84 protein-coding genes and 2 pseudogenes are annotated in these 89480 nt (G+C 67.5%); 28 read left to right on the plus strand and 58 right to left on the minus strand.

Annotated elements, in window-relative coordinates; genetic code table 11:
• The first annotated feature begins 404 nt into the window (after positions 1-404).
• Both AC07X5_RS26570 and AC07X5_RS26575 read left to right on the plus strand, forming a co-directional pair.
• Complete coding sequence (locus AC07X5_RS26570; protein WP_494772573.1) at positions 405-2105, plus strand: ankyrin repeat domain-containing protein; 1701 nt, start codon at positions 405-407, stop codon at positions 2103-2105.
• A gap of 272 nt (positions 2106-2377) precedes the next feature.
• Positions 2378-3751, plus strand: coding sequence for a hypothetical protein (locus AC07X5_RS26575; protein ID WP_494772574.1), 1374 nt, complete (start codon positions 2378-2380; stop codon positions 3749-3751).
• 83 nt (positions 3752-3834) lie between these two features.
• Here the strand turns inward: AC07X5_RS26575 and AC07X5_RS26580 are convergent, their stop codons facing one another.
• From AC07X5_RS26580 to AC07X5_RS26590, 3 genes are all read right to left on the minus strand, one after another.
• Positions 3835-12396 carry a glycoside hydrolase family 94 protein gene (locus tag AC07X5_RS26580; protein ID WP_494772575.1) on the minus strand — a complete coding sequence of 2854 codons (8562 nt, stop codon included), beginning with the start codon at positions 12394-12396 and terminating at the stop codon, positions 3835-3837.
• A 219-nt stretch (positions 12397-12615) separates the two neighbouring features.
• The gene (locus AC07X5_RS26585) at positions 12616-12750 is read right to left on the minus strand and encodes a hypothetical protein (RefSeq protein ID WP_494772576.1); all 135 of its coding nucleotides are present in this window, start codon (positions 12748-12750) and stop codon (positions 12616-12618) included.
• Positions 12751-12970: 220 nt separating this feature from the next.
• Positions 12971-13723: an alpha/beta hydrolase family protein gene (locus AC07X5_RS26590; RefSeq protein WP_409955056.1), complete on the minus strand. Its 753-nt coding sequence runs from the start codon at positions 13721-13723 to the stop codon at positions 12971-12973.
• 124 nt (positions 13724-13847) lie between these two features.
• On the opposite strand from AC07X5_RS26590, the gene AC07X5_RS26595 reads away from it, so the two are divergent.
• Complete coding sequence (locus tag AC07X5_RS26595) at positions 13848-15395, plus strand: glycine betaine ABC transporter substrate-binding protein (protein ID WP_494772577.1); 1548 nt, start codon at positions 13848-13850, stop codon at positions 15393-15395.
• A 24-nt stretch (positions 15396-15419) separates the two neighbouring features.
• Here AC07X5_RS26595 and AC07X5_RS26600 read toward each other — a convergent pair whose 3' ends face one another.
• Positions 15420-16853 (minus strand): hypothetical protein, encoded by a 1434-nt coding sequence (locus AC07X5_RS26600; RefSeq protein WP_494772578.1) that lies wholly within the window; start codon positions 16851-16853, stop codon positions 15420-15422.
• Positions 16854-16897: 44 nt separating this feature from the next.
• Positions 16898-17398, minus strand: a complete 501-nt coding sequence (locus tag AC07X5_RS26605; protein ID WP_494772579.1) for a type III secretion system chaperone — start codon at positions 17396-17398, stop codon at positions 16898-16900.
• 816 nt (positions 17399-18214) lie between these two features.
• Between AC07X5_RS26605 and AC07X5_RS26610 the strand changes: the two genes are divergently transcribed.
• Together AC07X5_RS26610 and AC07X5_RS26615 are read left to right on the plus strand one after the other, a co-directional pair.
• Positions 18215-19993, plus strand: coding sequence for a methyl-accepting chemotaxis protein (locus tag AC07X5_RS26610; protein WP_494772580.1), 1779 nt, complete (start codon positions 18215-18217; stop codon positions 19991-19993).
• A 100-nt stretch (positions 19994-20093) separates the two neighbouring features.
• A complete protein-coding gene (locus AC07X5_RS26615) occupies positions 20094-20315 on the plus strand; it encodes a hypothetical protein (RefSeq protein WP_494772581.1) in 222 nt (73 codons plus the stop codon).
• Between the two features lie 78 nt (positions 20316-20393).
• Here the strand turns inward: AC07X5_RS26615 and AC07X5_RS26620 are convergent, their stop codons facing one another.
• Entirely contained in the window at positions 20394-20891 is a 498-nt protein-coding gene (locus AC07X5_RS26620; protein WP_409955044.1) for a YciE/YciF ferroxidase family protein, read from the minus strand.
• 231 nt (positions 20892-21122) lie between these two features.
• Between AC07X5_RS26620 and AC07X5_RS26625 the strand changes: the two genes are divergently transcribed.
• A complete protein-coding gene (locus AC07X5_RS26625; RefSeq protein ID WP_494772582.1) occupies positions 21123-22070 on the plus strand; it encodes a TIGR03571 family LLM class oxidoreductase in 948 nt (315 codons plus the stop codon).
• Between the two features lie 18 nt (positions 22071-22088).
• Here AC07X5_RS26625 and AC07X5_RS26630 read toward each other — a convergent pair whose 3' ends face one another.
• Positions 22089-22391 (minus strand): YciI family protein, encoded by a 303-nt coding sequence (locus AC07X5_RS26630; protein ID WP_494772583.1) that lies wholly within the window; start codon positions 22389-22391, stop codon positions 22089-22091.
• Between the two features lie 152 nt (positions 22392-22543).
• On the opposite strand from AC07X5_RS26630, the gene AC07X5_RS26635 reads away from it, so the two are divergent.
• From AC07X5_RS26635 to AC07X5_RS26645, 3 genes and pseudogenes are all read left to right on the plus strand, one after another.
• Positions 22544-22762: a hypothetical protein gene (locus AC07X5_RS26635; protein ID WP_494772584.1), complete on the plus strand. Its 219-nt coding sequence runs from the start codon at positions 22544-22546 to the stop codon at positions 22760-22762.
• A gap of 56 nt (positions 22763-22818) precedes the next feature.
• Positions 22819-23270: pseudogene (locus AC07X5_RS26640) on the plus strand (DUF1579 family protein).
• A gap of 38 nt (positions 23271-23308) precedes the next feature.
• The gene (locus AC07X5_RS26645; protein ID WP_494772585.1) at positions 23309-23464 is read left to right on the plus strand and encodes a hypothetical protein; all 156 of its coding nucleotides are present in this window, start codon (positions 23309-23311) and stop codon (positions 23462-23464) included.
• Positions 23465-23485: 21 nt separating this feature from the next.
• Here the strand turns inward: AC07X5_RS26645 and AC07X5_RS26650 are convergent, their stop codons facing one another.
• Complete coding sequence (locus tag AC07X5_RS26650) at positions 23486-24088, minus strand: hypothetical protein (RefSeq protein ID WP_494772586.1); 603 nt, start codon at positions 24086-24088, stop codon at positions 23486-23488.
• An 83-nt stretch (positions 24089-24171) separates the two neighbouring features.
• Here AC07X5_RS26650 and AC07X5_RS26655 point away from each other — a divergent pair, with 83 nt between their 5' ends.
• Entirely contained in the window at positions 24172-24459 is a 288-nt protein-coding gene (locus AC07X5_RS26655) for a hypothetical protein (RefSeq protein WP_494772587.1), read from the plus strand.
• A gap of 55 nt (positions 24460-24514) precedes the next feature.
• Positions 24515-24901: a response regulator gene (locus AC07X5_RS26660; RefSeq protein WP_409955032.1), complete on the plus strand. Its 387-nt coding sequence runs from the start codon at positions 24515-24517 to the stop codon at positions 24899-24901.
• A gap of 360 nt (positions 24902-25261) precedes the next feature.
• Here the strand turns inward: AC07X5_RS26660 and AC07X5_RS26665 are convergent, their stop codons facing one another.
• From AC07X5_RS26665 to AC07X5_RS26675, 3 genes are all read right to left on the minus strand, one after another.
• Positions 25262-25540: an RNA recognition motif domain-containing protein gene (locus tag AC07X5_RS26665; protein WP_409955030.1), complete on the minus strand. Its 279-nt coding sequence runs from the start codon at positions 25538-25540 to the stop codon at positions 25262-25264.
• 241 nt (positions 25541-25781) lie between these two features.
• Entirely contained in the window at positions 25782-26048 is a 267-nt protein-coding gene (gene infA / locus AC07X5_RS26670; RefSeq protein WP_409955029.1) for a translation initiation factor IF-1, read from the minus strand.
• A 31-nt stretch (positions 26049-26079) separates the two neighbouring features.
• Positions 26080-26295, minus strand: coding sequence for a hypothetical protein (locus tag AC07X5_RS26675; protein ID WP_409955027.1), 216 nt, complete (start codon positions 26293-26295; stop codon positions 26080-26082).
• 582 nt (positions 26296-26877) lie between these two features.
• Between AC07X5_RS26675 and AC07X5_RS26680 the strand changes: the two genes are divergently transcribed.
• The 4 genes from AC07X5_RS26680 to AC07X5_RS26695 all read left to right on the plus strand — a co-directional run bounded on the left by AC07X5_RS26680 (position 26878) and on the right by AC07X5_RS26695 (position 30980).
• Positions 26878-27021, plus strand: coding sequence for a hypothetical protein (locus AC07X5_RS26680; protein ID WP_409955026.1), 144 nt, complete (start codon positions 26878-26880; stop codon positions 27019-27021).
• A 35-nt stretch (positions 27022-27056) separates the two neighbouring features.
• Positions 27057-27443, plus strand: a complete 387-nt coding sequence (locus AC07X5_RS26685) for a DUF3253 domain-containing protein (protein ID WP_409955024.1) — start codon at positions 27057-27059, stop codon at positions 27441-27443.
• A gap of 337 nt (positions 27444-27780) precedes the next feature.
• The gene (locus AC07X5_RS26690) at positions 27781-29301 is read left to right on the plus strand and encodes an ATPase domain-containing protein (RefSeq protein WP_409955023.1); all 1521 of its coding nucleotides are present in this window, start codon (positions 27781-27783) and stop codon (positions 29299-29301) included.
• Positions 29302-29312: 11 nt separating this feature from the next.
• Positions 29313-30980, plus strand: coding sequence for a response regulator (locus tag AC07X5_RS26695; protein ID WP_494772588.1), 1668 nt, complete (start codon positions 29313-29315; stop codon positions 30978-30980).
• A 162-nt stretch (positions 30981-31142) separates the two neighbouring features.
• Here AC07X5_RS26695 and AC07X5_RS26700 read toward each other — a convergent pair whose 3' ends face one another.
• The 12 genes from AC07X5_RS26700 to AC07X5_RS26755 form a co-directional block, all read right to left on the minus strand.
• Positions 31143-33230 carry a hybrid sensor histidine kinase/response regulator family protein gene (locus tag AC07X5_RS26700; RefSeq protein WP_494772589.1) on the minus strand — a complete coding sequence of 696 codons (2088 nt, stop codon included), beginning with the start codon at positions 33228-33230 and terminating at the stop codon, positions 31143-31145.
• 439 nt (positions 33231-33669) lie between these two features.
• Positions 33670-34251 carry a GAF domain-containing protein gene (locus AC07X5_RS26705; protein ID WP_494772590.1) on the minus strand — a complete coding sequence of 194 codons (582 nt, stop codon included), beginning with the start codon at positions 34249-34251 and terminating at the stop codon, positions 33670-33672.
• A gap of 138 nt (positions 34252-34389) precedes the next feature.
• Positions 34390-34782, minus strand: coding sequence for a hypothetical protein (locus tag AC07X5_RS26710; protein ID WP_494772591.1), 393 nt, complete (start codon positions 34780-34782; stop codon positions 34390-34392).
• A gap of 26 nt (positions 34783-34808) precedes the next feature.
• Positions 34809-35291: a hypothetical protein gene (locus AC07X5_RS26715; protein WP_494772592.1), complete on the minus strand. Its 483-nt coding sequence runs from the start codon at positions 35289-35291 to the stop codon at positions 34809-34811.
• A gap of 135 nt (positions 35292-35426) precedes the next feature.
• Positions 35427-35945 carry a DUF2059 domain-containing protein gene (locus AC07X5_RS26720; RefSeq protein WP_494772593.1) on the minus strand — a complete coding sequence of 173 codons (519 nt, stop codon included), beginning with the start codon at positions 35943-35945 and terminating at the stop codon, positions 35427-35429.
• Between the two features lie 574 nt (positions 35946-36519).
• The gene (gene pgaD / locus AC07X5_RS26725) at positions 36520-37014 is read right to left on the minus strand and encodes a poly-beta-1,6-N-acetyl-D-glucosamine biosynthesis protein PgaD (protein WP_409954453.1); all 495 of its coding nucleotides are present in this window, start codon (positions 37012-37014) and stop codon (positions 36520-36522) included.
• Positions 37011-38351, minus strand: coding sequence for a poly-beta-1,6-N-acetyl-D-glucosamine synthase (gene pgaC / locus AC07X5_RS26730; RefSeq protein ID WP_494772641.1), 1341 nt, complete (start codon positions 38349-38351; stop codon positions 37011-37013). The genes pgaD and pgaC overlap by 4 nt, the downstream gene beginning before the upstream one ends.
• Positions 38351-40348 (minus strand): poly-beta-1,6-N-acetyl-D-glucosamine N-deacetylase PgaB, encoded by a 1998-nt coding sequence (gene pgaB, locus AC07X5_RS26735; RefSeq protein WP_494772594.1) that lies wholly within the window; start codon positions 40346-40348, stop codon positions 38351-38353. The genes pgaC and pgaB overlap by 1 nt, the downstream gene beginning before the upstream one ends.
• 12 nt (positions 40349-40360) lie before the next feature.
• Positions 40361-42763 (minus strand): poly-beta-1,6 N-acetyl-D-glucosamine export porin PgaA, encoded by a 2403-nt coding sequence (gene pgaA / locus AC07X5_RS26740; protein WP_494772595.1) that lies wholly within the window; start codon positions 42761-42763, stop codon positions 40361-40363.
• 273 nt (positions 42764-43036) lie between these two features.
• Positions 43037-44839 carry a diguanylate cyclase domain-containing protein gene (locus AC07X5_RS26745; RefSeq protein ID WP_494772596.1) on the minus strand — a complete coding sequence of 601 codons (1803 nt, stop codon included), beginning with the start codon at positions 44837-44839 and terminating at the stop codon, positions 43037-43039.
• 92 nt (positions 44840-44931) lie between these two features.
• Positions 44932-45111, minus strand: coding sequence for a hypothetical protein (locus AC07X5_RS26750; RefSeq protein WP_494772597.1), 180 nt, complete (start codon positions 45109-45111; stop codon positions 44932-44934).
• A 24-nt stretch (positions 45112-45135) separates the two neighbouring features.
• A complete protein-coding gene (locus tag AC07X5_RS26755) occupies positions 45136-45618 on the minus strand; it encodes an ATP-binding protein (protein ID WP_494772598.1) in 483 nt (160 codons plus the stop codon).
• Positions 45619-45773: 155 nt separating this feature from the next.
• Here AC07X5_RS26755 and AC07X5_RS26760 point away from each other — a divergent pair, with 155 nt between their 5' ends.
• The 4 genes from AC07X5_RS26760 to AC07X5_RS26775 all read left to right on the plus strand — a co-directional run bounded on the left by AC07X5_RS26760 (position 45774) and on the right by AC07X5_RS26775 (position 48439).
• Positions 45774-46859, plus strand: coding sequence for a GNAT family N-acetyltransferase (locus tag AC07X5_RS26760; protein WP_494772599.1), 1086 nt, complete (start codon positions 45774-45776; stop codon positions 46857-46859).
• A 171-nt stretch (positions 46860-47030) separates the two neighbouring features.
• Positions 47031-47249 (plus strand): hypothetical protein, encoded by a 219-nt coding sequence (locus AC07X5_RS26765; protein ID WP_494772600.1) that lies wholly within the window; start codon positions 47031-47033, stop codon positions 47247-47249.
• A gap of 97 nt (positions 47250-47346) precedes the next feature.
• Positions 47347-48075 carry a YkgJ family cysteine cluster protein gene (locus tag AC07X5_RS26770; protein WP_494772601.1) on the plus strand — a complete coding sequence of 243 codons (729 nt, stop codon included), beginning with the start codon at positions 47347-47349 and terminating at the stop codon, positions 48073-48075.
• Positions 48076-48118: 43 nt separating this feature from the next.
• On the plus strand, positions 48119-48439 hold the full coding sequence (locus AC07X5_RS26775; RefSeq protein WP_494772602.1) for a hypothetical protein: 321 nt from the start codon (positions 48119-48121) through the stop codon (positions 48437-48439).
• A 308-nt stretch (positions 48440-48747) separates the two neighbouring features.
• On the opposite strand, the gene AC07X5_RS26780 is transcribed toward AC07X5_RS26775, so the two are convergent.
• Complete coding sequence (locus AC07X5_RS26780; RefSeq protein WP_494772603.1) at positions 48748-49674, minus strand: LysR family transcriptional regulator; 927 nt, start codon at positions 49672-49674, stop codon at positions 48748-48750.
• Positions 49675-49783: 109 nt separating this feature from the next.
• Here AC07X5_RS26780 and AC07X5_RS26785 point away from each other — a divergent pair, with 109 nt between their 5' ends.
• Positions 49784-50701, plus strand: a complete 918-nt coding sequence (locus AC07X5_RS26785; protein ID WP_494772604.1) for an SDR family oxidoreductase — start codon at positions 49784-49786, stop codon at positions 50699-50701.
• A 44-nt stretch (positions 50702-50745) separates the two neighbouring features.
• Positions 50746-51219, plus strand: coding sequence for an AtaL-like protein (locus AC07X5_RS26790; protein WP_494772605.1), 474 nt, complete (start codon positions 50746-50748; stop codon positions 51217-51219).
• Between the two features lie 150 nt (positions 51220-51369).
• Here the strand turns inward: AC07X5_RS26790 and AC07X5_RS26795 are convergent, their stop codons facing one another.
• Positions 51370-51924, minus strand: coding sequence for a hypothetical protein (locus tag AC07X5_RS26795; protein WP_494772606.1), 555 nt, complete (start codon positions 51922-51924; stop codon positions 51370-51372).
• Between the two features lie 252 nt (positions 51925-52176).
• Here AC07X5_RS26795 and AC07X5_RS26800 point away from each other — a divergent pair, with 252 nt between their 5' ends.
• Complete coding sequence (locus AC07X5_RS26800; RefSeq protein WP_494772607.1) at positions 52177-52815, plus strand: pilin; 639 nt, start codon at positions 52177-52179, stop codon at positions 52813-52815.
• A 310-nt stretch (positions 52816-53125) separates the two neighbouring features.
• Here AC07X5_RS26800 and AC07X5_RS26805 read toward each other — a convergent pair whose 3' ends face one another.
• The 3 genes from AC07X5_RS26805 to AC07X5_RS26815 all read right to left on the minus strand — a co-directional run bounded on the left by AC07X5_RS26805 (position 53126) and on the right by AC07X5_RS26815 (position 53999).
• Positions 53126-53272 carry a hypothetical protein gene (locus AC07X5_RS26805; RefSeq protein ID WP_494772608.1) on the minus strand — a complete coding sequence of 49 codons (147 nt, stop codon included), beginning with the start codon at positions 53270-53272 and terminating at the stop codon, positions 53126-53128.
• A gap of 122 nt (positions 53273-53394) precedes the next feature.
• Entirely contained in the window at positions 53395-53553 is a 159-nt protein-coding gene (locus AC07X5_RS26810; RefSeq protein WP_494772609.1) for a hypothetical protein, read from the minus strand.
• Between the two features lie 176 nt (positions 53554-53729).
• Entirely contained in the window at positions 53730-53999 is a 270-nt protein-coding gene (locus AC07X5_RS26815; RefSeq protein WP_494772610.1) for a hypothetical protein, read from the minus strand.
• 23 nt (positions 54000-54022) lie between these two features.
• On the opposite strand from AC07X5_RS26815, the gene AC07X5_RS26820 reads away from it, so the two are divergent.
• Positions 54023-54349, plus strand: a complete 327-nt coding sequence (locus AC07X5_RS26820) for a hypothetical protein (RefSeq protein WP_494772611.1) — start codon at positions 54023-54025, stop codon at positions 54347-54349.
• Positions 54350-54379: 30 nt separating this feature from the next.
• Here the strand turns inward: AC07X5_RS26820 and AC07X5_RS26825 are convergent, their stop codons facing one another.
• Positions 54380-55417, minus strand: coding sequence for a hypothetical protein (locus AC07X5_RS26825; protein WP_494772612.1), 1038 nt, complete (start codon positions 55415-55417; stop codon positions 54380-54382).
• A 444-nt stretch (positions 55418-55861) separates the two neighbouring features.
• Here AC07X5_RS26825 and AC07X5_RS26830 point away from each other — a divergent pair, with 444 nt between their 5' ends.
• Positions 55862-57514 carry a methyl-accepting chemotaxis protein gene (locus AC07X5_RS26830; RefSeq protein ID WP_494772613.1) on the plus strand — a complete coding sequence of 551 codons (1653 nt, stop codon included), beginning with the start codon at positions 55862-55864 and terminating at the stop codon, positions 57512-57514.
• A gap of 407 nt (positions 57515-57921) precedes the next feature.
• Complete coding sequence (locus AC07X5_RS26835; protein WP_494772614.1) at positions 57922-59130, plus strand: Fic family protein; 1209 nt, start codon at positions 57922-57924, stop codon at positions 59128-59130.
• A gap of 1035 nt (positions 59131-60165) precedes the next feature.
• Here AC07X5_RS26835 and AC07X5_RS26840 read toward each other — a convergent pair.
• Entirely contained in the window at positions 60166-60915 is a 750-nt protein-coding gene (locus AC07X5_RS26840; protein ID WP_494772615.1) for a phage terminase large subunit family protein, read from the minus strand.
• 262 nt (positions 60916-61177) lie between these two features.
• On the opposite strand from AC07X5_RS26840, the gene AC07X5_RS26845 reads away from it, so the two are divergent.
• Positions 61178-61501 (plus strand): hypothetical protein, encoded by a 324-nt coding sequence (locus tag AC07X5_RS26845; RefSeq protein WP_494772616.1) that lies wholly within the window; start codon positions 61178-61180, stop codon positions 61499-61501.
• 133 nt (positions 61502-61634) lie between these two features.
• Here the strand turns inward: AC07X5_RS26845 and AC07X5_RS26850 are convergent, their stop codons facing one another.
• From AC07X5_RS26850 to AC07X5_RS26965, 24 genes are all read right to left on the minus strand, one after another.
• Positions 61635-61805, minus strand: coding sequence for a hypothetical protein (locus AC07X5_RS26850; RefSeq protein WP_494772617.1), 171 nt, complete (start codon positions 61803-61805; stop codon positions 61635-61637).
• 281 nt (positions 61806-62086) lie between these two features.
• Positions 62087-62278: a hypothetical protein gene (locus tag AC07X5_RS26855; RefSeq protein WP_494772618.1), complete on the minus strand. Its 192-nt coding sequence runs from the start codon at positions 62276-62278 to the stop codon at positions 62087-62089.
• 40 nt (positions 62279-62318) lie between these two features.
• Positions 62319-63083 (minus strand): terminase large subunit domain-containing protein, encoded by a 765-nt coding sequence (locus tag AC07X5_RS26860; protein WP_494772619.1) that lies wholly within the window; start codon positions 63081-63083, stop codon positions 62319-62321.
• Positions 63073-63582, minus strand: a complete 510-nt coding sequence (locus tag AC07X5_RS26865) for a terminase small subunit (RefSeq protein ID WP_494772620.1) — start codon at positions 63580-63582, stop codon at positions 63073-63075. The genes AC07X5_RS26860 and AC07X5_RS26865 overlap by 11 nt, the downstream gene beginning before the upstream one ends.
• On the minus strand, positions 63579-63884 hold the full coding sequence (locus tag AC07X5_RS26870) for a hypothetical protein (RefSeq protein WP_494772621.1): 306 nt from the start codon (positions 63882-63884) through the stop codon (positions 63579-63581). The genes AC07X5_RS26865 and AC07X5_RS26870 overlap by 4 nt, the downstream gene beginning before the upstream one ends.
• Before the next feature lie 22 nt (positions 63885-63906).
• A complete protein-coding gene (locus AC07X5_RS26875) occupies positions 63907-64278 on the minus strand; it encodes a hypothetical protein (protein WP_494772622.1) in 372 nt (123 codons plus the stop codon).
• Positions 64279-64324: 46 nt separating this feature from the next.
• A complete protein-coding gene (locus tag AC07X5_RS26880) occupies positions 64325-64813 on the minus strand; it encodes a hypothetical protein (RefSeq protein WP_494772623.1) in 489 nt (162 codons plus the stop codon).
• Complete coding sequence (locus tag AC07X5_RS26885; RefSeq protein ID WP_494772624.1) at positions 64813-65130, minus strand: hypothetical protein; 318 nt, start codon at positions 65128-65130, stop codon at positions 64813-64815. The genes AC07X5_RS26880 and AC07X5_RS26885 overlap by 1 nt, the downstream gene beginning before the upstream one ends.
• Positions 65127-65714 carry a lysozyme gene (locus AC07X5_RS26890; protein WP_494772625.1) on the minus strand — a complete coding sequence of 196 codons (588 nt, stop codon included), beginning with the start codon at positions 65712-65714 and terminating at the stop codon, positions 65127-65129. Before AC07X5_RS26890 ends, AC07X5_RS26885 begins: the two co-directional genes overlap by 4 nt.
• Entirely contained in the window at positions 65711-65980 is a 270-nt protein-coding gene (locus AC07X5_RS26895; RefSeq protein ID WP_494772626.1) for a holin, read from the minus strand. The genes AC07X5_RS26890 and AC07X5_RS26895 overlap by 4 nt, the downstream gene beginning before the upstream one ends.
• A gap of 351 nt (positions 65981-66331) precedes the next feature.
• On the minus strand, positions 66332-66736 hold the full coding sequence (locus tag AC07X5_RS26900) for a hypothetical protein (protein WP_494772627.1): 405 nt from the start codon (positions 66734-66736) through the stop codon (positions 66332-66334).
• Between the two features lie 168 nt (positions 66737-66904).
• The gene (locus tag AC07X5_RS26905) at positions 66905-68518 is read right to left on the minus strand and encodes a glycine-rich domain-containing protein (RefSeq protein WP_494772628.1); all 1614 of its coding nucleotides are present in this window, start codon (positions 68516-68518) and stop codon (positions 66905-66907) included.
• A complete protein-coding gene (locus AC07X5_RS26910) occupies positions 68518-69450 on the minus strand; it encodes a hypothetical protein (protein WP_494772629.1) in 933 nt (310 codons plus the stop codon). Before AC07X5_RS26910 ends, AC07X5_RS26905 begins: the two co-directional genes overlap by 1 nt.
• A 2-nt stretch (positions 69451-69452) precedes the next feature.
• Entirely contained in the window at positions 69453-74642 is a 5190-nt protein-coding gene (locus AC07X5_RS26915) for a phage tail length tape measure family protein (RefSeq protein WP_494772630.1), read from the minus strand.
• 113 nt (positions 74643-74755) lie between these two features.
• Positions 74756-75010 carry a DUF1799 domain-containing protein gene (locus AC07X5_RS26920; protein ID WP_494772631.1) on the minus strand — a complete coding sequence of 85 codons (255 nt, stop codon included), beginning with the start codon at positions 75008-75010 and terminating at the stop codon, positions 74756-74758.
• A 62-nt stretch (positions 75011-75072) separates the two neighbouring features.
• Complete coding sequence (locus tag AC07X5_RS26925; RefSeq protein ID WP_494772632.1) at positions 75073-75642, minus strand: phage tail assembly chaperone; 570 nt, start codon at positions 75640-75642, stop codon at positions 75073-75075.
• A gap of 185 nt (positions 75643-75827) precedes the next feature.
• Positions 75828-76469 (minus strand): phage tail protein, encoded by a 642-nt coding sequence (locus tag AC07X5_RS26930; protein WP_184864939.1) that lies wholly within the window; start codon positions 76467-76469, stop codon positions 75828-75830.
• A gap of 596 nt (positions 76470-77065) precedes the next feature.
• A complete protein-coding gene (locus AC07X5_RS26935) occupies positions 77066-77638 on the minus strand; it encodes a hypothetical protein (RefSeq protein WP_494772633.1) in 573 nt (190 codons plus the stop codon).
• Between the two features lie 2 nt (positions 77639-77640).
• Positions 77641-78045 (minus strand): hypothetical protein, encoded by a 405-nt coding sequence (locus tag AC07X5_RS26940; RefSeq protein WP_494772634.1) that lies wholly within the window; start codon positions 78043-78045, stop codon positions 77641-77643.
• Positions 78042-78494 (minus strand): hypothetical protein, encoded by a 453-nt coding sequence (locus AC07X5_RS26945; RefSeq protein ID WP_409960209.1) that lies wholly within the window; start codon positions 78492-78494, stop codon positions 78042-78044. The genes AC07X5_RS26940 and AC07X5_RS26945 overlap by 4 nt, the downstream gene beginning before the upstream one ends.
• The gene (locus AC07X5_RS26950) at positions 78491-79525 is read right to left on the minus strand and encodes a DUF6475 domain-containing protein (RefSeq protein ID WP_494772635.1); all 1035 of its coding nucleotides are present in this window, start codon (positions 79523-79525) and stop codon (positions 78491-78493) included. The genes AC07X5_RS26945 and AC07X5_RS26950 overlap by 4 nt, the downstream gene beginning before the upstream one ends.
• Positions 79512-80726, minus strand: a complete 1215-nt coding sequence (locus tag AC07X5_RS26955; RefSeq protein ID WP_494772636.1) for a DUF1376 domain-containing protein — start codon at positions 80724-80726, stop codon at positions 79512-79514. The genes AC07X5_RS26950 and AC07X5_RS26955 overlap by 14 nt, the downstream gene beginning before the upstream one ends.
• Positions 80723-80905, minus strand: a complete 183-nt coding sequence (locus tag AC07X5_RS26960) for a hypothetical protein (RefSeq protein WP_409960212.1) — start codon at positions 80903-80905, stop codon at positions 80723-80725. Before AC07X5_RS26960 ends, AC07X5_RS26955 begins: the two co-directional genes overlap by 4 nt.
• Positions 80905-81198, minus strand: coding sequence for a hypothetical protein (locus AC07X5_RS26965; protein WP_409960213.1), 294 nt, complete (start codon positions 81196-81198; stop codon positions 80905-80907). Before AC07X5_RS26965 ends, AC07X5_RS26960 begins: the two co-directional genes overlap by 1 nt.
• Before the next feature lie 527 nt (positions 81199-81725).
• Between AC07X5_RS26965 and AC07X5_RS26970 the strand changes: the two genes are divergently transcribed.
• Positions 81726-82376, plus strand: a complete 651-nt coding sequence (locus AC07X5_RS26970; RefSeq protein ID WP_494772637.1) for a S24 family peptidase — start codon at positions 81726-81728, stop codon at positions 82374-82376.
• Positions 82377-83213: 837 nt separating this feature from the next.
• A pseudogene (locus AC07X5_RS26975) lies at positions 83214-84247 on the plus strand (IS110 family RNA-guided transposase).
• A 362-nt stretch (positions 84248-84609) separates the two neighbouring features.
• On the opposite strand, the gene AC07X5_RS26980 reads toward AC07X5_RS26975, so the two are convergent.
• Genes AC07X5_RS26980 through AC07X5_RS26995 form a run of 4 tightly spaced genes read right to left on the minus strand, consistent with a single transcriptional unit; the run spans position 84610 to position 89218 of the window.
• Positions 84610-85275, minus strand: coding sequence for a LysR substrate-binding domain-containing protein (locus AC07X5_RS26980; RefSeq protein ID WP_494772642.1), 666 nt, complete (start codon positions 85273-85275; stop codon positions 84610-84612).
• Positions 85276-85545 carry a LysR family transcriptional regulator gene (locus AC07X5_RS26985; protein WP_494772638.1) on the minus strand — a complete coding sequence of 90 codons (270 nt, stop codon included), beginning with the start codon at positions 85543-85545 and terminating at the stop codon, positions 85276-85278.
• A gap of 52 nt (positions 85546-85597) precedes the next feature.
• Positions 85598-87046 (minus strand): DUF1501 domain-containing protein, encoded by a 1449-nt coding sequence (locus tag AC07X5_RS26990; protein WP_494772639.1) that lies wholly within the window; start codon positions 87044-87046, stop codon positions 85598-85600.
• A gap of 15 nt (positions 87047-87061) precedes the next feature.
• Positions 87062-89218 (minus strand): DUF1800 domain-containing protein, encoded by a 2157-nt coding sequence (locus AC07X5_RS26995; RefSeq protein WP_494772640.1) that lies wholly within the window; start codon positions 89216-89218, stop codon positions 87062-87064.
• Between the last annotated feature and the right edge of the window lie 262 nt (positions 89219-89480).

Below are 89480 nucleotides of genomic sequence, written 5' to 3' on the forward strand. Positions count from 1 at the left end.
CGGGGTCGCCTTTCTTTGGGGTACCTTTCTTTGGCGACGCAAAGAAAGGTACCTCGGCCGCCGGGCCGAGACCCGGCCTCCACCCTCAATCAAGGCATGCAGTCAACGCCGCGCCGCCACCGGTCACACATCCCAGCGCCCGCACTCAATCAAGGCGTACGGTTCAAAAGAAGCACATCCCACCACACACGCACGCCACCCAACATCAGCTAACATCCCACCCGCGGTTGCAAGCCGCCCCCGGGCCCGCGGAAAGGGTAGAACCCACTTGCAAGAAGGCAGCGAACGCTGGACGGACCAGGAACGGATCCGCCCGCACTGCCTTCCAACCACACGCGCATCCACCACCTTTTGTGCAGCCGGATCTGCGGGCCATCGGCACCTGATGCACGGAGGTAATCTTCATGACGACCACGCCCTACGGCAAGCGCCTTCCCGCCCGGCCCGACATCGGCCACCTCAAGAAACAGGCCAAGGACCTCCTGGCCTCGTACCGCAGCAACGACACTGCCGCCTTCCACCGGTTCCGCACCGCCCTGCCCGCCGCAACCGGTAAGGACGACGCCACCCTCGCCGCCCAGGGCCTGCGCCTGCACGATGCCCAGTCGTGCATCGCGCGCGAGTACGGTTTTGCCTCCTGGGCCGAGCTGCAGGCCTTCGTCGCCGCGCGCCGCGCCGTGCTGGACGGCGACCCGGCCCAGGCCGTGCTGCACTGGCTGGGCCTGGTGTATGCGGGCGATATCTCCGGCGGCATGAACCGCGCCCGGCCCGCGGTGGCCATGCGCCTGCTGCAGGACAACCCGGCCCTGCTGGCCAAAGATGAACCCTACCTCGCCTGCGCCGTGGGCGACGAGGCCGTGCTGCGCCATGCCACCGAGCGCGACCCCGACTGGGTGCACCGCCCGGGCGGCCCGCTGCGGCTGCCGCCGCTGGTGGCCGTCACGCACTCGGGGCTGCTGCAGCTGCCGGCCTACCGCGAGCGGCTGCTAGGCTGCGCGCGCTACCTGCTGGCCGCCGGGGCCTCGCCCGACCAGGCGGTGGGCAACCGCTGGCCCCCGGCCTCGCTGCAGGCGCCCGACGAGGCGCACCCGCTCTCGGCCCTGTACGGCGCCGCCGGCTGCAACCACGACCCCGAACTCACGCAGCTGCTGCTCGATGCCGGCGCCCGCCCCGACGACAACGAATCGCTGTACCACTCGCTGGACAACCCCGCATGCACCCGGCTGCTGCTCGAGGCCGGCGCGCGCATCACCGGCACCAACGCCATGGTCCGCGTGCTCGACCTCGATGACCTCGCCACCCTGCAGCTGCTGCTGGCCCATGGCGGCGATGCCAACGAGCAGCCCGCCAGCGCGCCCAGCTCCGACTGGGGCTCGCTGCTGCTGTGGGCCATCCGCCGGCGCCGCTCGACCGCGCACATCGCGGCCCTGCTGGCCGCTGGCGCCCGGCCCGATGCGCGCATGCAGGACGGCACGCCCGCCCACACCATGGCCCTGCGCTACGGCCTGACCCAGGTGGCGCAGCTGCTGCAAAACGCCACCGCCCAAACGGATGGCCATCGCCATGCACCGCTGGCACCGGACGAAGCCTTCATCGCCGCCTGCGCACGCGGCGACGAGGCGGCAGCCCGCGCCCTGCAGGCCGCGCACCCCGGCATCCTCGGCACCCTGGCACCTGCCCAGCTGCGGCTGCTGCCCGAGCTGGCGGCCCAGGGCTGCAGCGAGGCGGTGCGCACCATGGTCAGGCTGGGCTGGCCCATCGAGGAGCGTGGCGGCGACTGGGACGCCTCGGCCCTGAACCAGGCCGTGTTCCGCGGCAACGCGGCGCTTGCCCGCTTTCTGCTCGAACAGGGCGCCGACTGGCGCGCCCTGCACGGCTTTGGCGACAATGCGAGCGGTACGCTCTCGTGGGCCTCGCTCAACGAGCCCACGCCGGGCGGCGACTGGGTCGGCTGCGCCCAGGCCCTGGTGGCGCATGGCATGCCCGGTGCACGGCCCGACCCCGAGGCCACGGAAGATGGCGCGGTGCTGCTGGGCGGGCGCCGCAGCAGGTTCTCCGAAGAGGTGGCGGACTGCCTTCTGGGTCTGTATGCCCCGCCGGGCTGACCACGGCCGGGACGAAGCCGGGCGAGCCGCCCCATTGTCAGCAGCTGTGCACCCTGTGTCAGGGTGCGACGGCCCCGCACGCATGTACCCCGGGGCATGCCCCGTGCCCGTTACCTGCGCTTGCAGCCTGCCTGCGCGGGCATGGCCTTGAACGGCCTCGTCCTACCGGGCCCGCGCCTGTGCCCCTACCGCGTTGCAGGCACGCCGGTTTCACCATGGAGGACAAGGTGGCGCCTTTCAATGCCACCGCCATTCTCTCCAAGGAGTCCCCCATGTCGACCACACCCGCCTTCCGTTCGCGCCGCACCCTCGCGGCCCCGCTGCTCGCCGTGTCGGTGATCGCGCTCGGCGCATCGCAGCTCGCCCAGGCCCAGGGCTTTGGCAGTGCCAGCCCGGCCACGCCCTCGGTCGTGACCATCGGCAATACGGCCACGCCCAGCACCACCACAACGCCCGCCACCGCCACCACGCCGAGCAGCAACAGCAGCATCGGCAACACCACCGTGCCTGGCAACATCCCCAGCGGCATTCCCAGCAGCGGCAATGTGGGCAACGCCAGCACCAGCACCTCCAACATCCCGGCCAGCGTGACCAGCAGCACGCCCTCGGTGAGCACCGGAAACATCCCCAGCGCCACCACCTCCACGGCAACCGCCACCCCACCCAGCAGCAACAGCAGCATCGGCAACACCAGCATCCCGGGCAATATTCCGAGCAGCATCCCGAGCAGCACCATCGGTACGCCGGCCACCAACAGCACCAGCACATCCGGCATCCCTGGCAGTGTGCCCGGCAGCACGGGTACCACCGCCACCGGCAATACCGCGACGACAGGCACGCCTACTGGCAGCACCGGCAACACCGGCACACCCGGCACCACCACCGGTGGCGTGACCGGCACCACGGCCACGGGGACGACCCCAGGGAACACGACGGGCAACACCGCCACCCCGGGCAATGCCACGGGCACGACCGGCACTGCGGGCACCGGCACCGCCCCGGGCATTGGCAGCACCGGCAACCCGGGCAGCGCCAGCGGCACGGCCCCCGGCACGAGCAGCGGGGTCGGCTCCAGCAACGGAGGCACAGGCCCCGGCAGCGTGAGCGGCGTCCCTTCCGGCTCAGGCTCGGGCGGCACCACCAGCGCCGGCGCGCCCGGCAGCCCCGCCGGTGCGGGCATCGGCGCCACAAGCGGCAGCCCCGGCGCTGGCATTGGCAGCAGCAGCGGTGCAGGCATTGGCAGCAGCAGCGGTGCAGGCGCAAGCCCTGGTGCCGGCGCCGGCGGCGCCGGGGTGGGTGCGGGTGTCGGAGCCGGAGCGTCCGGCACGGGGGCCGGTGTTGGCGCACCGGGTGCCGGTGCTGGCGTAGGCGCCGGGTCTGGATCAGGTGCTGGCGCTGGCGCTGGCGCTGGTGCAGCAGGTGCCGGCGCGGGTGCCTCTGGCGGCCCCGGTGCTGGTGCTGGTGCTGGTGCTGGTGCTGGTGCTGGTGCTGGTGCTGGTGCAGGTGCTGGTGCAGGTGCTGGTGCTGGTGCCGGTGCCGGTGCCGGTGCCGGTGCCGGTGCCGGTGCCGGTGCCGGTGCCGGTGCCGGTGCCGGTGCTGGTGCTGGTGCTGGTGCCGGTGCTGGTGCCGGTGCAGGTGCTCGCTGATCGCACTCTTCAGCGCGGCGGGCCAACGCCCGCCGGGCCCATGCACGCACCCGATGCAGACGGGGTGTGCCCTGCCCAGGCGCTCAACCTCGCTGCAGCGCAATGCGCAGGTGGTGCTCCCCCTCGGCCAACTGCACGCGCAGGGGCGCCGCGCCGCATACCATGGCAACCCCATCCAACTGCGCTGAGGCCACCACAGCCGCAGCCCCCTGCGGGCCCGTGGCAGTGACTTCGATGTTATAGATGGCGCCTGACAGAGTGATGCGCGCCTCGAAGCCCGGCCATTGGGCAGGCATGCACGGGTCGATCACCAGCACGTGGCCCTCGCGCCGTATGCCCAGAATGCTTTCCACCCCGGCCCTGTACATCCATCCCGCAGCCCCTGTGTACCAGGTCCAGCCGCCGCGTCCGGTGTGCGGGGCCACGGAGTAGACGTCAGCCGCCACCACATAGGGCTCCACCCGGTAGCGCGCAGTCTCGTCGGGCGTGCGCGCGTGGTTGATGGGGTTGACCAACGCAAACAGCCCGTGCGCCCTGGTGCCAGCTTGTGGCTCGTTGCGCAATTGGGCCAAGGCCATGATGGCCCACATGGCCGCATGGCTGTACTGCCCACCGTTCTCGCGCAAACCGGGCGGGTAGCCCTTGATGTAGCCCGGGTCGTGCGGCGTGGTGTTGAACGGCGGCGTGAACAGCAGGGCCAGGCCCTCGTGCGGCAGCACCAGCTTGTCGCCCAGTGAGGCCATGGCGATCAGCGCCCTTGCCGGGTCGGCCGCGCCCGAGAGCACCGCCCACGACTGGGCGATGGAATCGATGCGGCACTCCTGCCCCTCGTGCGTGCCCAGCCAGGTGCCATCGTCGAAAGTGGCGCGCCGGTACCAGGCGCCGTCCCAGGCCTCGCGCTCCAGGGCAGCGCGCACCGATTCGGCATGCATGCGCCAGCGCGCGGCGCAGTTGGGGTCGCGGGCATCCGCCAGCGGCGCCATCAGCGCCACCGTGCGCACCAGCAACCAGCCCAGCCACACGCTCTGGCCACGGCCCTCCTGGCCTACGCGGTTCATGCCGTCGTTCCAGTCGCCCGTTCCCATGAGCGGCAGGCCCAGGTCGCCGGTCAACTCCATGGCCTGGTCCAATGCCCGCGCGCAGTGCTCGAACAGGGTGGCCGATGCATCCGCTGCCATGGGCTGGAAGAAGGCGTCGTGCTCACCGGACTGCAGCGGTGGCCCGTCCAGGAATGGGATGGACTCGTCCAGCACCGTCTCGTCACCAGATACCTGCACATAGCTGGCGGCGGCAAACGCCAGCCACACCCGGTCGTCCGAGATGCGCGTACGCACGCCCTGACCCGTGTGCGGCAGCCACCAGTGCTGCACGTCGCCCTCGGCAAACTGCCGGCCTGCGGCGCGCAGCAGGTGCGCGCGCGTCTCCTCGGGGCGGGCAAAGGCCAGCGCCATGCCGTCCTGCAATTGGTCGCGAAAACCGTAGGCCCCGCTGGCCTGGTAGAAGGCCGAGCGGGCCCAGACGCGGCAAGCCTGCGTCTGGTACAGCAGCCAGCCGTTGAGCAGGATGTCCATGGCGCGGTCGGGCGTGCGCACCTGCACGGCGCCCAGCAGGCTGCGCCAATGCTGCGCCACCTCCTGCAGCACTCCGTCCACGTCGAGCAGGCGGTAGCGGGCCACCAGGGCCAGGCTTTCGGCGGCCGATCCACACTGCCCGATGAAGCCCGTCACCTGTCTGGTTTCTCCGGGCTGCAGAATGAGCGTGCACTGCAGCGCCGCGCAGGGGTCGCGCCCCGCACCACCGCCGCCAGAGAGCGTTGCGTTGCCCCGCAGCGCAGCAGGATTCGCCAGGCTGCCATGCCGCCCCAGAAACTCCGTGCGGTCGCTCGTCCAGGAGGTCTGTTGCCCGCCCAGGTCGGCAAAGGCCACGCGGCTGGCAAACGCCGTGCTCCAGGGGTTGCGTGCCAGCAGCACGCCGGTGTCCGCATCGCGCTCAGCCAGCACGAACGGGGCCGATGCCCCGCGCGAGGTGCCCAGCACCCATTCGGCATACAGCGTCACGGTGATCTGCCGCGCCTGCGCCGTGCGGTTGTGCAGGGTCAGGTGCGACACCTTGACCGGGTCGGCGATGGGCACGAACTGCAGCAGTTCGAGCGCGATGCCATGGGCCTCGTGCAGGAAACGGCTGTAGCCGTGCCCATGGCGTGCCGTGTAGGTTCCGTTGCCGCGCATGGGCTGCGCGGTCGGGCTCCACAGCTGGCCGCTGGCATCGTCGCGCACGAAGAAGGCCTCGCCCGCCGGGTCGCTCACCGGGTCATTGGACCAGGGCGTGAGCTGGTTCTCGCGGCTGTTGCCGGCCCAGGTGTAGCCGCTGCCGTCGGCCGACACGTGAAAGCCGAAGCCCTGGTTGGCGATGACGTTGATCCAGGGCGCGGGCGTGGTGGCCCCGCCGCGCAGGATGGTCACGTACTCCGTGCCATCCTTGTCGAAACCGCCCAGGCCGTTGAAGAACTCGAGCCCAGTGGTGTCCGGCGCCGGGGCCGGTTCGTGCTGCGGCTGCGGTGTCGGCACAGGTGCTGGCCTGGCCACCGGTTCGGGCACCTCCGCGGGCATCAGTGCCAGTTGCTGGGTGATGGGGCCGCGCCGCGCCACCAGCGCCACGCGGGCGATGGACTGCAGCAGCGCGCGCGAAGTCGCCTCCATGAGGTCGGCGCGCAGCGTGTGCACCACGCCGTGCGCCAGCGATTCGCCCAGCCGTGGCCGCGACTGGCTGCTGCGCACGGCGGTCTCGATGGCGATCTGCAGGTCCTGCACGTAGGACGACGCACGCTCGTTGATGACCACCAGGTCCACGCCGAGGCGCTTCATGCGCCAGTACTCGTGGGCCTGCAGCAGCTGGTGCAGCTGGGCGATGTCCTCGATGTCGTCGATGCGCAGCAGCACGATGGGCAGGTCGCCCGAGATGCCGTGCTGCCACAGTCCCGACTGCGGCCCTGCCCCGCGCGCGATGGCATCGGCCGGCGCGCGAAAGCGCGCATCGGCATACAGGATGGGCGCCGCCAGGCGCTGGAAGTCCGCCGCGGCATCGGCGCCGACGCCGATATGGCGCAGCTGCACCTGGGCCTGGGTCCAGGCCAGGGTGCGCGCGCGCTCGAAGGCGCTGCGGTCGTGGTGCTGGTCCACCAGGTCCAGCAGCGCCTCGCGCGTGGGCGCCACCAGGGTCCAGAAGGCCACGCGGGCCATCTGGCCGGGGGCGATGCGCACACGCTGGCGCAGCGCGAATACCGGGTCCAGCACGGTGCCCACGGTGTTGGACAGCGCACCGCCGCCATGCACCGCCAGCGCATTGCGCGCGGTGCGGCCCCGGGCCAGGAACAGGCCGCGGTCGGTCTCGTACTGCGCTGGGGCCGTCACCGTGCCCTCCACCACCGCGAAATGCGCAGCCCACACCCCCGCCTCACCCGGGCTACGCGCACGGCGCGTGGCCAGCAGCGCGCCAAACTCGGGCAGGTACTCGGTCTGCACGAACATCTTGGAGAAGGCCGGGTGCGCATTGTCGGCCGCAGGCGGCGCCAGCACCAGCTCGGCGTACGAGGTCAGGTCGATCTCGCGCGCACGCGGTCCGGTGTTGACCAGGGTGACCTGGCGCACCTCGCCATCGGCCTCGGCCGACACGATCACCTCGGTGGTGGTGGTCATGCTGCCGTCGTGGCGGGTGAAGGCCGCATGGTCCTCGGCAAACGCCACCTCGTAGCTGTCGGCCGCGCGGCCAGAGGGCTCCGCCGCCGCGGACCAGGTGCGGCCGCTGTGCGCATCGCGCAGGTAGACGTGCGAGCCCCAGTCCTCGCTGGTGGCGTCCTCGCGCCAGCGGGTCACCGCCAGGTCGCGCCAGCGGCTGTAGCCGGTGCCGGCCGCCGTGAGCATGACGGCATAGCGCCCGTTGGACAGCAGGTGCGTGGCCGGCGCGCCCGCACCCGGCGCCCCCATGCGCCGCACGGCATGCACGTCGTCGCGCACGTCGGCAGGGCCGGTCTGCGTCTCTTCGGCGCGCGGGTGGGCCACGGCCACCAGGCGCGGCATGCGCTCCTGCAGCAGCAGCTCGCAGGCCTGCACCATGGGCTCGCGGTGAAAGCGCTCGCGCATCTGCCCGCCATGCAGCGTGTTGGCAATGGCCACGATGGTCATGCCCTGGTGGTGCGCCATGTAGTTGCGAACGATGGCCACGGCCTGGCCCTCCGGCAGGCGGCTGCGGGTGAAGTCCAGCGCCTCGTAAAAGCCATGCTGCCCCAGGGCGCCGAGCTGCGCCAGCCGCGCGAAGTTGTGCCCCGCCGCGGTGGCATCCACCATGCACGCCAGGCCCGTGGCGTAGGGGGCGATCACCAGGTTCTCGGCCAGCCCGCGCTTGAGACCCAGGCCCGGCACGCCGAAGTTGGAGTACTGGTAAGTGAATTCCAGGTCGCGCGCGTTGTAGGCCGACTCGGAGATGCCCCACGGTAGGCCCTGCAGCGCGCCATAGGCCATCTGCCGCTGCACCACCAGGGTGTTGGTCTGCTCCAGCAGGCTGCCCGCCGGTGCGCGCATCACCAGGGATGGCATCAGGTACTCGAACATCGAGCCCGACCACGACACCAGCGCCGATCCCTTGCCCACGGGTATCGCCGTGCGCCCCAGGCGGAACCAGTGGCGCGTCTCCACGTCGCCCTTGGCGATGGCAAACAGGCTGGCCAGCCGCGCTTCGGACGCGAGCAGATCGTAGCAGTTGGCGTCGAGCCGGTTTTCCACCGCCGCGTAGCCGATGGACAGCAACTTGCGATCTGGGTCGAGCAGAAAGCCGAAATCCATGCCCAGCGCCAGCGCGCGTGCGGTGCCGGCCAGCGCTTGCCAGCGCGCGTCGAGCGTGGGCGCATCGGCAGCGGCCTGCAGGTCACGGCCCTGCTCGGCGATCCGTGCGCGCACGGCGCCGGCCCAGAACCACAGGGCATCACCTTCGCCGCTGCCCGCCGGCACCACGATGTCCTGCGCCTCCTTCAGCGCCTTGTCGGCCAGGCGCTGCAGTGCGGGCAGGCCCATCTCCACGGTGCCCCCCGCCACCGCGGTGTCGATTTCGGCCAGCATCGCCAGCAGGCGCCGGCCCTGCGCGCCCTGTGCCGCAGGCACGCCCTGCACCGCCTCGCGCGCCAGCGCCAGGGCATCGCCCAGGCCCTGCACCCAGGTGGCGGGCAGCGGCGCGTGCACCCATCCCTCGCAGGCATTGGCCAGCGCGATCAGGTGGCCGGCCAGGTTGCCGCTGTCCACCGACGACACATAGGCCGGCGCCAGCACCTGTGCCGTGCCGGTGTCGTACCAGTTGTAGAAATGGCCCCGGTGGCGTGCCAGTGCGCCCATGCTGGCCAGCGTGGCCTCCAGCCGCTCGGCGGTCTGCACGGCACCGGCCCAACCGAAGTCGCGCGCCGCCACGGCCGACAGCAGGTACAGCCCCATGTTGGTGGGCGAGGTGCGGCGCGCCACCACGGGTTTGGGGTCCTCCTGGAAGTTGTCGGGCGGCAGGTGGTGCTCGGCCGCCGTGACGAAGGTCTCGAAGAAGCGCCAGGTGCGCCGCGCGATGCGCCGCAGGGCCAGCGCGTTGTCCACCGCAGGCGCGCTTTGCGGCGCGGGCGCGGATCGGCGGCTTGATCGCCAGGCGAGGGCCGGTGCCGCCAGCCACAGCGCCAGCAGCGGCAGTACCAGGGGCCGCGATGCCGGTGCCAGCGCGGCGGTGCCGGCCGCCAGCACCGTGGCCAGCAGCAGGCCGCCGGCCATCAGCCGGTAAAAGCCCGCAGGCCCCGGGCGCGGTTTGGTGGCCGACTGCGCGGCGGTCTTCCACTCCAGCATCTGCCGGTGCGTGGCATACAGCCGCACCAGCGCCCGCACGATGGCGTCCACCGCGCGCCAGGCATGGTCGGGCAGCAGCGCGATGGCGGCCACGGTCTGCAGCACCGCCACGCGAAAATCAGACGCCAGCAGGCGCAGGTGGCTGGCCACGCGGATGCCGGGGCGGCTGGCCCACAGCTCGGCCATGCCCGGCAGAAAGGCCGGCACGCCCAGCGCCGCCAGCACCAGCAGCACGCCCCAGGGCGCCTGTGGCCAGGGCAACGCGCAGCACAGCACCAGCGTCAGCAGGCCGGCCGGGGCCAGCAGCGAGCGGCGCAGGTTGTCCAGCATCTTCCAGCGGCCCAGGGCGGGCAAGGCGACACCTTGGTGGCGCCGGCCCAGCACCCAGGGCAGCAGTTGCCAGTCGCCGCGCGTCCAGCGGTGCTGGCGCTGCACAGCCACGTCGTAGCGCGCAGGAAAGTCCTCGACCACCTCCACGTCCGACGCCAGCCCGGCCCGCGCCAGCACGCCCTCGAACAGGTCGTGGCTGAGCAGCGTGTTCTCGGGCACGCGCCCGGCCAGCGCAGCCTCGAAGGCATCCACGTCGTAGATGCCCTTGCCGGTGTACGAGCCCTCGCCGAACAGGTCCTGGTACACGTCCGACACCGCGGCAGCATACGGGTCCATGCCGCCCGGGCCCGAGGTCAGCCGCTGGTACAGCGAGCCTTCCAGCCCCATGGGCAGTGCTGGCGTCACGCGCGGCTGCAGGATGGCATGGCCGCCCACCACGCGCTGCTCGGCCGGGCTGAAGGTCGGCTGGTTCAGCGGATGGGCCATCTTGCCGATCAGGCGCATCGCGGCATCGCGCGGCAGTCGGGTGTCGGCGTCGAGCGTGATGACGTAACGCACGCCGGGCAGGATGTCGGGCTGCTCTCGCCCGCCCAGCGCCATGAAGCTGGTGTCCGTGGCGCCGCGCAGCAGGCGGTTGAGCTCGTGCAGCTTGCCGCGCTTGCGCTCCCAGCCCATGAAGCAGCCCTCGCCGGCATTGAAGCGGCGGTGCCGGTGCAGCAGGTAAAAGCGCTCGCCGCCCGGCGCCGGGCCGTGCCGCAGGTTCAACGCGGCGATTGCCTCCTGCGCCACGGCGATCAGGTGGGCGTCGCTGGCCACCACCTCGGTGGCCGCGTCCAGCCCGTCGGCCAGCAGCGCGAACGACAGGTCGCCCCCCGCGCCCGCCAGGTGGTGCACCTCCAGGCTCTCGATATGGGCGCGCAGGTCTGCCTCGCTGGTCAGCAGCGTAGGTACCACCACCAGGGTGCGCAGCCCGGCCGGCACACCATCGTCCAGCGCCAGGCCCGGCAGCCCCACCGCGCCGAAGCGCCGGCTGACGCGCCGGTTGACGAGCACGCTGGCCACCTCGGTGGCGGGCAGAAACCCGGCCAGCGCCAGCGCCACCAGCCAGCCCGGGTGCGTGCCGTGCGCGCCGGCCCACCACAGCGCCGCCCCCAGCAGCAGCACGGCCAGCCCCATGATGGCGGCAATGTAGCCGCGCACGCCCAGGCCCACCTGCCAGCGGTTCAAGCGAAAGCCCCAGGGCGGCTTGAAGCCGATGGCCTGCTCCAGCGCGGGCCGGCCCTCGGCCACCAGGTGGTAGCCGGGATCGGCGGCGCGCGCGGGAGTCTCCCCGGTACCCTGGGCGGCCGCGGCCGCCTGCGCACTGGCCAGGGCCTGCTCGGCAATCGCCAGCTCGGTCCAGTCGGAGCCGCGCGCCAGCTGCTCGATGGCGCTGCGGTAGAGGTTGCGCGTTGCAAAGTCCATGGCTGCGAAGCCGCTGCCTTCGCGCAGGCGCGCGTCCACCAGGCCCATGCCCTCGACCAGGTCGGCCCAGTCGATGTCGGACATCAGCCGCATGCTGGTGATCACGTTGCGCACGCTCACATTCGAGGCGCCCTGGCGCTGCTGCGCATGCTCGATCACCAGGCCCACGCTGGCGCCCTGCAGTTCAAGCCGCTCCTCCAGCCACTGCAGCGCAGGGGTGGTACGCGGGTCCTGGTCGCGCAGGCGCTTGGCCAATTGCGCGGCAAACAGCTCCGACAGCGGGCCATGGGCGCGCGTGCCGATGTCCCCCACCAGGGCCGAGTAGGCGCTGCCTGACGCGAGCAGGCGGTCGGCCAGCGCCTGCGCATCGGCGCGGTCGGCCCGGCCGGCCGTGATCTGGTCGGCCAGGCGGCGCAGATTCTCCACCAGCACGATGCGCAAGGTGATGGCCACCGCCCACAGCTCGCTGATCATCAGCGGCTGCACCTGCTGGTAGGCGGCGATGAAGCGGCGCAGCGCCAACGGGTCGAAGTGGCTGTCGGTGTGCGCGACAAAGGCCCAGGCAATGCCGAAGACGCGCGGGTAGCCGGCAAATGGCCCCTGCGCCAGCTTGGGCAGCTGGCGGTAGTAGCCCGGTGGCAGGTCGACGCGGATCTCGCGGATCTGCTCTTCCACCACGTGGTAGTTGTCCAGCAGCCAGTCGGCCGCGGGCACCACGCTGGACCCCGACGCCAATTCCGCGGCGCTGGCCCGGTAGGCGGCCAGCAGCTGGCTGGCATTGGCGCGCAGTCGCCGGTGCAGTGACGGTACCAGCGGCGGCCGCAGGCTCACCTGCTGGGCGGCGGCCAGGCTGCGCGCGTGCTGCTCCAGGCGCTCCATGCCGAACAGTTCCTCGCGCACGGGGGCGGTGCCATTCCACGGCGGCGCGGCAGCGCCCCGCACGGCATGGGAAAGGGAAGACAACAGGGCATCGACAACAAGCATGGGCGCCTTTCGGGGCACCCCGGGGCCGCGTTGTGCCTCGTGATCTGCCCGCTGCAGGAGAAAGGGCGGACGGGCCAGGCCGTCCGCGTCGAAGTAGAGAGGTGCCTGCGTGGGACGACGCTGGCAGGCCAGCGCGCGCGCGCGAGGCCGTGAACGCTGCACGCTGTGCTCAGGCGTGGCGCCTCAAGCAGCGGTACAGCTGGTGACCGGTGGTGGAGATCAGCCCTTCTTGCCTGCGCGCAGCGGCGGCGCGGCACCGGGCTTGGCGGGGGCCATGGGGTCTGCCACCGCTACCGGCTTCTGCTTGGGCTTCTTCGGTTCCTTGTTGCCGCGTTTCTGTTCTTTTCCTGCCATGAAAGGCTCCTTCGCTTGGAACACGCCCCGTGGATTGGCGGGCGCAATGGTCTCAGCCACCCGGCGCCAGGCGCGGATGGGGCGTTCAAGCACTCACCGGCACCCTCATGGAAGGCGCCAACAGATGCATGGAGGAAGGGAAAAGGTCTGCAGAACGCAGGCGTCCAGCGGCGGGACGTGATTTGAGCGGCAGTTCTTCGACACCACCAGGTGGGGGCGGTCAACGCAGTTGCAAGGTACCGGCAGCAACAAAAGGGAGCGAGCCTTGCGGTGGCCCTTCCTGCCGCCTTCCACGCAGCCAGGCGACCACGATGGCGTGGTAGGTGTGCCGCCAGCGGGCCTGCGACAGCGCGTGGTCGGCGTCCAGCAGCATGTGCCGCACCAGGCTGCGCGCGTTGCCGAAGGCCCAGGCATAGCTGTCGATCACCGGGCGCGGCACCACTTCGTCGTGTTCGGACTGCACCAGCAGCACATCACCCTTGAAGGCGGCGCAGGCAGCCAGTGCACGGTTGCCCTCGGGCGTGTGCACGGTATGGCGGTAGGCATCCACCTTGCGCCGGTCCAGGTCTTCCTTGGCGGTCAGCCAGTCTGCATCGGGGTAGATGGCGGGCGAGCGCAGCACCAGCCAGTCGAACGGGTACAGGCCTGCCAGCAAGGCTGCCATGTAGCCGCCATAGCTGAAACCCAGCACGCCCATGCCATCGGGCCGGGCCTGCGCATGCAGCACCTGGTAGTCGCGCAGGGCCTGGCGCAGGCTGTCCTCCCGGGTCACGGCGGCGCGCTCGGCTGCGGGCCAGTCCGCATCGGGCAGGTCGGCGCGGCGGCATGCCCAGCCGTCTGTGGCCAAGTCCTCGCCCAGCATGTCGTACTGGGCCCGGCCATCGTCGTCCCAGCCCGGCAGCACCAGCAAGGCAGGCCGCTGCAGCCCGGCTACCGCGGTGCTTGCAGGGGGCAGGAGGGTGGTGGTGTCCATGCCCGCATGGTGTGCGCGCATGCCCTGCCAGGCCTGTCAGCGGCGCGGCATTGTGCGTGTCGGACACCCCAGCCACCCGTGAGCCGCGTCCGCGCCGCCGCAAAAGCAGCGCAGAATGGCCCCGATGCATCCATCCTTCCCTCTGCGCTCCCTGGCAGCCACGCTCGCCATCCTGATCGCCGGCGCCCTGGCATCGCCGCTGCAGGCAGCCCCGCAAAGCCTGGCTGTGGGCTCCAAGCGCTTCACCGAGAGCTACATCCTGGGCGAGGTCATCACCCAGGCCGCGCGCCAGGGCGGCGCCGCTGCCGAGCACCGCCAGGGCCTGGGCAACACCGCCGTGGTGGTCGAGGCGCTCAAGACCGGCGCCATCGACATCTACCCCGAGTACCTGGGCACCGTGGAGCGCGAGATCCTCAAGCTGCCCACGGGCTCGCCCCAGGCCCTCATCGACCAGAAGCTGCGCGACCTGGGCCTGGCCATGGGCGTGCCGCTGGGCTTTGCCAACGGCTATGCGCTGGCCGCCAGCGCCGAGGTGGCGCGCCAGCATGGTCTCACCACCCTGGGCGACCTGCGCAAGACACCTGACCTGCGCATCGCCATCTCGCAGGAATTCTTGGGCCGCGAGGACGGCTGGCCCGGGCTTTCCAGGCGCTACCAGCTGCCGCAGCGCCCCACCTCCATCGACCATGGCCTGTCGTACCAGGCCCTCGCTTCGCAGCGCATCGACCTGACCGACATCTACACCACGGACGCGCGTATCGCCGACCTGGGCCTGGTCACGCTGCAGGACAACGAGAACTACTTCCCGCGCTACGACGCGGTGCTGCTCTACCGTGCCGACCTGCCCACGCGCGCGCCCGCGGCCTGGCAGCAGATCGCAGCGCTCGAAGGCCGCATCGACGTCACGCGCATGATCGCCATGAACGCCCAGGCCGAGCTGCAGGGCCAGGCGTTCCCGGCCATTGCGGCCGGCTTCCTGGCCGGCGCCAAGCCCGCATCGGCTCCCGCCGCCCAGGCCAGCACAGCCGCGCCGCAGGCCCGCCCTTCCCTGTCCAGCGCCATCTTCGGCGGCGATTTCTGGCGCCTCACGCGCGACCACCTGTGGCTGGTGGCCGTGTCCGTGGGCATCGCGGTGCTCATCGGCATACCGCTGGGCACCCTTGCGGCTGCGCGGGCCGTGCTGGGCCAGGGCATCCTGGGCATCGTCGGGCTGCTGCAGACCGTGCCTTCGCTGGCCCTGCTGGCCGCGCTGATACCGCTGCTGGGCCGCATCGGCACCGTGCCGGCCATGGTGGCGCTCAGCCTGTATGCCCTGCTGCCCATCGTGCGCAACACTGCCGTGGGCCTGCAGCAGGTGCCGCAGGGCACGCGCCAGGCTGCCGTGGCCCTGGGCATGACGCCCGCGCAGAGCTGGCGCCTGGTGCTGCTGCCGCTGGCCCTGCCGGTGATCGTGGCCGGCATCAAGACCGCCACGGTGATGACCGTGGGCACGGCCACCATTGCCGCCTTCATCGGCGCAGGCGGCTACGGCGAGCGCATCGCGCAGGGGCTGGCGCTCAACGACGGCACCACCTTGCTGGCAGGGGCGATTCCCTCGGCCGGTCTGGCGGTGCTCCTGCAAGTGGCGTTCGAGCTGGCCGAGCGGCTGCTGCGGCGCCAGGGCGCGGGGTAGGCGCGGTACGCCGCTTCGCCGCCCCTACTGATTGGGCTGCTGGTACAAGGGCCCGAAACTGGGCTTCATCGCCGTACCGTTCTTGCGTGCCAGCACCTCGGGCGCCATGTCCCTGGCAGCGTCATCCAGGGCTTTCATGATCTGCACGGCCTGCACCAGGGTCTTGGGGTCGCCCGTGCGTTCAGCGGTGCGAAAGAGAGCAAAGGCTTCGGGCAAGCCCTTTTGCTTCTCGAGCAGTTCGGCGTGGGCGGTGCGGCTGGCGTCGTAGCCGGTGCTGTCGGCCAGGCCTTCGATGATTTCCGCGACTTCGTTCTTCACCAGGGTCAGCATGATGAACTGCTGTTCGGGGTCGGTTGCTGCGCGGTATTGCGCGAGCAAAGGCTCGAGGGATTCAAGGATGCTGCTGGCCAGCGCTGACTGCGCGGCGGCCTTGCTGGCGTCATACTGTTTTTCCACGGTCTTTGGATTCTCGCCGGGCTGGGGGGCAGGCCGCGATCCGAGGGGCTCCAGGTGGAAGGCCTCCAGCGCATGGTCGAGGATGGGGCCACTCAGGCTTCCCGCGGCCTCGCCGAGCACGTCGGCAATGCCGGACACGTCCTTGGCATTTGCGAGCGCTGTCAGCCGCCGCTCCTCGGTGTGGTGCAAGGCAGCGGTGGATGAGCCGGCGCGCTGGTTTTCCAGCGCGTCGCCCAGAAAGAAGTTGCCCTTGCAGGTAAACAGGAGGTTGTTGAGATTTTTCGCAATGCCCAGGGCACGCTGCCCGGGGTCTTTTCCGGTGGGCACCTGGTCTATCACGGTGGCGAGTTCTTCCAGGGTGTCGTAATTTTCCTGATCGGTCGAAGCGGCGCGCAGCACGGCATGCACGGCGGACTGCATGGTTTCGTACGCCACCACGTGGCGCAGGTCCTGGGCCTGGCCATCGCCGTCCTTGCGCGAGATGGACTTGCCGTTGAGCGGGGTATCCCACTTGGGACGAGCCACCTTGTCGCACAGCGCCTCGGTGACGGGTCTGGCCTTGGAGGGCTCGCCACGGGAGCTGGCCAGGGATGCGTGCATCGCCCAGCGCAGCTCCGCATCCGCGTTCGCACTGCCGAACTCCCCCGACTTGTCCAGGGACGGGCGCTTGCGGCGCGGGCCTTCTGCAATGTCGCTGCCGGGGGTGTTGCTGTAACCGTCGCCCTCGTGGCTGCGCTTCATCCCTCTCTGGGCGGGCAAGCCATCATCGTCGTCCGGCAATTCGGGAAAGTCCTGGGGCAGGTGCATCACCATGCCCACATCCCCGCCCGACCCGCCCAGCCAGGGCTCGGCAAGGTCGCCCCCGGTCTGCGGCCCGGGCATGTTGTGCGGCAGATTGCCCAGCGTGAACAGGCCGGGCATGCCCTGCGGCGGCCCGCCCTGCGGGGGCCCCAGCGGCGCGATGAAGGGATGGTTGCCGATGGACGAGAAGGGGGTGGACATGGGCGATGCTTCCTCGAATGGCGTGGGTTCGTGGGTCCGTAGGCTCAGGCCCGCCAGTCCATGAACTGGCCGGGCAGCGCAGGCGCCTGCACCGCGGCGGCAGTGCCTGCGGTGGCGGCGGCCGCCCCGGTCTGTGGGCCAAGCAGCTGCTGCGTGAGCGGCGCGGCGCGCGCGGCCAGGTTGGTGACGATGTTGGCGAGCACGGTGCGATCCAGCCCGGCCAGGGGCGTGCGGTAGCACAGGTACAGGCTGCCGTCGCCGTTGGGATGGGCGGCCACGGCGGCGCCGTCGCCCGCTGCCAGGAACATGTTGTACTGCAGCGCGGCCATCAGCGCGGCATGGCGCGGGGCCGGGTCGTGCGGCAGCACGCCCAGGCCGGTGCTGAAGACGGCGTGGCGGCCATGCGCAGGCACGTCCACGACCACGCTGGCACCGGCCGCGCCAAGCACGCCCCGGCCATCGGGCGTGAGAGCGAACGCGGCATCGCCGACCAGGGCTCGCAACTCGGCCTCAATGTGTTGTTGCTCCGGCGTCAGGGATGTCATGCGGTTGGGCTCCAGGGTGGCGGATGGTGCGAGTGGCCAGCCCTGCCGGCGCGACCGAGCCGGCAAGCAGGCAGACGGAATTTGTACACCAGAAGGCCGCCAGCCCCTAAGACTGAATGGCAGCCATGGCACACGGGCCCGCACACGGCGCGGGGCGCGATGCCCGGCAAAAAATAGCCACCAGGGCCAGAACCTGCCGGACGCACGCAGCGCATGGCTGCGACTCCACGCGGACGCGCAGGGGCTGCGTGCCTCCCGCCGCCGGGAAAGAACACTGCTGCGCCGGCCCCCTGCTCGCGGGATCCGCCGGCTCGCCGGGCAGCGCGGCAGTGCAAAGCCCCATAGCGCCGTTGTATGGGGAAAACGTGCGGCGCAAAAACTGCCCGGGTATTGTTTTCTTGTTACATAAAATCTCATTTGCTTGCATGGGATCACGATGGCGGTCAGCACCAGCACACATGGCCTGCGACCCCACAGCACCGCTTTGTCCATTGAAGGTAAACGGTTGTTACAGAAGGTGATATACCGAGGTCAGCAGGTATGACCCTGGCGAACCAGCCGAGGGTGCGCAATTGCACAGCGCCTGCAATGCAATTTGCCGGTATTCGAAAGCTTTCTTTCAGGTGGAACGAATCCACAGGAGTTGCGCATGAAAACCGTTCGCCAGCCCAAACCCCCTTGCGATGCGGGCGTTCACGCAGCCCTGCATCCGCCCTCCCGCACCGACCCCACCCGTTCGTGAAACCTGCCACCGTGCCGCCGTGCCACCTTGGCATGCAGCCTGGCCACCTTGAAAAAACCTGAGGGAGAGACACCATGGACAAGATGAAAATCGCCACCCGGCTCACGCTCGCTTTCGCCGCGATGGTGCTGCTGCTGATTGCACTGGGCGCCATCAGCCTCTTGCGGTCGGCCCACCAAAGCGAAAAGCTGCACGACGTGGTCGACACACGCATACCGATCACCAAGTCGCTCGGTGTTCTGGCGGACAGTGTGAATACCCAGGCGATCCAGTTTCGCAACCTGGTCCTTTTCAGTTCAGAGCCTATCGCCAAGTCAGCCGTGGACCAGATCACCGCCGCGCGGGCGAACACGGGCGATCAATACAAGCTGCTGGATGCGCTGATCTCCTCGCCCAAGGGCGAGGAAATACTGGCGCGCATGCTCAAGGCCCGGGCCGAGTTCCTCAAGGCCGGTGATGAATTTCTCGCGCTGGCCCAGAAAGGCCAGAAGGATGAGGCGATCAAGCTGCTCGAAGAAAAGCTGCGCCCCGCCCAGCTCGACTACCAGAAGACGCTGCGCGAACAGGTGGAGTTCCAGGCCCAACTCACCACCGAAGCTGGCAAGGAGGCCGACTCGGCCGCATCGGCCCTGCAGCGCGACGTGATGATTGCCGGTGTGGCAGCCATCGCGGTGGCGATCTTTCTGGCGTTTGCGATCATCCGCTCCATCACCCGCCCCCTGGCCCAGGCCGTGCAGGCCGCCGACCGCGTTGCCGCAGGCGACCTCAGTGGCGACATCGTCGTGCAATCGCAGGACGAGACCGGGCAACTGCTCAGCGCCCTGCAGCGCATGCAGCAAAGCCTGGTGACCACCGTGAGCACCGTGCGCGGCAACGCCGAGAGCGTGGCCTCGGCCAGCGCGCAGATCGCCTCGGGCAACAACGACCTGTCGGCCCGCACCGAGCAGCAGGCCTCGGCACTGGAAGAAACCGCCGCCTCCATGGAAGAACTGGGCTCCACCGTACGCCAGAACGCCGACAACGCACGCCAGGCCAACCAGCTGGCCCTGAACGCCTCCACCGTGGCCGTGCAGGGCGGCGACGTGGTGGCCGAAGTGGTCGAGACCATGAAAGGCATCAACGCCAGCAGCAGCAAGATCGCCGACATCATCAGCGTCATCGACGGCATCGCCTTCCAGACCAACATCCTGGCCCTGAACGCAGCGGTGGAAGCGGCGCGCGCAGGAGAGCAAGGCCGGGGCTTTGCCGTGGTGGCCAGCGAAGTGCGCAGCCTGGCCGGGCGCAGCGCCGAAGCGGCCAAGGAAATCAAGGGCCTGATCACCGCCAGCGTGGAGCGGGTGGAGCAAGGCACGCAACTGGTGGACAAGGCAGGAGCCACCATGACCGAAGTGGTGGCGGCCATCCGGCGGGTGACCGACATCATGGGCGAGATCAGCGCGGCCAGCAGCGAGCAAAGCGCAGGCGTGGGCCAGGTGGGAGAAGCGGTCACGCAGATGGACCAGGCCACGCAGCAGAACGCGGCGCTGGTGGAAGAGATGGCGGCAGCGGCCAGCAGCCTGAACAGCCAGGCGGGCGAGCTGGTCAACGCGGTGGCGGTGTTCCGGCTGGCGGGCGACGGCAGCGGTGCAGGCAACTACCGCGCACCGGCGCCGGCACCGGCGGTGCGCAAGCCAATGGGCATGCCAGCGCCGGCTGCGCGCGCGGCGGTCACGTCCAAGCCTGCCACCAAGGCAGCTTCGGCCAGCCGGCTGGCGGCACCCAAGGGGCCCGCAGCGGCCAGCCCTACAGCCGCAGCACCCAAGGCGCCGGCCAAGGCAGGCGGGGGCGGGGATGAAGATTGGGAAAGCTTCTGAAAGCGCGGCCGGTCCCTTGCGGCCGGCCTGGACGCCGCCGGATCCCACTGCCTGCCCTACAAGAACCCGGACTTCAACCTCGCCATCTGCGCCCAGCCCCATGGACTGGGCGGAGCGCAGCCTGCCGCAGTGCTTTTCCACCGGCCAGCGGGTCGTGGCCGACCACACTGTCAATCTCCGCCACCGCGTCTACCCCGGCGGGCATGCCCTGGGCACCAACGACCACGGCACACCGCACCTGATGTACCGGGGCCCTGCGACCGATGGGCAACTGGTGGACCTGGGAACCTTGGCGGGCTGGGTGCAGGAAGCCAGGAAGTGAGCCAGGCGTGGGTGCTGCCGCCACGACTGGCGCGGCGGCAGGGGGCCGATCTCGGCGCGGGGCCGGTCCTGGCGCGCATCACGGTTGCTGCACAGCCTCTTCGATGGCCACGGCCTGGCCGAGCTTGCCCAGCTTGTCGTCGGTGGCCTTTTCCTCGGCCAGAGAAGCCTGCAGCAGCGGCAGGGCCGGCGTGTAGCCGAGCTTGGTGGCCAGCGCGATCAACGTGGCATAGCTGGCGATCTCGTAGTGCTCCACTTTCTGCGCCGCGCCGATGAGCGCCACGTCGAGCACCGGGCCCTTGTCGATCTCGTCGATCAGGTCCTTGCCCTCCTCCACCAGGCCCTCCATCGCAGCGCACTTGATGCGCTTGAGCTTGAGGTTCAGGATCTCCACGATCTCGTCGATGCGCTCGACCTGACCACGGGTCTCCTCCAGGTGGTCCATGAAGGCCTGGGCCAGCTGCTGGTCGGCGGCGGCGCGCGCCATGCGCGGGAGCGAGCGGGTCATCTGCTTTTCGGCGCTGTAGGTGTCCGACAGTTCGTGAAGGAAAAGATCTTCGACGGTTTTCACGGCCATGGCAATGCTCCTTGGTGGGTTGGTTTGAAAACGCCATGGTGATTGCGGATCCATTGCCGCTTCGTCAGACAACGCCGGATCGCCGCGCACGCATGCGCTGATGCCCGGGAGCCTGTGGGCCCGCAGCCGCCGCGAGGCTGGCAAACAAGCAGGCGCCGGGCGACCTTGCCGGGCCGAGGTGTTTGGCCACCTTGCGCGCAGGCATCCGCCGATGGCCCTATCCTTCGCGCCATGTTGTCGTCTTCATTCAACGCCGGCCACGCGCAGGTCTTCCAGCCCGGGCGGCTCACGCTCGGATTCATGACGCCGTGGGGCCACGCAGCCGGCGCCATGGCCGACCTGCCCGAGGCCCTGCGCCTGGGCACGCTGGCCGACGAACTGGGCTTTGCCGCCCTGTGGGCACGCGATGTACCGCTGATGGTGCCCCAGGGCAGCGACAACACCGCCAGCGCGCTCGACGACCCCTTTCTCTGGCTGGCCGCGCTGGCCGCCGCCACCCACCGCATCGCCATCGGCGCGGCGGCCATCGTGCTGCCGCTGCGGCATCCGCTGCATGTGGCCAAGGCGGCGCTGTCGCTCGACCGCCTGAGCAACGGCCGCTTCATCCTGGGCATGGGCTCGGGCGACCGGCCCGAAGAATTCGCCTCCTTCGGCGAATCCCTGGACACGCGCGGCGAGGCGTTCCGCGCACGCTGGCCACTGGTGCGTGCAGCCTTGTCGCCGGATGCGCAGGAGCGACAGGTGCTGCTCGATGCCACAGGCGGCTATGACCTGATGCTGCCACCCGCAGCACGCATCCCCATGGTCGTCGTGGGCTCGGCCCGGCAATCATTGCAATGGACCGCTGCCAACGCCGATGCCTGGGCCAGCTACCACCGTGAAGAGGCGCGCCAGCAGGGCCGCATCCACCTGTGGCAGCAGGCGCTGGGGCAGAAAGCCGGCGGCGAGCGCAAGCCCTTCATCCAGTCCGTGCAGCTCGACCTTTTGCCCGACCCGGCCGCACCCGCCACGCCCCTGGAACTGGGCCTGCGCACCGGGCGCGATGAACTGATCGCCTACCTCACGCGCATGCAGGCCATGGGCGTGGGGCATGTGCTGTTCAACCTGGCGCAGGGCAACGGCCGCGCGCCGGCCGAGGTGCTGCGCGAGATCGGCGAGCAGGTGCTGCCACGGCTGTAGCGACAAGGCGCCCCGGCGCTACGACCGCGGCAACTCGCGCACCTCCACCGTACCGCCGGCTTCGTACACCGGGTTGCCGGCCAGGAACTGGCGCGCATCGTCCAGGCTGGCCGCGCGCACGCGGATGAAACCGCCGATGTTCCGCGCGGCCGGCTCGCCGGGCTGTCCCTTGCGGCAGCGCTGGCCGGCGCCGATCTCGCTGCCGCCGTCGAACTGTCCGGTGCTGCGCAGCCAGCCGAGGTAGCGGCCCCACTGCTCCGGATCATTGGAGGCGGCGCGGTCGCTCGCGTCTTCGTGCATGAGCAGGATGTATTCGTTCATGGGCGGATGGTGGGCTGGGTCGGATGGAAGGTGGGCGGGCAAGCACGGGTCTGCCCGCGCCCCGGAGTTGTAACACCCCCCGCTGCTTGGCGCGACGATCGGTAGCTTCATGGGCTTGTCCCGAGGCACAACTCCCCTGCGCTGCGCTTGTGATGGTCTACCAGAGAACCGACCCCGGTGACCCCGAGGGCTCGGCCATCGCCGGGCGCATCGTGGACCGCAAGACCGGTGCGCTGGTGGGCGAAGGCAAGCTTTTTGCCACGCGGGGCACCATGATCGCCGCTGCCGCGGCACTGCCCGTGAGCACCAAGCCGCTGGTCGCCTTGGTGGGTGGCTCGCAGCAGCTCTTGCTGGACGGGTTCGCGCTGTGAGCCGCCAGACATTCGAGGCCTCGCGGGCGAGCGGCGCGCACGCCCGGCTGGCGCGCATGGCGGGCCAGTGGGAGGGCCGCTTTCGCCCCTGGTTCGAGCCCGGCACGCCGGCCGAGGATTCGGTGCAGCGCGGCAGCATCCGCGTGCTGCTGGGCGGGCGCATGCTGCTGCACGAGTACACGGGCCACTGCCGCGGCGAGCCCATGAGGGCGTGGCCCTCATCGCCCACCACCTGGACGAGCGCAGGTACGAATCGGCCTGGGCCGAGAGCTTTGGCACCGGCACCTCCATCATCTTCAGCACCGGCGACAGCGGCGACCCGCGCCTGTCGATGCTGGGAAGCTACAGCGAAGGCCCGGGCGGCACCCGCTGGGGCTGGCGCACGGTGATCGAGCAACTGGGCGACGACACGCTGGACCTGCGCATGTACAACATCGCCCTCGATGGCACCGAGGCCCTGGCCGTGGAGGTGAACTACCGCCGCGTGCCGGCTCGCCCCGAGGCGTGACAGCTCGCCCATTCCCCGGGACGCACGCCTTGAAACCCATGCACTATCTTTCTGCGGCCGGCATCCTCGTTACGCTGGGGCTGTACGTGGCCGGACAGCCGGAGGCCGCCGGCGTCGTACTGGTACTCGCCCTGGTGGTCGAGGTGATCGTCTCGGCCGTCACCGGAAAAAAAGGAAACGACTCCGAACACTGAGCCCGGGCAACGCACCGGCGGTCAGTTGATGGCGTGCGCTGTCCAGACGGGGTTGAGCAACCGCTCCAGCCGGGCGTGCGTGGCCTCGATGTTGCGCAGCACCTTGTCGAGAATGAAGTCGTTCATCAGGATCTTGGAGCCGTTGGGCGCCTCGATGGCCTTGCCCTGGGAGATGGGCACCAGCGATTCGCGGAACGCCTTGTCCTTGGCCAGCACGTTGTCGGGCGGCAGCTTGCGCGCGCGCAGCATCTCCAGCCGGCTTTGCAGGGCCTGTTCGTAGCCGGGGTCCACCACGGGCTTGCGCTGCCGGATGCTGGCTTTCTGGCTGAGCACCTGGGCACGCTCGAACTCCAGGGAATTCCTGAGCACCACGGCCAGGCGCGCCATCGATGCCTGCGTATCCGGCTGTCCCACGCCGCTGTCGAACCCGGACCAGAAGTCACGGTGGACCTTCTCCGTCAGCACCGCATCCTCCTGGTACATGGACTGCAGGACAGCCTGGCGCTGCGCATCCAGCTCGGCCGCCAGCACGGCCCGTGGCGCGGCAAGCCCCGCAAGGCACGCCACCAGCAAGGCGGCCTGGGCCAGGTATCCCCGCAGGGATGGGAAATGTCGTCGCGTCATCATCATCAAGGCAAGCCCCTCGGACGGGGTGGGAGGTGGAAGAAATGCGGCCTTGGGGCGCCCCAGGCTGCAGGCGTTGATGGATGGTAACGCCGCTGGCCAGCGGCCTGAGTTGGAGGTTCGTTGAAGAAAGAAATCTGCCGAAATCGCTGCCAGGCCAGGCGCAAAGCACAGCCATGCCGGGTGGCATGGCGAGCATTTGCTGGCGGCGCATGGGGGCAGTCCGTCGGGATATTTATTCACCGAATTTCGAACCCGGGATCCTCTGCGACAACGGCATCTTTGGGTGGCGTCATGATGAAGTCTCCACAAAAACACCATCGTCCGGTATGGACTGTGTCGGCGTGGGCACCTACAAGACAACTGGATGAATGCAGGCCCAATGGGTTCGATGGAACATCCTAACCCCGCATCTAGGTGAACCGGATGACCAAAGCCCCGTTGATCGCCATTCTCGTCGAAGATAGCCGAACCATACGCGATACGCTAGTCCCTGCATTGCGAGAATTGGGGCATACGCAAGTGGTGGCGTGGGCAACCACCTCCAAAGAGGCTGCGAATGCCCTGGCCGCATGGCACGGTCAATGGGAACTCATCATCGTCGATCTCTTTCTCGCCGCAGGCTCGGGGCTTGATGTGCTCAAGCAGGTACAAGCCAGGGAGCCAGGGCAGCATGCGATTGTCTTGAGCAACTACGCTACCGACGAGATGAGGCGCCAATGCACTGAGTTAGGTGCCGACGGCATTTTCGACAAGTCCACGGAGATCGACTTGTTTCTCGATCGCTGCATCTCCATCGGTGAAATGCGCTGAGGCGTGCTTGCTCGGAGACGGCATGAGCAACCGGATGCGGTGTATCGGCCGCTCTTCATAAAGGGAAATGGCAGCGACCGCAAGTGCAGGCAAGAGATCGGTCACCAGTCCGTTGGTCGACCACCCGCACCCCGCTGTTGCTGGCATATGTTGGTACCCGTCTGGGTCAATTGGAGCCGCCCCCCAAACCACTCCAGCCAAGAAAGTTCGACAAGGTCTTCAATTGCCGCCGTGTCGATCTCGTTGGCTCGCCGCTCCCGCAATAGGCCGGCGATGGCTGGAAGCGCAAGGCGGAGCGCATCCCGCCGTTCGAGTGAAAGTGGAGTGCCATTCACAGGGTGTCCCGCTTGGTCCGACAACTTACCTGGTCAAGCCGCGGTCAGCACGAGGCGCCAACGGACGCGCAATGCTGACCGTCAACGCCCTTCCATCGATTGCTTTGCTATTGAGGCCTTCAATTGCACAAGCAGCCTCTTGTGCCGTGTCCATGACAACGAACCCGAAACCTTTTGATCTATCTGTGTCTCGCTCCATGCAAACCTCTGCCGAAACGACATGCCCATATGCAGAGAAGTGCAGCTTGAGGTCTTCACCTCCTGTGCTGTATGCCAGATTGCCAACGTAAAGCTTGTTGTTCATCAGTTCTCTCGGTTGCGCCTGCGGCGGCGCAAAAAGGTCAAGGAAACCAGGGCCTGTTCACAGGCCCCAGTGTCCTGGGTTGGAAGTTCGTTGAAGAAAGAAATCTGCCGAAATCACTGCCAGGCTGGGCGCAACGCGCAGCCATCACAGCCATGCCGGGTGGCATGGCGGGCATTTGCAACGACGCATGGCGGCGATTGTCGGGAGACTTGTTCAACGAATTTCGACCTCGGGACAGACCCTAGCGTTGAGGACGCGCGAATGGCGGTTGGCCGCCACCGTTGCGAGGCTCCAGATGCCTGAATACGACGCGTCCCTTGTTGAGGTCGTAGGGCGACATTTCAATCGTCACCTTGTCGCCTGCCAGGACGCGAATTCGGTGCTTGCGCATCTTTCCTCCCGAATAGCAGATCAGCATGTGGCCGTTGGTCAGGGTCACGCGGAAGCGGGAGTCGGGGAGGACTTCATCCACCTTGCCCTGCATTTCGATCAAGTCTTCTTTGGCCACGTAGCTCCTTCGATGGGATGGGTTCGGACTGTCAAACCAACTCGTTGCGTTGCACAAAAAGCCGGCCCTGCGCCAGGGCATACACGCCGGCCCGTGCGGCGCTGTCAAACAATGGAATGAAGCGAAATACTCTGTCGTGCATCCCGCGACGGATGGACACCGACGCGAGGAACTGGCCGCAGTCAGTGGCTTTGGTAATGGGCGTGACCAGATAGTGGCCTACGTGGTGGATGTTGGGTGATTGCATGGTGGTCGAGAACGCGCGCGGCATCGGACACGCGCTGACGAGCGCCTGTGCCTGGTACCTGGACTAATGGAAAGACCTGAAAAGGTCGGTGACGATCCGGCGAGCTGAAGTACGCGGACCGACGAGGGAGCTCGCCGAAGAAGATGTGCGGCCAGCGGCGACAAGGGTCGGCGGCTGATGCCTGTACGGCAGTTGAAACCGTGCGGTGACAATCAAGGTAGAAGCAACGAGCAGAACCTCTACCAATGCATACAGTGTACGGCATTTAGGCGAACCCTGGGTTACCCAGGGTTCGATCCGTCTTTGGCGGTGTTCATGGAGGCAGCGTCCGACACTGCCGGGGTCCAGGCTTTCCCAGCATGCCCTGACCAGTCCGCGCCCATGACTCCATGGGCTGCCAAGGAGGCTCGATCTCCAGCCGGTCGCAGGCCGGCTTGTGCGGAATGTCGGCAAACGCCTGCGCGGGCGAGCTCATTGCGCAGCGCGCGCACCACCTCCTGGCCCACATGCTCTCGCCCCGGCCTCCTACAGCAGCCCACTGCGCCGCAGCCGATGCTATGCGCTTTGATTTTGGAGACCCCCATGCGCAAGATGATCCTGATGGCGATTGCCGGCTACCTGTGGAAGAAATACAAGGCCCACAACAGCAGCGCCCGCGCCAATGCCCCCGGTGCCACCGACAGCGCGCCTGTTGCAGCCAAGGCAGCGCCAACCGCACGGCCCTGAGCCCCGCCCCCCATCCCCTCACGCCCCGCCGACCCATGGACGCGCAGCACATCGAGCAGGCCATCCTGGCGCTGCTGGCCAAGCGGGCGCCGGGCAAGACCATCTGCCCCTCCGAAGTGGCACGGATGTTGGCGGCCGGCACTGGCCCGGCGCAGTGGCGGCTGCTGATGCCTGCCGTGCGCAACGCCGCCAACCGGCTGTCTGCGGCGGGGCGCTTGCAGGTCACCCAGCGCGGCAGCCCCGTTTGTGCGGCCAGTGCCGTGGGCCCAATACGTCTGGGCCATCCTGGTGTCCTGAGTTGCAAGTCCGTTGAAGAACGAAATCTGCCGAAATCGCTGCCAGGCCAGGCGCAAAGCACGGCCATGCCCGGTGGCATGGCGAGCATTTGCAACGACGCATGGCGGCGATTGCCGGGTGATTGATCCAACGAATTTAGAACTCGAGACGCTCAGGGGATAGCGCCGCTTCGCCCCGCCAAGCGTGGGCGCAAACAGGCGTACCGCCAAGCCTTGCAGCGCATTGCCGTGCAGCGGCCCGTCGCCACAATCCACGCATTTGACCGCCGCGACCAGCGCTGGTGCCGTGTAGGACATGCCCGCCCTCTCCCGACGAAATGGGCTGACTGCCTTTGGCAGGCCACGCATTCAAAATGCACACAAGGCGTTGATGCGTTGCCTTCCAGAGGGTTGCAACATTCATTTCGTGGCATCAAGGCCCCATAAGCCCACGCCCTTGCGGCGGGCCACCGAAAGGACCCATTTGCCAAAAGCTCACAGCCCCTCACCTTCTGCCACACCAGGCATTGCCTCGACCGGTATTGCCGGGCTCGACGACGTGCTGTCTGGAGGCCTGCCCACGCGCCACCTGTTCCTGGTCGAAGGCAGCCCGGGCACGGGCAAGACCACCCTGGCGTTGCAGTTCTTGCTGGAGGGCCGCGCCCAGGGCGAGCGGGGGCTGTACGTGACCTTGTCGGAAACCGCACAGGAGCTGGCCCAGGTCGCCCAGTCGCACGGTTGGTCTCTTGAAGGCATCGAAATCTTCGATCTGCTGAGCGATGAAGGCCTGAGCGAAGAGGCCGAGCAGACCATCCTCCACCCGTCCGAAGTCGAGCTGGGCGAAACCACCCGCGAAGTGATGCGCCTGGTGGACGAACTTCGGCCGGACCGTGTGGCCTTCGACAGCCTGTCGGAACTGCGCCTGCTGGCCCAGAGCCCGCTGCGGTACCGGCGGCAGATACTCGCTCTCAAACGCTTCTTTGCACAGATCGGTTGCACCGTGCTCATGCTTGACGACAAGACATCGGGCGAAGGTGATCAGCAGTTGCACAGCATTGCGCACGGTGTGATTCACCTGAACCAGAACTCCAACACCTACGGCCCCGACAAGCGGCAGCTGCGCGTGGTGAAGCTGCGAGGCATCAAGTTTCGCAGCGGCGACCACGACTTCAACCTCGACCGGGGCGGCCTGGAGGTGTTTCCCCGCCTGTCTGCAGGGGAGCACGGCGGCCGCTTCGACCATGCGCCGGTGTCCACGGGCATGCCGGCGTTCGACGAGATGCTGGGTGGGGGCCTTTCCCCAGGCAGCAACCTGCTGCTCGCCGGCCCTGCCGGCGTGGGCAAGACCACCACCGCCACCAGTTGCGCCGTGGCCGCCATGCGCCGGGGCGAGCGGGTGGCCTTCTACCTGTTCGACGAGGGCCTGCATTCGCTGCGCCAGCGCTCGCGTTGCCTGGGGCTCGATATCGACCCGTTCATCGCCAGTGGCCAGTTGCTGATCCGATCGTTCGACCCGGCTGAGGTCTCACCCGGCCAGTTCGCGCAGGCAGTGCGCGATGCAGTGGAAACCGACCGGGTGGGCATGGTGGTGCTGGACAGCCTGAACTCCTACATGCAGGCCATGCCGGGCGGCCAGTACCTGCTGCTGCAGATGCACGAGTTGCTGGCCTACCTGAACCTCAAGGGCGCGGTCACGCTCATCATCCTGTCGCTGCACGGCACCGTGGGAGAGATGAAGAGCGATATCGATCTGAGCTACCTGAGCGATGCCATGGTGCAGTACCGCTTCTTCGAAGCGCGTGGCGAGGTGCTCAAGGCCATCTCGGTCATCAAGAGCCGTACCATGGAGCACCAGACCTCCATTCGCGAGTTCCGCCTGGGCGCCCGCGGCATCGAGATCGGCAAGCCCCTGTCGGACTTCCACGGCATACTCGTGGGAGCCGCCCGGTACACCGGCCACCAGCCCCTGCTGGGCGATGGCGACACTGACCAACCGGGTTCTTGAGGGTGCCGTCAATGGAGAGCCGAGTTCTCATTCTGGCACCTTACGGGCGCGATGCAAAAGTCATCGAATCGGTGGTGTGCGGCGATGGCGTGCGCTGTGTGCTGTGCCCTGACGCACCCGCCTTGCTGGCCGAGCTGGAGGTGGCAGCGGCTGCCGCCATCCTCACCGAAGAAGTGCTGGCCGGGGGCCTGGGCGACCAGTTGCGCGACTACCTGGCCCGGCAACCCGCGTGGTCCGATTTTCCATTCGTGGTGCTGGCCACGCGCCAGGCCAGCCGGCGCTCGCAGCGGGCAAGGGCCTCGCTGCAGGAGCTGGGCAACTTGGTGATCCTGGAGCGCCCCGTCAACCCCGAGACCCTGGTGAGCGCGGTGCGCTCCGCAATGCGCGCGCGCAAGCGCCAATACACCACGCGGCAGCACCTGTCGGACATAGAGGCGGCCAAGCAAACCGTGGAGCGGCTCAACGCCGAGCTGGAAACCCGGATCGCCGCCCGCACCAACGACCTGGCCAGCGCCAACGACCGGCTCATGCGCGAGATCGCAGACCGCGAGCGCATCCAGTCCAAGGTGGTGCAGGGCCAGAAGCTGGAGGCCATCGGCCGGCTGACCGGTGGCATCGCGCACGACTTCAACAACCTGTTGCACGCCGTCAACCTGAACCTGCAGTTCATCATCCGGCTGGCCACGGAAAAGCGCCTGTCCGACTACGCGCGCCGGGCCAAGGCCTCGGTGGACCGCGGCGCCCGGCTGACCGCACAGCTTCTGTCCTTTGCGCGCGCCCAAAGCCTGCTGCCCCGGCTGCACGATGTGAACGCCATGGTGCTGAACCTGCAGGAGCTGATCGAGGTGTCGGTCGGAGCCAAGGTGCAGGTGCAGCTGGACCTGTGCGAGGACCCCACCTGGGCGCGGCTCGATGGGGCGCAGCTCGAAATGGCCCTGCTCAACATGGCCGTCAACTCGCGCGATGCCATGCCCGAAGGCGGCAAGCTGACCATCCGCACCCGCCTGGAGGAGACAGCCCGCGGCGGTCAGGTGGTGCAGATCAGCGTGCAGGACACGGGCTGCGGCATCCCCGAGGCACTGCAGGCCAAGGTGTTCGATCCCTTCTTCACCACCAAGCCCGATGGCGAAGGCACGGGGCTGGGGCTCAGCCAGGTCTATGGCTTCGCCCACCAGTCGGGCGGCAACGTGGAGATCCACAGCGCCGAGGGCCAGGGCACCACAGTGACCCTGCGCTTCGCACAAGCCCGGCATGTGCACGAAGGCGACGGAATCGACACGCAGGCCAGCCCGCCCGGCAGCTCCACCCCCGCAGCCCGCACCGAGGTGCTGGTGGTGGAAGACGACGATGCCGTGCGCCAGGGCATCGCCGAAGGGCTGCGGCTGCTCAGCTACAGCGTGCGCGAGGCCAGCGATGGAGAGAGCGGCCTGCGCGAACTGCGCCGCCGCATGCCCGACCTGCTGATGGCAGACTACCTCATGCCCGGCATGAACGGCGCCGAGTTCGTCGCCGCAGCTCGCCAGCTGTATCCCCAGATTCCCGTGCTCATGGCCACGGGCTATGCCGACATGGCCGAGGTGGAGCGCCTGGTGGGCGTGCAATCAGTGCTCAGGAAGCCCTTCGACCTGGAAACCCTGAGCACCGCCGTGGACGCCGAGCTGGCGCGTGCGCGGGGCTGACTGGGATTGGCCCGGCAGGCGGGTGGTGCTTCGAGGCGCACGCCATGCGCCCCGGTGCGCCGAGGCCTGCGCCATGCTTGCCAACGACCGTTGTGCCGTGCGTGCGACGCAATGGGGAGCCGTGCCGCCAGCGGCACTGCCGGGCATCCACGCACAGCCGATTCATCCGCTTCGGTGGGCTGGGGCCGCAAACTTGCCAATGGCGGCATGCAGCATCTGCGGCGTGCAGGGCTTGGGCAGCACGTCAAACCCCAGCTGCGAGATGCGGGCCAGTTGCTCTGCATAGCCCGTCATCAGCAGCACCCGCTGCGCAGGCCATTTTTCACGGATGAGCCGTGCCAGGCCCTCGCCGTTGAGCGTGCCGGGCATCATCACGTCCGACAGCACCAGATCGGGCTGCTGGCCTTCCTCCATCAGGCGGGCGGCCTTGTCGGCGCGATCCACCCGGGTGACATTGCAGCCCAGCGACTGCAACAGCGGCACCAGGGATTCGGCCACCTCGTCGTTGTCTTCCACCAACAGCAGGCGCATGCCCAGAGGCTTGAGCGGGGCGTCTGGGGCAGGCTCGTTCGCAGTGGCCTGGGCAGCGGTGCTGGGCAGGTACAGGCTGACCTGCGTGCCCTTGCCGACATCGCTGGAGATCTCTGCATACCCCCCCACTCCCTGGCAGAAACCATACACCTGGCTGAGGCCCAGGCCCGTACCCTCGCCCACGGGCTTGGTGGTGAAAAAAGGTTCAAAGACCTTGTCCAGATCGGCCTGCGCAATGCCACTGCCTGTGTCGGACACTTCGATCACCACCATCCTGGTGTCTTCCCGCTGCGGCCCCAGGGGCCGTGGCCCGGCATTGCGAACATGGATGGACAGCGCGCCGCCTGTGGGCATCGCGTCGCGCGCATTGATGCTCAGGTTGAGCAGCGCCAACTCCAGCTCGCTCATGTCCAGGAATACGGGCGCGGTGTCGGGCTGAACCTGCACATCCAGGCGCACACGGCTGCCCAGGACTGGAGCGATGAGATCACGGATGGCCGGGAGCTTGTCCTGCAGCCGCACGTACTCGGCCACCAGGGGCTGGCGCCGTGAGAAGGCGAGCAACTGGCGCGTGAGATTGGTGGCCGACTTGACAGCCCGGGCGCTGGACTCGATCTGCTGGAGGCCCGCCTGCGACACCGAGCGCTTGAGCAGGTGCAGGTTGTTGCTGATCACCATCAGGGCGTTGTTGAAGTCGTGCGCCACGCCACCGGTCAGCCGGCCCAGCGCCTCCAGCTTCTGTGCCTGGCGCAGCGCCTCCTCTGCCCGCTGGCGGCTTTCGGTTTCCCTCTCCAGGTCTTGCAAGGTGCTGTGTGCAGCGCGGGCGCTTCGCAGCGCCGCCCTGGCCGTGACAACCAGGGCGGCCACCGGCAGCGCCCCCATTGCGAACAGCAGCGCCAGCTGCTGTAACAACTCGCGCAGCGGCACGTTCAGGCGCATCGCGGTGGCCACGTACAAGGGATAGCCGCCAACCTTGCGGTAGGCGATGATGCGCTCCTGCTGGTCAATCGACGAGATGCCTTGAAGGCGCGCAAAGTCCTCGCCAGCCCGCACGCGCTGCATCACCGGCGCGTCGGGCTGCAGCTTGCCCGAGGGGGTGGCGCCCTGGGCCCACCGGGTGTACACCTCGCCATCCCCCCGGAACAGCGTGACCGCCAGGTTGGGCTCGTCGGCCACCAGGTCGCCATAGAATTCGTGGAAGTAGGACGTGAGCAAGGCCACGTTGATGACCCCGCCAAACTGGCCCGCGTCGTCCTCGAAGGGGACACTCACGTTCAACACCCGTTCGTTGGATGTTCGGGTCACGAGCGGCCTGGACAAATGGGGCCCCGTTCGCCCCTTCAGGTGGTGCTGAAAATACTCGCCGTCCGACAGATCGACCCGCGGGAAGGGGAACAGGCGGCTGCTGGCAATCGGCCGACCCTGGGCATCCAGGATGAGGATGGACTGGATCTGGGGCTGGTCCACACTGCGCTTGCGCAGCTCTTCATGCAGGAATGCCTCGATGCTGCGCAGGGCCTGAGGGTTCTTGCCGTTCACCAGGGAGAACGCCTTTTCCGCGACCGCTTCGGACGTGGCCATGACCTTGGAAGCATGCTCATGCGCCACGCGCAGGGAGCGCGACACGCGGGCATCGGTTTCATCCGTGGCACGCAGGAACCCGACGACCCCGAAGATGGCGTAGATCGCCAGGGGCACCGCCACGCTCAGGAAAGCCATCAGACGAAGCCAGCGTACCGATTCTGCGGCCTCCCTTGAACCAGGGCCGCCCGCTCCTTTTCTCATCCACATGGTTTCTTCCTAGCGAGCGATCCAATGAGAGTCACCACCAGTGGATGCTCCCGGCACCAGCAGACAGCCGCCATGCCAACAGGCCAGCGGCCGGCCCCATGCTCGCACAGGGCGCAGCACCATTTCATAACCAATCGGTATTGATAATAACCGCAAAGTCTCACCACCAGGAGAATGCTCCAGCGCAGCCAGACGGCCAGGCCAGCGCCAGCCAGCTCAGGCCCGCAGCCTTGGCAATGCATTGGCACGCCCAGGCAGCGTGCCACGCTGCCTGCGGGTGATCCGCATTGAACTCGCAGGCCTGGGCCCCGTCCAGCGCGGGCAGTTGGGGCCGCCGTGTCAGCGTCGGGCAAGCCCCTCGGACCAGTCAGTTGCCGAGCAAGCCCGTGGCCTGCATCGCCGCGCTGGCAAAGTTGGTGATGACCCGCAGCACGCGCAGGTCCTCGCGGTCGAACTGCTGGTGGTCATGGTGCACCACCCACACCGTGCCCACAGCCACGCTGCCCTTGAAGAAAGGCACCAGCAGCACCTCGCGCGCAGGCGCATGCATTTCCTTGATGTAAGGGAACGCCTTGATCGGCTCGCGCACCAGGATCGCCTCGCCGCGCGCCACCACCGCCCCGCAGGGGCTGAAATTGCGCGGCATGGTGCCGTTGACGTAGCGGCTGTACTCGCCGGCCGTGGCGATCCAGCGGAACACCGGCTCGGGCCCGCCCTGCTCCAGCGACACCCCCGCCGATGCCGCCCCGGTGAGCTCCATCGCCACATCCGCCAGCGCTTGCGCCATGTCGCGCGGGCGCGTCGCCAGCACCTCCACCAGCCGCGCCATGGCGACGCTCTCGGCCTCGTAATCGGCCGGAAAGCCCGGTCGCGTGGCCATCTGCCGGCTGACGTCGACCTCGCCCAGGATGTCGCTGGGGCAGGCGGGAAGGTTCTCGGCTTCATCCATGGGGGTTGCCGTGTTCAGGTTGGAATGCATCCATGCACTCTAGGCCCGAAGACCGCGACTTTTCAAGTCTCTTTTTGCCACCCCGAGATGCACAGGCGCATCCGGCAGGATGGCAGGCCCGTGCAGGCATGCGCCGGCTCACCCCGGCACCAACAGCATCTGCCCGCCCTGCGCCGGCCGGTAGGCAAAGCGGCCCGTCAGCACCACCTTGCCGCCCACGCGCGCAGTCCAGCTGTAGTCGCCCACGCGGGTGCCGGCGTTGCCGAAATCGCTGGGGTAGTGCACGGTGCCTGCGAGCTCGCCATCGCTCTGGGGCGCGGCCGTGGCCTTTGTGGTCTGGCCGCCGGGCATGGTCACGGTGAACTCCACCGGCGCCTGCCGGGTTGCCATCTTGTCGCTCACGCTCAGCGCGATGGCCGGGCGCGCGGAATACAGCACGCTCGCCGTCTGCGCCAGCGCGGGCGTACCGGCGGCCAACAGCACCGCCGTAGCAAGCGCCAGCCGGCGCGGGCAAAAATGAATAGGCTCCATCGAATGCTCCTTTTTTCCGGAATCGGTCAATCGCCGCATGCCACTGTGCGCAGATTGGGCACCGAGGCCGGCTCCCACGGCGCGCGGCCAATCGTGGTGCCGCCACCCCAGCCGTATTCGAAGCGCTCGCCAGCACCGGCGGTGGAACCGAAGGCGCTGATGCGGCCCTTGCCCACGTCGAAGCCCCAGGCCTGCTGCAGCCGCTCGATCTGGAGCCGGGTACCCGGCGGCAGCGTGCGCATCAGCTGCATGCCATGAAAGCCGTCGTTGACGGCATTGCGCGGGTGTGCGGCCAGCACCAGCGCCTTGGCATCGCGCACGGCGTACAGGCCGGCCTCCTGCACCAGCACCACCTGCGCCGGGGCGCGCAGGGGCAGGCAACCGCTGGCCGACAGCTCATGCGTGCCCTGGCAACCGGCCAGCGCGGCCATGCAGGGCAGCAGCGTCCACACCAGCCGGCGGGCGGCTGGCCAAGTGGGCGACGAATGGAGCGCAGCCGCTTTTGCCATGCGTGCACTGTGCCGCAGCCCGCACTCCGGCCGGGTAGGACAAGGCGCCTCCCGGGCTGTGTGCGATGACCGCACAGCCTGGCACAGCCTGCGGCGGCTGCGCCACGGGCCATCAGCGCATGCCGCAGCGGCGGATCAGCGCTTTGCGGGCACCGGCTGCAGATCCTTCATCAGCCCGGCGAGCAGCACGCCCGTGCGGGCCTGGCCTTCGCTGTTCATCCATGCCGAGAAGGCCGAGGCGGCGGCCTTGTTGGCGGCCACCTCCTTCTGGCCGATGGGGGACTCGTAGTGCTTGAGGATCTCGCGCAGGTCGCTGACCGACAGATCGGCGCCATAGCTGGCCACCCATTTCGCGGCCAGTTCCTTGCCCGAGAACATCTGCGCGCAGCGCTGCACGAACCGGTCGAACGCGGCCTTTTGCGCATCGCTCGCCTCACCACCGCTCTGGCCCACAATGTCGCCCAGCAGCTTGGCGCCATAGCCTTTCAAGGATTCGCGCTGGTCGGCCAGCTGCTGCTCGAACTGGGCCTGGACACCCTGCGCGATGGCGATCTTCTGCACCAGCTCCTGCCGGGTTTCCTGGGCAAAGGCCGTCGGCATGCCGGCACAGATCAGGGTGGCAACAGCGAAGTGGACAAGGCGATGGTGGTGCATGGTTCGTTCTCCGAGGGACATACGACAAACAAAAGGCGCCCGTGATCGGAGCCCAGCGAATGTATCCCGCCGACGCGGTCGTTTCGGTTCGAGCGCGCCCTCCCCCCCGAATGGGTGAGCTTGTTCCAGCCGGCACAGAGCCCACACCTGGTGAAGGAACATCAGTGCATGCCTGCGCTCCCCCCCGGCCACATCCGAGGGATTGCCATATGCGGCGACTGGCAGCAATGGCATGGGCGACGGCATTGGCAGGAATGGCCGCAACCATCCCTCTGCACTCCCGTGGAGCCTGCTGGTGTCCTGAGTTGGAAGTTCGTTGAAGAAAGAAATCTGCCGAAATCGCTGCCAGGCCAGGCGCAAAGCACAGCCATGCCCGGTGGCATGGCGCGCATTTGCAACGACGCATGGCGGCGATTGCCGGGAGATTTACTCAACGAATTTCGAACCCGGGACACCAGAGCCTGTTAACACTGATTTCGGGGATCGCGTTGCCCGACCTGGGGGCTGGATGCAAGGCGCCCTTGCCCAGCAAGTCAACAACGCAGCCATACAAGCGCCCTGCCACCTGAGCGCCCTACCGCACAGCCCCAGCATACCGCTGACCCCGAGGGTCATTGGCAGGCGATGGGTGACCCGGCATGGCCGGGTGGCCCCATGCCAGCACGTCGGCAATGCCGCCATGCTCGTCGTTGCGCACCTGCACGATCTGCCCCGAGCGCAGTGCGCGCAGCAGCTGCGGCGTGAGGTCGAAGCTGGCGGACAGGCCGGCGTCGTCCAGCGCAGGGATCTTGCCGCGCCGCTCCACACGGCGGCGCATCTGGTTGTAAAGCGCCCAGGCGGCCAGCACGCAGGCGTTCAGCCCGGCAATGGCGACGTAGCCGGCCAGTGTGTCGGCGGTGGCGATCACAGGCTCCAGGCGCGCGGCCAGGCCCGGCCCCTGGTAGCGCACCATCTCGAAGACGCCGCGGCCCACCAGGTAGAAGAAGCCGGCCCAGGCCAGCAGGGTGGCCAGCAGGTCGAACACGCGCATCAGGCGGCCCTGGCGGGTGCGGATCAGTGGGTTTTTCATGGGGTGGTGTTGCTCCTGGGGATGCCACGGTCGGGGCTGGTCCAGCGGGCGCGCGACTGGCGCGACTTGAGCATGACCAGCGGAAAGCTCACCAGCGTGGTGAAGAGGCTCAGCATCCAGTACACCACCGGGTACCAGATCATCCACAGCAGCGTGCTGCGGATGGTGGGCTCGTAGCGCCGCTCGATGGACACGCTGACTGCGAACTGCATGAGGCAGGTGACCGACAGCACCAGCCCGGTGAACGATGGCGGCATGATGGTGGGCACGTACAGGTGCTCGGGCATGTCGAAGAACCTGCCCAGCAGGTACAGGATGATGGTCAGCCCGAACATGAAGGCCCATGCGGTGGACATGCAGAACTCCAGCATCAAGAGCCACATGCGGCGGTTGCGCCAATGCCACATGCCGCGCAGGTTTTTCAGGAACACCTCGGCCCCGCCCTGCGACCAGCGCAGGCGCTGCTGCCACAGGCCGCGCAGTGTCTCGGGCATCAAAATCCAGCACAGCGCGCGCGGCTCGAAGAAGATCGACCAGTGGCGCTTTTGCAGTTTCCAGCTGATGTCGATGTCCTCGGTGATCATGTCCGGGCTCCAGTAGCCCACGTCATCGAGCGCGCGCCGGCGAAAGGCCGCCACCACGCCGGAGACGGTGAACACCTGGCCGTACACGCGCTGCGTGCGCTTGATGAGCCCGATGATGGACGAGAACTCCCCCACCTGGATGCGCCCCACCAGCGTGGAGCGCGTGCGGATGCGCGGATTGCCCGTGACGGCGCCCACGCGCGGGTTGTTGATCAGCGGCGCCACCAGGTAGGCCACCGCATCGCGGTCAAGCAGCGCATCGCCGTCGATGCACACCAGGTACTCGCTGCGCGCAGACGCCGCGCCCATGCGCAGGGCGATGGCCTTGCCCTGGTTCTGCGCCAGGTGCACCACGCGCAGGCGCGGGTGCTCGGCGGCCAGGGCATCGAGCACCTGGCCGGTGTGGTCGCTCGACCCGTCGTTGATGGCGATGACCTCGATGTTCGGGTAGCGCTGCGCCAGGGCGGCGCGCAGCGCATCGCCGGCGTTGTCGCCCTCGTTGTGGCAGGGCACGAGGATGGACACCAGCGGCTGGCCCGCCAGCTCGGGGGCCGGTACATCGGGGCCCCAGGCCCAGTGGCGCTCCCAGTGCATCCAGTAGTACAGGCCGCCCGCAATCCAGATGCCGGACATGAACAGCGGATAAAGGAACACGAAGTCCAGCACCGCATCGCTGGTGAAGGCCGCCTGCAGCGCAAGCGGGCCGGCAATGATGAACACCAGCACCGAGAGTGCGATGGCACGTTGAATGATCATGGCTGCAAGGCCCCACTGTTGGATAGCACGGGGCGCACTGCCGGGATGGCTGGGTGCCCGCTGATGAAGTTGTCGGGGTAGTAGCCAAAGCTGCGCGCACCGCGCACCTGCAGCCGGCGCATCCAGTGCGCCAGGCGCTCGCTGGCCACCGGCTGGCCGGTGCGCCAGTCCAAGGCCTGCAGCTCGAAGACGGTGCGCTCCACCGCGCCAGGGCGGCGGGTGATGGTGTCCACCACGCGGTCGAGCCAGGCGTCGGCTTCGCCCTCGGGCACCTGCTCCATCAGCGGCATGGCCATGGGGGCCGTCCAGTCGTAGGCGGCCAGAAAGTCGTCCAGGTTCTGCGCGAACCAGGCCTCGCTCTCGGGCGCCAGCATGGGCATGGCGAAGAGGTTGCGCGCCGTTTTCACCTGCGGGCCGCGGATGGCGCGCACGCGCTCGGCCAGGTGCAGGGTGAAGTCGGTCAATGCGCGCGTCTTGAAGCGCGTCCAGCGCTGGTGCATGGCCGGGTCGGCGCGCAGCTCGGCCACGCTGGCGGGCAGGCCGGCCTGGCGGTAGGCCGCCAGGGCGCCGGGGCTGGCGTCTTCGTAATCCGACAGCAGCGCATCGTCGTGGAACAGCACGCCGTCGAACCAGGCACTGCGCGCCAGGTCTTCGTAGATGTCGGTGATGCGCGCACGCGCCGTGGCGTCAAACGGCGACAGGCGGCGGTACTGGCCGGGCTCTGCAGTCCGACCCGGCGGCGCCAGCGCCTGCACGCGCGGCAGTGCCGGGTCGAGGTCGAAGGCCAGCACCGGCATCCACGCATACACCGCCACCCGGCTGCGCGTGCGCAGCTGCCAGGCCACGCGGTTGAACAGGTCGGCGCGCATGGGCAGCCAGCGGTTGGGAAAGTACACGCTGTGCACCGTGCCATCGCCCTGCACGTCCGCAAAGGCCTGCAGGAACACGGTGTTGACCCCCAGGTCCGAGATGCGCTGCACCAGGTGGTCGAAATTGCGCGTCTGCTGCGCCGGGTCGGCGTCGTACAGGTAATCGAGGTCCACATGCGCCACGCGCAGCACGCGCGGCTCCTGCGTGGCCACCACGGCGGCGGCGAACTGGTCCACCGAGGGGTCGCCCGTCACCAGCAGGCGCGGCGTGTTGAACAGTGTGCCGGTGTGGCCCAGGCCCTCGTCCAGCGTCACCGCCATCTGGTAGCCATGGCGCTGGACCACAGCCAGCGCCGTTCCACTGGCCGTGCCATATGGCCACACCCAGACCCGCGGGGTCTTGCCGGTGACCTGGCGGATGCGCGCGGTGATGGCGGCCACGTCGGCATCCACCAGCGCGGTGAAGGCCTCGTCGCCCTCGTAGCTTGCGCTGGTCGCGTCGTAGCGCCGCGCCGCCGCTGCGGGCTGCAGGTTGCCCTGGGGGTTGGCCAGCACGCCCTGGTGCAGGTCGTTGGTGTGCGCGCCCACCTCCACCAGGCCCGATGCGGCCATCTCGGCCACCTGGGCCCAGGTGGCAAAGCGCTCGCGCGGCGTGGGCTGGCCGCCAAAGTCCACCGTCTGCCCGGCGGGGGCATCCAGCCACGCGCCCACGGGCGCCAGCACGGCCGGCCAGCCGGTGGCCTGCAGCAGCGGGTACACCCGGTCGTAAAAGCTGCGGTAGCCGTCGTCAAAGGTCAGCAGCACGGCCTTGGGCGGCAGGGGCGTGCCGCCGTCGCGCGCGGCCAGGATCTGGTCGACCGACACGGGCTGGTAGCCGTTCTCGCGCAGCCAGCCGAAGTGCGCCACCAGGCGCTCGGTGCGCACCGCCAGGTAGCGGGCATCGACATCCGCGTCCTGCACGTCGTGGTACGCCACGGTGACGAAGCTGTTGGCCGGCCAGGGGCGCTCGGCATGGGGCAGTGCGCGGTCGCGCGGGTGCACGAAGGGCGGCGCCCCGCTGGCGCAGGCAGAGACCAGCGCCGCGATGGCCAGCAGGGACAAAAGCCGCAGAAACACGGGGATCATGGCAGCAGCACCTCAGAATTTGTAGAGCAGGTCGAACGCGGTGCGCACGATGCGCTCGTTCACCCCGTCGTAGGGGCGGCGGGTGACCGACACGGCCAACCCCAGCTCGAAGGTGTCGTTCATGCGCAGGCGCTGGCCATAGCCGACGGTGGCCACGTTGCCGGTGCCGTAGCCGCGCTGCGTGTACGCGCCCACGCCCAGCTGCAGGCGCTGGCGCCATTCGGTCTGGTAGTGGCGGTACAGCACATGCGACACATCCAGCGTGGGCAGCACGAACAGGTCGGCTTCGGGCGCGAAGTACGGCCCGCCGGGCTGGCTGTTGCGCGAGCCCGAGAGCTCCAGCACCGCATCGGCAACCACGCCGTAGCGCGTGAACAGGCGCTCGCGCCCCACCACGCCCACGGCCGTGCGGCGGTTGCCATCGGAGTAGTCGAGCGCGCCCAGCGACAGGTTCCACTCGCGCCGCTCGTTGGCGCGCCAGCGCAGGCCTGCCGAGGCGCTGTTGGCGGTGATGTCGCTGCGCAGCGCGCGCAGCGGCGTGTCGCGCGACAGGCGCTCGGCCGCGCCGCTCACCTGCCAGCGGTCGCTGAAATCGTGGCGCCCCTCCAGCCGCAGGCCCGTGCGCTGGCCGTGGCCAAACTCGTGGGTGGAGAGCTCGCCCTCCACCGTGTTGTCGCGCACCCGCCACTCGGCGCCGGCGCGCAGGCTGCGGTGCAGGCCGCGCCCTTCGGCAAAGTCGCCGCTGCCAAAGCCGTGGCCGGCAAACAGGCGCCAGTCGTCCGCCAGCGGTGCGCTGTAGCCCACGGTGTCGATGCCGTAGTCGCCGTTGCCGATGGTGGGGTTGGGGCTGGACGACAGGCCCCGGTAGCCCGAGATGCGCAGCTCGGGCATGCGGTAGACGCGGCGCAGGCGGTCCAGCCGCTGCACTTGGCGGTTTTCGGGGTAGCGCGCCATCACGTCGTCGGCCAGCGCATCGGCCTGTGCCCACTCCTGCAGGTCCAGCGCGGTAAAGCCCTGCTGCAGTTCAAGTCCAAGGGCGCGCGGCTCCATGGCCTCGACCAGTTTGAGCTCTTCTTCAGCGCGGCGCGGCCAGGCGCGACCCCGGTACACGCCCGCCAAAGCGATGCGTGCACCCAGGTGGCCGGGGGCCATGGCCACCATGCGCTCGAAGCGCAGTTGCGCCTCGGGCGTGTCGTCGGCAAAGCTGTGCGCCTGCGCGGCCATCATGGCGGCGCCTGGCCAGGCGCCCAGGCCTGAAGGGGTCGTTGCCAGCGCCTGCGCCGTGCTGTCGGCCAGGGCCACGGCCTTGTCCATGGCCTCGGTTTCCACCAGCGCATAGAACAGGCCGGAGGTGTCGATCACGCTGCCCGCCGGGGTGGCCGGGTCGGCCTGGCTGCGCGCCAGCAGCTCGCTGTAGAGCAGGCGCGCGGCCTCGGCCTGGCGCAGGTACAGGTAAGCGCCGGCGGCCCAGCGCAGGGCGTAGTCGGGCACGGGCACGCCTTCGCGCCGCAGGGCCTCGTACTCGGCCACGGCATCGGCCATGCGCGCGCGCACGGTGAGCGCGCCAATGCGGTCCACGCGCATGCGCTGCAGATCGCGCGCGGCGTCGGGGTCGGCGCGCCAGGTGGTCAGCGCGCGTTCGTAGTGCAGCAGCGCCCGGTCGGCCAGCGCAAAGCGCTCTCCCTCGCTGCGCGTGGGCGAAAAGGACAGCCGCACGAGCTCGGCGCCGATGTCGGCCTGCAGCCGGCGCTGCTGCGCGGTGTTCATGAGCGCGGGGCGCGCATCCACCAGTTGCTGCGCCTGCGTTGGCAGGCCGGCCGACTGCAGCGCATCGGCATAGGCCACCTGCACGGCGTTGTCGTCGGGGGCCAGCGAGCGGGCGCGGCTCACCTCGGTCAGCGCGGCATAGAAGCGGCGTGCGGCGGTGTGCACATAGGCCAGGGCCAGGCGGCGCTGCGCCACCATGGGCGCATCGGCCACCAGGGCCTGGGCCTGGGCCAGCGCCTGCTCGTCGCGCCCCGCGTCGGCCAGCACCTGCACCTGGCCAATGCGCAGCTGCGCATCGCCGGGCGCCAGGGCCAGCGCACGGGCATACACGGCCAGGGCGTCATCCCATTCGCGCAGGTTGCGGTGGGCGCGGGCCACAGTGCCCAGCGTGCTCACCGGCAGCGCGCGCTGCAGGCCATGCTGGCGGTATACCTGCACCACCTCGCCATCGAGCCCGGCCCAGCCGGCGATATCGATCCAGTCGGCCACGCGGCGCGCCCCGTCGGCTTCAGTGAGTGGCTGCGTGCGCAAAAAAGCAAGGGCGGGCGCGGTATCACCCTCCCGGGCGCGGCGCACCATGGTGTCGTAACTGTCGCTCAGCGGGGGAGATGCGTGCGCCAGCGCACAGACCATTGCGCCGGTGGCCAACGCGGCCTTGAATGCCCTTCCGGAAGCACCGGGCGCATGGCGGGCCGCGCCTAACACCGGGCTGCTTCAGGGGCGAAGTCTTGAAGGGACCGAGGGAGGCAGCAGCCATGCGCAGCTGCGGCAGGCCCACAGGCCCGCGCTGTGCATGGTGAAAGCAGGGAGATGAATAGCATCAGCCATGGTGGCCGATGGGGGGACGGGGCGCTGTAGCTGTGCGGGCCGCACCTGTGTCAGCGAAGAGGCCATGGCCGACCAGACTGCGCCAATCAGAGGCTATGGCGCCGGGGACGCCACCCTGTAGCAGTCCTTGCCGGCGCGCTTGGCCTCGTACAGGGCTTCATCGGCCAGGCGCATGAGCAGTTGCGGCTCGGTACCATGGTCCGGCGCATACGCCACGCCGATGCTGGCGCGGATGCGGGCTTCGCCCCCGGCCAGCGCAATGGGCTGCCTGAGCCGCTCCAGCACCCGGTTCAGCACGGTCTCCACCTGGCCCCGGTCTTGCACGTTGGTAAGCGCAATGGCGAATTCATCGCCCCCCAGGCGCGTCACGGTGTCCTGGCTGCGCACACAGGCCAGCAAGCGCCTGGCGGTCTCCACCAGCACCTGGTCGCCCGCGGCGTGCCCCAGCGCGTCGTTCACGGCCTTGAAGCCGTCGAGGTCGATGTAGCACACAGCCACCAGGCTCGATGCCCCGCCCAGTTGCTCGAGCGCCGCGCGCAGGCGCTCGGCAAACTGCGTGCGATTGGCCAGGCCGGTCAGTGCGTCGTGCAGGGCCAATTGCGCCAACTGGTCCTCCCGCCCCTTCATGGCGGTGATGTCGACAAACATCCACAGCGATTCGTCGCCCGAGACGGGCGTCCCGCTCAGATCGATCCAGACCGGGCTGCCGTCCTTGCGCCGCATCTTGAGCTGGGTGCGGTAGCGGCGGTTGTCGCGAAGGTGCTCATACCCTTGCGCCCCGACCCGCTCGTAGGACTCGTCGTCCAGATAGAGCAGGCGCGAAGGCTCGCCATCCAGTTCATCGGGGCCGTAGCCAAAGATCGCCTTGAACGCCTTGTTCGACCAGACCGTGGTGCGGCTCTTGGTGCGCACCATGCCAATGAGCTCGTTGTCCAGCATCAGCTGCTGTTGCTGGAGCAGGCCGGCGATGCGCCGTTCGGCCAGCACATGGCGCTGGCGCTGGACATACAGGCCGAACGATGCCCCCACCATCGACACGCCGGCCAGCAGCAGCAGCGCGGCGATGATCTGCACATCGCGCCGCCAGGGCGCCAGGAAGTCGCTCGGGGCCAGCCCCGCCAGAACCGTCAGCTCGAACCCGGGAACCCGGTGGTAGGCGGTCACCCGCTCGATGCCGTCGAGCGCCGTGGGGGTGCGGTACCAGCCTTGTGCAGGGTTGCGCGCCAGGGCATCCCTGAGCTCGCTGGACACGCTGGCGGAGCCGATGTTCCTGTCGCTGATGGGCTCGTCGGGCACGAAGCGCGCAATCAGCCGCTGGTCCTTGGAGCGCAGCGAAATGGCGCCCGACTTGCCCAGCTTCAACCGGCTGAAGCTGCGCGCGAAATGCGCGCTGGAGAGGGCGGCGTACGCCACGCCGCCAAAGCTCCCATCCCGGTTTTCGATGCGCCTTGCCAGCACGATCCCCCACTGCCTGGTGATCCGGCCCTGCAGGGGCTCGGAAACGGCCAGGCCATCGGTGAGGCGTGCGGCTTCGAAATAGCCACGGTCGGCAATGCTCACCGGCGCGGCGCCCTGGGCCAGCCCCGCGCGCACCATGCCATCGGGTCCGGCAATGCGAATGGCGTCCACCTCGGGCAAAAGCTTTTCCTGGTGGCGCAGCACCTTGTCGATGGCCAGGGGTCCGGCCTCATCGGCCAACCCGGCCCGGTAAGCGGACGTGGCGCTCGACAGCGCGTTGTCGACCAGCCTGAGTTCACCGGCGATTTCCGCAGCCAGGCCTGCGGCCATGTTCTGCGCGACCTCGGCGGCACGGGCCTCGTCGGCATGCAGGCTGGTCTTGAGCCCGACCCACCCCGCCACGAACAGCAGCCCGATGATGGCAAGGTTGCCACACACCAGGTGAATCGCAAAACGCCTCAGCTTGGCGTCAGAAAGGTCGATGGAATGCGGCAAGGAAATTCAGCAAGGGGGAAGGTGCGGCCATCCCATTATCGACGCAGCGCCACGCGGCAGCCCCCGTGGAAAACACCCTCCTCCTTGCAAACATGCACGGCTCCCCCCGCCTTGCCGATGGCGGCATGCAGCATCTGCGGCGTGCAGGGCTTGGGCAGCACGTCAAAGCCCAGTTGCGAGATGCGGGCCAGCTGCTCGGCATACCCGGTCATCATCACCACCCGCTGCGCAGGCCACTTCTAGCGGAGGTGCCTGGCCAGGACCTCGCCGTTGAGCGCACCGGGCATCATCACGTCGGTCAGCACCAGGTCGGGCCGCTCGCCTTCATCGAGCAGGTAGATGGCCTTGTCGGCCCGGTCCACCCGGGTGACGGTGCACCCCAGCGACTGCAGCAGGGGCACCAGCGACTCGGCCACCTCGTCGTTGTCCTCCACCACCAGCAGGCTCCTGCCCAGGGGCTTGAAGGTGGTGTTTGCGGCGGCCTCGTCCCCGGTTGCGCGGGGGGCCGTGCTGGGCAGGTACAGGCTGATGCGCGTGCCCTTGCCCAGCTCGCTGGAGATGTGCGCGCAGCCGCCCACGCCCTGGCAAAAGCCATACGCCTGGCTCAGGCCCAGGCCCGTGCCCTGGCCCACCAGCTTGGTGGTGAAGAAGGGCTCGAACGCCTTGTCCAGGTCGTCCGGCGCAATGCCGCTGCCGGTGTCGGACACTTCGACGACGACCATCTCGGCTTCCCGGTCCTGCGCCCCGCCCTGCTGGCGCCCGGCCCTCCGGGCCGACTGGCGTGGCGCCGCCCCCCGAATGGGTGACGCGCTCCCGCCCGCGCATGCCCAAAGGCCGCGCTACCATCCCCGGCAGAGACATCCCAAGCGCTGCACGCATGCAGCGACAGCAGCCCTCAGACGAAGACGAAGACGAAGACGAGGACGAGGACGAGGACATGACCTTGATAGACACCAGCCAGTTCCCCCGCGTGACCTTCCGGCCCTTTGCCGGCCCCTCGGACTACGAGGCCATGGTGGCATGCGCCAACGCCAGTTTCGCCGCCGATGACACCGGCTTTTTCCGCACCGTGCCCGAGGTGGCCCGCGACTACGCATCGTTCACCAGCTGCGTGCCCGAACGCGACGTGTGGATCGCCGATGCCGGCACCGAGATCGCGGGCTACGTGCGCTCCTGGCCATGGGCGCAGGCAGACGGTCTGCAGCTGTACGCCCAGTTCGCCGTGGTCGCGCCGCACTGGCGCCGCCAGGGCATCGGCAGAAGGCTGCACGCCTGGCTGGAACAGCGCCAGCGCACCCAGGCCGCAGCTGAGCACCCGCTGGCGGCACGGCATGCGCACCACGCCTTCGTCACCCAGGGCGAGACCGCGCGCGCAGCCCTGCTGGAAAAAGCCGGCTACACGCCCGAGCGCTATTTCTTCACCATGGTGCGCCCCACGCTCGACCAGGTAGCCGACTTTCCCCTGCCCGAAGGGCTGGAGCTGCGGCCGGTGCAACCCGACCACTACCGCGCCATCTGGGACGCACATTGCCGGGCCTTCCAGAGCCATTGGGGATATTGCCCGCCCGAAGAGGCGGACTACCTGCAGTGGCTCAAGAGCCCGGTGTTCCAGCCCCATCTGTGGCAAGTCGCCTGGGACGTGCAGACCCACCAGGTGGCCGGACAGGTGCGCACCTACATCGACCCCACCTGGAACCAGGGCAACGGCCGCCAGCGCGGCTGGACCGAGTTCATCAGCGTGGGCGAACCCTGGCGCCGCCGCGGCCTGGCCCGCGCGCTGATCTCGCACAGCCTGCGCGCCCAGGCCGCCGCCGGCATGGCCGAGTCGGGCCTGGGCGTGGACAGCCAGAACGGCAGCGGTGCCAACCGCGTGTACGAGGACTGCGGCTTTGTGGTGGACCGGCGCAACTGCGTGTACCGCAAGCCGCTGGTGCCGGGGCCGGACAGGGTCGCTGCCGGCTGAGCAAGGGGCCAGGCGCTGCCATGGCCGCCATCGGCAGCGCACCGCGCCTGGCATCCCATCCCGCCAAGGCGGCTGCGCGACCCCTGGGAGATCGTAAACAGGTTCTGAGGCAAAGTGGTACCCTGCTCCTGCAGCCCGCCCCCTGAAGATCCACCGTTTGACCGAGCCCCCATGAAAACCATCGACGAAATGCTGAGCCTGGATCTGCTCACGCACGAGCAGCACACCGAGATCAGCGCGTGGATCGCGCGTTCCTCCACGCCCGACGAGATCCTGCAGATGCCCGCCGCGCTGTGGCGCGCCGTGGAGAAGGCCAGCCAGGTGATGGGCATCGATGCCGACCTGCTGCGCCCGCCGGCGCTGGACGCGGGCGGCATGGTCACGGGGTAGCGGAGCCGCGCCCGTGCAGCAGCGCTTGAGTTTTGCCTGCACGCAGTGCGGCCGGTGCTGCCAGAACCACCGGGTGCCGCTGACCGTGCACGAAGCCATGGCCTGGCTGCTCCGCGGCGGCGATGTGCACCTGCTGTGCGACGCGGTGGTATGGCCTGCCGAGCCGCCCGCGGACGATGCCTTCGCGGCCTACAAGCGGCAGCGCAGCTTTGCCGCCGCCAGCGCGGCCATGGCGGTGCGGGTGGGCGTCATCCTGGCCGCATCGTTCCCCGGCCGTTGCCCGAACCTGATGGACGACAACCGCTGCGGCATCTATGCCGAGCGGCCGCTGGTCTGCCGCATCTACCCGGCCTCGATCAACCCCTTCGAGCCCCTGGGCGCCGAATCCAAGGCCTGCCCGCCCGAGGCCTGGGATGCGCGCGGCCCGGCCTTTGTGCGCGCGGGCCAGTTGGTGGACCATGCCACCCAGCCCCTGATCGACCAGGCCCGCCACCTGGCCGTGCAGGAGATGCCCGCCAAGCAGCGCCTGTGCGATGCCCTGGGCATACGCGTGGCGGCCATGGCCAACGAAGGCTTTGTGGTGCACAAGCCGCCGCGCGCTGCGTTGCTGGCGGCGCTGGAGGAGTCGAGCGCCGCCATGGCCTGCGCCACCGCAATGGCCCCGGCGCAGGATCCGCCCGGCGACTGGCGCCTGCTGAGCCCACGCGCCACCACGCTGGAGATCCTGGCCGAGATCCACGCCGATGCGCTGGACGCCAGCCAGGCCGGCCGGCTGGGCGTGGAGTACCTGGACCTGCAACCACAGCCCGCCAGCGCCGCTGGTTGATCGATCGACCACCAACCCTGAGGTGGGCTTGCCTGCCGGCCTGTTGGCATTCTGGCTCTGGCGCCACCCAGAGGAATGGGCCGCGCTGGGCGCCAGCCGCCTGCAGCGCTGGTGGGCCCTGCCCAAGGCACGGCCCTTCATCGTCTGGATCGGCCTGCCCGGCCTGTGCCTGCGGGTCATCCAGTCCTACCTGCACATCCTGCTGGACGAGCGCACCGCCTCCAACGATAGGCGCGTGTACGAGCAGTTGGCCCTGCTGCCCGCGCCCCTCAACGCACAAGACCTTGGCGCACGGCCTGCGGGACGCCAGCCTGCTGGCCACGCTGACAAGCACCCAGGCCCTGCCCCTGCGCTCGCATGCTGACATCGATGCGCTGCAGGCCCCACCCTGGCGGCCTACCCCACGCTTGCGGCAATATCGCCGAGATACTGCAGGGCCGTGGTGCTGCCGCTGCCGGGCATCCGGCAGGTGCGGCTGCATGCCACAGCCCCGTCACCGGCCACCGGCCGCAAGAGGTCGAAGCGCAACGCATCGGGCGCTGGGAGCGCTTGCGGGGCTACGGATGGCACTTCCTCAAGGTCACCGAGTACAGCAGCCTGGACCTGTCGCGCCGCTTCTGGCAGAGCGCGACTGGCTTGCACCGCGTGGCAGTCGGTTCAGCGGCCTGGCCTTTACCCTCCGACATACGCCGCCAATTCCTCCGGAGCCCCCTTCGGAAACGCCTGCTTCAGATGATCCAGAAACGCCGACACCCGCGCGCTGAGCAGCCGGCGTGACGGGTACAGCGCCCACAGCTCGATGGCCGGGCCGGGCACGTCGCCCCAGTGCACCAGGGTGCCGGCCGCGATATCGTGGCCGACCAGCGAGATGGGCAGGCGGGCCACGCCCACGCCGCGGCGCACGGCGTCGCGCACCATGATGAGCGAGGCCAGGCTGAGCACGGGGTCGGTGGCCAGGGTCTGGGGTGCGGCGGGCTTGCCCTTGGCCTTGGCAGGCGCCGTGATCTCCCATGCGTTGCCTTGCTGCGCCGTGCCCGCGCCGCGCACCACGGCCGGCACGGCAGTGGTGCTGCCCTTGCGTGGCCGCGCCAGGCCGGGCGGGGCCACCACCACCAAGCGGTCGCGCAGCAGCACGCGGCCGATCAGGCTGGCGTCGGGCGGCGGGTTGACGCGGATCACCAGGTCGTAGCCCTCCTCCACCATGTCCACGCTGCGGTCCTCGGTGGTCACCGTGAGCCGCACGGCGGGGTGGCGCAACGCAAAGTCGGCAGCCAGCCGGCCCATGGCAGTCTGCGAGAACAGCAGCGGCGCGCTGATGCGCAGGCGCCCGCGCGGTTGCCCGCCGCCCGAGGCGATGGCAGCGGCAGCCTCGTCGATCTCGGTGAGCAGCGTGCCGGTGCGCTCGTGCAGCGCGCGGCCCTCTTCGGTGAGCTTGACGGCGCGCGCACCGCGCTCCAGCAGACGCAGGGAGAGGGCGGCCTCCAGCTCGGCCACGCGGCGCGACAGCGTGGCCTTGGGCCGCCCCGATTCGCGCGCGGCGCGGCCAAAGCCGCCGTGGCGGGCGACGAGGTTGAAGTCGGCAAGGGCGTGCAGGTCCATGGCGCAGTGTTCCGCTGGTGAGACAGTGCGTCCAACTATAACGGCTATCGGATCACGGATGGGATCCCTAAAGTTCGGGCTGTCAACCACCCAACCCGGAGAAATTTCCATGACCATCGCCTCTTCCCAAGCCTCTTCTTCCCCCGCCATCCTCGTCACTGGTGCCACCGGCACCGTGGGCCGCCAGGTCGTGCAGCAACTGGCCCGGCGCGGCGCCAACGTCCGTGCCCTGGTGCGCGACCTGGCCAAGGCCGGCGACCTGCCCGCTGGCGTGACGGCCGTGCAGGGCGACCTGCTCGACGTGGATTCGCTGCGCGCCGCGTTCCAGGGCGTGGACACCTTGTTCCTGCTCAACGCCGTGGTGCCCGACGAGTTCACGCAGGCCCTGGTGGCGCTGAACCTGGCACGCGAAGCGGGCATCACACGCATCGTCTACCTCTCGGTCATCCATGCCGACCGCTATGTCAACGTGCCGCACTTCGCGGGCAAGTACGGCGTGGAGCGCATGATCGAGCAGATGGGGTTTGGCGCCACCATCCTGCGCCCGGCCTACTTCATGGGCAACGACTGGACCATCAAGGACGTGGTGCTGGCCCACGGCGTGTACCCCATGCCCATCGGCGCCAAGGGCCTGGCCATGGTGGACACGGCCGACATCGCCGAGGTGGCCGCCATCGAGCTGCTGCGCCGCGCCCAGGCCGCAGGCCCGCTGCCCACCACGCGCATCAACCTGGTGGGCCCCGACACCCTGACCGGCGCCGGCGTGGCCGCCCTCTGGGCCGAGGTGCTGGGCCGCCCCATCGTGCACGGCGGCGACGACACCGCCGCCTTCGAGGCCAACCTGCGCCACTTCATGCCCGGCTGGATGGCCTACGACATGCGCCTGATGGCCGAGCGTTTTCTCACCGACGGCATGGTGCCCGAGGCGGGCGATGTGGAGCGCCTGACCACGCTGCTGGGCCGGCCGCTGCGCAGCTACCGTGAGTTTGCAACCGAGGTCGCCGTCGCTGCATCGGCGCAGGCCTGAGCCCCACCCCATTCCACCCCATTCCATTCACCCAGGAGAACACCATGATCTATTCCACCGCCACCGTTCCCGTCAACCCCGCCGGCGAGGCACCGCTCACCCGCGACCAGGCCTGGGCCGGCCTCGTCCTCAAAGCACGTGACGCGCGCCAATTCCTGCCGCCCGGCCTGTGCACCCGCTGCGACGTGGTCTACGACGGCGCCGATCACATCGTGCGCGAGGCCACCATCGGCGGCGCCGAGCTGCGCGAGATCATCGCGTTCGAGCCCGGCCACAAGGTGAGCTTTTTCCAGGCCACCGGTCCGCGCGAGGGCGTGATCGTCAACGAGCTGTTTGAAGACGAGGCTGGCGCCCTGCAACTGCGCTTTTACTGCTACACCGGCCTGCGCGGCAAGGCGCCCGGCGGCCCCGAGGAGCAGTCCGAGCAGGCCTTCATGGACAGCGACAAGGGCTACAAGACCGCCCTGCTGTCCACCCTGAAGCGCACGCGGGAGCTGGTGGCGCAAGGGCTGCTCTGAACGCGTGGGCACCCGGGCAAAGGGGATCGCAGGGCCTGGTGGTTCACGCCCACCTGCTCCGTGAGCGCCATCGACGCCACTTGCGGCACCGCCCAGGCACGGGGCAAATGGCCAAACAGGCCGCACCGCGCGTACAGTGCCGGGCCTGCCTCACTGTTCGTCTTCGGGGCGCAGCGGAGTGTGCGACCAGGGTAGGTATGCCAGTAGCGCCAGAGCTTCGCTGTCGAACTCCTGGCGATAGTGGTGTTGGTGGGGAAACGACATGTCTGTATCGCCCCGCGCAAAGCCCAGTGCGTCAAGCACCGCTGCGTACCCGTCCAGTGGCCCATAGGCGAACAGCTGGTTGTGCCGATCCCAGACCACGGTGGCCCGCTGCGCGGCCGAATGGGCCCACAGGTCGAACCGCGCATCCGATGACAGGTAGGTGCCGAACCGGTGCATGAAATCCTCGAACTGCGCTCTGGACAAGGGCGGGCTCTGGTAGCGTCCCGCATCGCCTTCGCCCCGCGGTGTGTGCAGCACGTACAGCAGGAAGTACGGGGGCTCCAGGCTGACGACAAGGTGCGCAAAAGGCGCAGGGTCACCGCCGGGGACGCCCGCCAGAAGGCGCTCGCCGGGTTGCCCCTCCATCGGCGCCAGGCAGTAGGTGGCGCTGTGGGAATGGGGGATCCAATGGCCATCGATCGGACGGGACAATTTGTGCATGGCGGGATTGATGGACGGAGGAAGAATGCAGTTGGCGCAGGCGGGTATGTGCTGGTCAAGTACGATACTGCCAGGAACAATGCTCGGCCGCTCTGCCGTGGTACCTATTCAGCCAAAGCGCACCCAGGTTCGAAGCACCATGCGACGACAAAGTTCTGGCAACCCACTGGCCGGGCAGGACAGCAGCAGTCGCTTTTCGTGCAAGCCTGTAGAGGTTTCAGGTGTCGATACCATGGCACCAATCCACGACCGATGAGCCAGACTGCCTTGCCCGCTTCCAGTTTCCTTGCACGCCTGAACCCTCTGCGCGGAGCGCATTGGCTGCTGTCGCTGGCCATCGTCGCCAGTGCGGTGGCAATGGTATCGTCCGGCCAGTGCAGGCAAGGCATCGATCCCTGGGGGCCAGCATGGCTGATGTGCGTGGTCTGCATCGTCATCTGGACCAACCACTTGCAAGTTGCCCCGGTTCGGTCACTTCGAGCGTTTGCGCTGGTACTGGGGCGCTCCGCATGGGAGTTGGTCAAACTCATTGCGGTCTTCTGTGTGGCTTTCATTCCGGCGGCATTGGTGCTTCCGACATACCAGTGCTACACCGACCGGTCCAAGGTAGCGGAGATTTTGGTAGCCACATCATTGCAACGGGAAGCAATCGCCGCGCACATCCTTCAACGCGGGAGAGTGGAAGGCGCAGGGGCGGGACTGGAGTTTTCTCCATCCGGTCGCGCAAAGATGGGGGCCATACGAGACGATGGCAGCATCGTGGTCCTGTCCGACGATCCGCCATCGGCGCTGTTTTTGACGCCATCCATCCAGGCGACCGAGGTGAAATGGGTCTGCCAAGGTGTGCCCCACAAGGCGATGCCGCTGTCCTGCCGGCTTCCTGCTCCATAAACCTGCCAGCACGCCCGACAACGAAGGCATCCCCGCATTGACCGGTATCCATTCATGCACTCATGAAATCCTACTGCTCGCCCTTCGAGGCGGCCATCCAGCAGGTGTTGGCTGCATGTCCAGCGAGCGCACGCACCATTGACCGCAAGAACCCCAAGCGTGAGCAAACCCCGCGCGGCAACTATCGACGAAATGCAGCGCCTTGACCTGCTCACCCCCGCCCGCAGAGAGCCTCAGATGCCCGCCGCTGGGCGGCGAGCGGCTACCGGTCCTTGCGCGGGATCGCGATCGGCTTGCCGCCCTGGCCCTGCTACTTGTCGCCGCCCACGGGGTTCTCGCCAAAGGCCACCTTCTCGCTGCGCATCTCGTTCACGAGCAGGATGAAGAAGGGCTTGAGCGGCAGGAAGTCGAAGTCCTTGTCCACCACCAGGAAGCGCGGAATCACCTTGCCGGCCAACCCTTGGCACTGCTGCTGCCATCCTGCACCTGGCGAAAGCGCCGGGCCCCTGGCTCGGCCTGCAGGGTTCTGAACTGGCGCGCCGGGAGGTCGGCACAGGCCACCACGAAGTCGGTTTGCGCCTAGACGCGCGCCCAGGTGGCACCCTCGCTCGGGATGTTGGTGGAATTGGCGCTGGCCGTCTCCAGCACACTGCCAGTGGGGCTGGGCGGTGTGGGTGGGCCCATGATGGACAGGTGCAGCTCCAGTTGGTAAGAGGTTTCGCTGCCCAGGTTCTTCACCAGCCGTCCAGCTCACGCCGCGAGCCCGGTACCGCCTTGAAATCGATGAACTTCAGGTTGGAGAACGGGTTGGGCGGCGTCGGCTTGTCCGGCAGGACAATGGGCGCCACCTTGGGCGTCTGGGCCTTCTCCCAGATGAAGATGTTGTCGTACTCATTGGACTCGGGGACGGCCAGCTACACGTCGGCCTTGAAGCGGAACCCATGCTTGGCGCCAAAATCGTCCTTGGCCATGCCCTTGGGCAGCTGTATGGAAAAGCTCTTCATGTAGACAACGCCATCGCGGTGGGCGTCCGGCCCGTCGACCTGGAAGGGGGCGAGCATGTGCAGCGTGCCCGTCGAGGCATCCTGGCCCTTGAACACCTCGAACGCGCCCCAGGCAGCAGCAAGGCCAAAACTGTCTCCGTCTGTTAAACCAGGTAAGCCGCTGCCGACCGGAGCCACCATGCGGCCGCTGCACAATAAGCCCCATGCCCAGGCGCCCGCACCACAACGTCTATGTCGTCGAACTGTCGATGGCCGTGCTGCGCGAGCGCAAGTTCCTGCGCTGCAACCCCAGCTACATCGAGGGCAAGCCTTGCGTGTACGTGGGGATGACAGGGCTGGACCCGGACGTGCGTTTCGACAAGCACAAGGCCGGCATCCAGGCCAACCGCTTCGTCATGCTGTACGGCCTGCGCCTGCTGCCCGATCTGTACGAGGGCTTCAACCCCATGCGCTACGACGATGCGGTGGAGCGCGAGATCGAGATCGGCATCGACCTGCGTTCCGCAGGCTTCGGTGTCTGGCAGGCGTGAACGCCGGGCCTGCGCTCCCGGCGGTACAGCTCAAGGCGCCGGGTTGAAAGCGCCTGCGCCCGTGTCCACCGGCGCTGGGCGCGCAGATGCTGCGGTGCGGGCAACGCTGCCGTCGGTGGACACCTGGGACGCCTGCTCCTGCACCACCGACACCGTGCCCGTGTACGAGCCGCCCCAGCCTTTGACGTTGTAGATGAACACGTAGTAGTTGCCCGCCCTGTCCACCCGTGTGGACACGGGCAGGCCGGTGCTGCAGTCCTGCTTGCGGCTCAGCTCGTCAAGCACGCAGATGCCGATGTCGGAACTGGCCTGGGTCAGGCTGAGCCGGCTGCCCGCCTGCAGTTGCACCACACCCTTGTAGTAATGGCGGATGTTGCTCTCGAACGAGGTGGAGATCCGCGAGCCGTTGGTGAGCTGCTGCATGGGCTTGTTGTTGCCGTTGAACAGCTCGAGGTCGAACGTCAGGTTGCCCGCATTGCGCGGGCTGATGCGCACCGTGTGCACGCCCGCCCGGGTGATGCGCCGTGCGGCGGAGATGACGCCGACGCCGGGCTCGCCGTCGTAGGTGACCATGACCTTGCCGTCGGGGTCGATCATCTCGTAGCGCCAGTCTGCCGACTGGCGGGTGATGCCCAGCGATATCACATGGCCGGGCTGCAGCATGGCGGTGGCGACGAACGGAGCCGCAGCGGTGGCGGTGAACGAGCGGGACGAGTTGTTGCCCGTGTAGCTGGTGCCGTTGGCCGTGTAGCTGATGGTGGCGGGCTGCGCCTCCACGCTGGTGAAGTTCTGGTCGCGGAAGACCACGCCCGCACCCGCATTGGCCTGGGCGCCGATCAACCCGAAGCTCGCATCCGCCGGGCGGAACTGGTAGCGCAGGGACACCTCGTCCGCCGCGGTGAGCCCCAGGCCCTGGATGCGAGCGCCATCGAGCCGGAAGGTGGTTTCGTCTTCCCAGGTGATGCCGGTCATGGAGAAATACGGCGTGTATTGCGCGTGCGCCGCCATGCAGGCGGTGGCCGCTAGAGCGATGGCTGCAGTCTTGCGAAGCGAGGATGCCAGGTTCACGAAAAATACCTTTCTCTGAAGTGGTGGATGGACTGAAGGGCTGACCTGCACAGGGCGTGGCGGCGGGGTGCCCCGCGCGGCGTATGCGCCGAATGCATTGCCGGTGGTTGCAGTAGTCCTTGCGGTGGCAAGCGGTGAAAAAGGGAACGCCAGGCAACGGCCTTGCAGGCAGCACAGCCCAGGGGGCTGGCAGGCTGTTCCCTGGCCTCTTGCACCCGCGACCTTACCCCAATGCAACGGCCCGTTTTGCTTTCGAAACATAGAGTTACCGCACCTTTGAACCACGCCCTCAATCCTCGTTGCGGCACTGGTTTTGTCAACCCGCCGCCGGGAGGGTTGACACCGCTCGGATTGACGCCGGTCAAGCAGACATTGACCTTCGTCAAGGCGGTCCGCGATGGGGTTCCAGACAATGGCCTGCATCGACCAGAGGAGACGACAGACATGCGCCTGAACCTGCCCACCACGGGCTGCGAATATGCCTTCCCCAAAGGCCAGACCCTCGTGTCCACCACCGACACCCAGGGGCGCATCACCCACTGCAACGCGGCTTTCGTGGCGGTCAGCGGCTACGCGCGCGACGAGCTGGTGGGCCAGCCGCACAACATGATCCGCCACCCTGATATGCCCGAGGAGGCGTTCCGCGACATGTGGGCCACCATCGCCTCGGGCCGGCCCTGGTCGGCCCCGGTGAAGAACCGGCGCAAGGACGGCGACCACTACTGGGTGATGGCCAACGCCACGCCGCTGCTGCAGGACGGGCGGCCCGTGGGCTACATGTCGGTGCGCACCGAGGCCACGCGCGCGCAGATCGCCGCGGCCGAGCAGCTGTATGCCACGATGCGTGAAGAGAAGCAGGCCGGGCGGCGTGTGCACAGGCTGAGTGCGGGCCGCGTGCTGCGACACACGCTGGTGGGGCGCGCGGCGCATGGGCTGGCCACGCTGGGCCTGTCGGCCCGGCTGGCGCTGGTGCTGCTTTCGTTGTTGCTGGCATCGCTGGTGGCCGGCGGGCTGCTGCCCGGCGCCGCCGGGTGGGCGCTGCAGTTGGCCCTGTTCGGCGCCGCCTGGTGGTACCTGGCGCGGCGGCTGGTGCAGCCCATCGCGGGCCTGACGCAGGTCGCCAACCGGGTTGCGGCCGGCGACCTGACGGCGATGGTGCGCCGCAGCCGCAACGATGAACTGGGCGATCTGGAGCAGGCGCTGGGCCAACTGTCGTTCAACCTCTTCGCCATCGTGCGCGATGCGCGCGACGAGAGCGACGCCATGCGCCTGGGCGCGCAGGAGATCGCGCAGGGCAACCTCGACCTGTCGGCACGCACCGAGTCGCAGGCATCGAGCCTTGAGCAGACAGCCGCCGCGATGGAGCAGATCACCGGCACCGTGCGCCAGAGCGCCGACGCAGCCCGCCAGGCCACGGCCCTGGCAGGCCAGGCCAACGCATCCGCCACGCGCAGCCGCGAGGCGGTGGACAGCGTGGGCCAGACCATGCGCGACATCGAGGGCGACTCCACGCGCATCGGCGAGATCACCCAAGTGATCGACTCCATCGCCTTCCAGACCAACATCCTCGCGCTCAACGCCGCCGTGGAGGCCGCGCGCGCCGGCGAACAGGGCCGGGGCTTTGCAGTGGTGGCCGGCGAGGTGCGAGCCCTGGCCCAGCGCAGCGCAGGTGCGGCGCGCGAGATCAAGGGCCTGATCGACCAGTCGGCCCAGCGCGTGGCGCAAGGCCAGCAGCGCACCCAGGCCGCCCGCGCCACCATGGCCGAGGTGGTCGAGGGCGTGCGCCGCGTGAGCGCCATCGTCGGCGAGATCAGCCATGCCAGCCAGGAACAGCTTGCCGGCATCTCCGAGGTCAACACCGCCGTGGGCCAGCTCGACACCATCACCCAGGACAACGCGGCCCTGGTGGAAGAGGTGGCGGCAGCGGCGCAGGGGCTGGTGCGCACGGCGGGGGCGGTGACGGAGGCGGTGCAGGTGTTTCGGTTGAAGGCGGGGGGGCCAACCCCGGCACCTGCGCGGGCGGCAGCGCCGGCGCCAGGCCTGCGGCATGCCCGGCCGGCGCAGCAGCAACCAGAGCGCAGACAGGTCAGGTGCTGACGGCCATGTGATTCCGCGCTGGGCGCTCGACCCCTGGTACTCGGCAAGGCCATGACCAAGTCTTGCAGAGGACCTTTGCAGCGTGCAACACGTGCCTGGTGGTGGTATGAATGTTCACTTTTCCGCGATGTTCACGTGGCACGAACATTGACGAAAAGTGAACACGTGCGGCGGGATTGAAAGGTGCTTTTCATCGGACGCTGAATGCCCACGGCAGGGACCATGGTTGCCGCGTGCAGGCGTCAGGATGGGCGCCCAAAAGACCTGGTCTTGCGCTCTTGCATTCGGCAACTCGACCGGAAAACCAACCGGAAATTCCTCCTCGAAAGCATGGATAAGGATCGCTATATCCAGTTGATTAATAAAGAAATTATTATTACCATAGCCGTCTATTTCAACCGGCAACCATGTCCATCAAGCCCACCCCGGTTGTAGCCTACGACCAGCCGCATCAATTCGAGCCACTGCTGCCCACCCAGGACCTTGCCGAACTGGGTGAAGCTACGCGACGGATCTTCGAAAAATCCGCCGCACTCAAAGCCGCAGCCAGCCCGGAGGCCAGGGCCGCCTTGCGTGAAATCGTGCGCTCGATGAACTCCTACTACTCCAACCGCATCGAAGGCCAGGCCACCCACCCAGCGAATATCGAGCGTGCACTGCGGCACGACTTCTCGGATACGCCCGACGTTGCAAGGCGCCAGCGCGTGGCGCTTGCACACATTGAAGCCGAGCGCGATCTGGAAACAGATGTGACCTCCGAAGCGGCGGCACTGGGCAGCGCCTTCCTGCGCCAGGCGCACCGGAGCCTGTACAGCCGGCTTCCCCCCGAGGACCGCCGCACCGAGGACGGACGACAGATCGAGCCTGGTGCGCTGCGGATGCATGACGTCGCCGTGGGCCGCCATCAACCGCCTGCCTGGCAGTCGGTGCCCCGCTTTCTGACCCGGATGGACGAGGTGTATGGCCGGTTGCACGGAGTGGACGCGGTCATTTTCACCATTGCAGCAGCCCACCACCGCATGGCTTGGACACACCCCTTCGAAGATGGAAACGGCAGGGCGGTACGCCTGCAGACGCACTGCGCCCTGCTCCCCATCAACGGCGGACTGTGGTCGGCCAATCGTGGGCTCGCACGCCAGCGAGAACGCTACTACCAGATGCTCGACGCGGCAGACAGCGCCCGGCAAGGCGACCTCGATGGGCGCGGCAACCTCAGCCAGAAAATGCTGTGGGAATGGTGCCGCTATTTCGCCGAGCTCTGCGAGGACCAGGTGAACTTCATGGGCGCCATGCTCGACCTGCCCCAACTCAAGGACCGCCTGCGCGCTTACGTCATGGTTGAAGGTGCCACCAAGGGAATCACGGAGTACCGCGAGGAGGCCATTTTGCCGCTGCAGACCGTTGCGGTCAGCGGGGCCCTGTCGCGCGGGGATTTCATCCGCATGACCGGCCTGGGCGAGCGCACCGGCCGAAAGGTCGTATCGCGCTTCCTCAGCGACGGCCTGCTCAGGAGCGATAGCCACCGTGGGGAGTTGAGCATTGCGTTTCCGATGTCCGCCCTGCACATCTTGCTACCGAACCTCTATCCAGAGGCTTCGAGCGTTGTACTGGACTAGAGGGTCCCGAGATGCTGTTTCGACGGGCTCTTGCCCAGGAACAGCGACACGGTCGCTTTCTCGGATTCAAAGTTCGCAGCTTTTTGTAAGGGCGGAGGCCGGGATGTGCGCCCGGCGGCGCAGTAACTTTCTCTTGGGCCGCCAAGAGAAAGTCACCAAAGAGAAGGCGGCCCCCAGTCTGCGTCCCTCCGCTTCGCTGCGGGCAACCTGCGATGCTCGGATCTGGGGTGGTGCCGCAGAACTCGCTGCGTTCTTCGAACTCCGCTCAAACAGCTGCGGCAAGCTAGACGACGAAGCGTGTGTGTCCTTCGGCACACACGCCCACCCCAGCTCCTGCGCTCCTCGGCGCAGCCAGCAGGGGTTGGGAGCGGGGTCAGGTACGGCTGCTGCTTCGCAGCTACGCCAGGGGTCGGTTACGCGCTGCGCGCTGCCGACGTTTGGGCGTGATCGCTCTGCCCAGGCCAAGCGCAGCGAGGCAGACCGGGCCGAGCGAAGCAATGGCCCGTGTTGGTATCCACCCCTTTCTGACCGTGCCGAGAAGCGCAGGGCCTGGGGTGAGCGCGTGCCGAAGGACACGCACATCGTCATCTGGCTCGCCGAAGCTGTTTGACCGGAGCTGCCTCGCAGAGGCAGCGCAGGGAGTTCTTCGGCGTCACCCCAGGACCGAGCATCACAGGCTGCCTCCTCGCCCCAGGCGAGGGGGACACGGACAGCGGGGTCGCCTTTCTTTGGGGTACCTTTCTTTGGCGACGCAAAGAAAGGTACCTCGGCCGCCGGGCCGAGACCCGGCTCCCGACCGCAGCACGGGCACGCTGCAACCACGACTACGACCACCACGATCACCATCCATCATGCGGTGTGCGGTGTGCGGTGTGCGGTGCCGATGGTTGCTGCGTGCCTTGGCTGAGGGCGGGAGCCGGGCGCACATCCCGGCTCCCGCCCTTGGCAGGCATTCCGACCACCTACCAGAGACATGCCATCAAAACAGCGCCGGTTTGCCAAGCCGCCATGCAAAGGCCATGAAAACGCGCCCCATCAATACCCCCCTCTCCTACCCCCATACCCAACAGTGCTCCCGGCCAACGTCGCCCCCCGCGGCTCCACCACCGCAAACCGCAGCATCATCACCCCATACCGCGTGGCGCTTTGCAGGTCGTCCTTGAGCTTCACCACCAGCCCCCCCTTGCGGTGGTACAGCCGCCATTCCTCCAACCAGTCGCCACAGGTCGCAAAGACCTTGAATCGCCCGGTCTGCATGCGCGTGAGCAGCTCGCTAATGCCCGCCTCCAGCCCATTGCTGCCATCCTCGAACGTGGCACGCTCGGGCAGCAGGTTCACGCCCAGGGCACGGTACTGCCCGGCCAGTTGCTCGCCGCTGCCCTTGTCGTGCTGCAGCCCGTCGTGCGGCCAGGCAACGGGCATCCAGCGGCCGCGCGCGGCGACCAGCGGGGCCTGCATGGCCACGCTGGTCTCGCGCACGCGAAAGGTGTCGTACACGTAGACGGTGTCGGTGTCGCGGTCCCACGCCAGCCAGGCGGCCGCGGCCGGGTGGTCCCAGCCGAAGTCCAGGCCCACGATGCGCGGCCAGTGCGGGGGCAGCGCGAACGGGGCGACCACAATGGACTCCTCTGCCACCGGAAACACCCGGCCGCTGCCCAGCACGGGCACGCCGTTCATGCGCGCCTCGCGCTCGTGCAGGGGAAAGCTCTCGGCCAGCTCCTGCTTGGTCTTCTCGTCAAGGTGGGGCACGTCGTTCCAGCCGGCCTGGATGATGGCTTTGCTCATGGGATGGGTTCTCCAACGAAAGGACGGAGCGGCGCTTCGAGAAAGAAGCACGAGGCACCAAAATATTCATAGATGTGCATAAAGACCGCATTTGACTGATATCTACGAATGCCAAAGCAGAACGCACATCCCTCCGGGCAACTTGCAGCCGTGCTGCAGGAGATTGAGCGCCTGGGCCAGCACAAACATTGCCATCGCGCGCAAGCGCCGGGGAGAGACGCAGGGCCAATGGGAAGACAGACTGGGGGCATCGCAGCCCACCATGGCCCGCATCGAGCGCGGCGATCCCTCGGTGGCCATGGCCTCGTACGCGATGTGCATGTGGCTCATCAACCAGGCGCACGGGCTGGCGGACCTGGTGGCCCCACTGCAGGACCACACGGCACTGGAGCACGAGGTGATCAGGGTGCGGCAGAAGGGCAAGCGGCCATCTGCACCGAATCAGGCCCCCGTGCCACGGGCGGTGGCTGGCGGGCGGCAACGCATCGCCAAGCCGGCAGCAAAAAAGACGGTGGGCCCCGTCGCCGCCAACCAGCACTGCCATGGACTCGGCCAGCCATCCACCAGCGCATCTGTGAATCAGTGAACAAGGGAAACGCCACAGCCCGAGGCCTGGCCGCGCTGCTGCGAACACCCGGAACCCGGCGCCAGCGCTAGTACGCCAGGGCGCTCGAAGCGGCTCCTGCCTCACCCATAAGCGCTGGTCAGCCAATGCAAAATCAACCGACTTGCTCGTTGAACCCTTCTTTGAGCCAGCCTTCAAGTATCTCTTGTGGTTTGGGCGCCGCGTACTCCTTGGCCTTGCCACGGCTGATGAAAAGCGCCAGCTCCTTACGGCCCTGCTCTTCACGCCCGGCAAAGGCATGGCGCACGGCTGCGGCGATATGCAACTGAACCTGAGTGAAGACCCTGCCGGGGCCGTGTGGTCATCGCGATGACCTGCTCGAAGACTTGTGCAGGCTTTGTCGCCACCGGCCAGAAAGCCTGGGCCTGTTCGACAGCTGAGTGGATCTTGTCGGGAATGCAGGCCAACAGCCCGTCCACGCCCCAGATGCAAGGCAGGGTTTTGCGCAGCGCCCTGGCCATCGACGTGAGCGTCAAACAAGGCTGACTTGTCCGTGCGATGCCATTTGGGCTTGCCGCCCGACAAGTGCGGCACCGTGTCGAACGATTAACCCCAGCGCGGTGACAGCCCGCTGCCGAGCTGCCCATACCCACAGATGCGGCGAATGGGCGCCGCACTGCCGTTCGCCCACACCAGCGGGCGCACGTTGATGAAACCCTGAGGCCCGAGCGCCGCGTCCACCAAGGGGCCGATGTGGGCGTGGCATTCGGCAATGGTGAGCAATTGGAATTCACGCATGGGCATGATCTACTGTCTCAGCACACGCCCGGCGCAGCCGTCATGCCACGCCTGTGGGGCCACCGGCTTCCACCACCACCACCACTCCCTTCGTCAAGAAATCCAGCACCACCTCCGTCGCCCCCTCCAGCGGCGTGAAGGTGATCGCGATCAAGCCCTGCGTGGTCGCGGTGCGCGTCAGGCACTCGTTGTACACCGCCACCGGCGGCTCCTCGTCCAGCCACACCCAGTGGCGCGCGGTGCCCTCGAAGGCCTTGCGGCCCTGGTCGTAGGATTTGAAGCCGATGACCGATTCGCCGCCGCTCTGGTGGCGCACGCACAGGTAGTCGAGCGCGCCGTTGGCGCCCGCGCGGGGGCGGGCCTTGGCGATGTCGTCGGCCGGAATCATCCCGGTGCCAGGCTGGCCCGGAGGCCCGTACAGCTCCAATTGCACGATGTCGCGCGTGGTCTCCAGGCTTTTACCCGCGGCCCAGGCCTGGATGGGCCCGGCAAAGCGCCGGCCCTCCCACCAGTGCGGGTAGCGGCCGGTGAGGTGCAGGGCGGTTTCGTATGCGCCGCCAATGGTCTTGCCCACGCGGTTGCCGGCCATGAAGCAGCGCTCGCGGTGCGTGGCGCCGGCCTTGAAGAAGGCCAGGTGCCGCGCATACAGCGCGCGGCGCAGGGGGCCTTCGTCCTGAAAGAAGCGGCGCATGCGCCAGCCGGCGAGCTTGTCGCGCAGCAGGGCTTCGAGGGCCTCGATCTCTTCGTTGGAGGCCTGGGCCAAGGCCTCGGGAAGGTGCGGCAGGCGGGGCAAATCAGGTGGCACCACTGTGTGGTTTCTCCTTGATCACCCTGATCTGCTCCAGTGCCGCCAGCATGCCCTCGGCCCGGTCGGCGGGCATCTGGGCCAGGGCCTTGCGCAGCGGGTCGGGCGCGTCGTCGGCCTTCTTGGCGAACATGCCTAGGTGCGTGCCCAGCAGGTCCAGGGCCTTGAGCTTTTCGGGCGACTTGAACTTCTTGCCCAGCTCCAGTTGGCCGCCGGGGCCGATCTCCACCACCTCGATGGAGGCGATGGCGGCAGCGGTGGCGCAGTCGAGCTCCTGCACGCGCTTCAAGCTGCCGTCGCCGTTGAAGATCCTGCGGATATCGAAGAAGGCGATGCTGGCCAGCTCGCGCACCACCATGGCCGGCGTCACGCCGTCCTCGGGCACGCTGGCGCTGCCGCCATCTTGCGCCGCATCCTGGCCTGGCACGGGGGCTGCGGCAGTGGCTGCAGCAGCCGAAGGCACGGCCAGCAGGCGCGGCGCGGTGGGGCGGCCGCTCATGCCGCAGCCGCCCCACGCACCAGGCGCTCCATCGCGGCAATCACGCGCAGACGGTCTGCGTCGTGCAGGCATTCGCCGCGCAGCCAGTCGGCCGGGAAGAGCACGTTCACCGCGCCCAGCGCCGCATAGGGCACCTGCTCGCGCGCGGCCTTGATGAGGGCCGTGGCGCTGCCCAGCGGGTGCAGGTCGCCGCGCAGGTAGACCAAGCCCGATGCGGACACACCGGCGTGCAGGGGCGCGTTGCCCGGGGCCTGCAGTTCGATGAGGTGCAGGTCTTCTTCGCTGTGGTGTTCAACATCCATGGGCAAATCTCCTGGTGGTCTATCAGGCGGGCATGGCCAGTGCCCGGCGCGCATCCATCTCCGAAACGCGCACATCGCCCCCCACGCGCCGCTGCAGGATGCTGTAGCGCTGCACCTGGCGCCGCCCACGCGCGCTCGATGCGGGGCCGGGCGCGGACTGCACGGCACCGGCCTCGCGCAGCTTGGCTAGGCAGCTGCTGATCTCGGGGTGCGATGTCTTGGGCAGGTCCAGCGCGGCGCCGATCTCGCCCAGCGTGAGCGGCTCGCCGACCCGGCTGTGCAACAGCTTTTCCACGCGCGACTTGAGGCAGCCGGCACGGATGCTGGTGAAGGTGCGCGTGGGCATGGTCAGGGCCTGGGCGCAGGGCAAGGGTGCGGATGGAAGGTGTGGCATGGAGATCGGCTCGCAGTCGGCAGGGGCAACGAGAAGAGATGGGCGGTCACGACCCGCCGGGGGTGGGGGTGGAACTCAGCGGCCAGGCGTCGCGGAGGGCTCTTGCATCAGCGGCGTGGCCATCAGCCTGTCGCGCCAGCTCTTGATGCGCTCGGCTGCAGTCAGCGAATAGCTCACCGACGGCAGTGGCGTACTCAGCGACAGCGGCGAGGGCAGCGCCATCGGCAATGCGGCGGGCGGCATGGGCGGCTTGCTCGCGCAGGCCGTCAGACAGAGCGCGAGCGCGGGCAGCATCGCGCTGCAAGGCGGCTTCACGGGTGCGTGCAACATTGAGGGCTCCTTGGTATCGAATCGCGGTGGCGCGCTCGGCCGCCCATGCGGCCTGGCTGGCGCGTGCGCGCTCGCTGGCATGGCTGGCCTGCAGGGTGGTGATCTGGCCGCCCAAGCGCCAGCCCTGCACCTGCCAGGCGGCGGTGGCGGCCAGGGCGGCGCCGAGCACGGCGGCAGCGGTGTGGGTGATGAGCAGCGGTGCCATCAGCTCTCCCCTTCCACATAGGCCACGGGCACATTGCCGAAGAAGCGCCAGAACGAGAGGACCGGGACACCATCGCGCCGGACGACGATGTTCAGATCGGCCATGTCCGCCAGCGACAACTCGCCGCGCAGCAGCGCCACAGGCTCGTTCGCGATGGTGTGGCAGCGGTTGAAGCACTGCTCGGCAGGTACCCAGCCCGCCACGCTGCTGTAGCCCAGCACGGTGGCGCCCGATGTAGCCGTGTAGGTCACCGGTTGCGGCGTGGGCGGCATGGTCAGCAGCACCATGCCCATCACGATGTCCACCACCGCAGTCATGGCCGTGCCTCCAGCCCCTGCAGGCACGCCGCCGTCTCTGCCGCACGCCGGTTGGCCAGCCCCGGCACAAAGCGCATCTCGGGCTTGCCATCAGGCAGCATGCGGCCGGTGCGCACATAGCTCCACACCGGCTTGCCACTGTCCGACACACCCAGCCGCCGGCAACCCAGCGCCCAGTCGCCCGCGTTCCAGGCCACCATGGCCTGGCTCGCACAGGTGTTGCCCACGCCGTTGTTCCAGGCATGGCTGGTGGCCATGTCGAACACGCTCTGCGGCGGCAGCCGCGTGAAGCACCGGGACAGGCGCAGCTGCAGCGCCTCGATGGCAGCGCTCTCTTCCTGCGCGCAGCGCGCAGGCGTCCAGCGCTGGCCCACGACCACCGGCGTGCTCGTCACATGCCGCGTGATGCCCTTGCACACCGTGGGCAGGCCGCCGGCCAGTTTGTCCGCATAGACCAGGCCGGGGTCGCGCTGATCGGGCTCCCACTGGCCGAGGAAGGTGAGCACCGCGGCGCTGGCCAGGGCGAGGGAGCCGACCAGGTGGGGGAAGTAGCGCATGCGGTCCGGGTAGTTGGCGCTGCTCATTCGTCAGCCCCTTGCTCGCCCAGATCGCTCTCTTCGCCCAGACCCCGGCGCAGGCGCGCCATGCGCAGCGCATGTTCACTTGCCTGGCGGCGGTTGGCCTCGCGCTTGTAGTACCAGGTGACGGCCAGGCCCGCCACGGCCACGATGGCACCCACCAGGCCCAGGAACTCGTTGGAGGTGATCCAGCCAAAGCTGGTGAGCCCCGCACCGGCCGCAATGGTCTTGCCGCCCGTAGCGCCCAGGGCGTCGATGGTTTCGTTTCTCATGGGTGCTATTCCTTGCAGTCGTCATCGCCCAGGCCTCGCCGCCTGGTGGGCGGGAGGCGGGCGAAAAAAAAGCCGCTGGTGCGGCTTGGTCGTCGTTGGGCAGGTTGTGCTCGTGCCCATGGATGAGTGCGTGGTAGCGATGGCATAGCCTCAACCCCAAAACAGCAGCTTCATCACGAGCGCGTTCAGCAGGCCGGCGGTCCTGCCTTCACCGCGCGCCCGGGTAGCTGCGCGCTGACAGCGTTCTACACACACCGCCCAGCGCGCCACCACGCCGTGGAAATCAATGCTTTGCGCAACTGGTCCACTGCGATGAGAACCCGCGCACCATGAATGCGTAGCGCCGAAAAGTCATGGGACCTCGCCCTCCGCCGGCCTCACCAGGCCCAGTTGGGCGCGCACGGTGGCGACAAAGGCTGACCAGGCCTGCATCACCGCGGCCAGTTCATCGGCATCCAATGCCGCACGCACCTGCTCCTTGCGCAGCAGGCGTTGCGCGCGGATCAGTTCCTGCGTACCACGCCACTGCGCAGCCTGGGTCAGTATGTCGCTGGCCGCCTGGGCTGCAGACCAGCCCTTTGCGTTGGCCCAGCTTTGCACCATCCCGGGAACGGGCTCCAACACATGGCCGCTGTCGGCAAAGGCCTGGGCCTGGCCCTCTGCGGCTTGGTATTCGGCCTGGCGGTTGCCAAGAACAGCGGAGTAGATGCGGTCTACTGCCGCGTCGATGGCAGCAATGGCGCTTGCCTGCGCCACAGGCAATGGATTCAGAACCGGGGCTGGTGTGGCATAACCCTCTCCATCCCACAGATCCCCAATTCGCGAATCGCCTGCGGGTACCCAACCCTGGCTTGCCGCGAATTCACCGCTGGCCTCCGCGTGGTTGGTTACCACACCCGAATCAATGATTGAAAAGCGTGCCATTTAGATACCCCCCCAAATGCGGCATTCACCGCGTGCCCCTGCCCCTGACTGCGTGCCCGTTCTGGTAGAGCCTCCTCCTCCGCCCGGTGCCACTCCGGCGGCGGCATTGCCAGAGACACTTCCCGCACCACCAGCGCCGCCAAAAATGGATGGGTGCCCTGTGCCTGCGGTGGTGGCCGTGGCAGCGCCACCGCCAGCACCACCGAAGATGGTCATGGGCTCAGACGCATACAGACTGGATCCATCGCTGGTGACAGCCTGCCCGTTTGCGCCACCATACACCGTCGTGCCCCGGACACCACTATTGAGCCCAAAGGCCGCACCACCGTACGCGCTCGAAACAGGTCTGTAGATGGTCTGGGTATTCCCGTCGTAGTCGCTCGTCATAACGCCAGGCAGCCCAGGCAGGCCTGCACTGATGTGCCCCCCAGTACCGCCCGCACTTTGGGCACCGCCGCCGCCGCCGCCCGTCAAATACCCTGCGGCAGCGTTATAGGAGCCAGGCCCCCCGCCATACGCATAGGCAAAGCTTCCGAAGCTTGAAGTACCGCCCACATTTCCGTTGGTACTTGCCGTGGTGACGGCAGCACCGCCCGCGCCGATGGTTACAGCCACAGTGTCCGGCAAACTGGCGGCAGCAATTTGAAAAGGAAAGCAGGCACCGCCGCCGGAGCCTGAAACAGCTGACCCTGTGCTGGCGTTTCCTTTCGCCCCCGAAGCGCCACCGCCCCACAGCAGCCCCGAATGGTGCCGATAACCTGGTGGCTTCTTCCACGACTCAGAGGCAGTAAGCGTCTTGCTGTACCCGTTGACGACGATCGACCGCAGCGAAACGCCATCGCATTGGATCAAGCGCAGCTCACCTGGGTACATGACATAGCTGGCCAACCCGTCAATTGTTTCTGCGCCATTGGGCACAAGGGTCACATCGCCCGATCCCGAGTTCCCCAGGTAGCACCACCAGCCAATATCCAGCGCTGCCGCTGCAGCAAAAGTTTGGCTAAAGGTTCCGCTGGTGATGTCCACCCACGTCCCTTTGTCCGGAGCAGACAGAGCCGTTCCGCTGCTGCGCGGAGACCTCACCAAAGCGGCAGGCCCTGCAGCGGCAACAATGCCCAGGCTCAGAGTCCAGTCAGTGTAGGTACCCGAACCATTCTTGGCGGTCACGTTGCCCATAACGGCGCCCGTAGTGGCATTGTGCGCAGTGATGATGCCGCTCATCTGCACCAGAGGAGCCGACGTGCGTGCGATGACGAATGGTTGGCCAACGGAGAACAGCTTCCCGGATTGGATGACGAAACTCTGCGGACCAAGCCCAACCGTAAGGCTTGTGCTGCTGGTCGCATTTGTGCCAGGCGCGTTGAGCGCACTGGCAGCGGATGCAGCAGCCGCACCCGCGCTGCCCAAGGCGTTACCCGCCTGTGCCATGGCAGTGCTCGCCGCAGCAACGGCTTCGTCTGCATTGCCCTTCACATTGGCAGCCACCGCGGCCACTTCCGTCGCCAGCGTCTGCTGCGCCACGCTCCACGGGTAAGCGCGTGCATTGAACGTGCTGCGATCATTCGGGTCCGGTGGGCTGGGCAGCGCGGTGATGTTCGGAGGATTGGTTGGCATCAGATGAGCCCTTTCACGTTGATGTTGATGGAGGCGTGCCCGAAGCTGTCGTAGCCCACGGGCGAGGAGGAAGCAATGCCGAAGACGTTCAGGCCCTCGTAGCCCCTGGAGGGCGTGGCGAAGAAGGCCACAGGCCGGTCGAGCACGCGCTGCAGCGTCTTGAGCGCCGCGTCTGCGTGCTCGCGCGGCATGACCACGCTGGCGTTCAGGTTGGTGGCGCTGTGGCGCTTGACGATGCTGGTGGTGCCGTCGTCGTTGGTCTTGATGTAGCTGTAGGTCACCGGCTCGGCCGATGCGCCGTACTGGGTGCCGCCCCATTGCGCTTCATCGCTGATGAGGGGGGTGTAGTCGCCCACCACGATCATCCCGATGCCCACCGGCTGGCCCGCAGCGGCCGTGAGGGTCAGCGTGAGCTCGGCCGCAGGGCGGATCGGGATGCCGGTGAACACCAGCTTGCCCACCGGTCGCGCGGTGGTGAAGAGGTATTCGTACCAACCCAGCGGGTCGTCCACCAGAAAGCCCGAGCGCGCGTAGATCACCGCCCCGCCCGGCGCATCGCGCACCGTCACGCTGTATTGCGCGCCCGTCAGCCCATACAGCGCCAGGCTGTTGAAGTACCCCGGCTTGAGCACATAGGTCAGGCTGCCGGTAGCGGTCGCCTGCGTGCTGGTGTAGATGTCGAACGGCGCCATGCGGTCCGTGGGGCCGATGTCCACCCAGCGCGTGCCATCGCTCTCGGGCGTCGGCGTCGCCGCACTGGTGTGCACGGCTGCGCACTTGTATTTGCGGTGCGTTGCCGTGCGGATGCGGATATCGCCCACCGCATAGGCCACGCCGGAGGCCCAGGCCGTCTCGCCCGCCGAGGGCTCGGCAATGGTGGTGCCGGCACCGATCATGGTGTCGGTGATGGTGATGTTGTCGATGATGTTCATGTTTAAACGTTCTCCACAAGCATGGGGGCCTCGGGCCGCCCGTTGACGGCATCGGCGGTGCGCATGGCAGCACGCTGCAGCGCATCGTTCTGCCGCCGCACTTCGATCAGTTCTGCACGCACGCCTTCCATTGCGGCCAGCATGTCTTTGCTGTTGCCCCAGCCACGGCCGGCGGCAAAGGGGTTGTAGGCAGCGGGAATCACCGCCTCGCCTTGCTGCAGCAGGGCAAAGCCGGTGCGCGGCACCCTGCGCGTGCCGCGGTGGAACACGGGCCAGTTCATTTCGCGCGCAAAGTCTTCCAGGCTGCCAGGTTCCGTGCCGAGGATGACCCCCGCCTGCGCAAGGGTGAAACCACTCCCTTTGATGACGTTGTAGATGTCACGCGGATTGGCCCCCGCTTCGAGGGCGTTGCTGGCCGCCTGCCGGATGTCGTCGCGCTGGAACAGCGTGCCCGCAGCGTTGCGCCCAACGCCCAGCTCCTTGTCATAGGCGGCCAGGCCGGACCCACCCAGCGTCGTAGCGGAGCGCGCGCCATTCATGGCCGTGCCCAGGGCACTGATGGCACCCTCCACACTCTGCACGCTCAGGTCGATGCCGTTGAGCACATCGATCTGCTTGCGCTGCTCTGCCAGTTGCTCATCAAGATACTCGAGCTCGTCCTTCGCCTTGTCCAACTGGTCGCCACTGATGTCCTGCAGACCCTTGAGCTCATTGGCCAGCACCAGGCGCTGGTAGTCGGACTCGGCCTGCGTGGCAAACATCTGCTGGCCCAGCGCACCGGTGGCATCGCTGACTGCCTTGGAGAATTTCTCACTGTCCGGCAGGTACCCCGTGCTCTGCGCAACGGCCAGGGCATTGCTGATGAAGGCACGGCCCTCATCCCCCTGGAACTGCACCGCACTCTCCACCTCGCCAAACAGTGTCTTCGCCGCGTCACGGGCGGTCTCGAACACCGACGTGAGTTCGGTGATGGCCTCGTCCAGCACCTTGCGCTGCGCATCCACCGCGCGCTCCAGCGCAGCAAAGGCCGTGTCCACATCGGCGTTCTTCAGGTCCGCCAAGGCACCAGCGGCACGCACCACGGCCAGGCGTGCCTCGTCCGGCACGCCGGCCGTGTTGTAGATGTCCATCGCAGCGCTACCAATCTGGGCCCTGCTCAAGCCCATCAACTGCTCGGAGCTGACCTTGATCCCCACGGCATTCAGATCGGCCGTGACCTGGTCGTACTGCGACTGCCGGCGCTGCGCAGGGCTCAGGTACTTGTCGACAACGCCGGGCAACTCGTCTGCAATGGTCTTTTGCAGCTTGATGGCCTGCACGTTGTCGAACAGCGCGCGGTTGCTCTCGTCCAATGCGTCGCGCTGGCGGGTCAGCGCCTGGGTTGCATCGTCGGTCAGTGAATTAAGCTCGTCCTGCAAGCCATTACGCTCGTTTTGCACGTCGATCGCGCGGCGGGTAGCTGCGTTGGCGTCGTACTGGGTTGCCAACTGCTGCAAGCGCCCTTCGTCCAGCTTGTTCCCATGCTCATCGACGAAGCCATCCAGGTACTGCTGGCGCTCCAGCGCCTTGGCGTCGCCTTCCTTGCCTTGGGCACGCAGCAAATCGACCGACAGTGACTTGGCGTCATTGAGTAATGCCTCCTTGGCACCATTGAACTTCTGCGTCAGCTCGTCCACAGCGTTGGAGAGGTTCTCGACCGCTGGTGCCGCTTGTGCAGAGACCTGGTACAACGACGCGATGAAGTTGGCGACGTCCATTACATCGGCATACAGCGCGGGGTTAGTAGACGTTGAATTGACAGCGTTCTTGACGTCCTCTCCGGTCGCATCGAGAAGCTGCTCCGCAGAGATATTGATACCCAGCTTTTCCAACCGACGCGAGCCGCTGCGAGCGATGTAATCACGGCGCTCTTCGTCGCTGTAGTAGTTCTGGAGAAAGGCGTTGGTGCTTGCCGTGAACCGCTCCAGCCCACCAAAAGCTTCAATGAAATCGGCCGCAAAATCCGCCAGTGCCAAACTCCCCTGTTGAATACCAAAGCCCAGGGCGTCGGCAGCCTCATTCAATGTGTGAAAGTTGGTAGCCAGTCGCTCGAGTGTTTCGTAGGCAGTCTCGCCGGCCAGCGCGTACTGGCTGGAGAAATACACCATGCGGGTGGTGGTCTCCTCCGCCGACGTGTAGGAATACTCCTTTTCACCCGTGCTGTTTTCGTGTGCTGTGACATTGGTTCGCGTTTCCGTTACCGGCTTCCATTCGCCCAGCAACTCCTTGGCCATCGCGACTCCGGCCTTGCCATACGCGGCCGCGATTTTTTCCTGTACTTCCTCGGGTTTGAGATCCTTGAAATTGAGGTCTTGCTGATCCAGCGTGTAGGCAAAAGTCTTGAGGCTGTCGCCGGCAAGCCCCACAGTGTTGGCCATGTCGACTACGTTTTTGCGGTAGGCCTCATAGCCGCTTTGAATGGCACGGTCTTGCTTGCCCACCGTTGCAAGAAGGTCGGCATGGTCATTTTGCAAATTCGCAAGAACTGTCTGGTAAATCTGCAAGCTCTGCAGATTGGCCAGCTCACCCAATGCCTCTTGCTCCTTGATTTTCTTCTTGTACTGCTCGATGGTTTCCAGCGGGTTGTGCGTGCTGAATTCCGGACCGCTAGCCAGCGTCCCTCCCTCGCGCCACTCTTCCCAAGGCTGCAATTTGGACCCATTGCCCAACGTCCCTTTCAAGCCCGAACCAATCATGCGCTCCGAGCGCATACCGCCCAGAATGTTGATGACCGCCAGCGCCACCGCCATGTACGCCGCAGCCGGCCCCATGGCAGACATCATGCTGCTCAAACCGCCACGGGCCCCGCCAGCACCGCTGGCAAATATGCCCGTGCCGGTGTAAGCGCTGTAACCCGTCTGCGCTAGGCTGGCCACACTTCCAATGGTGCCCAACGCACCGCCGCCCCCGCCGCCCAATTGACCAGGCGCACCGCCACCCATCCCGAACAACCCACCCAACGCTTGCATGCCGTAGTTGACACCCGCGTTGATGAACATCTTCAGTGGCTGCTTGATCAGCGAATCCTGCAGCTGTTTGCGCAGTTGCTCACCGCCCTTCTCGCCGCCTTCGAAGATGGCCGTGACCAGCGAATCGCTGACGCCACTGGTGAGGTTGTTCGACCACTGCTCAAAATCCTTTTGCGCCTTCTTCTCGCTATCGCGCGCCTTGGCATTGCGGTCGTTGGCATTGATGCGGTCAGCCTCTCGAGTCAGCGCATCGGTCTCCTTGGTGGCCTGCTCGTACGCAGGAGAACCCTCGGTCAGTCCTGTGGGGCCGTCTCGCTTGGCTGTCAAGCGCTCGATGTTCACGCGCTTGATGGCTTCCGCCAACGTGATGTTCTGTGCGGCGGCCATGCTGGCGGCCTTTTCCTCCAATTCCATGGCCGCAATGCGGCCTTCAATGGCCTTCACCGTTTGCACGCCAAGCTGCTTTTCGGACTCCATATACGCTTCAACACTGGCGTAGTCCTTGTTTCGGACATCAGCTGCGTTCTGGCGTTGCTGAGTCAGCGCCTTAAGCTCGTCGGCTTCCTTCGCGATCATGAAGGGCTGCTTCGCCAGCAGTTCAGCCTGCTTCTTTTCGAGCTGCTCCATGCTTAGCGTGCTCTCGCGGTACTGCTTGTTCAGCAGTTCCCACTCTTGAGCAAACTCCGGCAACAAACCGGCACGCTCGACCGCCAGCTTTGCTTGGTCCTCCGTATCTTTTTGGGCTTGCGGCTTGGCATTGGCGCGAACGCCGACACTGACGTTGCCCCTCTTCGCCATCTCAGCCAATCTCTCATTGACACCCGCGATACGATCACGCAAGGTATTGGCTTCTACGCTGGTGCCTTTGTTCTGCTCTTCCAACGCCTTGAGGGCATCTTGCGCCTGCTTCGCAACACCTTTTAGCCTCTCCATCGCGGAAGCTTGGGTCTCAAAAGACTGAGTTGCCTCCAACGCAGCTTTTGCCTGCTGATCAGCCGCCTCCTCTTCTGGATATCTGACCTTCCCGGATGCCGTACGGCTGCCGCCGCTTTGAGGAGGCATGGGAGTAACGAAATTGAAGAGAGGACCGATACCCGGGAGAGACCTCACCCATGGGGGAGGTTTCATCTGCGCCATAACGTCGATCAGCTCGGCAACTTTCCCGACGAGCCATACCAGCCCGCTCTTTGCCGCCTGGATACCTTGGGAATTACCCAAAGCCTTAGTGAACCGATCCCAGGCATTGCTCAAGTCGTCTGTAGCTTTGCCGAGCGGCGTCATCGCCTCACTCGCAAGTCCTTTCGTGGCCTGCCTGAGTGAGTACAGCAGAGCCGCCTGCGCGCCTGCTTTGTCGCCCATTTCGACCATGTTCTCAATGTTGAGCAGTTGCGCTGCGCTGAGCGTCCCAAGGGAATCTTCCAAAGATCTTGCGCCCTTCGCAGGGTCTGCGAAGGCTTCTGCCAGCTTGCTTGCAGCGGCGGGCAAGTCAGTACCTGTCGCCGCAGCAAAATCCGCGACGGACGAGCCCAGGCTTTTGAAAAGCTCACTGCCAATCTCAGGCACCTTGGCGAATTCTGAGATGACCGCTACAGCCGAATCCCTGCTAACGCCCGGGAGTGCGTTCAGTACTTCTACAAGCGCATCGATGTCTTTCACGGCCGCAAGTGAGTCGCGCCCCGTTCCCTTCAACTGCGCAGACAACGACAACAGTGCAGCATCCTTGCCATCCAGCGAGTGAACAGCAACTCCCAGCGCAGCGATAGCAGCCGCCACAATCACATAGGGTCCAGCAGCTCGTAAAACCGCTGCGCCCACATCGTCGATTTTCTTGCCAGTCCCTTCAAGCTTCTTAGCTGCTTCGCTAGTGCCGTTCAAAGTGTCTCTGACAAGCGTTGCAGCGCCGTCAAAGTCCCCCAGAATTCCGACGATCTGATTGGTTGTCTCTAGGAAATTGAAGCCAGCTTCACCTCCGGACTTCAGCCCCGTAGACAGGCCGCTTAACTGCCCAGGCAGGCTCTGCATAGCGCTCGACAAGTCCGAAACCGCCTGCTGTACCCCTCTAAAAACTGCTAGCTGCCCCGCCACAGCCTGCTCGATCTGCTGGGCAACAGACACCATGGCCGCGCCCTGAGCCAGGTACTGCGCATTCGCTTGAACTGCGTCGACGGTTTGATCAATGGCCATACTCAACCTCTCATGGATATGGCCCGCCAAGCGCAAGCCCAAAAAACAAAAGCCACCCGAAGGTGGCTTGCACAAACAAAAAAGAACCCGGCCTGGCGGCCCATCGGACTGCCTCAGTCCCTGCTATTCATCTCTTCCAACGCCGCCCGCTCGATCACCTGCACATCCGCAAAGATCGCATCGCGCTCTGCATCGGTCTTGCCCCTATGCAAGCGGTCCAGCGTTGCAAACACGGCCGGGTAGTCCAGCCCCGTGGCCCCGCCCATCCCCACCCGCCACTGGGTGCTAACGGAACAAAACAGCAGGCAGGCGTCCACGTGCTCGGGCCAGACTTCCACGGTCTGCTCGGGGAAGTCGCTCAGCCGCATGCCCCACACGGCCAGCTCGGATTCGTCGGGCGGCTTGTGGTACGGCGCGCGCCCGATGGCCTTCAGTTTCCCAGGCGCAGGCCTTCGCGGGTTTCGTTGTAGGCCTTGAACACGGCCTCTGCTGCGCCGGGGTAGCTGTCGCACATGTCGACCAGGGCGTCCACGCCCAGGGGTTCTTCCAGGTCCCAGCCGGTGACGATCTGCACGATGAGTTCGGCGCTGTGTTTGGCGCGCAGGCTGGCGATGTCGCTTTCCTTCACCGGCTTGATCAGCGCGGTGATGGCCGCTTCCTTGGCGTCGGCGTCGGACGGCACCGACTCGGCGGGGTCGTTGGCAGCCACAGCGGCTACCGACTTCTTGCCGGCGGGCTTCTTCGCGACGACAGCGGCAGCCGCGGGCTTGTTCGCCTGCTCGGCGGCATAGGCCTGCTCGGCTTCCTGGCGCGCGGCGTCGAACAGGGCTTGCACAGTCTCGCCGATGGCTTCGGCGTGCTGCTCGCGCATCTTGGCCCACACGGTGGAAGGCAGGTGGAGGGCGTCGAAGTTCACTTCGTCGAGCCCATGCGGCGTGGGCACCTCCACCTTGAGTGCGAAGGACTTGGGGGTGGACTTGCCGATAACGAGTTTGGCCATGGTGATGTTTCTTTCGAGGGAGTACGACACAAATAGGAAAAGCCCGTGCCCGGCCCTGCCGCCCCCTCGAAGGAGCGAACAAGGCCGGGTCGGTGCATGGGGTGTGACTGCACGGCCAGGCCAAGGATGGCTGGCGGTGCAGATCAGGGAGCGAGCTGCCCGGCGCAGGCGCCGGGAACAACCGCTCAGTAGCGCGTGGGGCGGCCTTGCAGCGAGATGGTGGCGCGCACCTGCATCACGCTGCCCTTGGTCAGCGTAGGCGTTTCGTTGAAGGACACGAAGCCGTTGTACAGCAGCACGGCGCCGTTGGGCAGGGTGACCTTCAGCGCGCGGATGGCGCGGGCTTCGCCGGCGGCCTTCAGGGCCTGGTAGCCGGGCAGCGAGGGGTCGTCGCCGATGCCGATCTGGATCGACTGGGCGCTGGTCACCGTGGGCAACTGGCGTTCGTAGTCTTCTTCCAGGAAGGAGAAGTTGGCGAACTGCTGGTCACCGCCGCTGGTGGTGAACTCCAGGATCTGCGGGATCTGCGTCCAGGCCGTGATCTCGCGCAGGCTGCCCACGCCGGTGCCGGCCGCAAAGCGGTTGGTGTCGGTCGTGTCGATGCCGGTCACGTCCAGCGCGTTGGTGGCCACGTTGGAGGCCTTGAACACGCGGTCGCTGATCTTCTGCCAGCCCGACTTGAGCTCGTAGAAGGCACCGTTGAGCAGGCCGTGCGCGGCCGAGGTGATGACGCCGGGGTTGGCGTTGGTGATGGCGGTCACGGTCTTGACCGAGCCGTAGGTGGTTGCAATGGCGATGGTTGCGCCGTCGGGCAGGGATACAGCCATGGAATGGGCCTTTCAGTGGAGATGTCGAAGTGACAACAGACAAACAAAAAAGCCGCACCAATCAACGACAGTGCGGCGGAAGTTCTGCGTGGCATGGGGCAGGCGTTTCCGCCCGGAAGAACCTGGAGGAGCGGCCTGCCGCGGGGCAGAGTGAACGGTGAAAAAGGGCTCAGGGCTGCGGCGGCAACTGCGCTTGCTTGTGCAGCCACTGCTCCCAGGCCGTGATCGCGCCCTTGGCCAGGCGGATCAGGGTTTCATGCAGTGCTTTGGTGGCAGGGCTCATAGGGCACCTCGAAGGATGAATGGATGTCCTTTTGCGCACGCCGCAACACGCGCGCAGCGCGGGTGCGCCATGCACAGGGCAGTGTGGAAAAAGAGGGAGAACGAAACCAACGCTGCGGCCCCGAAAAGCAGAGCCGCAAAAGCAAAAATCCCGCAGGGCAAACCATGCGGGATTCACAAAATTCAAGACGACAAACCACCCCAACCATCTACCGCAGTCGCTACAGGCGAAGAGCCAGGCTGTGGCTGCGGGCAATCAACAGAGGGGCGACGGGCGAGAGGGTCAGCACCCTCTGCAATCGTCTGATGCAATTCTAACCGCGATGCATGGAAACATGCAAGCGTTTTTTCATCGACTGGTTTCTGCGGCCCACGCAATCGTCCAGCATGTTGAGCGTGCGCCGGCCGTCCTGCCCCAAGGGCTCGCGCGCCTTGCGGCTGCCGCCGCAGGCCTTGCACACGCGCCCCAGCATGGGCGTGCCGGGTACCAGTGCGGCCCCGCGGCCCAGGCAGGCGCGGCAGGTGGGGTCAAGCCAGTAGCACACGCTGGTGCGCGCAAGGGTGCGTGCATCGGCCAGGTGCTTGGCTGTGGCCCAGCGCTCCACGGCCTCCAGCACCTGCGCCAGCGAGCGCAGGCGCGCGAGCAGGTGCACGGCATCGGCGTCCGGGTGGTTGCGGCGCTGGTGCGCCACGCTGTCCCATTCGCCGCGCAGGCGCATGAGTGCGCCGCCCAGCATGCCGGGCGACCAGCCCGCGGCAATCAGCACATCGGCATCGCCGCGGCGTTCGGGGTCCACCTTGAGGTTGGAGGACGAGGTGCCCGCGCGGGTGTAGGCCTCTTCCACGGTACGGTAGGGACTGTTGGTAGGTTCGGTGGTCATCAGCATGGTCATCCCTCGCATGGGTTGAAATGGGTGGAGCTGCGCTGCTCGCCCGCCAGCACGCCACAGCGCACCGCGTTGTCCTGCAGCGCCCGAAGGCGCCGGTACTCGGCCAGCACCACTGCATGGCCTGCGGCAGCGCCTGCCGCACCGAACACGGCGGCCAGCTCGCCCTGGTAGGCATCGGTGTGCGCGCCGTCCTTCAGCGAGCGCCAGAACTGCGGGCCCTGCGCCAAAGCGCGCACCTTGCAGCCGTGGCAGTGGGCGCGGAACAAGGGGCTGTGCGCGCGGGCCTGTGCGGCCTGGCACGCGGGGCAAGGTCCGCCCGCACCGTCGCCATCGCTGCGCAGCAGCGCGCAGACCAAGGGCATTGGGCCGGGGCGCCTGGCCATCGGCAGCACGGCGGCGCTCATGCCCAGCCCTCCTCGACCATGGCAATCAGACGCTTGAGGGTGGCACGGTCCATGGCCGGCAGAATGAGCTGCAGCACCGCCTCGAATGCGGCCGCGTAGAAGCGCTCGAAGGTCTGCTGGTCCATCGCCTCGTAGCGGATCGACCGCACCACGGGAACCGTGTTGCCGGTGCGCGGGTCGATGGCATCGTCGCAGTAGCCCGCAGCCAGCTTCACGGCGATGAGGGCCTGCTCTGGCGTGCCATAGGTCTCGCTGTTCTCCGCCACCACCTGCAACAGCGCGAACAGGCGCCGGTGCTGCGGGCCATTGCGCGGGCGGCTCCATTCCATGCGCAGGCAGGTGCCAGGCTTCATGACTTCGAGCTTGCGCGCAAAGCGGCTCCAGGCGTCGTGGTCGGCCGGCGTCGTGCCGCGCAGGCCTTCGGCGGATTTGATGAGCATGGCTTTCATGGGTGACAGGTCCTCTCTGCGGTGGTGCTGTGGTAGCTGGTGGTGTTCGTGGCGGAATGCAGGGGCAAACCCTGCCGGTAGGCGGGCCGGCGTGCGCCGGTCGCGGCACGCAATGCGCCGGGCCGTGGGGGTGCTGCCGTCGCAGCCAACGGGTCTGCCGATGCCAGTGCGCGCAATGCGGCGCGGTCTGCACGGTCTGCGCGGTCTGCACGGTCTGCACGGTCTGCACGGTCGATAGCGGGCGTGGCCTGCGGCGCGCGCACGGCAATGGGCTGCGCGTTGCGCGGCGCGGGCGACGACGGGGGTTGCGTTGCGGCGCGCGGTGCAACCAATGGCACCGCGTCCGCCGCGCTGTGCGCCGTCTGCTTGTCCGCACGCGGCGCAACAGCCTCGTTGCCGACGCGGGGCGCCGCCGCCAGGGCCTGCAGCGAATGAAAGCGCACCGCCGTCTTGCCCGCCGCGCTGCCGCCCTCGTACACCAGCAGCGCGCGCTCGGCATTCCCAATGAATGCAATGCGCGGCGGCGGCAGGCCGACCTTGGCGTACTCGCTGTCCGGGCTGCGGTCGCCACCCAGGCAGCGCGGGTAATCGAAGCTGCCGCGCCCGGTATAGGCGCGGTGGCTTTCGCAGAAGCGGTGCTGCAGGTAGCCCAGCTCCTTGAGGTCGGTGCGGCACACCTTGGGCCAGCCGCCCAGGTCCTGCACGGCGGCATGGATGGCGGGGTCGTCAAAGACCACATCGGTGTACGCGCCCACGCTGCCCATGGCCTCCAGCGTCTTGCCCCAGGCCAGGGCCGCGCGGTCGGCCGCCGTGCCGGCGAGGATGCGCACCACATCGGCCACACGCGGCGCAAAGCGTCCGTGCTCGGGGTCGGTAGCATGGCTCTGCATGGCCTGGCGGATCTGCGCCAGATCGAACGCCTGGCACGCACCCCACCACAGGTCCAGCACAAAGCGGCTGGCGTCCTGCCGGTAGTAGGCGAGCACGTCGGTGATCAGCTGCGCGAAGGGTGCGCGTTCAGATGCTTGCATGGTGCAAAGGCTCCTGTACGTGGTGGGGTTGCGGGTGGTGGGGGTGGTACGGTGGTGGTGGGGGCGCGGGCACCGCGTCGGGCTCCTGCAGCGCCCAGGCATGGCCCACACTGCGGTTGCGCTGCTCCAGCGCCTCTTGCCGGTTGCCCTGCAGGGGCGGCTGGCCTGGCGCACCGGCACGCCGCACGGCCGGGCCGCGCTGGCCGGCCGCGCGCATGCACACGGCCTTGAGGTACTCGGCCGGGTCCGCCGGGCGGGCCACACAGGCAGCGCGCACGGCCTCGGCCACGGTGTCGTTGCCATGGTCCTTGCACAGCCGGCCGATGAAGCTGCCGCACTGCGCACGCGGCATGCCCGCCTGCGCCAGCAGCGATTTGCCCACCGACCACAGCTCATCCCGCGTCAGGCCGTCGGCGCTGGCTTCGGAGTGCGCGTTGCCATCCGCATCGTCGATGCCCCGGTGTGCGGGCGCCACGCCCACGGCAGCGCCCTGCCCCCGGCCCGCTGCGGCGCCCGCCGTTGCGCCAGCAACGGCACTGCCTTCACCAAAAAGATCCTCTCCGTCTCTGTCTCCATCTCGCTCTCGGCTCCGTTCCTTTCGGTTCCCTTTAAGGCCGGTTTCCGGTGGAACAGCGGCGCAGGGCCGGGCGCTCTCCGGCGGAAAATCCTCACCCGCGGGGGCCATGCCATGGGGGTAGTCCCCGGTCTTCCACAGCGCCTGCGGCGGCACGCCCAGAGCCGGCTTGCCCTCCTTGGCGCGCTTGGCGTTTTCCTTGCGCAGGCGGTCGCAGTACCTCTCGTAGGCGTACTTCTCCTTGGCGGCAAAGGCGGCAATCGCCTTCTCGGCCACCACCGGGTGGTACAGGCGCCCGTCCGCGCACTTCACAAAGCCGTGCAGCGCGGCGGCGCGCACCTTCTTCCACTCTTTGAGCACACGGCCATAGCCGGCCAGGTTGGCCAGCTCCACGTCGTCATCGGGCAGCGAGGCCGCAGGCACCTGGTGCCATGCCGCACACCACAGCAAAATGCCCGCGCGAAACGCCTCCCCTTCGGCCGCCGCCGCAAATTTCGAATCGCGCAGCCGCCGCACATCCAGCTCCATGTACGCGAAGTCGCTCAGGTCGCAGCCGGGCAAGGTCATGGGCGCGGGCAGGCCTGTGCTGCCCTTGGGGGCAGTGTTGCTGCTGGTGCTGCTGCTCACGCGGCCTCCTGCCCCAGGCATGCGGCATAGGCCTCGTTGAACTGCGCCCACAGCACTGTGCCCGGCTCGTGGTGGTTGGCCTCGGCCAGCGGAATGTGCTGCGCAGCCGCCGATTGCGCCGCGGCGCGCAATACATCGGGCGTCAGGCGCTGCAGGGTGTTGCCAATCAGCGTGCCCATCACTGCTGCCTCCAGTCGCGCGCAATGCGGCGGCTCTTGTCCAGGCTGGCCTGCGCCTGGGCACGGCTCTCGATGCTGATCGCGCCCTGCACACGCGGGGCAAGTCCCACGGTGCGCAGGCCCCGGCAGTTGAACAGCAGCACCGCGCCCGCAGGCCGTGCGGCAACGCTGCCGCTGCAGGGCTCCACGTCGACACGGGGCGCACCGGCATCGTTGGCTGCCACGGCACTGCGTGGCCGCACCGACTCGAAGGCATTCGCCCCCGCGGGCTGTGGAAAGAAAGTGGGTCGCATGGTTCGCTCATCTCCTCATAAGGCGTGCGGGCGCCTGCACTCACGGGGGAGCGCACGGGCCCATTGAAGAAAAACACCCGGTGCTGCACACAGGCGTACGTGCATGCATGCAGCACCGGGCAAAGTCCATGGCGCCTGCTGCGTCAGCGCCATGGCAGGAGAAATCAACCGGTCAGGGCTTAAGTGGCGCTTGCGGCCACCTTCGCCCCGTCAACACCGCCCAGGACCAGGATCCACCGGGCCCGCTGCTGCGCCCCGGGATCGGGGCAACATGCCCGCAAAGTCCACCGCCCCCTGCGTGAACGCATGCAGCTCGCGCATGCGGCTTCTGGGAACGGCCCGGCGCCAGTGCGTGATGGCACTCGGCGTCAGCCCGAAGTGCTCTGCCACTTCTTTGTTACGGCCGGGTTCGGCATCCAGCCAATCCGTGAATCTCATGGCAGCAAGTTTAGTTTTATCTAAACAATTAGTCAAGCACAAGCTAAAACAACTTGCCAAAAATTTAGCTACAGCTAAACTTCGCAGCCATGAGCAACGACAGCACCCGCCGCGCGGAATTCACCGCCTACTTCGAGAAGCACTTCGGCACCGACCGCCAGCGCTTCATGGACCAGTTCGGCGTGAGCAAGGGCCGCATGACCCAGTACCTGGACGAGGAAGAGGCCTTCGGCGAGCGCGCCGCCCTCAACCTCGAAAAGCGCGCCAACCTGCCCCTGGGCACCATGTTCCCTTCGCTGCTGCGCGCCGGCAGCGAGGCCGCACGCAGCCTGGCGCCTGAAGGCGTGCCCGTCGTGGGCACCGCGCAACTGGGCGACGACGGCTACTTCTGCGAACTGCAGTACCCCGTGGGCCACGGCGACGGCCGCATCAACTGGCCAACGCGCGACCCCAACGCGTACGCCCTGCGCTGCCGCGGCGAAAGCATGAAGCCCCGCATCCGCCACGGCGAGTTCGTCGTCATCGAGCCCAACCACGGCTTCATGCCGGGCGACGAGGTGCTGGTGCGCGAGCGCAGCGGCAAGGTCATGGTCAAGCAGCTGGCCTATGTGCGCGATGGCATGGTGCACCTCGACTCGGTGAACGAGGCGCATCCGCGGATCAGTATTCCGGAGGATGAGGTGGAGGTGATTCAGTATGTGGCGGGGATAGCGAAATCGGCGTTGTGGTCGAATGATTGATGCCCGCTGGCGGCTTGCCGGCGGGAGCCGCCGTGCGCGGTCGGCGTGGCTTTTTTAACAGCATGCCTCTGCTGAGTGCGGGAGCCGGGATGTGCGCCCGGCGGCGCAGTAACTTTCTCTTGGGCCGCCAAGAGAAAGTCACCAAAGAGAAGGCGGCCCCGCTGCCCGTGTCCCCCTCGCCGGTGGCGAGGGGGCAGCCTGCGATGCTCGAAGCTGGGGTGCGCCTCGCAACTCACTGCGTTCCCCCTGCGGGCGAACTCCGTTCAGACATCTGCGGCGAGCCAGATGACGAAGCGTGTGTGTCCTTCGGCACACACGCCACCCCAGCTTCTGCGCTTCTCGGCACGGTCAGAAGGGGGTGGGAACGGGCCCCACACGGGCCATTGCTTCGCTCGGCCTGTGGTCCTTCGCTGCGCTCGGCTCGCCAGAGTGATCGCGCCCGTTTCGTCGGCAGCGCGCAGCGCGAACCGACACCCGGCGCAGCTGCGAAGCAGCAGCTGGGTTTGTCCCCGCGCCCCAACCCTTCTGGCTGCGCCGAGGAGCGCAGGAGCTGGGGTGGGTGCATGTGCCGAAGGACACATGCACTTCGTGCTCTGGCTTGCCGATGCTGTTTGACCGGAGCTCCCTCGCAGAGGGAGCGCACGGAGTTCATCGGCACCACCCCAGTTCCGAGCACCGCAGGTTGCCCGTAGCGAAGCGAAGGGACGCAGACTGGGGGTCGCCTTTTCTTTGGTGACTTTCTTTTGGCAATGGGATGGACGCCCCACCCTTAACGGCATCAAAGTGCCAAAGTGGAAGTGTTTGCATCAACCACCCAAACCGAGAGGAGCGTCCGCCATGAAGATTACGACAGTCGGCATTGATCTGGCAAAGAATGTTTTCCAGGTGCATGCAGTCAACGAGGTTGGCAAGAAGGTGTTTAACAAGCAACTGCGGCGCGAGCAGATGGCCGAGGTCTTCGCGCAGTTGCCTCCCTGCCTGGTGGGCATGGAGGCTTGCGGCAGCGCCCACCACTGGGCGCGCAAACTAACCAGCTTTGGCCACACCGTTCGCCTGATGGCCCCCCAATTCGTCAAGCCCTACGTCAAGTCCAACAAGAACGATATGGCCGATGCTGAAGCCATCTGCGAGGCGGTGGCTCGACCGAACATGCGCTTTGTGCCGATCAAGGATGTCGAGCAACAGTCCGTGATCACGCTGCATCGTGTGCGGCAGGGGTTCGTGAAGGACCGCACTGCATGCTCCAACCGTATTCGCGGGCTAATGGCCGAGTTCGGCCTGGTCATCCCCAGGGCATCGCCAACGTTGCCAAGCGGGTGCCCGAGCTGATCGAGGATGCAAGCAATGAGTTGACCGGTATGTTCCGGCAGATGATCGACCGCCTGCTGCAGCATATGTTGGCCCTGGACAGGCAGGTCGATGAGACTGAAGCGCTGATCAAGGCCTGGCACCGCCAGAGCAAGGCCAGCCGCAAGCTGGAGGCCATTCCAGGGATCGGTCCGATCACCGCCTCTGCGCTGGTCGCCAGCATCGGGGATGCCAATAACTTCGACAACGCCAGGCAATTGGCAGCGTGGCTGGGTCTGGTACCCCGTCAGCATTCCAGTGGCGGCAAGAACAACCTGCTGGGCATCAGCAAGCGAGGCGATGCGTATCTGAGAACCTTGCTCATCCACGGCGCCCGATCGGTGATCTACGCGCGCCAGAAGTCACCCGAGAAAGCCGGGTGGCTGGACCAGCTTCTTGAGCGAAAGAAACTTAACGTCACAGCCGTGGCGCTGGCAAACAAGAATGCTCGGATCGTTTGGGCACTGCTGACCAAGGGCCGAGCGTTCCAGCTGGAATACCAACGTGCCCAAGTGCTCGCCTAATCGATAAGGCTCAGCGCAATTTACTACAACAAGAACAGGAGATGTAGTCCACCGATTGCTCAAGCAATCATGCAGTGATGGCAAGACAGGTAAGACCGTGGTTGGCAAAGCCCGCTTTGCTTCTCGCACACCCAGTAGTGCACTTTGGCTATGGGGCCCCAACCAGCAAATCCCATCAGGGACAGCAGCCTAAAAGGCTGCACAAAAGTCCGGATGTACGGGAGCAATCTTTTCCTTCTGACCCGTCACGAATTGGCTTGCCAGCAAAGGGGCGTCCATGTACGAAGCAAAAGAAAGTTACTGCGCCGCCGGGCGCACATCCCGGCTCCCGCCTTCAGCACAAGCACACAGCAACCACTACCTCATTTCTCACGCTCCGCAGCCGCCGTACCCACCAACCATTCCTTCAAAGCCCGCGCCGCCGGCCGCAACGCCACCCCCCGCCGCTGCACCAGGTAATACCCCTTTCCCACCGCCAACCGCATGGCAGGAAACGGCTCCACCAACCACCCCTCCCGCAACTCCACCTCGGTCAGGATCGCACTGCTCAGCACCACCCCCTGCCCATGCCGCGCCGTCTCCAGCGCCAGCATGCTCTGGTCGAAATGCTGGCCCGCAATCGCATCCACCTGCGCCCCCGACAACTGGCTGAAGCGCTGCAGCCAGGGCTTCCAGTACGGCAGCAAGGTCGTGTGCAGCAGCGTGGCGCGGGCCAGGTCGTCGGGGGTCTTGATGCGCAGCCTGCGCAGGTAGTCCGGGGCGCAGTACAGGCGCGCCTCGTCGGGGTACAGCAAGGTGCTGCGCAGCGCCGCATCCTTGCCGTCGAAATAGCGAATGGCCAGATCCACCGGCTCGCGCTCGAAATCGCTGAGCGCCGTGGTCGCCCCCAGGTGCAGCGACACGTCGGGCCGGTGCTGCAAGAACGCCGCCATGCGCGGTGCGAACCACTTGGCCGCCAGCGTGGGCGGCATCGACAGCCATACCGCTTTGCGCTGCTGCTGTGCCTGCTGCAGCTGCTGCGCACGCAGTTACTCGCTGGCCTGCGCAATGCGCGCCAGCGCCGGTCCCACGCTGCCCCAGTAGGCCAGCGCCTGCGCGGTCGGCTGCACCTGGCGCACCGAGCGCACGAACAGCGGCGTGCCCAGCCATTCCTCCAGGTTCTTGATCTGCTGGCCCACGGCACCGGGGGTCACGTGCAGCTCCTGCGCGGCCAGGCGGAAGCTGGCGTGTTTCATCGCCGCGTCAAAAGCAAGCAGCGCCTTGATGGGGACGGGGGTGGTGGAGGATGGCGATGGCACGAAGAAGAAAACGCAGCAACGGCGCTGGAGACAAGGGTGCAATCAGCGGCGCTCAGGCAGCCGCCATGAAGCCCAGGTCCACCGGATACGCGCCCCCGCCAAAATGGCCGATGTTGGGCAGTATGGCCGGCAGCTCCGTCGCAGACACGCCGAACCACTTGCCCAGCGTGGCCCCGAACTGGTCCACCGAGGTGCTGGGCAACAGCCGCCCCTGCCCGATGTGCCACTGGTCCTGTGGCGCACCGGTGTCGCCCACGCTCACTGGCGGCGGGGTGCCGTAGAAGGCCTTGCCGCGCACGCCGCCGCCCACCACCAGGTGGTGGCTGCCCCAGCCGTGGTCGGTGCCATCGCCATTGCTGGTCAGCGTGCGGCCGAAGTCCGACGCGGTGAAGGTCGTCACCTTGTCGGCAATGCCCAGTTCCACCGTGGCGCGGTAGAAGGCGGTGATGGCCTCGCTCACCTGCGCCAACTGGGCGGGTTGGCGCCCCACCATGTCGTCGTGCAGATCGAACCCGCCCAGCGAAGCCATGAACACCTGGCGCTTGAGGCCCAGGGCATTGCGCGCGCCGATCAGGCGCGCCACCATGCGCAGCTGCGCCGCCAGCGGGTTGTTCGCGGGGAACGGCGTGTTCAGCGCCACGCCGCCCAGTGCGCCGCTGACCTGCCCCTCGGCCGCGATGCCACGGCGCATCACGGCGTTGTACTCGTTCTCCAGCATGTGCGATCGCGTCTGCTGGATGTGCTCGGTGAAGGCCGCGCGCATGGCGGGCTCGTAAAAGAACGGCTGGGCGCCGCGCGTGGCCTTGATCGCCACCGGCCCCGCCGTGCTGCATTGGTACTGCATGGCATTGCGCCCGGCCAGGAACACGGTGTTGCCCGTCACCGAGATGCAGGTGAACAGCGCATTGCCGTTGGACGACAGCGCCAGGTCGCCGATGTTGCCGCCCCAGCCGCGCGTTGAGCCCTCGGCCCCTTGCGACTGCCACACCGACTGCTGGTCGTTGTGCGAGAACAGCTTGGGCGGCAGCGGCACCGTGTTGCCCGCGTACTGCTGGCGCGTGGTCGGCGTGACCAGCGGTCCCACGTTGAGCTGCACCGCCGCCTGGCCGGCATTGAACAGCCCGGCCAGCCCGCCCATCGACGGGTGCAGCGCATACTCGGCCCCGCCGGCCAGCGGCACCGTGGGCTGCAGGCGCGTGGCCTCCAGCCGGGCGCGCGCAATGGCGATGCTGCCCGCCGCCGTGCCCGCACCGGCCATGCGGATGCGTTCGTACGCCTGGTGGCGTGCGGCGTCGTATGTCACCACGGTGTTGGCATAGTCGTTGCCGCCAAACAGGAAGACGCACACCAGCGCCTTGTAGTCATTGGCCGTGAAGGCTGCGGCCTCACCCATGGCGGCCAGGTTCAACCCCAGAGGCGCCGCGGCGCCCATCAGCGCCATCTGGCCGGAGCGGCGCAGAAAGGCGCGGCGCGTGTGCTGCTCGTGTTGCATCAAAAACATGGGGGCCTCACTTACTCACTTCTTGACCAGGTATTCGGCCGAGGACATCACAAACAGGATGGCCCGCGCCACGTGGATGCGCTTGAACCCCTCGTCCGCGCTGGCGCTGATGCGGTCGATGCGCAGCGCATTGGCAATGAAGTCCTGCGTGGCCTGCGACAGCTGCCCCGCCGCGAGCAGCAGGTTCAGCCGCCGCACCAGCGCCGCCGTATCGCCCACCAGGGCAAACTCGGCGCTGTAGTCGGGCACGATGTCGGGAACATACGTCACCCCCTGGCCGTCGCGCGGAAAGCCGATCTCCGTAGGATTGCCGATCCACAGGCCCGAATACAGAATGCCCTGCAGAAAGTTGATGTAGCCGCTGACCGAGCTTTCGCTGACCAGCTGGAACTCCGGCACCGTCGCGCCGATGGCGGCCATCTCGGTCGAGGGCGGCACATAGCCCGGGCGGTAGAAGTTGAACACCGAGGGCGCATTCAGCGGTATCTGCTGCAGATCGGACTCGGGGTCCCAGTTGCCCACCTCGTACTTCCAGGTGTTGGCCAGCGAGCGCGCCTTGAACGCCCGGCCCCAGTTGACGACCCGCAGCATGGGCTCGCGCAGCTTGCCGAAACTCCGCGAGTTGAGCCCCGCCGGCCCGCGCGCCGCGTCGTCGAGCAAGATGGCGCGCAGCACGGCCTTCAGGTCACCTCGCACACCCGCACCATTGTTGTCGAACACAGCGGCCACGCGCGCCACGTAGGCCGGCTCGGGGTTGCTGGTGACCAGGCGCTGGATCATCTGGCGCGCGAAGAACGGGCCCACGTTGCGGTGGTTGAACAGCACGTCGAGCGCCATGCGCAGCGCCTCGGGGCCCGGCGTGCCGCCAGGGATGCTGGTGCCCAGAAAGCGCTTTTCCAGCGTGGAATGCCTGCTCGCGTCAAAGCGCATCGGCCGCTGCAGGTACTCGGGCCGCAGCAGCGTGCCGCCCGGCGGCACCGGGTTCTGCAGCGGCGCCAGGCCACTCGCGTCGATGTCGTAGCCCGTGAACACGCGCGCCAGGTTGGTCACATCGGCCGGGCCATAGGTCTCGATGGGCTGGCCGTTGGCGCCAAGGCGCGGCGTGCCGTCGGGGTTGAGCTCGTGCAGGCCGATGGTGAACAGCTGCATCACCTCGCGCGCATAGTTCTCGTCGGGCACGCGGCCCGTGGCCGGGTCTTCCTTCTGGTTGCCGCGCGTGTTCAAAAAGGCGCCCATCGCCGGGTGCAGGGTCACAGCCTCCAGCAGCGCGCGGAAGTTGCCCAAGCCCAGCCGCGCCAGCGTGTCCCAGTAATGCGCACCCGCAAAGCCCGGCCAGTTCAGGCTGCCGCCAATGCTGGCCACCGAGATCACGAACACCTCCGACAGCGCCAGCGCCCAGCGCTGGCGCACCATGTCGGTGGCGCTGAACAGGTCGTGCCACACCGCGTACTGCGCCAGGCTGTTGTTGAAGAAAAAGGCCCGGTCATTGGCCACCGCATAGCCCTGGGCCACCAGCCAGTCCCACTTGCTCTGTCCCATGGGCATGGCCAGTTGCGCGTCCAGCCAGCCCGCGTAGCCCTGGCTGCGCACGGCGGCAATGTCCGCGTCGCTTGCGCCAAATGCCGCCTGGTGCAGAAAGCGCGCCGCCGCCTCGTCGCTGGCCACACTGCCACTGCCGCCGCTGCCCGCAAGCACCGCATCGGCAAAATCCGCCACCCGCCCCAGCGCCGCCACCTTGCCGCCCGTGGCCGGCCCCAGCGCCAGCACCTCGCCATTGAGCACGCCAAGGTACAGGCCCGTGCCCGCATAGAAGCGGTAGCTCAGCGCATCGGCCCTCAGGGTGGATGCGTGCGGCGAGAAGAACTGCGGAAACTGCCGCTCTGCCCAGTCCAGGAACTCATCGGCCGTGGGCATGCGCGTGGCGGCCGAGCGGCTGGCGCTCGAGCCCGTGCCGCCCAGCAGTTGCGGCTGTGCCACCTCGGCCCGGCCCTGCACCAGGGCCTCGGGCGGATCGTCGCCTCCGCCGCAGGCGGCGAGCAGCGCTGCGGCGGCCAGCGCGGCAGACAGGGCCGGCGCGCCACCGGCCGGGCCGGTGCCTTCCTCCACGTTGTGCTGGTTGTCGATGCGGCTGCTTTGGCCGAGTGCAATTTCTTCGTCTGTCGTGGACTGCATGGATGGTGCCCCTGTTGCTCCCTGTTCCAAGTGTCGCGTGGGCGATTTGCGGTGGTCAAGCTGTTTTGATGCCGTGGGGGAATCTGTGGTGTGCTTTGGTCATGGTTGCTCTGTGTCTTTGCCGAGGGCGGGGGCCGGGATGTGCACCTGGCGGTGTGGGCTGAGACCACTGCATGCCTATGCCAAAGGCGGAGGCCGGGTCTCGGCCCGGCGGCCGAGGTACCTTTCTTTGCGTCGCCAAAGAAACGTACCCCAAAGAAAG

The organism is Acidovorax sp. GW458-11-26-14-TSB4, from assembly GCF_059423865.1.

Bases quoted from the DNA above. Each gene is read 5' to 3' on its own strand.
- AC07X5_RS26570 (WP_494772573.1), top strand. From the start codon at position 405: ATGACGACCACGCCCTACGGCAAGCGCCTTCCCGCCCGGCCCGACATC.
- AC07X5_RS26575 (WP_494772574.1), top strand. From the start codon at position 2,378: ATGTCGACCACACCCGCCTTCCGTTCGCGCCGCACCCTCGCGGCCCCG.
- AC07X5_RS26580 (WP_494772575.1), bottom strand. From the start codon at position 12,396: ATGCTTGTTGTCGATGCCCTGTTGTCTTCCCTTTCCCATGCCGTGCGG.
- AC07X5_RS26585 (WP_494772576.1), bottom strand. From the start codon at position 12,750: ATGGCAGGAAAAGAACAGAAACGCGGCAACAAGGAACCGAAGAAGCCC.
- AC07X5_RS26590 (WP_409955056.1), bottom strand. From the start codon at position 13,723: ATGGACACCACCACCCTCCTGCCCCCTGCAAGCACCGCGGTAGCCGGG.
- AC07X5_RS26595 (WP_494772577.1), top strand. From the start codon at position 13,848: ATGCATCCATCCTTCCCTCTGCGCTCCCTGGCAGCCACGCTCGCCATC.
- AC07X5_RS26600 (WP_494772578.1), bottom strand. From the start codon at position 16,853: ATGTCCACCCCCTTCTCGTCCATCGGCAACCATCCCTTCATCGCGCCG.
- AC07X5_RS26605 (WP_494772579.1), bottom strand. From the start codon at position 17,398: ATGACATCCCTGACGCCGGAGCAACAACACATTGAGGCCGAGTTGCGA.
- AC07X5_RS26610 (WP_494772580.1), top strand. From the start codon at position 18,215: ATGGACAAGATGAAAATCGCCACCCGGCTCACGCTCGCTTTCGCCGCG.
- AC07X5_RS26615 (WP_494772581.1), top strand. From the start codon at position 20,094: ATGGACTGGGCGGAGCGCAGCCTGCCGCAGTGCTTTTCCACCGGCCAG.
- AC07X5_RS26620 (WP_409955044.1), bottom strand. From the start codon at position 20,891: ATGGCCGTGAAAACCGTCGAAGATCTTTTCCTTCACGAACTGTCGGAC.
- AC07X5_RS26625 (WP_494772582.1), top strand. From the start codon at position 21,123: ATGTTGTCGTCTTCATTCAACGCCGGCCACGCGCAGGTCTTCCAGCCC.
- AC07X5_RS26630 (WP_494772583.1), bottom strand. From the start codon at position 22,391: ATGAACGAATACATCCTGCTCATGCACGAAGACGCGAGCGACCGCGCC.
- AC07X5_RS26635 (WP_494772584.1), top strand. From the start codon at position 22,544: ATGGTCTACCAGAGAACCGACCCCGGTGACCCCGAGGGCTCGGCCATC.
- AC07X5_RS26645 (WP_494772585.1), top strand. From the start codon at position 23,309: ATGCACTATCTTTCTGCGGCCGGCATCCTCGTTACGCTGGGGCTGTAC.
- AC07X5_RS26650 (WP_494772586.1), bottom strand. From the start codon at position 24,088: ATGACGCGACGACATTTCCCATCCCTGCGGGGATACCTGGCCCAGGCC.
- AC07X5_RS26655 (WP_494772587.1), top strand. From the start codon at position 24,172: ATGGTAACGCCGCTGGCCAGCGGCCTGAGTTGGAGGTTCGTTGAAGAA.
- AC07X5_RS26660 (WP_409955032.1), top strand. From the start codon at position 24,515: ATGACCAAAGCCCCGTTGATCGCCATTCTCGTCGAAGATAGCCGAACC.
- AC07X5_RS26665 (WP_409955030.1), bottom strand. From the start codon at position 25,540: ATGAACAACAAGCTTTACGTTGGCAATCTGGCATACAGCACAGGAGGT.
- AC07X5_RS26675 (WP_409955027.1), bottom strand. From the start codon at position 26,295: ATGCAATCACCCAACATCCACCACGTAGGCCACTATCTGGTCACGCCC.
- AC07X5_RS26680 (WP_409955026.1), top strand. From the start codon at position 26,878: ATGCGCAAGATGATCCTGATGGCGATTGCCGGCTACCTGTGGAAGAAA.
- AC07X5_RS26685 (WP_409955024.1), top strand. From the start codon at position 27,057: ATGGACGCGCAGCACATCGAGCAGGCCATCCTGGCGCTGCTGGCCAAG.
- AC07X5_RS26695 (WP_494772588.1), top strand. From the start codon at position 29,313: ATGGAGAGCCGAGTTCTCATTCTGGCACCTTACGGGCGCGATGCAAAA.
- AC07X5_RS26700 (WP_494772589.1), bottom strand. From the start codon at position 33,230: ATGGCTTTCCTGAGCGTGGCGGTGCCCCTGGCGATCTACGCCATCTTC.
- AC07X5_RS26705 (WP_494772590.1), bottom strand. From the start codon at position 34,251: ATGGATGAAGCCGAGAACCTTCCCGCCTGCCCCAGCGACATCCTGGGC.
- AC07X5_RS26710 (WP_494772591.1), bottom strand. From the start codon at position 34,782: ATGGAGCCTATTCATTTTTGCCCGCGCCGGCTGGCGCTTGCTACGGCG.
- AC07X5_RS26715 (WP_494772592.1), bottom strand. From the start codon at position 35,291: ATGGCAAAAGCGGCTGCGCTCCATTCGTCGCCCACTTGGCCAGCCGCC.
- AC07X5_RS26720 (WP_494772593.1), bottom strand. From the start codon at position 35,945: ATGCACCACCATCGCCTTGTCCACTTCGCTGTTGCCACCCTGATCTGT.
- pgaD (WP_409954453.1), bottom strand. From the start codon at position 37,014: ATGAAAAACCCACTGATCCGCACCCGCCAGGGCCGCCTGATGCGCGTG.
- pgaB (WP_494772594.1), bottom strand. From the start codon at position 40,348: ATGATCCCCGTGTTTCTGCGGCTTTTGTCCCTGCTGGCCATCGCGGCG.
- AC07X5_RS26750 (WP_494772597.1), bottom strand. From the start codon at position 45,111: ATGATGACCGGGTATGCCGAGCAGCTGGCCCGCATCTCGCAACTGGGC.
- AC07X5_RS26755 (WP_494772598.1), bottom strand. From the start codon at position 45,618: ATGGTCGTCGTCGAAGTGTCCGACACCGGCAGCGGCATTGCGCCGGAC.
- AC07X5_RS26760 (WP_494772599.1), top strand. From the start codon at position 45,774: ATGCAGCGACAGCAGCCCTCAGACGAAGACGAAGACGAAGACGAGGAC.
- AC07X5_RS26765 (WP_494772600.1), top strand. From the start codon at position 47,031: ATGAAAACCATCGACGAAATGCTGAGCCTGGATCTGCTCACGCACGAG.
- AC07X5_RS26770 (WP_494772601.1), top strand. From the start codon at position 47,347: ATGGCCTGGCTGCTCCGCGGCGGCGATGTGCACCTGCTGTGCGACGCG.
- AC07X5_RS26780 (WP_494772603.1), bottom strand. From the start codon at position 49,674: ATGGACCTGCACGCCCTTGCCGACTTCAACCTCGTCGCCCGCCACGGC.
- AC07X5_RS26785 (WP_494772604.1), top strand. From the start codon at position 49,784: ATGACCATCGCCTCTTCCCAAGCCTCTTCTTCCCCCGCCATCCTCGTC.
- AC07X5_RS26790 (WP_494772605.1), top strand. From the start codon at position 50,746: ATGATCTATTCCACCGCCACCGTTCCCGTCAACCCCGCCGGCGAGGCA.
- AC07X5_RS26795 (WP_494772606.1), bottom strand. From the start codon at position 51,924: ATGCACAAATTGTCCCGTCCGATCGATGGCCATTGGATCCCCCATTCC.
- AC07X5_RS26800 (WP_494772607.1), top strand. From the start codon at position 52,177: ATGAGCCAGACTGCCTTGCCCGCTTCCAGTTTCCTTGCACGCCTGAAC.
- AC07X5_RS26815 (WP_494772610.1), bottom strand. From the start codon at position 53,999: ATGGTGGCTCCGGTCGGCAGCGGCTTACCTGGTTTAACAGACGGAGAC.
- AC07X5_RS26820 (WP_494772611.1), top strand. From the start codon at position 54,023: ATGCCCAGGCGCCCGCACCACAACGTCTATGTCGTCGAACTGTCGATG.
- AC07X5_RS26830 (WP_494772613.1), top strand. From the start codon at position 55,862: ATGCGCCTGAACCTGCCCACCACGGGCTGCGAATATGCCTTCCCCAAA.
- AC07X5_RS26835 (WP_494772614.1), top strand. From the start codon at position 57,922: ATGTCCATCAAGCCCACCCCGGTTGTAGCCTACGACCAGCCGCATCAA.
- AC07X5_RS26840 (WP_494772615.1), bottom strand. From the start codon at position 60,915: ATGAGCAAAGCCATCATCCAGGCCGGCTGGAACGACGTGCCCCACCTT.
- AC07X5_RS26845 (WP_494772616.1), top strand. From the start codon at position 61,178: ATGGCCCGCATCGAGCGCGGCGATCCCTCGGTGGCCATGGCCTCGTAC.
- AC07X5_RS26855 (WP_494772618.1), bottom strand. From the start codon at position 62,278: ATGCGTGAATTCCAATTGCTCACCATTGCCGAATGCCACGCCCACATC.
- AC07X5_RS26865 (WP_494772620.1), bottom strand. From the start codon at position 63,582: ATGAGCGGCCGCCCCACCGCGCCGCGCCTGCTGGCCGTGCCTTCGGCT.
- AC07X5_RS26870 (WP_494772621.1), bottom strand. From the start codon at position 63,884: ATGGATGTTGAACACCACAGCGAAGAAGACCTGCACCTCATCGAACTG.
- AC07X5_RS26875 (WP_494772622.1), bottom strand. From the start codon at position 64,278: ATGCCACACCTTCCATCCGCACCCTTGCCCTGCGCCCAGGCCCTGACC.
- AC07X5_RS26880 (WP_494772623.1), bottom strand. From the start codon at position 64,813: ATGGCACCGCTGCTCATCACCCACACCGCTGCCGCCGTGCTCGGCGCC.
- AC07X5_RS26885 (WP_494772624.1), bottom strand. From the start codon at position 65,130: ATGACTGCGGTGGTGGACATCGTGATGGGCATGGTGCTGCTGACCATG.
- AC07X5_RS26890 (WP_494772625.1), bottom strand. From the start codon at position 65,714: ATGAGCAGCGCCAACTACCCGGACCGCATGCGCTACTTCCCCCACCTG.
- AC07X5_RS26895 (WP_494772626.1), bottom strand. From the start codon at position 65,980: ATGAGAAACGAAACCATCGACGCCCTGGGCGCTACGGGCGGCAAGACC.
- AC07X5_RS26905 (WP_494772628.1), bottom strand. From the start codon at position 68,518: ATGCCAACCAATCCTCCGAACATCACCGCGCTGCCCAGCCCACCGGAC.
- AC07X5_RS26910 (WP_494772629.1), bottom strand. From the start codon at position 69,450: ATGAACATCATCGACAACATCACCATCACCGACACCATGATCGGTGCC.
- AC07X5_RS26915 (WP_494772630.1), bottom strand. From the start codon at position 74,642: ATGGCCATTGATCAAACCGTCGACGCAGTTCAAGCGAATGCGCAGTAC.
- AC07X5_RS26920 (WP_494772631.1), bottom strand. From the start codon at position 75,010: ATGCGGCTGAGCGACTTCCCCGAGCAGACCGTGGAAGTCTGGCCCGAG.
- AC07X5_RS26925 (WP_494772632.1), bottom strand. From the start codon at position 75,642: ATGGCCAAACTCGTTATCGGCAAGTCCACCCCCAAGTCCTTCGCACTC.
- AC07X5_RS26930 (WP_184864939.1), bottom strand. From the start codon at position 76,469: ATGGCTGTATCCCTGCCCGACGGCGCAACCATCGCCATTGCAACCACC.
- AC07X5_RS26935 (WP_494772633.1), bottom strand. From the start codon at position 77,638: ATGCTGATGACCACCGAACCTACCAACAGTCCCTACCGTACCGTGGAA.
- AC07X5_RS26940 (WP_494772634.1), bottom strand. From the start codon at position 78,045: ATGAGCGCCGCCGTGCTGCCGATGGCCAGGCGCCCCGGCCCAATGCCC.
- AC07X5_RS26945 (WP_409960209.1), bottom strand. From the start codon at position 78,494: ATGAAAGCCATGCTCATCAAATCCGCCGAAGGCCTGCGCGGCACGACG.
- AC07X5_RS26950 (WP_494772635.1), bottom strand. From the start codon at position 79,525: ATGCAAGCATCTGAACGCGCACCCTTCGCGCAGCTGATCACCGACGTG.
- AC07X5_RS26960 (WP_409960212.1), bottom strand. From the start codon at position 80,905: ATGGGCACGCTGATTGGCAACACCCTGCAGCGCCTGACGCCCGATGTA.
- AC07X5_RS26965 (WP_409960213.1), bottom strand. From the start codon at position 81,198: ATGCGACCCACTTTCTTTCCACAGCCCGCGGGGGCGAATGCCTTCGAG.
- AC07X5_RS26970 (WP_494772637.1), top strand. From the start codon at position 81,726: ATGAGCAACGACAGCACCCGCCGCGCGGAATTCACCGCCTACTTCGAG.
- AC07X5_RS26990 (WP_494772639.1), bottom strand. From the start codon at position 87,046: ATGTTTTTGATGCAACACGAGCAGCACACGCGCCGCGCCTTTCTGCGC.
- AC07X5_RS26995 (WP_494772640.1), bottom strand. From the start codon at position 89,218: ATGCAGTCCACGACAGACGAAGAAATTGCACTCGGCCAAAGCAGCCGC.